Origin of the sequence: Brevibacillus antibioticus, from assembly GCF_005217615.1 — a bacterium.
GTDB lineage: Bacteria > Bacillota > Bacilli > Brevibacillales > Brevibacillaceae > Brevibacillus > Brevibacillus antibioticus.
On the sequence record NZ_SZNK01000001.1, the window covers coordinates 4,465,001 to 4,575,000 of the forward strand.

General features: G+C 44.0%; 90 protein-coding genes, 10 tRNA genes, 1 rRNA gene and 2 pseudogenes (2 of these 103 running past the window's edge). 22 read left to right on the top strand and 81 right to left on the bottom strand.

The annotated features are described in order from the left end of the window. From E8L90_RS21405 to E8L90_RS21465, 13 genes and pseudogenes are all read right to left on the bottom strand, one after another. Positions 1 to 130 carry the beginning of a 3-hydroxybutyrate dehydrogenase gene (locus tag E8L90_RS21405; protein WP_137031292.1) on the bottom strand. Its footprint begins 656 nt before the window's first position, so 130 of the gene's 786 nt are visible here — the first part of the coding sequence; its start codon is at positions 128 to 130; the stop codon falls past the left edge of the window. A 66-nt stretch (positions 131 to 196) separates the two neighbouring features. Continuing rightward, positions 197 to 1,579, bottom strand: coding sequence for a GntP family permease (locus tag E8L90_RS21410; protein ID WP_137031293.1), 1,383 nt, complete (start codon positions 1,577 to 1,579; stop codon positions 197 to 199). A 405-nt stretch (positions 1,580 to 1,984) separates the two neighbouring features. After that, positions 1,985 to 3,355, bottom strand: a complete 1,371-nt coding sequence (locus E8L90_RS21415; RefSeq protein WP_137031294.1) for a sigma-54 interaction domain-containing protein — start codon at positions 3,353 to 3,355, stop codon at positions 1,985 to 1,987. A gap of 52 nt (positions 3,356 to 3,407) precedes the next feature. Next, the gene (locus tag E8L90_RS21420) at positions 3,408 to 3,791 is read right to left on the bottom strand and encodes an MmcQ/YjbR family DNA-binding protein (RefSeq protein ID WP_137031295.1); all 384 of its coding nucleotides are present in this window, start codon (positions 3,789 to 3,791) and stop codon (positions 3,408 to 3,410) included. A gap of 324 nt (positions 3,792 to 4,115) precedes the next feature. Beyond that, positions 4,116 to 4,406, bottom strand: a pseudogene (locus E8L90_RS31485) (MFS transporter); the annotation flags it as partial. 277 nt (positions 4,407 to 4,683) lie between these two features. Beyond that, positions 4,684 to 6,018 (bottom strand): alpha/beta hydrolase-fold protein, encoded by a 1,335-nt coding sequence (locus tag E8L90_RS21430; RefSeq protein ID WP_244297342.1) that lies wholly within the window; start codon positions 6,016 to 6,018, stop codon positions 4,684 to 4,686. Positions 6,019 to 6,036: 18 nt separating this feature from the next. Continuing rightward, positions 6,037 to 7,056 carry a FecCD family ABC transporter permease gene (locus tag E8L90_RS21435; protein ID WP_137031297.1) on the bottom strand — a complete coding sequence of 340 codons (1,020 nt, stop codon included), beginning with the start codon at positions 7,054 to 7,056 and terminating at the stop codon, positions 6,037 to 6,039. Next, the gene (locus E8L90_RS21440) at positions 7,049 to 8,056 is read right to left on the bottom strand and encodes a FecCD family ABC transporter permease (protein ID WP_137031298.1); all 1,008 of its coding nucleotides are present in this window, start codon (positions 8,054 to 8,056) and stop codon (positions 7,049 to 7,051) included. The genes E8L90_RS21435 and E8L90_RS21440 overlap by 8 nt, the downstream gene beginning before the upstream one ends. Positions 8,057 to 8,075: 19 nt before the next feature. After that, positions 8,076 to 9,080, bottom strand: a complete 1,005-nt coding sequence (locus E8L90_RS21445; protein WP_137031299.1) for an iron-hydroxamate ABC transporter substrate-binding protein — start codon at positions 9,078 to 9,080, stop codon at positions 8,076 to 8,078. Positions 9,081 to 9,192: 112 nt separating this feature from the next. Next, complete coding sequence (locus E8L90_RS21450) at positions 9,193 to 10,842, bottom strand: AraC family transcriptional regulator (RefSeq protein WP_137031300.1); 1,650 nt, start codon at positions 10,840 to 10,842, stop codon at positions 9,193 to 9,195. 252 nt (positions 10,843 to 11,094) lie between these two features. Next, on the bottom strand, positions 11,095 to 11,616 hold the full coding sequence (locus tag E8L90_RS21455) for a DinB family protein (RefSeq protein ID WP_137033555.1): 522 nt from the start codon (positions 11,614 to 11,616) through the stop codon (positions 11,095 to 11,097). A gap of 84 nt (positions 11,617 to 11,700) precedes the next feature. Next, positions 11,701 to 12,666 (bottom strand): helix-turn-helix transcriptional regulator, encoded by a 966-nt coding sequence (locus tag E8L90_RS21460; protein WP_137031301.1) that lies wholly within the window; start codon positions 12,664 to 12,666, stop codon positions 11,701 to 11,703. 70 nt (positions 12,667 to 12,736) lie between these two features. Next, complete coding sequence (locus E8L90_RS21465) at positions 12,737 to 13,387, bottom strand: polysaccharide deacetylase family protein (RefSeq protein ID WP_244297344.1); 651 nt, start codon at positions 13,385 to 13,387, stop codon at positions 12,737 to 12,739. Between the two features lie 324 nt (positions 13,388 to 13,711). On the opposite strand from E8L90_RS21465, the gene E8L90_RS31140 reads away from it, so the two are divergent. Continuing rightward, a complete protein-coding gene (locus E8L90_RS31140) occupies positions 13,712 to 15,715 on the top strand; it encodes an ABC transporter ATP-binding protein (RefSeq protein ID WP_137031302.1) in 2,004 nt (667 codons plus the stop codon). A 53-nt stretch (positions 15,716 to 15,768) separates the two neighbouring features. Here the strand turns inward: E8L90_RS31140 and E8L90_RS21475 are convergent, their stop codons facing one another. Continuing rightward, positions 15,769 to 18,000 (bottom strand): heavy metal translocating P-type ATPase, encoded by a 2,232-nt coding sequence (locus tag E8L90_RS21475; protein WP_137031303.1) that lies wholly within the window; start codon positions 17,998 to 18,000, stop codon positions 15,769 to 15,771. Positions 18,001 to 18,188: 188 nt separating this feature from the next. Further along, on the bottom strand, positions 18,189 to 18,485 hold the full coding sequence (locus E8L90_RS21480; protein ID WP_137031304.1) for a hypothetical protein: 297 nt from the start codon (positions 18,483 to 18,485) through the stop codon (positions 18,189 to 18,191). A gap of 151 nt (positions 18,486 to 18,636) precedes the next feature. Here E8L90_RS21480 and E8L90_RS21485 point away from each other — a divergent pair, with 151 nt between their 5' ends. Further along, positions 18,637 to 19,002, top strand: a complete 366-nt coding sequence (locus tag E8L90_RS21485) for an ArsR/SmtB family transcription factor (protein ID WP_012684083.1) — start codon at positions 18,637 to 18,639, stop codon at positions 19,000 to 19,002. 42 nt (positions 19,003 to 19,044) lie between these two features. Here E8L90_RS21485 and E8L90_RS21490 read toward each other — a convergent pair whose 3' ends face one another. From E8L90_RS21490 to E8L90_RS21530, 9 genes are all read right to left on the bottom strand, one after another. Further along, entirely contained in the window at positions 19,045 to 19,485 is a 441-nt protein-coding gene (locus E8L90_RS21490) for a hypothetical protein (RefSeq protein ID WP_137031305.1), read from the bottom strand. 44 nt (positions 19,486 to 19,529) lie between these two features. Continuing rightward, a complete protein-coding gene (locus E8L90_RS21495) occupies positions 19,530 to 20,921 on the bottom strand; it encodes a sensor histidine kinase (protein ID WP_137031306.1) in 1,392 nt (463 codons plus the stop codon). Next, positions 20,918 to 21,598 (bottom strand): response regulator transcription factor, encoded by a 681-nt coding sequence (locus E8L90_RS21500; protein WP_137031307.1) that lies wholly within the window; start codon positions 21,596 to 21,598, stop codon positions 20,918 to 20,920. The genes E8L90_RS21495 and E8L90_RS21500 overlap by 4 nt, the downstream gene beginning before the upstream one ends. A 287-nt stretch (positions 21,599 to 21,885) precedes the next feature. Then, positions 21,886 to 22,503 carry an alpha/beta hydrolase gene (locus E8L90_RS21505; RefSeq protein ID WP_167497615.1) on the bottom strand — a complete coding sequence of 206 codons (618 nt, stop codon included), beginning with the start codon at positions 22,501 to 22,503 and terminating at the stop codon, positions 21,886 to 21,888. Next, positions 22,503 to 23,450 (bottom strand): ring-cleaving dioxygenase, encoded by a 948-nt coding sequence (locus E8L90_RS21510; protein ID WP_137031308.1) that lies wholly within the window; start codon positions 23,448 to 23,450, stop codon positions 22,503 to 22,505. Before E8L90_RS21510 ends, E8L90_RS21505 begins: the two co-directional genes overlap by 1 nt. A gap of 23 nt (positions 23,451 to 23,473) precedes the next feature. Next, a complete protein-coding gene (locus E8L90_RS21515) occupies positions 23,474 to 24,112 on the bottom strand; it encodes a nitroreductase family protein (protein WP_137031309.1) in 639 nt (212 codons plus the stop codon). A 212-nt stretch (positions 24,113 to 24,324) separates the two neighbouring features. Then, on the bottom strand, positions 24,325 to 24,828 hold the full coding sequence (locus E8L90_RS21520) for a DinB family protein (RefSeq protein WP_137031310.1): 504 nt from the start codon (positions 24,826 to 24,828) through the stop codon (positions 24,325 to 24,327). Between the two features lie 71 nt (positions 24,829 to 24,899). Continuing rightward, a complete protein-coding gene (locus tag E8L90_RS21525; protein WP_137031311.1) occupies positions 24,900 to 25,997 on the bottom strand; it encodes a threonine aldolase family protein in 1,098 nt (365 codons plus the stop codon). Between the two features lie 100 nt (positions 25,998 to 26,097). Further along, positions 26,098 to 26,667 carry a bifunctional transcriptional activator/DNA repair enzyme AdaA gene (locus E8L90_RS21530; RefSeq protein WP_137031312.1) on the bottom strand — a complete coding sequence of 190 codons (570 nt, stop codon included), beginning with the start codon at positions 26,665 to 26,667 and terminating at the stop codon, positions 26,098 to 26,100. Between the two features lie 169 nt (positions 26,668 to 26,836). Here E8L90_RS21530 and E8L90_RS21535 point away from each other — a divergent pair, with 169 nt between their 5' ends. From E8L90_RS21535 to E8L90_RS21545, 3 genes are all read left to right on the top strand, one after another. Then, on the top strand, positions 26,837 to 27,769 hold the full coding sequence (locus E8L90_RS21535) for a DNA-3-methyladenine glycosylase 2 (protein ID WP_137031313.1): 933 nt from the start codon (positions 26,837 to 26,839) through the stop codon (positions 27,767 to 27,769). Positions 27,770 to 27,788: 19 nt separating this feature from the next. Continuing rightward, positions 27,789 to 28,907 (top strand): deoxyribonuclease IV, encoded by a 1,119-nt coding sequence (locus E8L90_RS21540; protein WP_137031314.1) that lies wholly within the window; start codon positions 27,789 to 27,791, stop codon positions 28,905 to 28,907. Positions 28,908 to 28,989: 82 nt separating this feature from the next. After that, positions 28,990 to 29,289: an Ada metal-binding domain-containing protein gene (locus E8L90_RS21545; protein WP_137031315.1), complete on the top strand. Its 300-nt coding sequence runs from the start codon at positions 28,990 to 28,992 to the stop codon at positions 29,287 to 29,289. 2 nt (positions 29,290 to 29,291) lie between these two features. Here E8L90_RS21545 and E8L90_RS21550 read toward each other — a convergent pair whose 3' ends face one another. From E8L90_RS21550 to E8L90_RS21565, 4 genes are all read right to left on the bottom strand, one after another. Beyond that, entirely contained in the window at positions 29,292 to 29,534 is a 243-nt protein-coding gene (locus tag E8L90_RS21550) for a hypothetical protein (RefSeq protein WP_137031316.1), read from the bottom strand. A 20-nt stretch (positions 29,535 to 29,554) separates the two neighbouring features. After that, the gene (locus E8L90_RS21555; protein ID WP_244297346.1) at positions 29,555 to 29,944 is read right to left on the bottom strand and encodes a hypothetical protein; all 390 of its coding nucleotides are present in this window, start codon (positions 29,942 to 29,944) and stop codon (positions 29,555 to 29,557) included. Positions 29,945 to 29,954: 10 nt separating this feature from the next. After that, positions 29,955 to 30,734, bottom strand: a complete 780-nt coding sequence (locus tag E8L90_RS21560; protein ID WP_137031318.1) for a cyclase family protein — start codon at positions 30,732 to 30,734, stop codon at positions 29,955 to 29,957. A gap of 137 nt (positions 30,735 to 30,871) precedes the next feature. Then, the gene (locus E8L90_RS21565) at positions 30,872 to 31,675 is read right to left on the bottom strand and encodes a MerR family transcriptional regulator (RefSeq protein ID WP_137031319.1); all 804 of its coding nucleotides are present in this window, start codon (positions 31,673 to 31,675) and stop codon (positions 30,872 to 30,874) included. A gap of 93 nt (positions 31,676 to 31,768) precedes the next feature. Between E8L90_RS21565 and E8L90_RS21570 the strand changes: the two genes are divergently transcribed. Further along, positions 31,769 to 32,779, top strand: a complete 1,011-nt coding sequence (locus E8L90_RS21570) for an alpha/beta fold hydrolase (protein WP_137031320.1) — start codon at positions 31,769 to 31,771, stop codon at positions 32,777 to 32,779. Between the two features lie 55 nt (positions 32,780 to 32,834). Here the strand turns inward: E8L90_RS21570 and E8L90_RS21575 are convergent, their stop codons facing one another. Further along, complete coding sequence (locus tag E8L90_RS21575; protein ID WP_137031321.1) at positions 32,835 to 34,241, bottom strand: alpha/beta hydrolase; 1,407 nt, start codon at positions 34,239 to 34,241, stop codon at positions 32,835 to 32,837. Between the two features lie 130 nt (positions 34,242 to 34,371). Beyond that, complete coding sequence (locus E8L90_RS21580) at positions 34,372 to 34,830, bottom strand: MarR family winged helix-turn-helix transcriptional regulator (protein WP_137031322.1); 459 nt, start codon at positions 34,828 to 34,830, stop codon at positions 34,372 to 34,374. Positions 34,831 to 34,962: 132 nt separating this feature from the next. On the opposite strand from E8L90_RS21580, the gene E8L90_RS21585 reads away from it, so the two are divergent. Continuing rightward, positions 34,963 to 35,514, top strand: coding sequence for a dihydrofolate reductase family protein (locus E8L90_RS21585; RefSeq protein WP_137031323.1), 552 nt, complete (start codon positions 34,963 to 34,965; stop codon positions 35,512 to 35,514). Positions 35,515 to 35,647: 133 nt separating this feature from the next. Here E8L90_RS21585 and E8L90_RS21590 read toward each other — a convergent pair whose 3' ends face one another. Continuing rightward, positions 35,648 to 36,412 (bottom strand): exodeoxyribonuclease III, encoded by a 765-nt coding sequence (locus tag E8L90_RS21590; RefSeq protein WP_137031324.1) that lies wholly within the window; start codon positions 36,410 to 36,412, stop codon positions 35,648 to 35,650. A 258-nt stretch (positions 36,413 to 36,670) separates the two neighbouring features. On the opposite strand from E8L90_RS21590, the gene E8L90_RS21595 reads away from it, so the two are divergent. Beyond that, positions 36,671 to 36,865: a hypothetical protein gene (locus E8L90_RS21595; RefSeq protein ID WP_137031325.1), complete on the top strand. Its 195-nt coding sequence runs from the start codon at positions 36,671 to 36,673 to the stop codon at positions 36,863 to 36,865. A gap of 142 nt (positions 36,866 to 37,007) precedes the next feature. After that, entirely contained in the window at positions 37,008 to 37,325 is a 318-nt protein-coding gene (locus E8L90_RS21600) for a hypothetical protein (RefSeq protein WP_137031326.1), read from the top strand. A 165-nt stretch (positions 37,326 to 37,490) separates the two neighbouring features. Here E8L90_RS21600 and E8L90_RS21610 read toward each other — a convergent pair whose 3' ends face one another. Further along, positions 37,491 to 38,015: a DUF420 domain-containing protein gene (locus tag E8L90_RS21610; RefSeq protein WP_137031327.1), complete on the bottom strand. Its 525-nt coding sequence runs from the start codon at positions 38,013 to 38,015 to the stop codon at positions 37,491 to 37,493. A 424-nt stretch (positions 38,016 to 38,439) separates the two neighbouring features. Here E8L90_RS21610 and E8L90_RS21615 point away from each other — a divergent pair, with 424 nt between their 5' ends. Beyond that, positions 38,440 to 38,850 carry a DUF2059 domain-containing protein gene (locus E8L90_RS21615; RefSeq protein ID WP_137031328.1) on the top strand — a complete coding sequence of 137 codons (411 nt, stop codon included), beginning with the start codon at positions 38,440 to 38,442 and terminating at the stop codon, positions 38,848 to 38,850. A 310-nt stretch (positions 38,851 to 39,160) separates the two neighbouring features. On the opposite strand, the gene E8L90_RS21620 is transcribed toward E8L90_RS21615, so the two are convergent. Then, positions 39,161 to 40,537, bottom strand: coding sequence for an amino acid permease (locus tag E8L90_RS21620; protein ID WP_137031329.1), 1,377 nt, complete (start codon positions 40,535 to 40,537; stop codon positions 39,161 to 39,163). Positions 40,538 to 40,923: 386 nt separating this feature from the next. Between E8L90_RS21620 and E8L90_RS21625 the strand changes: the two genes are divergently transcribed. Then, positions 40,924 to 41,268 carry a carboxymuconolactone decarboxylase family protein gene (locus E8L90_RS21625; RefSeq protein WP_137031330.1) on the top strand — a complete coding sequence of 115 codons (345 nt, stop codon included), beginning with the start codon at positions 40,924 to 40,926 and terminating at the stop codon, positions 41,266 to 41,268. A 102-nt stretch (positions 41,269 to 41,370) separates the two neighbouring features. Here E8L90_RS21625 and E8L90_RS21630 read toward each other — a convergent pair whose 3' ends face one another. From E8L90_RS21630 to E8L90_RS21640, 3 genes are all read right to left on the bottom strand, one after another. After that, positions 41,371 to 42,315: an alpha/beta hydrolase gene (locus E8L90_RS21630; protein WP_137031331.1), complete on the bottom strand. Its 945-nt coding sequence runs from the start codon at positions 42,313 to 42,315 to the stop codon at positions 41,371 to 41,373. 13 nt (positions 42,316 to 42,328) lie between these two features. Beyond that, the gene (locus E8L90_RS21635) at positions 42,329 to 43,399 is read right to left on the bottom strand and encodes an LLM class flavin-dependent oxidoreductase (RefSeq protein WP_137031332.1); all 1,071 of its coding nucleotides are present in this window, start codon (positions 43,397 to 43,399) and stop codon (positions 42,329 to 42,331) included. Between the two features lie 98 nt (positions 43,400 to 43,497). Continuing rightward, positions 43,498 to 44,706, bottom strand: coding sequence for an MFS transporter (locus tag E8L90_RS21640; RefSeq protein WP_137031333.1), 1,209 nt, complete (start codon positions 44,704 to 44,706; stop codon positions 43,498 to 43,500). Between the two features lie 250 nt (positions 44,707 to 44,956). Between E8L90_RS21640 and E8L90_RS21645 the strand changes: the two genes are divergently transcribed. Further along, the gene (locus tag E8L90_RS21645; RefSeq protein ID WP_137031334.1) at positions 44,957 to 45,538 is read left to right on the top strand and encodes a TetR/AcrR family transcriptional regulator; all 582 of its coding nucleotides are present in this window, start codon (positions 44,957 to 44,959) and stop codon (positions 45,536 to 45,538) included. A 73-nt stretch (positions 45,539 to 45,611) separates the two neighbouring features. On the opposite strand, the gene E8L90_RS21650 is transcribed toward E8L90_RS21645, so the two are convergent. The 3 genes from E8L90_RS21650 to E8L90_RS21660 form a co-directional block, all read right to left on the bottom strand. Beyond that, positions 45,612 to 47,582: a methyl-accepting chemotaxis protein gene (locus E8L90_RS21650; protein ID WP_137031335.1), complete on the bottom strand. Its 1,971-nt coding sequence runs from the start codon at positions 47,580 to 47,582 to the stop codon at positions 45,612 to 45,614. A gap of 792 nt (positions 47,583 to 48,374) precedes the next feature. Next, positions 48,375 to 49,613, bottom strand: a complete 1,239-nt coding sequence (gene sstT, locus E8L90_RS21655; RefSeq protein ID WP_137031336.1) for a serine/threonine transporter SstT — start codon at positions 49,611 to 49,613, stop codon at positions 48,375 to 48,377. Between the two features lie 327 nt (positions 49,614 to 49,940). Then, positions 49,941 to 51,461 (bottom strand): chitinase, encoded by a 1,521-nt coding sequence (locus tag E8L90_RS21660; RefSeq protein WP_137031337.1) that lies wholly within the window; start codon positions 51,459 to 51,461, stop codon positions 49,941 to 49,943. Between the two features lie 456 nt (positions 51,462 to 51,917). Between E8L90_RS21660 and glpT the strand changes: the two genes are divergently transcribed. Next, positions 51,918 to 53,282, top strand: coding sequence for a glycerol-3-phosphate transporter (glpT, locus tag E8L90_RS21665; protein WP_137031338.1), 1,365 nt, complete (start codon positions 51,918 to 51,920; stop codon positions 53,280 to 53,282). A 94-nt stretch (positions 53,283 to 53,376) separates the two neighbouring features. On the opposite strand, the gene E8L90_RS21670 is transcribed toward glpT, so the two are convergent. The 4 genes from E8L90_RS21670 to E8L90_RS21685 all read right to left on the bottom strand — a co-directional run bounded on the left by E8L90_RS21670 (position 53,377) and on the right by E8L90_RS21685 (position 56,552). After that, complete coding sequence (locus tag E8L90_RS21670) at positions 53,377 to 54,219, bottom strand: aldo/keto reductase (protein WP_137031339.1); 843 nt, start codon at positions 54,217 to 54,219, stop codon at positions 53,377 to 53,379. Positions 54,220 to 54,259: 40 nt separating this feature from the next. After that, positions 54,260 to 54,733 carry a tautomerase family protein gene (locus E8L90_RS21675; protein WP_137031340.1) on the bottom strand — a complete coding sequence of 158 codons (474 nt, stop codon included), beginning with the start codon at positions 54,731 to 54,733 and terminating at the stop codon, positions 54,260 to 54,262. A gap of 129 nt (positions 54,734 to 54,862) precedes the next feature. Continuing rightward, positions 54,863 to 55,339 carry a heme-degrading domain-containing protein gene (locus E8L90_RS21680; RefSeq protein ID WP_137031341.1) on the bottom strand — a complete coding sequence of 159 codons (477 nt, stop codon included), beginning with the start codon at positions 55,337 to 55,339 and terminating at the stop codon, positions 54,863 to 54,865. A gap of 19 nt (positions 55,340 to 55,358) precedes the next feature. Next, positions 55,359 to 56,552, bottom strand: a complete 1,194-nt coding sequence (locus E8L90_RS21685; RefSeq protein WP_137031342.1) for an MFS transporter — start codon at positions 56,550 to 56,552, stop codon at positions 55,359 to 55,361. Positions 56,553 to 56,873: 321 nt separating this feature from the next. Here E8L90_RS21685 and E8L90_RS21690 point away from each other — a divergent pair, with 321 nt between their 5' ends. From E8L90_RS21690 to glpQ, 4 genes and pseudogenes are all read left to right on the top strand, one after another. Beyond that, complete coding sequence (locus E8L90_RS21690) at positions 56,874 to 57,236, top strand: winged helix-turn-helix transcriptional regulator (RefSeq protein ID WP_137031343.1); 363 nt, start codon at positions 56,874 to 56,876, stop codon at positions 57,234 to 57,236. A gap of 195 nt (positions 57,237 to 57,431) precedes the next feature. Then, positions 57,432 to 57,622 (top strand): annotated as a pseudogene (locus tag E8L90_RS21695) (nitroreductase family protein); the annotation flags it as partial. Positions 57,623 to 57,653: 31 nt separating this feature from the next. Then, positions 57,654 to 57,950 carry a putative quinol monooxygenase gene (locus tag E8L90_RS21700; protein WP_137031344.1) on the top strand — a complete coding sequence of 99 codons (297 nt, stop codon included), beginning with the start codon at positions 57,654 to 57,656 and terminating at the stop codon, positions 57,948 to 57,950. A gap of 253 nt (positions 57,951 to 58,203) precedes the next feature. After that, on the top strand, positions 58,204 to 59,298 hold the full coding sequence (gene glpQ, locus E8L90_RS21705) for a glycerophosphodiester phosphodiesterase (protein ID WP_137031345.1): 1,095 nt from the start codon (positions 58,204 to 58,206) through the stop codon (positions 59,296 to 59,298). Between the two features lie 534 nt (positions 59,299 to 59,832). On the opposite strand, the gene E8L90_RS21710 is transcribed toward glpQ, so the two are convergent. The 3 genes from E8L90_RS21710 to E8L90_RS21725 form a co-directional block, all read right to left on the bottom strand. Then, positions 59,833 to 61,164: a hypothetical protein gene (locus E8L90_RS21710; protein WP_137031346.1), complete on the bottom strand. Its 1,332-nt coding sequence runs from the start codon at positions 61,162 to 61,164 to the stop codon at positions 59,833 to 59,835. 1,115 nt (positions 61,165 to 62,279) lie between these two features. Continuing rightward, on the bottom strand, positions 62,280 to 64,976 hold the full coding sequence (locus E8L90_RS21720; RefSeq protein ID WP_137031347.1) for an amidohydrolase family protein: 2,697 nt from the start codon (positions 64,974 to 64,976) through the stop codon (positions 62,280 to 62,282). Further along, positions 64,969 to 67,776, bottom strand: coding sequence for a hypothetical protein (locus tag E8L90_RS21725; RefSeq protein ID WP_137031348.1), 2,808 nt, complete (start codon positions 67,774 to 67,776; stop codon positions 64,969 to 64,971). Before E8L90_RS21725 ends, E8L90_RS21720 begins: the two co-directional genes overlap by 8 nt. Before the next feature lie 568 nt (positions 67,777 to 68,344). Between E8L90_RS21725 and E8L90_RS21730 the strand changes: the two genes are divergently transcribed. After that, positions 68,345 to 68,809, top strand: coding sequence for a ParB N-terminal domain-containing protein (locus E8L90_RS21730; protein ID WP_137031349.1), 465 nt, complete (start codon positions 68,345 to 68,347; stop codon positions 68,807 to 68,809). A gap of 232 nt (positions 68,810 to 69,041) precedes the next feature. Here E8L90_RS21730 and E8L90_RS21735 read toward each other — a convergent pair whose 3' ends face one another. Then, positions 69,042 to 69,392, bottom strand: coding sequence for a hypothetical protein (locus tag E8L90_RS21735; protein WP_137031350.1), 351 nt, complete (start codon positions 69,390 to 69,392; stop codon positions 69,042 to 69,044). 5 nt (positions 69,393 to 69,397) lie between these two features. Next, positions 69,398 to 70,225 (bottom strand): TnsA endonuclease N-terminal domain-containing protein, encoded by an 828-nt coding sequence (locus E8L90_RS21740; protein WP_137031351.1) that lies wholly within the window; start codon positions 70,223 to 70,225, stop codon positions 69,398 to 69,400. An 853-nt stretch (positions 70,226 to 71,078) separates the two neighbouring features. Between E8L90_RS21740 and E8L90_RS21745 the strand changes: the two genes are divergently transcribed. Beyond that, positions 71,079 to 71,780: an amidase domain-containing protein gene (locus E8L90_RS21745; RefSeq protein ID WP_137031352.1), complete on the top strand. Its 702-nt coding sequence runs from the start codon at positions 71,079 to 71,081 to the stop codon at positions 71,778 to 71,780. 31 nt (positions 71,781 to 71,811) lie between these two features. Then, positions 71,812 to 72,342 carry a hypothetical protein gene (locus tag E8L90_RS21750; protein ID WP_137031353.1) on the top strand — a complete coding sequence of 177 codons (531 nt, stop codon included), beginning with the start codon at positions 71,812 to 71,814 and terminating at the stop codon, positions 72,340 to 72,342. A gap of 1,462 nt (positions 72,343 to 73,804) precedes the next feature. Here E8L90_RS21750 and E8L90_RS21755 read toward each other — a convergent pair. From E8L90_RS21755 to E8L90_RS21795, 9 genes are all read right to left on the bottom strand, one after another. Then, positions 73,805 to 75,256: a caspase family protein gene (locus E8L90_RS21755; protein WP_137031354.1), complete on the bottom strand. Its 1,452-nt coding sequence runs from the start codon at positions 75,254 to 75,256 to the stop codon at positions 73,805 to 73,807. A gap of 59 nt (positions 75,257 to 75,315) precedes the next feature. Next, entirely contained in the window at positions 75,316 to 77,079 is a 1,764-nt protein-coding gene (locus tag E8L90_RS21760) for a hypothetical protein (RefSeq protein ID WP_137031355.1), read from the bottom strand. A 36-nt stretch (positions 77,080 to 77,115) separates the two neighbouring features. Further along, on the bottom strand, positions 77,116 to 78,837 hold the full coding sequence (locus E8L90_RS21765; protein ID WP_137031356.1) for an ATP-dependent helicase: 1,722 nt from the start codon (positions 78,835 to 78,837) through the stop codon (positions 77,116 to 77,118). After that, complete coding sequence (locus tag E8L90_RS21770) at positions 78,830 to 80,620, bottom strand: ATP-dependent nuclease (RefSeq protein WP_137031357.1); 1,791 nt, start codon at positions 80,618 to 80,620, stop codon at positions 78,830 to 78,832. Before E8L90_RS21770 ends, E8L90_RS21765 begins: the two co-directional genes overlap by 8 nt. Before the next feature lie 196 nt (positions 80,621 to 80,816). Next, positions 80,817 to 82,745: a TnsD family Tn7-like transposition protein gene (locus E8L90_RS21775; RefSeq protein ID WP_137031358.1), complete on the bottom strand. Its 1,929-nt coding sequence runs from the start codon at positions 82,743 to 82,745 to the stop codon at positions 80,817 to 80,819. A gap of 224 nt (positions 82,746 to 82,969) precedes the next feature. After that, positions 82,970 to 84,340, bottom strand: coding sequence for a TnsD family Tn7-like transposition protein (locus tag E8L90_RS30930; RefSeq protein WP_137031359.1), 1,371 nt, complete (start codon positions 84,338 to 84,340; stop codon positions 82,970 to 82,972). 78 nt (positions 84,341 to 84,418) lie between these two features. Then, positions 84,419 to 86,170, bottom strand: coding sequence for an ATP-binding protein (locus tag E8L90_RS21785; RefSeq protein ID WP_137031360.1), 1,752 nt, complete (start codon positions 86,168 to 86,170; stop codon positions 84,419 to 84,421). After that, complete coding sequence (locus E8L90_RS21790) at positions 86,163 to 88,331, bottom strand: DDE-type integrase/transposase/recombinase (protein WP_137031361.1); 2,169 nt, start codon at positions 88,329 to 88,331, stop codon at positions 86,163 to 86,165. Before E8L90_RS21790 ends, E8L90_RS21785 begins: the two co-directional genes overlap by 8 nt. 2 nt (positions 88,332 to 88,333) lie before the next feature. Then, positions 88,334 to 89,164, bottom strand: coding sequence for a TnsA endonuclease C-terminal domain-containing protein (locus E8L90_RS21795; RefSeq protein WP_162309110.1), 831 nt, complete (start codon positions 89,162 to 89,164; stop codon positions 88,334 to 88,336). Positions 89,165 to 89,335: 171 nt separating this feature from the next. Between E8L90_RS21795 and E8L90_RS21800 the strand changes: the two genes are divergently transcribed. Then, positions 89,336 to 89,830 (top strand): helix-turn-helix domain-containing protein, encoded by a 495-nt coding sequence (locus E8L90_RS21800; protein ID WP_162309111.1) that lies wholly within the window; start codon positions 89,336 to 89,338, stop codon positions 89,828 to 89,830. A gap of 297 nt (positions 89,831 to 90,127) precedes the next feature. On the opposite strand, the gene E8L90_RS21805 is transcribed toward E8L90_RS21800, so the two are convergent. The 11 genes from E8L90_RS21805 to sigW all read right to left on the bottom strand — a co-directional run bounded on the left by E8L90_RS21805 (position 90,128) and on the right by sigW (position 105,828). Beyond that, positions 90,128 to 91,471 (bottom strand): DUF2399 domain-containing protein, encoded by a 1,344-nt coding sequence (locus E8L90_RS21805; protein WP_137031364.1) that lies wholly within the window; start codon positions 91,469 to 91,471, stop codon positions 90,128 to 90,130. Between the two features lie 5 nt (positions 91,472 to 91,476). Continuing rightward, entirely contained in the window at positions 91,477 to 95,502 is a 4,026-nt protein-coding gene (locus E8L90_RS21810; RefSeq protein WP_137031365.1) for a TIGR02680 family protein, read from the bottom strand. After that, a complete protein-coding gene (locus E8L90_RS21815) occupies positions 95,468 to 96,676 on the bottom strand; it encodes a DUF2398 family protein (protein WP_137031366.1) in 1,209 nt (402 codons plus the stop codon). Before E8L90_RS21815 ends, E8L90_RS21810 begins: the two co-directional genes overlap by 35 nt. Continuing rightward, a complete protein-coding gene (locus E8L90_RS21820) occupies positions 96,669 to 98,171 on the bottom strand; it encodes a TIGR02677 family protein (RefSeq protein WP_137031367.1) in 1,503 nt (500 codons plus the stop codon). Before E8L90_RS21820 ends, E8L90_RS21815 begins: the two co-directional genes overlap by 8 nt. Before the next feature lie 56 nt (positions 98,172 to 98,227). Continuing rightward, entirely contained in the window at positions 98,228 to 98,569 is a 342-nt protein-coding gene (locus E8L90_RS21825) for a helix-turn-helix domain-containing protein (RefSeq protein WP_279633669.1), read from the bottom strand. A gap of 178 nt (positions 98,570 to 98,747) precedes the next feature. Beyond that, positions 98,748 to 100,580, bottom strand: a complete 1,833-nt coding sequence (gene glmS / locus E8L90_RS21830) for a glutamine--fructose-6-phosphate transaminase (isomerizing) (RefSeq protein ID WP_137031369.1) — start codon at positions 100,578 to 100,580, stop codon at positions 98,748 to 98,750. A gap of 483 nt (positions 100,581 to 101,063) precedes the next feature. Further along, entirely contained in the window at positions 101,064 to 102,410 is a 1,347-nt protein-coding gene (gene glmM / locus E8L90_RS21835; RefSeq protein ID WP_137031370.1) for a phosphoglucosamine mutase, read from the bottom strand. A gap of 43 nt (positions 102,411 to 102,453) precedes the next feature. Continuing rightward, positions 102,454 to 103,701 (bottom strand): CdaR family protein, encoded by a 1,248-nt coding sequence (locus E8L90_RS21840; protein ID WP_137031371.1) that lies wholly within the window; start codon positions 103,699 to 103,701, stop codon positions 102,454 to 102,456. Next, complete coding sequence (gene cdaA, locus E8L90_RS21845) at positions 103,694 to 104,518, bottom strand: diadenylate cyclase CdaA (RefSeq protein ID WP_137031372.1); 825 nt, start codon at positions 104,516 to 104,518, stop codon at positions 103,694 to 103,696. The genes E8L90_RS21840 and cdaA overlap by 8 nt, the downstream gene beginning before the upstream one ends. 105 nt (positions 104,519 to 104,623) lie before the next feature. Continuing rightward, positions 104,624 to 105,247, bottom strand: a complete 624-nt coding sequence (locus tag E8L90_RS21850) for a zf-HC2 domain-containing protein (protein ID WP_137031373.1) — start codon at positions 105,245 to 105,247, stop codon at positions 104,624 to 104,626. A gap of 17 nt (positions 105,248 to 105,264) precedes the next feature. Beyond that, on the bottom strand, positions 105,265 to 105,828 hold the full coding sequence (sigW, locus tag E8L90_RS21855; protein ID WP_007725279.1) for an RNA polymerase sigma factor SigW: 564 nt from the start codon (positions 105,826 to 105,828) through the stop codon (positions 105,265 to 105,267). Positions 105,829 to 105,998: 170 nt separating this feature from the next. On the opposite strand from sigW, the gene E8L90_RS21860 reads away from it, so the two are divergent. Then, positions 105,999 to 106,157, top strand: coding sequence for an aspartyl-phosphate phosphatase Spo0E family protein (locus tag E8L90_RS21860; protein WP_007725277.1), 159 nt, complete (start codon positions 105,999 to 106,001; stop codon positions 106,155 to 106,157). Between the two features lie 147 nt (positions 106,158 to 106,304). Here E8L90_RS21860 and E8L90_RS21865 read toward each other — a convergent pair. From E8L90_RS21865 to E8L90_RS21925, 13 genes are all read right to left on the bottom strand, one after another. Further along, a protein-coding gene (locus E8L90_RS21865; RefSeq protein ID WP_162309130.1) for an IS1182 family transposase occupies positions 106,305 to 107,635 on the bottom strand; the annotation gives its coding sequence in 2 pieces (ribosomal slippage) (positions 106,305 to 107,095 and positions 107,095 to 107,635; 1,332 coding nt in all). Positions 107,636 to 107,816: 181 nt separating this feature from the next. Next, positions 107,817 to 108,713, bottom strand: coding sequence for an arginase (rocF, locus tag E8L90_RS21870; protein ID WP_137031374.1), 897 nt, complete (start codon positions 108,711 to 108,713; stop codon positions 107,817 to 107,819). Positions 108,714 to 108,879: 166 nt separating this feature from the next. Next, positions 108,880 to 108,953, bottom strand: a tRNA-Gly gene (locus E8L90_RS21875). Between the two features lie 8 nt (positions 108,954 to 108,961). Next, positions 108,962 to 109,038: transfer RNA gene (locus E8L90_RS21880), tRNA-Pro, on the bottom strand. 5 nt (positions 109,039 to 109,043) lie between these two features. Further along, positions 109,044 to 109,120, bottom strand: a tRNA-Arg gene (locus E8L90_RS21885). A 20-nt stretch (positions 109,121 to 109,140) separates the two neighbouring features. Beyond that, positions 109,141 to 109,216: transfer RNA gene (locus E8L90_RS21890), tRNA-Lys, on the bottom strand. A 6-nt stretch (positions 109,217 to 109,222) separates the two neighbouring features. Beyond that, a tRNA-Gln gene (locus E8L90_RS21895) sits at positions 109,223 to 109,297 on the bottom strand. 20 nt (positions 109,298 to 109,317) lie between these two features. Next, positions 109,318 to 109,402, bottom strand: a tRNA-Tyr gene (locus E8L90_RS21900). A gap of 8 nt (positions 109,403 to 109,410) precedes the next feature. Further along, positions 109,411 to 109,486 (bottom strand) — tRNA-Val (locus E8L90_RS21905). Positions 109,487 to 109,571: 85 nt separating this feature from the next. Next, a tRNA-Glu gene (locus tag E8L90_RS21910) sits at positions 109,572 to 109,645 on the bottom strand. Positions 109,646 to 109,663: 18 nt separating this feature from the next. Continuing rightward, a tRNA-Thr gene (locus E8L90_RS21915) sits at positions 109,664 to 109,739 on the bottom strand. A 6-nt stretch (positions 109,740 to 109,745) separates the two neighbouring features. Then, a tRNA-Asn gene (locus E8L90_RS21920) sits at positions 109,746 to 109,821 on the bottom strand. A gap of 52 nt (positions 109,822 to 109,873) precedes the next feature. Beyond that, positions 109,874 to 110,000 (bottom strand): 23S ribosomal RNA (locus E8L90_RS21925); it runs 2,815 nt beyond the window's last position.

The following is a 110,000-nucleotide window of genomic DNA, read 5'->3' on the forward strand; positions in this document are numbered from 1 at the left end:
CTGATTCCCCATTCAAGTCTAGTATGACGACTTTCGCCCCTTCCTCGGCAAACGTCCGGGCAATCTCCAAGCCAATTCCGCTCGCAGCCCCTGTTACTACTGCCACCTGCTGCTCCAACAACTTCTCCATACCCTGCTATCTCCTCTCCTGTCCCTCATTTTCTCTGTCTATAAACTGGCCGATCTCTGATGAAATTTAAATAATAGAAACGGCGAATGCCAAAATGAACACGACAGCTGTTTTCAAAACGGTGATTGCGAAAATGTCTTTGTACGATTGGCGGTGAGTCAAACCAGTAATCGCGAGCAGTGTAATGACCGCTCCGTTGTGTGGCAATGTGTCCATACCACCAGAAGACATCGAGGCAATACGGTGCAGCAACTCAGGGCTGATTCCCGCAGCATTTGCCATCTCCAGGTATTGTTTGCTCATAACCTCCAGCGCGATCGACATACCGCCCGACGCAGAACCTGTCACACCCGCCAGTACGTTTACAGCCAGTGCCTCCGAAACCAACGGATGATCACTTGCTCCCATAATCCAGCCTTGGATGAGTTTGAAGCCCGGCAATGTTTTCACAACGTTTCCGAACCCAACTTCGGAAGCAGTATTGAAGATCGCCAAGAGAGCGCCCATCGCTGCTGCCGTCAAACCACTCGCCAGCTTGTTTTTGACTTGCTTCACATTGATTAAAATTGCGGCAATAATTCCAAGACAGAGCGAAATAATCAGTGACCAAGAAGAGACAACGTTTTTCACTTTCTCAATCTTAAATGATTCTTTGAGAATCGCTGGATCGTACCACGTCTCTACTGTCCAAATCCCTCTGCTGAACAAATAGTTACCCACGAGCACCAATGCCAGCGGGAGAATCGCAACCCAGATGTTCATATAGGTTTCATTTTTGATCAGCTCTGGCTCATTCGTATGTCCCTCGCCATAGCCTTCCCCAGCAGCGGCAGCTTGCTTGCGTCTGCGATCCAGCCATAGCATCCCGCCAACGAAAACCATGATGGCGCCAATCGTTCCTAGAACAGGTGCAGCATAAGCATCCGTACCAAAATAAGTCGTAGGAATGATGTTTTGAATTTGCGGTGTACCTGGCAAGGCGTCCATCGTATACGTAAAAGCACCGAGCGCGATCGTCCCTGGAATGAGACGCTTCGGAATATTGGCTTCACGGAAAATCGCAGCGGCAAACGGATACACCGCAAAAGCTACAACGAACAGGGAAACCCCGCCATACGTCAAAATCGAGCAAGCCAAAACAACAGCCAAGATCGCACGATTGGAGCCAAGTGCCTTTACAATCGTGTGGGCAATGGACGAGGCGGCACCGCTCAACTCCATGACTTTTCCGAAAATGGCACCCAGTAAGAAAATAGGGAAGAATGATTTCACATAGTTTGCTGCATTCGTCATAAAGGTTTCGGTGTAGCTCGGCAGCAGAGAGATCCCGGAAAGGACAACCGCCAGCAGGGTAAAAATAGGGGCAAATACGATAACAGGATAACCCCGATACGCAAAAAACATCAGGAGACCGAGCGAAATCAAGATGGATAACACTTCAATGATCATATAATTCTCCTTTCAATATTCTCCTCCGCTTACAGAGGAAATGATGTGGATTCACTTGGAGAAAACGCTTTCATATCCAGCTCAATTGCATGGACCATGCCAACTCCAGCCGATTCCAAAAAAATCGTTCTACCACACCCGTTCATCGTACCTCGACTGTTTGTAAGCGGATGATAGCGCTTGCAATTTTTCCGGATTTCCGGAATTTTTTGTCCGGTTTTATGGAATCTAGCAAAAATCTGCCCACTTTTTAGGGATTCTGCTCGAGGGAGGCTACTGGGTTTAAGCGGGAGGTCTTCTTGCTCTATTCCAGAAAACCGGAATCTACCAAAACATTGTTCCTCCAGATAAAAAAAGCCGTGAACCTGGCTCAACGCCACATCCCCGACTTATACGCGCCTCTTGCTACTGGTACTTCTCCCACTTTTCGTAAAAGCTGGACTTGCTGATTTGCAACAGCTTGGCGGCGGAAAGCTTGTTCCCCCCGGCTTGCTGCATCGCTTGGCGAAGTGCTTCCTGCTCAGCCTCTTCCAAGACTTGTTTCAATGGTCGAACGGCATGAGTTGGAACCGACAAGGAGGGGAGTGACCCTTCGTCCGAAACAGGCAACCAGATATGCTCCTTTTTCAGGACATCGTCTTCCATTAGATGAAGGGCTCGTTCCAGCACGTTTTTCAACTCCCGTACATTGCCGGGCCAGGAGTAACCCCTAAATACGTTCCATACTTCTTCATCAATGGTCCTGACCGCAACACCAGTGGACTCGCCAAGCTGTTTGAGCAGATTCGAAACCAGCTCCGGCAAATCCTCCAAACGCTCGCGCAACGGAGGAATCGAAAGTGACACGACATTCAACCGATAATAGAGGTCCGCTCGAAACTTCCCCTCTTTGATGCTTTGAAGCATGTCCGAATTCGTGGAAGCTATTACCCGCACATCGATTGGCGTCGTCCGAACAGCACCTACCCGCTCGACTTCTTTTTCCTGCAACACGCGCAGTAGCTTGGCTTGCAACGGCAACGGCATGTCCCCGATCTCATCCAACAGAATGGTTCCGTGATTAGCCAGCTCGAACTTTCCTTTTTTTCCGCGGCGAACAGCTCCAGTAAACGCACCTTCTTCATAGCCAAACAGCTCTGATTCGAGCAAAGAATCTGGAATAGCGGCACAATTCACCCGAATGAAAGGACCCATTTTGCGCTTGCTCTCGGCATGAATAGCGTGGGCAAACAGCTCCTTGCCCGTCCCGCTTTCGCCTGTGATGAGCACAGTCGAATCGCTTTTCGCAACTTTCAGAGAAAATCCTTTAAGCTCCTGCAGCTTCTGGCTGTACCCAACGATTTGGTCAAAATGATAGGTAGCCCCCATTCGCCGCCGCAACTCTTTCTTATAATAGGTCAGCTCATCCTTCAGCTGAGCAACCATCGCAGCCAAGGCAGTAAGCTCTTGCACATCCTGGAACAGCACCGTTCCCAGAACGGCAATCACTTTACCTTCGTCCATGATCGGGATGCGGTGCGCAATCATATTCTGTCCTTTTATTTGCTGAATGTCTGCGATCTCGGCAACACCTTCCTGACCGACAATATGCATCCGCGTGTTTTCGATGACATCCGTCACTGGCTGTCCGATCACGTCCTGTACATTCAGGAATTCCCGATAGCTCCGATTCAATAAGAGTATTTTTCCATCCTTGTCCGTTACGATCATTGGTTCATGGGCATTTTCAAAAACGACCTCAAGCAATTTGCTCATCTGCTGGAGATTCCAATCCAAAACCGGCTCCCCCTTTGTCTGAATACGCTGTGTAAAAATTATACAGGAACGATCAGGGGAGGTGCTGTAATTGCTTGACCAATCGCTTGGGAGCCGCGCACATATAGCCTTCCCGTATGTAATCCTCGATTTCACCATAGCTAGTCACGTTTTTGTCCAGGATCGAAACCCAGCCGTGATGGCCGATGTACGGCGTCTTGTAAAAATGCTCCTGCACAAGCAAAATCTCTTGGGTCGTCTTCAGCACCTTCACAGAAAGGGAGGGGCCTTCAATGCCCCCCTCTCCCAAAATGACAAACGGCTTGTCGTTTACGCGAAACGAGGTATGTCCAAAAGCGTCTACCTGCTCCGTTACTTCTGGCAATCGCATCGCCAGCTCGCGAACAGCAGCTACCATCTTCAACCCTTCTATAGAAGAAATCTGTTCGTGCACCATCTGGTTCAAGCCTCCCTGTGGTTCCAAACGCTTATATACCAGTCTGTTCTGTACTTTGCACCACGTTTCCTTCCCTCATACGATAAAGCGGCAAAATAAAGCTGAGACCCATGATCATCAGGAATGCAGCGATCCCGTATATGACTGCGAGCGGAAGATGTAGGTTCAATACCCCCGTAATACTCATCATGACGACCATGGAGCCTGTAAACAACGGGGTCAGTATTCCATTCACCCGACCAATAAAGGTACTCTCGGTATTTTTAAGCAGCGTGGTGTTGATCCCCATTTGAATGGAGGGCAAGAGCAATCCCGCGATGAACTGGACGGTTGAGAAAACTGAGAGAGAATGGCTGAAATGAGTGTGGCAAAAAAGATGGCCTTCCACGAGCCGTAAACGAAGGTAAGCAGCACTCCGACAACCGATAGAGCACTCAGCACCTCACACCAGACCATCGTTTTTCTCGGTTGCCAGCGGTCGGCGAACGGATCTTCTCCTGTATGGTCCATCACAAAGAGCAGAATCGCCATGTTGCGCACCCATACTCCGATTTGCAACAAAAATCCTGATAACAAAATAGTCCTGACATAGCGGTTTTTCAAAACATTTGACATAAAAAAGCCCCCTTATCCGTTGCGAACTGGACAGAAGGCTACGCATATTATCGTCAAAAAGACATAGAAACCCTTTGGTGAGTCTAAAAAGGATCTACCATCTATACGCCAATATACACATACTACGCCTATCCAACAACGCATCGTTTTATCCGATTAGTTTTGTGGAAATAGGAGTTAGCAGATGATTGGTTTAATGGTCACCCTTTCTTGTAGAATGACCCAAAGGTACCACAAAAAGTAATCCTGAGACAAGAAAAATTCACTTGATCTTGTCCTATGCCTTGTCGACAAGTGTGATGCGCTCTGCTGCGGGAATGCGCGGCTGAGCGCCAGGGATCGCGGCGGGATAACCAATATGCAGGTTCCCCAGCACTTTTTCACCTGGTCGAATGCCCATCGCTTCACGGAATTCCGGTTCGTGTATCCACGGGTACGTCTCCCACGTCAGACCGATGCCTTTTTCCCACGCTAGCAAGCTAAAGTTATGAATGACAATGCTGGTCGAAGCGAAATCGTCCTGACGGGTAATCAGGTTCGGACTTTCTTCCATGATGACCGTCATCAGCATCGGAATCGCCATGATTTTATTGTAAAACTTCTCGCCGACTTCTTTCTTTTTCGCCGGATCAATCTCCCGCTTTTCCTTCATAATCCGCACGGCTTCTGCGATTCTTCTCTTGCCTTCCCCGTACGTCACGATAAAGCGCCACGGTTGTGTCATGTGATAATTTGGCGCCCACACGGCTGTATCCATCAGTTCAGTAACCAGTGCAGGGTCTACCTCACGATCTGTAAAGCGATGAATCGAGCGACGTTCTCTAATCAATTTGGACAGTTCCATTTCTGTCTCCTCCTTCTTCTCATTCCAGAGCCATTCCAACGCCCCCGGAAATCTGGCATTTGCATATTTGCTCAAATGATCCGCCCCTTCGTCCATGAACAGGACGAGCTGATCTGCTGTGAAGCCGCTATCTATCAATATCTCATGCGCTTCTTTTGTCAGCGGAACCATTTGTTTCTGGACGTTTTGTTTTTTGGTCCCTTCCTTACTGCCGACATCCATGTAGATGCGCAGCCCGGGATGGTACATTTTCTTTTCCCGCATAAACGAAACCATGCCTTCATACCAATACGATCCCGAGATGCTGCCGATTTTCGTGAAAACATCCGGGTATTGGTGCGCAGCGTACATCGAGATCAAGCCACCTAGCGAAAATCCGATGATCCCTGTTTTTTCAGGCCTAGGGTCTGTTCTGTACTTGCTGTCGATATACGCCTTACATTCATTGGCGACGTAAGAAAGATACTCATCTCCTTGTCCGCCAAAATCAATGTTGCGCTCAGGCGAGATCGCTTTGGAAAACCAAGGCGTATAGTCATCCCTGCGGTTTTCTGGTTGGATGCCGACGAGAATTAGCTCAGGAATTTTTCCCTCTGCAAACTGATCTTCGATTACATCGAGTGCCGTACTAAACGCAGGGTCAAACAAGTCACCGCCATCATGGACATACATGACGGGAAAACGGGACGTACTCTTGTCATAGGATGGCGGCAAATATACGAGCAGTGCTCGGTGATGGCTTACGTCTGCTAACAATTGTCCCTTCACAATTTGCACGTCCCCTCTTTATTTTTTTCTTCTACTCAGTAGATAGAAGAAATACGGTACACCGATGATCGAAATGACGATACCCACTGGTAGTTCAATGGGTGTGAACACCGTTTTGGCGATAAAGTCCGCTGCCACGACCATGAGCATCCCGATTGTTCCTGACAAGGGAAGAACATACCTGTGCTGGATTCCCGTCAAACGCTTCGCAATATGCGGTGCCATCAAGCCGACGAATCCAATGCCTCCGGAAACCGAAACACATGCGCTCACGATCCCGATACTCGACAGCAGGAGAATATTGCGCTCCTTTTCCACGGGCACACCCAGATTCTTGACGGACTCCTCACTCAATTGAAGCAAATCGAGAATATGCACCTTGCGCATCAAAACAGGAATGAGTATGACGAGCCATGGCAGCATCCCTGCAATATGCGTCCAATTGGCACTCCAAATACTGCCCGTGAGCCATACGGCTGCCATTTCAAAATCGTTGGGATTCATTTTTAACGAGAGATACAGTGCCACGGCACCCAATCCGGAGCCAATCGCGATCCCCACCAGAATCAGTCGTTGTGGGTCAAGTGCTCCGTTACGCCAAGCAAATAGATAAATCAGTCCAGCCGCAAGCAATCCGCCTGTCAAACCAAACAACGGCATGGCCATGATGGAATACCAGCTCGCATCCATGAATTGTCCACCGAAGAAAAACATAAAAGCGACGATAGCGGCTCCTGCCCCAGCATTAATGCCCAAAATCCCCGGATCAGCCAGCCCGTTACGGGTGATCCCCTGAATGACGGTACCAGCGACCCCCAATCCAAAGCCCACTAACGCCGCAATAACAATCCGCGGCAGGCGGAAATCGAAAATAACCAAATCATATTCCGCTACAGGATCAATACGCAATAACGTACGGATGACATCCAGCACCGTCATGTCAAATGCACCGTTGGTCAGGCTGATATAAATTGCCAGCAAAGTCAAAGCGATGTTGACGAAAAATAGCAAACGAAATTTACCTTTTCGATTAGGCATGCTTTCCCCCTCCTCTCTTGTAAATCAAATAGAGGAAGAACGGAACGCCAATAAAAGCCGTCACCACACCGATTGGGGTCTCAAACGGACTGTTCATAAATCGGCTGAGAACGTCAGACAAGCCGAGGAAAATACCGCCCAATAAACCTGCGCATGGAATGATCCATCGATAATCGAGACCTACCAAAAAGCGGGTAATGTGGGGAATGATCAGCCCGACAAAGGCGATTTTTCCTGCCAACGCTACGGAAATGCCTGTCAGAATGACAACAGCGGCTGTTGCCAGCACTTTGACCATCACCGTTCTCTGTCCGAGACCTCGAGATACTTCGTCGCCCAAGGATAAGATCGTAATAGATTTGGACAAAAGAAGTGCTATGACAATACCCACGATGGCAAAAGGGACCGCTAGCTTCACCAACTCAGGCTCCAAGAGATGCAGCCTCGCATTGTACCAGAAGCTGACGTTTTGCGAGACTTGAAAATAAGTAGAAATCGCGGCTGAAATACTGCTCAGAAAAGTACCTGTAATCGTACCGATGACCGCCATCCCTACTGGCGTTAAGCCGTTCGGCAACAGTCGGGAAAAAGCGAGAACCATCGCAACCGCGAGTGCGGAACCGATCAAGGACATGGTAATCATCGTGACACTCGTAGCAGATGGAAGGAAAACCATGCACAGCGTAACGGCAAAGACCGAACCGTCAGACACGCCCATAATAGAGGGGGACGCGAGGTAATTCCTCGTCATCCCCTGCATCAACGCTCCTGATATCGCTAGAAATGCTCCGATCATGAGTGCGCCCAAAACTCTTGGCAAGCGAGAATGCATGACAATTTGATGATCGACATTCCCTTCATCAAAGGCAGAGAAAGCTTGATAAATCGTCCCCGCATCAATCGGCTTGGCCCCGTAATGAATGGAGAGCAAGATTGTAAGCAGGATCACCAATGGCGAAACAGCTAGTATGATCATGGAAGTTGCTTTTTTGGATTGCATAGCCTACCCTCGCCTACTTTTACTTGGCAGACAATTTTTCTACAGCCGCCTTCAGGAATTGTGTTTTGCTCCAAGCAGTACCGCCTTGTGCGAGAGGATCAACCACGTTTACGTAAACCTTGCCGTTTTTCACTGCATTCACGCTCTTCCAAATCGGGTTGTTCTGCAAATCTTCCAATGCATTTGGCTTGTCCTTATTCTCGTCTGGAGAGAACTGGATGAACAGGTAGTCCGGGTTGATCTGGCTGAATTTCTCCATGGAGATCATTTCTTGTGCCTTCGCCGCTTTTACTTCTTCTGGTGCTGTTAAACCAAGGTCTGCGTACAGAGCTGGGTTGAAGAACACCTTCTCTGGATAGATGCCGATATTTCCTTGGCGCAGACGAATCACCAATACTTTTGTATCCTTCACGCTGTCTCCCAATTTTGCTTTTGCCGCTTCAATCCCTGATTTGTATTCATTGAGCGCTTTTTCTGCCTCAGCTTGCTTGCCAGTCAGTTCACCCAACAATTGCAGGTTCGCTTCCCAGTTGGTTGAAATGTGAGAAACAGGGAAGGTAGGTGCAATCTTGTTTAGCTTTTCAGCCATTTCTGGTGGAAATTTGCTACTACCCAAGATCACGTCCGGCTTCAAGGACAGGATCGTTTCCAGATTCGGTTGGATTTTTTCCCCAATCGATGTGGCTTGACCCGTAATCGGTGCAAACATCTCCGGGAATTTGCCGCCGACAGAAATCGCGCCTACCGGGTTTACGTTCAGCACAAGGGAATCTTCCATGGACTCCATGCTTCCTACAATGACGATTCTCTCTGTTTTGCTAGGAACGGTATATTCTTTATCCAAATATTTGATCGTGCGTGTCTCTGCTTTATTGGCTTCATCGGCCGGCTTTTCTGCTGAAGCCGTTGTCGCAGGTGCTGCAGCAGGTGCAGTCGTGTTATTCGCTGCTTCTTTTCCTCCGCCGCACGCTGTCAGAGCCAATGTCAGCGCTGCAATGCTCAAGCCTAGGTATATCTTTTTCATTCTTGAAAGACCCCTCTCAGAAATGTAATGTCTCACTTCGGATTAGTGATAACGATTATCATTCGTGATTATAAAGCATCCACTCATGCCCGACCATGGACGAAATCCAGAATCAACATGGACGATCTCCTGAAAACAATCTCACACTCTCTTCCACGATCCGTTCATGAGCCGTTGCCGAGTATTCTCGCCAAGGGTCCGACATAATGACATGCGCCCGATTGTTGCGGACTGCTTGGATCTCTTGCCATGGTCCCGATGCTCTCAAGGCTTGGAAGCATGCCAACGTTTCAGCCTCTTGGCAAACCAACAGCAGCAAGCGATCTGGCGCGAGCACAGCCAATTCCTGTACAGTGACAGGCTGGTCGTACTCGTGCTGCTCCGAGACAAAAGCAGGATTGACTTGTAGATCCTGATAAAACACTTCCTTCATGCTGCGATTGCAGTGGACATAGAGCTGGTTTTTTAACATCCGCACGATGAGCACCGTCTCATCGTCTAGAACGTGTTGAAGCTTTGCTCGGGCCCTCTTCACCTTTTTCTCATACTCGCAAAGCCAATGATGCGCTTCCACGGACTCACCCAAAAAGTCTGCCATAAGCTGCAGTTGTTCTTTCCATCCCCGCTCTTCAAAGGGTACATACAAGGTGGGCGCAATCTCATTCAGTTGCTTCTGTTCCTGCAAACTCGTCTCGGCCAAGCCAATGATGACGTCCGGCTTGGCATCGCGAAGCATTTCGATGTTGCCTTTCCAATTCTGGTTAATTCGAAACGCGCTCAGATGTACCGGGATATCGTGTCGATAGCTGTGATGATAGTAAGCCGTCCATTTCGGGTGTAGAGGCGCCGCGTAAGGAATCATTTTTAAAGCCAGCAAATGCCCGATGATGGTTGAGCCGTACGCCGCAATTTTTCGTTGGCGGCTTTTCATATAGAGAGTCGGTGAAACACCAACAGCCTTCTTGAATTTTCGACTAAAGTAAAATTCGTCGTTGTAGCCCACTTGATGAGCGATATCGCGCAGCTTGGCATGCGACTGCACCATCATCTGCTTCGCCCGGCTGATGCGAATCTCCGCCAAATAGTCCATAGCTGAGGTGCCGTACGTTTTTTTGAACAGATCGACGAAATATTTTGGACTTACCTCTGCGATGCGAGCCAGCTGTTCAATCGTCACATTTTCCGCGTAATGCTCTTCCATATGTGCACGTGCCCGCTCAAGCGCCATTCCAGAATCTGTGGCCGAGAAGTGAGCATGCTTGACGATGTGGTACCATAGCTCTTGAAACGTATGTTGGCTTCGAAAACGCTCGAGTGCCGTCTCCTGCTTCCATAGATTCTGGATCAAATCACAATAGATAGGCAGCTGCCCTGCCGATTGGACAGAGATCTCCCCGCGAAAAGGAAATAGGTCCTTTTCCCGAAGGGCTTGGAAGCGCCAATGTCTGTCTCTCGTTTCCATAAAAACATCAAAGCGAAGCATGTACATCTCCAAATGATCAGTCGAATCAGGGACGATGCCAAACGTAAGCATAGGAGGACATACGTAAATCGCGTCCTGCCGCAATTGGTACTCCTCGTTTTCCAGTCGCAGGCGCCCTCGTCCCCCGGTTACTACCAGCAAAATATACGTATGAGTGAATTGTTGGCGTAGTCGGTCATGTCCTTGTGCTTTGAGCCATGTAATGTCACGCAGCTTAAAAATGGCTTCTGCCATGGTCTTCTCTGTGAATTGTTGAACCAAGGCTTGTGTTTCGTTCATGTTCTCACCTCTGCCCGATCCTCTATGTAAATATTGATAATCATTCTCAATATCATCAATAGAGAAAGTATATCAAAAGTGACGCTTGCTTCCTATCAGGAATATGTAATCGACGAGCAAACAATCATCAAAGCGCTGTGCAGACCTCTGGAAATGCAAAAAGCGAAACCGCGTCCAAATTGGTCCAATCTGGAAGTATCTCAGAGGTGGACGCCTAAAGACGTGTTTCGCTTTTTGCATGAAAGAAAAAACCTATTGTTCTTGTTCTACCGCGGAAGTCTCGAACAAATAGAAAATGTAATCGGAGGAAGCTCCCGCGTGACCCATTTGTCTGAGCATGGCGGAGATATTGCCTCGGTGATAGGTTCCGTGGTTGGCGACGTGCTGGACGATGTCGGCATAACGAGCATGAACCGTGCCCAATACAGGATGCGTATAAGGCGAGGTGTCTTCCATCGAGATTTGCCCGAAGAAGTCTCTGAACTGCTGGGCTGATTCGGCAAACCGTTTTCGCAGCTCGTGTACGTTCTTCCCTTTTAATTCTTGCAAGAGAACCCCTACTTTTAGTCCTACCTCTTCGTAGCTCTCCCCCTTCATGGCCAACAACCAAACATAATCGGTCTTGAGAATGTGGGCCAACGTCTGGGTGATGGTCGGAAGCACACTCGGAACCTCCTGCTCACTAACTCCCTCTGGTACCTCCTGCAACCGCTCGAATACCTTTTCGTTTGCCCATACATGATATTCGTACAAGCGCAATGCTTCATGCTTCATAATCCATCTGCCTCCATTTACTTTTTCCATCTCTTCTTTGCTTTCAATATAAATCAACTCTACTGACAAAAATGGTCAGTGGATTCAAGTCGATTGATAAAAATGAAATAAATCGGCAGCGATGGCAGCCAAACGCTCTTTTACAAAGGCTGGCTCTTCAACCTGAATGGATTTTCCGTATGGCAAAAGATAATGTGGCAGGATCGAATGGACCATTTGCTCATCTACTTGAAAGATCACCTGTGCCTCGCTACGCTCGATCACAGTATGTCCGAGATACCAATGCCTGCACAAATCAGCGAGAGACTGTGGCCTTCCTTTGACCTTGATCAAAATAGTGTCGCCCTGCTTGTCTGCTTCCGGTAGTAAATTCGAGAGAAAAAAATGGCGCGCAGAAAATTCAGGAGGGCGTTGAAAGCTGGCATCTGTACGTTGGATCTCATAAACACGATCTGCACGAAAGCTGCGAATGGTGCTACGGAGATGACAATAGGCAACGATATACCAGTTGCCCTTCCAATAAACGAGCCCGTATGGATCGATTTGACGCTTCTGTTTCGTTGTTTGGTAGGCTTTCTGATACTCCATCGAAAGGGTGTACCCATTGGCAACAGACAGCTCCAGTTCCTGTAAGGTAGATTCGAGAGAAGGATCAACAGGAGGCTGAATCACCTCGAAGCCGATACTATGTCGGTCAATGGCGTCACGTTGCTCTTCATTTGTGTAACGTTTTAGCTTGGAAATGGCTCGGTGCAAATCTGCTCCGAAGGGATAACCGGCCTCTTGAGCAAAAGCCGCTGCATGAATCAGGGCTTTTTGCTCGTTGAGGTCGAAAAACAACGGAGCTTCATTGAATTGCTGAAGTAAACTGTAGCCACCATTGTGTCCGGCATCAGAAATGATGGGGACACCGCTCGCACACAGTGAGTCGATATAGCGATAAACGGTGCGAATATTGATCTCGAGAATCTCTGCCAATTGCTTAGCTGTCATTCGCTTACCGGTCTTCAACAGCCACAAAATGGAGAGCATATTATCGGCTTTGGACATGGACTGATTCGCTCCCCTAAAAAGAAATCTTCTGCTTCTACTAATTACCACAGATTTCAATCCATTTCCTCTATCTGCCCCTTCTCCTTTTCTCGACAGGACAGGGCTTTTCTCGATACGCTGCCAGTTGAAACATGTCGGAAACGGTTGAAAAGGTATATTTCTGTTCGCGTAACACCTCAATGACATAGGGCAATGCGTCCACACTCCCCTTCAGCGTGTCTTTCGTACCGCCAGCGGAATGTTGAAGCACGACTGCGCCTGGGGTGACATGTCCCAGGATGTTACTCGCGACCTGTGGACCGGTGAGTCCTTTCCAATCCCAACTGTCTATATCCCACAAAATCATTTCGTAGTCACTCGCCGCAAACAGTTGGATGACCTCCTCATTCACCGCTCCATATGGCGGCCGAACCATCCGAGGTCTCACACCTACTACCTTTTCGATCTGATCTGAGGTACGTTCTACCTGCTCATGAACAGCCAAGAGAGGGATTTTCGTAAAGTCAGGGTGATCCCAGCTATGGTTTCCTACCACGTGACCTTCCTTTACGATCCGCTCCAGTATTTTCGGATTGTACTTCACCATTTGTCCCACACAGAAGAAAGTAGCCTTTACTTGATAGTGGGCGAATATGTCTAACACACGAGGCGTCCACAACTGATCTGGTCCATCGTCAAAAGTGAGTGCGATTTCCTTGGGCCCATTGAGCTTGTTCACAAGCGTTACCCTCCCTATAAGCCAGTATTCTGCTGCTTTGATGCATAGTATGACTGGGCTATCATTTGGTAACGCTAAATCAACCGCTATTCTGGGCTTTTGGCAAAATGGAAGAAGATTCTGCATGAGTATGCAACGCAGAAAAAAATTTTTTAACAACGGTTAATGAATATAGTATAATAGTGATAATGATTTTCATTTTCGTAAAAATTTATACTAGTGCGTATTCAAAAAGTCGACTTTTTGAACTACCTCTATTAGAGAGAGCGTTGGATATACATGGAGGGTTATTCACGACAAAGCATGCTCGAAAGGGAGGATTGTATGGGAAAAGTTTTAGAAGTAAAAGATCTGCATGTGTCATTCGATACGTATGCAGGTGAAGTCAAAGCAGTACGGGGCGTCTCCTTCGATCTGGCAAAAGGAGAAACGCTCGCGATTGTTGGTGAATCTGGTTCCGGTAAATCCGTAACCTCACAAGCACTTATGCGCCTCATTCCTTCTCCTCCTGGACGCATTCCAAAAGGACAAGTTCTTTTTGAAGGAAGAGATTTGGTTACGCTTTCCGAAAAAGAAATGCAGGATGTTCGCGGTCGCGATATCTCGATGATCTTCCAAGACCCGATGACTTCCTTGAATCCGACGATGACTATCGGGAACCAAATCATGGAGAGCTTCATCAAACACCAAAAGCTGAACCGTGCAGAAGCGCATAGCCGTGCTATTGAACTGTTGGAAATGGTAGGGATACCATTTGCCAAAGAACGTGTCGATCAATACCCGCACCAGTTTTCTGGTGGGATGCGCCAACGGATTGTGATTGCCATCGCACTGGCCTGCAATCCAAAAATTATCATCGCCGATGAGCCGACAACGGCTCTGGACGTATCGATTCAAGCACAGATTTTGGAACTGCTAAAGGAATTGCAAAAGAAGATGGGTACCTCGATCATCTTTATTACGCATGACCTTGGTGTAGTTGCTAACATGGCAGACCGTGTAGCGGTTATGTATGCAGGTAAAATTGTGGAAATCGGTAAAGTCGATGAAATATTCTACGATCCTAAGCACCCGTATACATGGGGTCTATTAGGCTCCATGCCTAGCCTCGATTCCAGCGATGACGAGCTGATGTCCATTCCTGGATCGCCGCCGGACATGTTCAAGCCACCTGTAGGTGATGCTTTCGCGGCTCGTAACCCATTTGCGTTGAAGGTCGATCTGGAATATGAACCACCGATGTTCAAAATCTCCGATACGCACTATGCAGCAACATGGCTTTTGCATGAAATGGCACCTGACATCAAGCCGCCTGCTTCAGCTGTGAGACGAAAAGTCAATTCTAATGAGGCGACTGAGGCTCCAATAAGCACCAAAAAAACGTTCAACTACGAGAACCGTGAGAAGCTGGTTGAAGTCAAAGATTTGAAACAGCATTTTGACCTCGGAAATGGTCATACGCTGAAAGCTGTAGATGGTATCACCTTTGACATCTACAAAGGGGAAATCTTCGGCCTTGTGGGTGAATCCGGTTGCGGTAAATCCACCACCGGACGAACCATCCTTCGCCTGTACGATGCAACTGGCGGAGAGGTCTTGTTCAATGGACAAAGTGTACACGGAAAGAAAACACTCGAAGAAAAGAAATGGCTCAACCGCAAAATCCAGATGATCTTCCAAGACCCGTACTCGTCGTTGAATCCACGTCTGACCGTATCTGACATTATTGCGGAAGGTCTGGACATTCATCGTCTGGCGAACAAGGAAGCACGCATCGCCAAGGTACACGAGCTGTTGGAAACCGTTGGCCTCAACCGCGAGCACGCAAACCGTTACCCGCATGAGTTCAGCGGCGGACAGCGCCAACGGATCGGGATTGCACGGGCATTGGCTGTTGATCCGGAATTCATCATTGCCGATGAACCGATCTCTGCCCTCGACGTATCCATTCAGGCGCAGGTCATTAACCTGCTCAAGCGCCTGCAAAAAGAAAAAGGCCTGACCTATCTGTTCATCGCCCATGACCTGTCCATGGTTAAATACATCAGTGACCGCATTGGTGTGATGTACCGCGGACGTATTGTGGAGCTGGCAGAAAGTAATCGCCTGTACGAGAATCCGATTCATCCGTACACCAAATCGTTGCTCTCGGCAATTCCATTGCCAGACCCTGATTATGAGCGCAACCGTAAGCGCATCGTTTTCGATGATCAGGAATATTTGCGAGATCAAGGGGAAGAACGCGTCTTGCGTGAAGTTGAGCGCGGTCACTTTGTCGCTTGCACCCAGAAAGAATTCGAAAGATACGGCGGCGGCGTTTTGGTGTAAACCTTATACAGAAAAAAGGGAGAGAGCTTTGACAGCTCATCTCCCTTTTTTATTTAGTCCTTCATGCGCAAGAGTCTCATGCTGTTTAAGATGACTAGCAAGGCGGCTCCCGTGTCACTGAGCACCGCCAGCCACAAGGTTAGATAGCCTGGGAATATCAGCACGAGTGCAACCAGCTTCACGATGATCGAGAACCAAATGTTTTGCTTGATAATCGAGAGTGCTTTTCTGCTGACCTTCATCGTGTGCGGCAGCTTTTCGAGGTTGTCAGCCATCAGTACGATATCCGCGGTTTCCATTGCCGTATCGGTGCCAGCTCCACCCATGGCAATCCCCAAATCAGCTGATGCGAGAGCAGGCGCATCATTGATCCCGTCCCCCACCATGGCGACGACCTTGCCTTCTTGCTGTAGGCGTTTGACCGCTTCTACCTTATCTTGTGGCAGCAGCTCTGCAAAATAACGGTTCACACCAGTCTGACTCGCTACTTTTTTCGCCGTCCCCTCATTGTCACCAGTCAGCATTACGATGTCTTCGATACCTGCGGCCTTGAGCTTGCCAATAGCACTAACCGTAATCTCACGAATGGTGTCGGCAACCGCAATCATCCCGATCAATTTCGTTGCGGTACCGATAACTACCAGTGTATTTCCTTCACTCTGCAACGACTCTATTTTCATTTGCCATGCAGACAGATCGACTCCCAGCTCTTGAAACAGGGCGGGCTTCCCTGCATAAAATGTTTCGGTTCCGATGACAGCGCTCGCCCCTTTTCCGACGATCGCCTTGAAATCTTGCCCACTCTGGGAAGCAATCTGCTTTTGTTTCGCATAGGTGAGAATCGCTTGTGCAATCGGATGGGAAGAACGCTCTTCAATCGTTCTGGCGATCGACACTACTTCGTCCTCGCTTCCCTCCATCTCGATCACCGCTGCAACCTGTGGTTTTCCTTCCGTCAATGTACCCGTTTTATCGAAAGCAATCGCGGTAATCGCTCCTGCTTTTTCCAAAAACGTACCACCTTTGATCAGGACGCCGTTTCTCGCTGCATTTCCAATCGCGGACACAATCGCAACTGGCGTGGAAATGACCAGTGCGCACGGGCAAGCAACAACCAGTAGCTCAAGCGCTCTGTAAAACCATTCTCCCCAGGTACCGAGTCCGAGTAATGGCGGGAATACGATCACGAGCAAAGCCAGCACGAGCACGATTGGTGTGTAGATCGTAGCGAATTTGTCGACGAATGCCTGCGTAGGCGCTTTTTTCTCCTGCGCTTCCTCCACGAGGTGGATGATTCTGGCAATCGCCGTATCCTCCACCAGCTTTGTCACCTTGATCTCCACCGCGCCGCTTTCGTTGACACTCCCTGCAAAAACACTGTCACCGACCAGCTTATCTACAGGAATTGATTCACCTGTAATCGGGGCCTGATTGACGCTCGATGTCCCGTGTACGATCACACCATCCAGCGGGATTTTCTCTCCCGGCTTCACTACGATGACTTGACCGACAGCGATGTCCTCAACTGGCTTGCGGCTAAGAGACTCCCCTTCTTTGACCCATGCTTCAGGCGGAGCCAAATCCATTAGATTGCGTATGGAGTCCCTCGTTTTTTCAATCGACTTGGTCTGTAACAAGGTTCCGATGGAAAAGAGCCAGACGACTGTCGCTCCCTCCAGCCACTCCCCGATTAATGCTGCTCCAACAGCCGCAACAGACATCAATACGTTCATATCCAGGGAGCCGCTTTTGATCGAGTAAAAAGCACTTCGCGCAGGTCGGTAGCCGCCACTCATGATTGACAACGCATAGAGCACAGTAACGACCAGTGGAGATATGCTAGGCAATAAGGAACCTAGAAAACCAAGAGCCAACAGCACACCGGAAATCGTCGTCAGTGCCGTCCCTGCTTGATCCGTTTTCGGTACTGCTTTAGCAGTGCCTCTCGTAAGCAGCATGGCACTGTAGCCAGCCTTGGCGACTTCCTTGACCACCGCATCTTCTCCCAGTCCATCCGCGACGAGCTGCATTTTACCCGTGGAAAAGTTCACGTTTACCTCTTTTACGGCAGGCAACGTCTGCATATGCTTTTCCAGCGATTTGGCACACGAACTGCAATCCATACCTGTAACGCGATAGACAACAGCCTGTGAAGAAAGAATGCCTGCGCTTTCTGGTTCCGCAGCCGCAGGCTCGAGAACCGTGAGAATTTTACCCGCATGCGTATGCTCACTTCCGCATTGATGCCCACTGCAACACTCTTCTTTTTTTCGTTCTTCTGCCATCTGTTTTCACCTTTTTCCAAGCATCTATTTTGCCCAGCTTCAAATGAAATCAATCCACAAACATTCAAACAAATATTTAATTATTATATTATCGCATCCTTCTGGTTCGTTCAAGAATTGATTGGAATATTTCGCCCATTTTTTACAGATTGAGAATAAGAAAAAAACCCCTATTACTAGGAGTCTTGTTACTTAGGACGAGTTTCTACAGGTGTTGGGGTGGTCTGCCAACGCTCCCCACAGTCCAGACATTTGCACTTGATTACTTTACGCTTTTCTAAGGCTAGACGAACGGCAAACAGGATAAAGGCCCCTGATAGTCCGAGGAACAAAAAGATGACAGGAGTCCCTTTCACCGAAATGCCGATCAAAGCAAGCACTGCCAAAACCGCTACATAAATGGTTATGTATAATGGCTTATTAATCGATTCCGTGAAATCAATTTTTGCAGACCGGCACTTCGGGCACTTTGGTTGCGCACTCATGGTATTCTCTCCCCATTTCTTGGATCATGTTCATCTTACACGAAAACAGAGGGGGACACTACACTGCCATGAAAATGTCGTTTTTCCTTTTCACTTTCTCTGCGAATGTCTATAATAGTAGGACATTGTAGAGCATGAGGTGATAGTTACAGTGGATGACATCTGTGAAATCCAATGTTTTGATGAGGAAAAAGTAAATCGGTTAAAGCCGTTCGCCACAGAATCAGAAGGGGTAGCAAAAATCTTCAAGGCGTTGGCCGATGACACCCGCGCCAAAATCATTCACATCCTCTCGATGGAAGACGAGCTCTGTGTCTGTGATGTGGCTGCTATCATCGGAAGCTCGATCGCTAACACCTCCCACCATCTGCGGCTTCTTCGCAACATGGGACTGGCCAAGTACCGCAAAGAAGGAAAGCTCGTTTTTTACTCGTTGGATGATGACCATGTACGCCATCTCATATCTGCGGGGATTGAACACGCTAAAGAACAGAAAACCATTGTCCGAGCTACCTGATTGCTCGGGCTTTTTTGTTACTCAGGCATTCTAAACATTTGATTAACTATGGCGGTTTACACTCGTTTTCCGGGTAAACCGCTGCCTGACCGCCTCTATTCCCACAAATATAAGAAAGTAACCTATCGCAGCAAACACAAAAATCGTTGCCTGCGGATAAAACAAGGCCGCCTGCGGATCAACACTTATTAGCCATGGAAAAAACACAGGCACATAGCCGATGACCGCATATCCCCCGAAACGCACAGCGTATTTTTTCCACCCGTTCAAGTGTGACCTACTCACTAGCCAGTCCACGAATACCGACAGCCATACGAAGACAATCAGGTTCATTGCCATACTTAGGAGCACACCCAGCAAATACTCTTTTCCAAACCCGTACGGCGCGCTTGGATCACGATACATGTAGATGATCAACGCAGCATACAGACCGGTAAAGAAAGGGGATATGACTGCGGCGAGGACACGCATGCCGATATTCATGGAAATCACTCCCTTGCTTCGCTTCGTTATGATTCGTTTGTCTTTTACGCAGTAGGATGCTCACCCGTCGGTAGGCTGACTGTAACCGTTGTCCCTTCGCCTATACGGCTTTGAAGATGTATGCTGCCTTTTGCGACCTGCACAATTTTTTGCACGATAGAAAGACCGAGACCGCTTCCCGTTGCTTCTCGATTGCGTGACTTGTCTCCTTTGTAAAAACGGTCAAAGACATGCTCCTGCTCTTCTTCTGACATGCCGATCCCTGTATCCCGAATGGTCACGACGATTCGCGTATCCTTTTGTATCGCAATGGAAATAGAGCCTGCTATTGGTGTGAATTTGATACTGTTCGCAAGTAGGTTCATCCATACTTGATTGAGCAGCTGCTTGTCACCCACGATGAAGGTCTCCGGTAAAGTCAGCTCCATCGCGAGCTTTTTTTGTTGCCACTGATGCTCCAAAACTAAGAGGACTTGCCTGATCTGCTCATCCAGACGAAAACGTGTCGGTTCGTACAGACCTGTCTCTTTGTCCAGGGAAGCGAGCGTCAACAACTGCTTGCTCAGGGAAGACAGCCGCCTGCTCTCCTCTTCGATGATAGTCAAGTACAACTCCCGCTGATCGCTTGTCACACCACCACTGCGGATGGCTTGAGAAAAGCCTTGGATCGATGTCAATGGAGACTGGATTTCATGAGAGACATTGGAGACAAACTCTTGGCGCATCTCGTCGAGTTGTTTGAGTGACTCTGTCATCCTGGCAAAATGCATGGCCAAATCGCCAATTTCATCCCGGCGAGAGATGTCCAAGTGGATATCGTACTGCCCTTCTGCCAGCTTTTTAGTCGCATGGCTCAGTTTCTCGATTGGCTTCACCAAATAACGGGTAAATGTCAAAATCAGGATTAAGCTAAGCACAAACATCGCTGCCAGCAGCAAGGCAAACATAATGTGCACCTCACCAAACTGCTGCTCAATATTTGGCCGTACAAACAGGGCGTATTTTTTCCCTTCTGCTGTAAGTGGCAAGCCAATGCTGTTTGTTAACGTGTTTTCAAAAAATCCGGTCACAAACAAGCCGTGCTGTTCTTCTGTAATCCCTCTGTAGGTCTCACCCGCCAACACTTTTTGAATAATGGCAGGCTCTATCTGCTGATCGCGAAAAGGTGCTCCGAACTGGCTTGCAGCACCATTCTCATCCACGAGATACAGCTGAAAATTCAAATTGGCGACATGAGTCATAAAGGCGGGCAGGTCGAGCGACGATTTATGCTCATACAAATCAATCATTTGCTGTCCGATGCTCATGATTTTTTGTTCATTATAAGCGCGCAGATTGCGTTGATAATACTCATTTGCCAACAAAAATCCAAGTGTGCCGCTGATCAGTACAATTGCGACGAAGGTAAGAACGACCCGGACGTAGAGAGATTTCACTGGCCTCGTACCTCCAGCTTGTAGCCTAAGCCGCGAACTGTAGAAATGACAAAGTCATTTGTTTTCTCCGTAAATTTCTCTCGCAGCCGCTTAATATGCACATCGATCGTACGACTATCGCTCTCGGTATCGCCGCCCCACACGAGCTCCAACAGTTGATCTCGGGTAAAGATCCGATCAGGAAAACTGGCAAGCTGGGCAAGCAGTTCAAATTCCTTTAACGGTAAATGAATCAACTCTTCTTTTACCTTCACAACATGGCTGATCCGATCGATGACAGTATCGTTCATGACGATGATTTGTTTGCTGACCATCTGATAGCGACGCAGCAAGGCCTTGATGCGGTACAGCAATTCAGTAGGCTCAAATGGCTTGGTCAAATAATCATCCGTCCCCGCCAAAAAACCTTTTTCCTTATCCCGCACCTCTCCTTTTGCCGTTAGCATGATGACAGGAAGGTCGTAAAATTCCCGTATCTCCCGGCACAGCTCCCAGCCGTTTTTGCCTGGCATCATCACATCCACGATGGCGAGCTGGACAGATTCCTGTTCCAATAGCTGCGAAGCCTCATTACCATCCACACACGTCAAGACGTGGTATCCTTCTTTTGCTAAATAAAACCGCAATAGCTCACGTACATGTGGATCATCATCTGCAATCAGTATCGTCAGTTTCATTAAGCTGGCCCCCTTGCTACTCCGCGCTCTAGTTCTCTTGCTTCATCATTATTTTGAATAATACTCACTTGTCGATCCTCCTGCAAATCGTCAATGGCTTGTACCTACGTGGATCAATAGTAAAGAAGCAATATGAACAAGAGATGAATGAATACTGCTTGCTCTTGCAGACTCTTACACATCTGATTAAATCTGCGGGAAGCATACGCTTTTCCCGGAAAAACAACTGTTTGCGCACACAAAAAAAGCGGCAGACACTCAGGTCCGCCGCTATTGTTACTCATCGATTACTTGCGAAACTTCTCTGTAAACCACGCAGCCGAAGCCTCTACTTCCTTCACCGTTAGCTGATGACCATACGAATCCCAATGCACAGTCACGTCAGCACCTGCTTCTGTCAGTAGTCGATTCAGCTCCTCTGTCTCTTGTGCCGTACAGATCGGATCATTCGTGCCCGCTCCGATGAACACTGGAATGGCTGACATATCAGGCAGAGCGATCCCATGGCGAGGAACCATGGGGTGGTAAAGAATCGCCCCTTTTAGCGGATTCGGGTAATGGAACAGGAGACTACCTGCGATATTCGCCCCGTTGGAATAGCCGACTGCCACGATATTGTCTCGCTCGAACTGATACGTAACCGCCGCCTGATCCAAAAACTCATGCAGCTCCTGCGTGCGGAAGACCAAATCCTCTTCGTCAAAAACTCCTTCTGCTAGGCGTCGGAAGAATCGTGGCATGCCGTTTTCGAGAACATTCCCACGGACACTCAGAACAGAAGCGCCTGGATAAATGCGATCGGCCAGTGGCAAGAGGTTGTTCTCATCTCCGCCTGTTCCGTGAAGCAGCAACAGTGTTGGTGCTTCTGAATCGGTTCCTTTTTGAAAAACGTGCTTCAAATTCATTACTTATCTTCCTCCAACACTCTGACTGTAATCGGCGGCAAGCCTTGCTCAATCTGGGCACGACGTGGCTCATACCACTCAGGGAGCATCAGTTTTTCACCCAATGTCTCAAATGGCTCATCTCTTTCAAAGCCTGGAGGATCTGTTGCAATCTCAAACAAAATCTCGCCCGGCTCGCGGAAGTAGATGGCGTTGAAGTATTGACGGTCGATAATATCCGTCGGATGGAGACCAGATTGAGTCGCGCGCTGCTGCCACAGTTGGTGATCCTGATCATCTATGGCACGCCATGCGATATGGTGGATCGTACCTGCACCACCTGCTCCTCTTGGTATCGGCTCGGCATTCACGTCAATGACATTGCCCAAATCACCGTGAGCCCGGAAACGGACAAGGCCGTTTTCTTCGCCGACTCTGGTTAGTCCCATCAGTCTCTCGAGAACATCCATGGTGTGGGCTGGAGCCATGCTGTACAAGATCGCTCCGCCGAAGCCTTTGATCGCCTTGTCAGCCGGCACTCCGCCAAAGGACCATTTGCTCGCTGGGCCGCCTTCACGTTCCACGATCTCCAGCTGTAAGCCGTCTCTGTCCGTAAATTGCAGATACGTTTCGTTAAAACGCTCTACGCGGCTGTACTCGATTCCGAATTTTTTCAGTCGATCCTCCCAGAAGGAAAACGCCCCCACCGGAATCAAGAAAGTCGTATAGCCAACCTGCCCACCGCCAACGCGTCCGCGGCGACCAGTTTCCCACGGGAAAAAGGTGATCGCAGTACCTGGACTGCCGACCTCATTCCCGAAGTACAGGTGATATACATCTGGTGCATCGAAGTTGATCGTTTTTTTCACCATGCGCAATCCGAGAAACCCTGCATAAAAATCAACGTTATTTTGGGCGCTTGTGACAAATGCCGTGATATGGTGAATTCCTGCTGTTTGCTGTGTCATTTTGAATAGCCTCCTCAAATTTATTATTTACTTGCTTGGAATGTGTTGTAGCTCACGAACTCTCCAACTGGCTTGCGGTACCCTCTGACACGCTGGCTGGATGTATCTTCTTTTCCAATCGTGATCATCAAAGCTGGCACAAAGCTGTCCGGAACCTTTGCGATCTCTTGGACGGCCACTGGGTCGAATCCGATCATCGGGCACGTATCCCAGCCTTTATCCTTTGCAGCGAGCATGAACAGCATTGCGGACAAATTAGCATTGCGGATCGCTTCATCACGCTTGAACTGCTCTCCTCCTGACTCGTGCATCGCTCTGACAGAAGAATTGTTGTGGTCGTACTCGCGTTGATCCATAATTCCTAAATGAAGAAGACCTTCATTGATGCGCTCTACGCTTTGGTACGCTTCCTTGTCTCCGAATACAAGCACAACTGCCGAAGCGGTCTTTACCTTATATTGTCTATATGCCGCTTCATATACACGCTCTTTTACTTCTGGATCAGTAATAACCACATAGTGGGCGTGCTGCAAATTGAATGCAGATGGCGCGAATTTGACCAGCGACATGATTTCATCGATCTCAGCAGGTGTTATCGTTACGTCCGGTAGAAACTTGTTTGCGGATCTTCTATTTTTTACAAGGGTAGTGAATTCACTCATGGGACTTCCTCCTCGATTTTTTCTATTTCATTCATTTTCTAATATCTTAAATTAAAGATAATATCGTAAAAAAATGTTCCTGCTTGGGGAAGTAGGATGACGATGTTACAAAAATTAATATCTTGAATTTAAGATAATTATAGGACTAAAATTCTCCCTTGTCAACAACCTAAGACCAGAAGAATGAAATCTCTTCCAGCCCCAGGAATTTGTCAGTTTTCGTACCAGTAAAGAGCATACTCGGTCATAACAGAAGGATACCCCATTTGGCGCAGCATCGCCGTTATGTTTCCACGATGATAGGTTCCGTGATTGACCACTTGCATGATGATTTCTGCCAAGCTCGTATCGCGTATTCTCGTGTACGGGTTATCAAGGACAATGCGCCGCTCCAAATCTTCTTCTTGGCTGAGAAAAGCTCTGAATTGCTCGACTAGCTCGGCATACAATTGCTCTACTTCCTCCAAGCTTTTTCCCGTAATTTTCTTCTCTTGCTGCCATGTCTCATTCATGGCCATTTGCATATCCATCCCCTGCAATATGAGAAGCCAGGTTTGATCCACCATATAAATATGCTCCATCACTTTTGCCACGGTCGGAAAAACGCTTTGGACCTCCTGCTCGTAAACATCTTCCGGAAGTTCCTTCAAGCGATTCATTAACGTTTGATTCGCCCACGCGTGAAAGTCATACATGTTTTTGGCATAGTGCGTCATGATAAAGCCCCCCTTTTTGGTTCGTCGATAGCTCTATCATAGACCCTCTTCCCTGACAAATATGGTCAGTGTTACTTCCCTTGCGCCCCTATTTTCCGATTCAGCTTTTCGAATGCCGATGCTAGCTCTTCCTTCGGGATCATCGCATACCGATCGCCAATACTTACCTCAAAGGAGCTAGAAGATTCGTCGTCCTGTCTTACATAATGCGTGAAGCCAATACCTGTCTCTTCACTAAGTGAAACCATGATACGCTCGAGCTCTTCTTTCGGTAAATCTGCGTGCACATGAAACATGTTGGACACAGGCAAGATCGGTCTCGTGGATATCCCCTGGCATTGGTTGTACAATCCCGCCAGCTCTTTTGCATGTTCGTAATATTGACCGAATTTATGTTTTCTCTGCTCAAAATGGTATTCTGCCGTGACAATATACGGGTACAAGCTAATCAAGTCACCGCCATGGCGTCTTTTCCATACCTTCGATTGCTTCGTGAAATCTTCATCCCCAGCCAGGATCGCTCCGGCAATTCCGCCTATCCCTTTGTAAAAGGAAACGTACACGCTATCGAACAATGCGCATACCTCATCGGCTGACTTCTGGTAATACGGCAGGGTTTCCAAAAGTCGGGCACCATCTAGATGAAGCCGAATTCCTTTTTCCCGACAATAACGGGAGATCGCCTCCAAATCCTCATACGGGGGCAACTGTCCGCCAATCTCACGCTGTGGCAATTCCAGCAACAGGCACGCGATATCATCGTCCATGCCGAGAACATCGTCCAGTCCAATCACGCTGTCTTTATCCGCCAGCAAGACCGCCTCGATCTGATGCAGCTCCTTGAGCCCATCCTCCTCGTGGATCTCCAAGTGGCAGAGCGGATGATAGGCGACCTTTTTGATTCCCTTCTCATCGCACCAGATGCGTAACGCGATTTGTTGGGCCATCGTACCGCTGGGAAAGAATACGGCAGACTCTTTGCCCAAATATTCGGCCATCTTGCGCTGAAAATTCTCGATGAGTTCGCCTGCTCCATACATATCACCCTCCACATTCCCATCCACGCTGGACAGGACCTGCTGCAATTGATGGAGGTCTCTCTTACTGTGCCCGGCGATTTGATAAGTGGTCTTTTTAAATACTTCCTTCAAGGTTTTCGTATCGCTCATTTTGGCAGGGCTCCTTTTTTCAAAAACTCCCATGGAAGTGGTCTTTATTCTCGGATGCCGATGCTTCTTCCTTCTAAAGATATCACATTTCACAAGCAGCTTATGTCGTTTGTTGTTTGACGTACTGTTGGCGATATTCACTCGGGGTCTTACCCGTCATTTTTTTAAACACCGTGATAAAATACGGCGTATTCGGCATTCCCACCAATTGCGCAACATCCGCGATCTGGTTGTTCGAATGAGCCAGCAGCTCTCGTGCCCTTTCTATTCGCTTTTTCTGGATGTACTCCACGGGCGTCATATCCATGAGTCGCTTAAATGTTCGCTGCAAATGAAACGGACTGCCATGGCACACATCAGCCAAATGCTCCAACGTCAGCTTTTCGTTATAATGAGAATCAATATACTGTGTAATTTGTGCCACCCACTCACGATCAGGCAACCTCTCTCCCGTGGGCTTACAGCGTTTACATGGCCGAAATTCTTCCCGCATAGCTTGGTTTGCATTTTGGAAAACCCGCACGTTCTCCCTCTTTGGCGGCTTCGACTTGCACGACGGTCTACAAAAGATCTTCGTCGTTTTTACCGCATAAAAAAATTGATCATCGTAAGACACATCGTTATGAATAATGGCCTGCCATCGCTCATCGGTCACCCGTTCCTCCAACACATGTCATCTCCTTTGCCATAGCCGTTTTCGAATCGCTTGCTCTTACCGACAGTATACCCCCACACTGCGTGATCCGTACTGCTAAAAGATTAAAATAGCAAGATAACGAAATGACAGGATCGCTTTTATTGTTATAAAACTAGGAGGAAGTCAGACAGGAGGTTTTCGCATGACAAGCAGTCTATCACACGAGGCTTGGGTCGATAATAGAGAAGAAATAATCTTGTCCGTACCTGCGGAATTCAGTTTTTCGCAAAATCTTCAATACTTGTCCAGAGCATCCAACGAATGCATGTTTCACATTCAAAACGGGCGCCTTTACAAAGCCATCCCAATTGAACAAGATTCACAAGTGGTCGAAATTCACGCAGATAACGAGCAAGGATTGACTGTGCGTTTTCTCAGCCCTTCGCTTCCCACTGAACAAGTCCGGACGGAGGTAGCACGCTATATCCGCGATTGGTTCGATCTCGATCGAGACCTGGTTCCGTTTTATGAGCTTGCCGCAGGAGATGCTCTTCTACAGCAGTCCGTTGAGAAGTTTTACGGGCTGCGGACCATGGGTATTCCCGACCTGTTTGAAGCGCTCAGTTGGGGAATCATTGGACAACAAATTAATCTGACCTATGCGTACACGCTGAAACGCCGGTTGGTAGAGACATTCGGAAGACAGGTAGAGTTCGAAGGACAGACGTATTGGCTTTTTCCCACAGCGGAAAAAATCGCCGGATTATCCGTCGCTGATCTGGATGGATTGCACATGACGACCAAGAAATGCGAGTATTTGATTGACGTCGCACAACTCATCGTTGAAGGGAAACTATCGAAAGAGCTATTATGGGACGGAGGAGATTATCAGACCGCGGAGAAACGATTGACCAGCATCCGCGGGATTGGACCGTGGACGGCCAACTATGTGCTCATGCGTTGTCTGCGAATTCCTTCTGCTTTTCCCATTGATGATGTCGGCCTGCACAATGCGATCAAATTTTTACTTGGCAAAGAAAAAAAGCCGACAAAAGCAGAAATACGAGAGCTATCCAAGGCTTGGACGAATTGGGAGTCGTACGCTACTTTTTATTTATGGCGTTTTCTTTATTAATCAAAGGAGGTTCTATCCTATGCTAAAAATAGGTTCGCACGTATCATTCTCCGGTAAAGGACTGCTGAATGCCGCCCAAGAAGCAGCCACCTACGGCTCGAGTACCTTTATGATCTACACGGGTGCACCGCAAAACACCCGCCGCAAGCCGATCGAGGACCAGTACATTACGGAAGGCAGAGAAGTAATGGCGAAGCAGGGCGTGGATGAAATTGTCGTACATGCCCCGTACATTATTAACTTGGGCTCTTACAAGGACGATACCTACGAGCTCGCTGTCCGCTTTCTGCAAGAAGAGATTCGCCGGACCGACTACATTGGCGTCAAAAATATCGTGCTACACCCTGGCGCATACACCGACAAGGATGCAGAATACGGCATCGCCCGGATCGCGGAAGGCTTGAATGAAGTTCTGACAGGCGTCAAAGACACCGAAGTGAACATCGCGTTGGAGACGATGGCGGGTAAAGGGACGGAAATCGGTCGCAGCTTTGAGGAAATCGCGGCCATCATCGAGAAAGTAGAAGACAACAGCAGGCTGACCGTCTGCATGGATACTTGCCACATTCACGATGCTGGCTACGATATCGTCAACGACTTCGATGGCGTCTTGGAACAGTTTGACCGGACAATCGGCTTGGACCGTCTCGCCGTTGTTCACTTGAATGACAGCAAAAACTTCCGCGGGGCAGGCAAAGACCGCCATGCGCCAATCGGTGCGGGACTCATCGGCTTTGATGCGATGCATTACATCGTGAACCACGAGAAAATCCGCCACCTGCCACTTGTACTGGAGACACCTTGGATCAGCAAAGAAAAAGGCAACGAGCGTCCGATGTACGAAGCAGAAATCGCCCTCCTGCGCGGGGAAGTGGACAAGCGCTTCGGCGACGAATTCATGGACCATGTGGAGCGCCTCGATTTCTTTTTCCGCAAACAAGATGTCACCAGACGCGAGTATGTGATTGGAATTTGGGAGCTGCTCAAAAACGACGCGAAGGCAAAGAAAGCCGATGGCCGCGAGCCGATGGAGCGCCTGTACGATATGGTGAAGGAAGCGAGATTGTTCCCTGAGCTTACCGAAGAGCAGATCAACCATCGCTTGAGTGCCTACTTCGCGGTTCCGAAATTCTCGTAAGGTAAGAACACTACATGTAGGCTGACCGTGGCTTCCTCCTTTTGGAGTGAAAACAACACATGACCAATAGAGGGGGAGCCATATGCCTACACCGAAAAAGCCAGCACCTCCAGATGCTGACTCTGCCAAAACATACACCCTGCTCGGAGCTGATCGTTCCTTTTATCAAAGTGATACTCCGGGTACATTGGGGGGCTATCGACCACGCACAATATACGGCCGACTGGATTGCCCCTCTGCTATCAGAGCTATTACGCGAGGCGGTTATGTCCGGCATCGCGTTTTTTTTGCGGATGAAGCTACTGCTATTGCTGCGGGGTATCGACCTTGCGCTGTTTGTTTACGGGAGAAATATTTGTTGTGGAAAGCGATGCGAGCGTAGATTTAAAGAGTCTTTCCATTTCGTTCATTTCCTCGCTTGAAATTCCCTGTGATTTTCGCGAGGTGTAATTGTACCGTTTTGTCATCTTCCGCTGCCTTTATTTTATCTAGAAATCTTTCCGCTTCCTTCCCCTTTAACGTTTTTACCAGCTTCCCTTGATAGTCGATGAATACCGTCTGATCTTTTGCTACTCGATAGTGAAAGGGATTTTCGTCTAAACGATTTCTTTTATCAATCCGGCTCATTTGCCAGCCTCCTGCGCTCTCTATAGAACACCTGCGGGGATTCGAAAGAGTACATAGTTGCCTGTCCACATTTGTGAGGTAATGATCAGCTTCTCGCTCCCCCGTTCAAAAAAGTATCCGGCTCCATCTTGTTGGATAAAGGTCCAGCCTTTTTCTGTCACCGCTCGTTTCATCGCTTCCGCCGCTGTAGCTTGATTTGCTTGCGGCCCATACCCATACCAATCGACGTTTTCCTCCGTTGTCAATTTGACGATGGTTCCCGTGTTTTCGCCCAACAGTTCCGTCACTTCTCTTTTGGACTTGGATTCGAATGGTAATGAAGGATACCCGATCAGAGAAGCATTCGCGATCATGATGAAACAAAGGTACAAGAAAAATAGGAGGAACAAAACTTTCACTCGCTTGTTCATGCCCATGCAACTACTCCTCTTCTTCAAAAATAGCAACAGGACGCGCCCATCCCGCACTTGCTCCCTTCACTTTTACAGGGAACACAGAAACGGTAAACCCGTAGGGCCTCGGCAATTGCTCCAAATTCGCCAGCTTTTCAATTTGGCAATACTCCTTCTCTTTTCCCACATAGTGGGCCGCCCATAAAACGCCATCGCGCGGATTTTGTTTATAATCAGCGGCTTGAACGGAAAACGGGATATCCCATCCCCACCCATCGGTTCCCATGACCTTGATTCCTTGATCGATCAACCAATGTGTCGCTTCGGCGGATACTCCCGCATGTGATTGAAAATAGTGTTCTTCATAGTATCTTTTATCCGCGTCCGTCCTGATCAGGACAATATCGAACGGTTTTAGTTCGTATTGGATTTGGGCGAGCTTCTGTTTTACATCATTCACCGTGATCTCATAGCCAGACGGCTTTTCACTAAAATCAAGCAGGACACCATCTCCGTAGAACCACTCCAACGGCAACTGATCAATCGTTTTCGCTGGCTCTCCCTCTGAAGTAGGCCAGTAATGCCATGGTGCATCGACATGTGTTCCCGTATGTGTCGTGAGTGTCACTGTTTCACTCGCCCAAGCCTTCTGTTCGGGAAAATCCGTTGGTTGCAATCCGAAATACTGGGCGGCTTGGACAGCCCCTTCTTCATGACTATTGTATTGAATCTCAGGTGGGAACGGTTCTTTTGCCAGACGATCAAGAGGCACACTCAGATCAATGAACCTACGTGCTTTTCTGTTCATAGCAGGATTCCCTTCTTTCTCCCTTTGAGTTTTCTGTATTTTCAATCAACCCTACTGTACTACCTGCCTTCCACCATCGTCAAATGAACACAAGCAAAAGGCCAGTACCTCCTCGTCTATACAGGTACTGGCCTTCTTCATGGGGATTCTATGGGAATTTGTACTTCTATATACGTATCGCCCCCATGTGGGGATTGCAGATAGTTTTCTCTGCCTGGCTGATCTTTTTTGATCCGGTATTGATTGCGCTCTATCCATTTTGCCAAGTCAATACAGGCCGTAGAAGGAACGAATGGCTCTACGCGTTGGACCAGGGTGGCCATCATCGGCTCCTCTGGCAGCATACGTACTTCCAGCTTGTCGGATGGCAAGGCAATGTCCTGTTTGAGTACATAGCCGATCTCTAATTCGAATGCCGTCTCGTCTCTCTCCGACTCTTTCCACAAAACGATGGGGGAAAGCATCCCTCTCTGCTGCTTGCCTGCATAATGAGCCAGCTGATCAAAAAGCATCGGAATCTCCTCTACGGTACCTTCTGAACGAAATGAAACAACTTTTTGGGCTTCGACTTGTTTAAAGACAACCTCTTGTTCTATGTACCCCTTTTGCTCGATCGAAAGCAGACGCTCCTTGATTCGATTCAATCGTGCTTGCTCCTCCTCAAGTAGCCGTTCCATCTCCCTTTCTTTTTGCCTGAATATGCCTTGTAGTTGGTCTATGGACATTTCTTCATGCAGCAATTGCTGAATTTGTTGCAACGTAAATCCCAAGTCCTTGTACATGAGGATTCGATTAAGCGTAACCAATTGCTCTGCTGCATAAAACCGATAGCCAGTCTCTTTGTCGATATCCGCTGGCTTTAAAATGCCAATTTGGTCATAAAAACGAAGCGTTTTTAGGGACACTCTGCTCAATCGGGAAAATTCACTGATCTTAAACATGGAAAAACCCCACTCTATCGTCCCCTTGACTTTCCCCTGTACGGGAACGTTTATAGTTGAAAAAAATCATGCTTAGAAAAGGAGCAATGCGAAATGGATTACGACATTTTTCACTTGGGAGATGTTCGCTTGCAGTCAGGAGTGACACTACCGCATGCATTTATTGCTTACAAAACGTACGGCACGCTCAACGCAGCCAAGGATAACGTCATTATATTTCCTACATCGTTTGGAGACCAGCATTACCAAAACGAATGGCTTATCGGGGAAGATAAGGCTTTGAACCCGAATCAATATTTTATCATCATTCCCAACATGCTCGGCAACGGGCTATCGTCCTCCCCGAGCAACACGGCAAGCCCGTATGATCAGTCCCATTTTCCACACGTTACGATCTACGATAATGTCGCAGTTCAGCATCGACTCATTACGGAGAGGTTTGGCATCAAAAAAATTGCGCTGGCAACTGGCTGGTCGATGGGGGCCATCCAGGCTTTTCATTGGGCGGCACTCTACCCAGATATGGTCGAAAGATTGGCTCCTTTTGCCGGAACCGCAAAAACATGGCCGCATAACATCGTCTTGATCGAAGGCATCCGAGCAGCATTGCAAGCCGATGTAGCTTGGAATAACGGGCAATATACAGCGCCTCCCGAGGTGGGCTTACGTACCTTGGGCCGCGTTTATGCGAGTTGGGGGTTTTCACAGCCATTTTACCGAGAGGAATGCTATAAAGCTTTGGGCTATGAGACACTTTCCGAATTTATCTCGGGATTTTGGGAGGAGAGCTTTGTTCCTTCGGATGCAAATGACTTGCTGGCGATGATGTGGACGTGGCAGCATGCCGACATTAGCCAAAATGATAAGTACAAGGGAGACTTTGAGACAGCGTTACGAAGCATCCAGGCACGAACGGTTGTGATGCCCGTACGGACTGATTTGTATTTCACGCCAGAAGACAGTGAATATGAGACGAAGCACATCCCTAACGCTACCTTTAAGCCGATTGAATCAATCTGGGGACACTTGGCTGGGTTTGGACTTAACCCAGTCGATACCGCTTTTATTAATAACACGTTAAAAGAACTGTTGGGAACGAACTGAAAATACGAAGTAGAGGGACACCTATAATGGTGCCCCTTCCTTATTGAAAGGTACATCACTTCATCCTTATCGTAACATCTGGAAAGCGCTCCACAACATCTAAATAGGAAGCATTTGGATCACCTTTAAGATTCCGGTCCAGGAAGGCTAGCGATACTTCGTTAATAATGGTGTGATTGCGCCGCGCTTCAGGACAAATTGCTTCCATCAGTGGTGAATACAGAGGAAAATCTGTAAAGCTGAGATGCCCCGCCTGCAAGATATCCAACTCTACACCTGATTGAGCTAATACTCGCTCTCGCCGCCCTTCTTCGGCTAGATTCATCTCCGGGGAATCCTCCAGTTCTGGTAATTTGAAGCCTCCGTTCATAATCATCAGCGGTTTCGTTAATGGTTTGTCACGATCCTCACCGTACAAGTAGCCATCCATATTAATACCTGCTTTAAATGCAGGATTTTTGTATAGAACATCTACCGCAGTTGCACCCCCAAAGGAGTGACCGATGATGCCCACATTGGAAAAGTCAGCTCGATGGGCAAACGGACTCTCCGTTACACTTTCACTCATATCCATAAGCTGCTGAAGGGCAAATTCGATATCCTGCGTCTGCTCCTTGATAACAGGAATAGAAGCATGATTCTGTACGTTGTATTCCATAGGGAGATGAGAGCTCGTGTCTATGAAAGGAGCATAGCTGCCATCTGGATAAACAGACAGCATCGCCGTCCCAGGATGCTCGACCGCCGCTACAATATAACCGTGGCTGGCTAATTCAATCGCTTGAAACGTATTCGTAAAGCGGCTACCTAGCATATTCCCGTGCGATAAGAAAATGATTGGTGCTTGTTTTACGTCTGGGGCGAAGGAAGTTCCCGCGTAAGTATGCGTCTCCACCTGTTCGAGGTAGCTCAATACTTTCCCAGAAAATCCGTACTGTTCCTCGATTGCTTTGGCAAACGCCGGCAGGTTGGAAATGTATTTACCTGGAGTAGCAGAAGATGAAGAATCAGCTGGATACCAGATCTGCACATTGATCTTTCTGGACGTCCCGTCACTCCCTATGCGAGAGTTGTCCGGCCATGTGTAGGTAACCGTTCCTACTCGATAAGCGCCAGTTGGTCTCTCAAAGGAAAAGACAGGTAACATAAGTGGCAGGCAAATGGCGAGTGCGCTCAGTAGAAAAGCCGGCACACTGAGTAAAATAGACTTCTTCCATTCTCTATCCCTTATCATGTTCCGGTAAGCCCTGGCTCCGTACATACATAGGGCGATTAGTGCAATCAAATAAGCTAGCCCCATTTGCCAACGCGCATTTTCAAAAATTAGGTGAAACAACCCTGTTCCGACCAGCAAAATAGGCATTCCCCATAGAAATAGCCGCCCTGGAGCTTTCCGAGACCAAATTAAGTACCACAATGAGCCTATAGCCAAAATGACAAACACAACTTCAAAAATCCGCATATCGATGCAGCCTCCTTCACACAGATAATTAATGCAAATTAATATTTAATTAAACTTAAATATAGGGCACGGGTTAGCCAAGACATCCGCCCCTCTCCTGATGCCCCAGCCGCTCACCCTTGTTTCGTCATTATTCAACTGTCTTCGGCGTCTGCTCTTCCTCAATAATTCTCCGGAACTTCAACATTATTTCCTTTAGCGCTACCAAATCTTCGTAAGGAAGTTTGGAATAGAAGCGCTCTATGATCGACAATTCAATCTTGCGGCTTGTTTCGATATAGTTCACTCCGGCAGTATCCAGCTCCACAAAAATTTCCCGGCGATTCCCAGGGTTAATCGAACGTTTGACTAACTGGCGCTTTTCCATCTTGTTCAACATTTGGCTGACTGCACTTGCCGTGATGTCCATATGCTTTGCCAGTTCACCAGTGAGCAGTCGACCGCGATCATGCAACAAGTTAATCATAATAATCTGGTTACTCGTAATCGTCTCATCCAACACATCCGCGTATTCTTGCGTCAGCATCACCTGGCAAGCATACTCGATTTCGTTTAGCTCCCGGATAAAAGCGACGAGCTCTTCATTCATTTAACCACCACCAATAATTAAGTTAACTTAACTATTAAGATAAACGATAATCTACGACTATGTCAATCTGGTGTGTTCAAATCCCAGCTTGCTTCACATAAAATGGAAGTACGAAAAAGGAGGGATCTCTGAATGGCTACCTTAACGTATCATGTTGCCGTTTCGCTAGACAATTTCATTGCCGATCAAGCCATGATGGACGGAAATATCGACAGCACTCTCTTTTTATTTGAGGGCGAACATGTACCGGATTTTTTATCTGAAATTCAGGAATATGATGCTGTCCTGATGGGCGCCAAAACGTACGAGTTTGGGTTTAAATTCGGTGCCAAGCCCGGCGAACCAGGCTATAAGGGGATCAAGCATTATATTTTCTCAAGCTCCATGCAGTTTGAGTCCAATGCAGAAGTCGAGCTGGTCAAAGGCGATGCCATCGAATTTATCAAGAATCTCAAACAGCAAGAAAACGGCAAGCTGTGGCTATGTGGGGGCGGTGAATTGGCAGGAGCGTTACTGACACATCAACTGATTGATCAATTAGTGCTGAAAGTGAATCCGGTGATGGTCGGTGAAGGTGTCCCGCTATTCGGAAGTCTGAAGCCACGTCTCAAACTCGAGTTAGTGGACATGAAGCAGTACGTGAACGGCGTAACGAAGCCTACTTATAACATTTTTTATATTTAATCTTGCTTACTAAGAGAAACGGGACCGCATTATTCGGCCCCGTTTCTTTTGAGAAATTACAGCGTAATCTTAACAGATTTTGATTACGTTACGTCCTGTAGCTCACGAACTGGAACTTCTGCTGCCAGTTTTGCTATTTCAGGATGTTCCCCAGCTCCAACACGACCGGACAATGATCGCTTCCCATCACCTGTGAGTCAATTCCCGCCCCGAGCAACGATGGAGCCAGTCTCTCAGACGCAAGAAAATAATCAATACGCCACCCGATATTCCGTTCCCTTACCTTCGGCATGAAAGACCACCACGTATATGCATCTGTCTGATCCGGATAAAAATATCGATAGGTATCCACAAACCCGGCTGCCAGCAAACTCGTCATCTTCTCACGTTCTTCTGGAGTGAAGCCAGAATTATTGCGATTGGACTTCGCATTTTTCAAATCAATCTCTTGATGGGCGACATTCAGATCTCCACAAACCACCACGGGCTTCTTCGCATCTAGCTGCAATAAGTAGTTCCGAAACCGCTCCTCCCATTCCAGCCGATAATCCAGTCTTGATAGATCGCGCTTCGCATTCGGGGTATATACCGTTACCAGATAGAAATCCTGAAACTCCAGCGTAATGATGCGTCCCTCAGGCTCATGATCTTCCTCCAAGCCATAGCGCACAGATAGTGGTTCCATTTTTGTAAAAACAGCCGTTCCGGAATAACCCTTTTTCTCTGCGTAGTTCCAATATTGATGATACTCCTCGCCGATCTCCAACTCGATTTGACCTTCTTGTAGCTTCGTTTCCTGCAAACAAAATATATCAGCATTCGCTTCTTTGAAGTACTCGTAAAACCCTTTGTTCACGCATGCGCGAAGTCCATTTACATTCCAAGAAATCAATTTCATCATCGCTAGTCTCCTCGTCGCTATTCGTTAGATTCCATGGTACACTATCTTTGTTTTCAATTACAGGAGGGTACAATGATGGACATTGCAATGGGCATCGCATTCCTGAGACTTCGTTAAAATCGACAAGACCCCATGTAAGCTCAGCCATTTTCAAAAACGGAATCCTTGTGGACCCAACTACCGTGAAGGTGAATGAATCCGGCTTAGATTTCCTTGCGATTTTTGCAAATACGATAGAGGGTGTTCCATGGGGTATTGCCTCAACCGCGCCGGGATAAGAAAGCAGGAGACCGTGTATGGCCGCGTATGCATGAGCATATCGTTGAGATGACGGCTGCGTATCCCGTTACTCTTGCCACCTTTGCGTTGAAATCAGGGCTGGAAGAATTCAAGAGTATGGCACAACAAGCTCTAGGCGTCGACAAAAATGGCATAGGGATCTCTTCATAGATAAACCAACCACCGTCCCATATTGGAAACGGTGGTTTTTTATGTAAATAGCTACATTGAGCCATTACTGGCTTGGAAATAAGGTGTTACAATAAATCGGCTCATTTGGACAATCCTTTACTAAATAGATGGAGGGAATAGAATGAAGCGAGGACTTCTTATTAGCATGGGTGCTGTAGTCGTAGTAGCAGGCGTGCTTTCCATTCCTATTGAGGCAGATCCCTCACCCGATACACGAATCATATTGGAGCACACAAACAAGACGTATATTTCACCGCCCTGTTATGAGCAAGCAAACAAAACGAACAATCTAGCCGAAGCCGATATCCAAAAGGCACAGGAATTGAATTACCGGCCGGAATCCAGCTGCACCGCAAATTCACTTGCCCCCATCAAGCAGCCGATTGCTTCTGTACTCGCCGTAAATCTCGGAATCAAGCCAAGCCGATGGGATTGGTAATTGTCTATATAGGGAAGAAGTTAGTAGAAACTGGGGCATATTCTTGGGATGAAATCAAATCGATCGCAAAATCAGGTGACTCTTATTGCATGTGTGAAACGAAAATATAAAAGCTTCTTCCATAAAAAAGAGCGTTAGCTTCAGCAGCTAATGCTCTTTTTTTTATTAATAGTACGGAGAAATCATGAGGTAAACAATGACGCCCGTCGCACTGACATAAAGCCACATCGGCATCGTCCAGCGGGCGATTTTTTTATGTTTTTCCACCTTCATGTTGAGTCCACGTGCCGTCGTAATCAGCGCAAAAGGAACGATAAGCGCCGACAACAAAATATGTGTAATCAAGATGAAGTAATAAATCGGACGAAGAATTCCCTCTCCCCCGTAGGAAGTGCTAGGTGCCATTCCGTGGTAGATCACATACGAAACCAAGAAGAGAGCTGTTGTCGAGAAGGCTGCAAAAATATATCCTCGATGCATCTTCATGTTTTTAAACTTCACGATGGAAACAAGCGCGGCAATCAAAAATATAAAGGTAAAACTGTTCATGACCGCATTAAAAAACGGCAGAAACGACAGGTCGAGATGGCTGAAATCATTGTTTTTCGGCATGAAGTACAAGATGGCGACAAGCGTGTTAATCGCTATGGTGAGAATAACGATGAGCGGTGTATAGTTGCGTTGTTTCATTCTTATGCTCCTTTTTCTTAGATCATGAATGAGTATCCCGCTTTAGTCTACCCATTGACGAGCTCGGACATTGGCTGATACAGGCGGTTAACCAGTCCGGTCATCCTAATGATAAACGAAGTAGGTATGCCGTACAAAGGCGATTTGATGAACAAAAAAGGACCAACACATGTTAGTCTTCGGGTTATCGAGAAAGTCTCGGTAATCTTTTCCATTTTGATCTTCTTGTTTTTTGGGCAAGCCGCTGTCATTAGAGCTTGTTCCTGTACGTTGATATTCATTAGTTGCGGTAAGAAAATAAATTACCATATACTATTTCCATATATTTACATTTAATCAAATATAATCTATATTATAAATACCCAAGCAAACATATTAGGCTTCTGAAGGTGGGTAAATAAAAGATAAGAAGGAGTGTTTTGCAATGAAAAAGTTTATAACTGGTTTAGCGACACTGGCAGTATTGACTTCAGCTGTTCCTGCTTTTGCTCAGGAGCCACAACAAGCACTCGCGACTACTTCAACTACTAACTATTCAACGCCTAGTAAAGAATCAAAAGCTTCTGTTGCAGAATATGTGAATCTTACAGTACGCTGGAACAATGTTTCAAATGCAGTGAGATACGAGTATATTCTGACAAACGTAACAGATGGATATCCGTATGAATCTGGTAGTATGACCGCTACTGTCGCTAACATAACTGCGTTAAGAGTTGGAAAACTCTTCAGTTTTTATGTTCGTGCTGTAGACAAATACGGCAATACAATCGGACAAGCAGTATTAGATATTGTACCAACTGGCAGCAATATCGATAAGAATGTTTGGATTAGTTAGGCAGAAGGTTTCACATTTGGTTTAAAACAAATTTTCGGATCACCAGGTTGTCGAGATAGTTTTCGGCAACCTTTTTTGTTCAATAGTTCTTAACGCGGTTATCAACGTACCTAGAGCAAGGATTTAATGATAGCAGGGACACAATACATAAAAAAGATAGCTCTCCTCTTTAGCCAAGATGGACTAAACGGAAAAGCTATCTTAATTTTTCATCCTTCGGAATTAATGGCACACGAGTCTAATTCTCTCTTGAAACAAAACGTGTGTTTTTCAACAACCTGAGACCAACACATGTTGGCCCCTTTCATTATTACTTGTTTGATTGCTCGTCTAGTGGTGCGGCCTTGCTAATTCCTAGTGCAAAGAAGCTGATGACCACAATCGCCAAGAAGACAATCCCGGCAATCAGGGAAACGCGTGTGTCATCATTGATCCACATACCAATGAGTACCATGATAAGAAAAGCAATGGTCAAATAGTTGCTCACTGGGGCAAAAGGCATTTTGAATGGATGGCTGTCCATTTCAGTACCCTTTGCTTTTCGGAATCTGATTTGGCTGATCAAAATGACAAACCACGGAACCATACCCGGCAACACACTCGCACTGTACACATACACGAAGAGATTTTCTGGGGCGATATAGCTTAAAATAACGCCAGCACCCAGACCGATCAGAACGCCAATCGTACCTAACAACGGCACACCATTCGAAGAAAGCTTCGTAAAAACTTTCGGCGCTTGGCCATTTACACCTAAGGTATACAGCATTCGCCCTGCACTATAAATCCCACTATTACAGCCAGACATAGCAGCAGTGATCACGACAAAGTTAATGATACCTGCAGCAGCGGTAATACCGATCTTCGCAAAAGTAGCAACGAACGGACTGCCGATTGCATGCAATTGATCCCAAGGGTAAACGGTTACAATAACAAAAATCGCACCAATATAGAAAATCAAAATACGCCAAATGATACTTTGGATCGCATTTCTTAATGTTTTTTTCGGGTCTTTTGCTTCCCCTGCTGTAATCCCGATTAGCTCGACACCTTGATACGCCCCGATCACCAAGGAAAGAGCAAAGAAAAAGCCTGTCCAACCGCCTGTAAAGAATCCGCCATTTTCCCACAGATTCGATAATCCGATTGCGTTTCCACCATTTCCAAAGCCAAAGAAAATTAATCCAAACCCTGCAATAATCATCAAAACGATCGTTACAATTTTGATCATGGCAAACCAAAACTCAAATTCACCAAATGATTTTACCGAGACCAGGTTTGCTGCACCGAGAATCACCATGGCAATAATGCCTGGAATCCAAGGCGGTAAATCCGGGAACCAATACTGCATATACTGCCCGACGGCGATGATCTCTGCCATCCCGACAATGACCCACTGGAACCAGTTACTCCACGCCGTCATATAACCTGCTAACGGATGGATGTACTTATGCCCGAAGGTCGCGAATGACCCCGTACTCGGTTCCATATACAACATTTCACCCATTGCACGCATGATGAAAAAAATAAAAATTCCTACAATTGCATAAGCTAGCATGACGGATGGGCCTGTCCACTTGATCGTGCTGGCTGACCCCATAAATAGCCCAACACCGATCGTACCGCCCAGAGCAATCATCTGAATATGACGGGCTTCCAGGCCTCTCTTCAGTTCTTTGTTTTCCACGTAAGCTTCCTCTTCCTCTCTGCTGTTGGCGGTATTTTCGGATAGCTTCTAGTCATTCTCGTTTTATTGATTAAAAAACTGTCCCTTACATCTCTCTTCACTTCTTATCAAGCATTCCTACTGGTTAGTAAGATTATTCACCTCTCCGCCTTACGCTATATTCGTAGATCACTTCATATATTTTAATATGTTTTAATAATATCCACAATTATATTCACAAGGAAAATACTTGATAAATAAATATATTTGCATTCAAGAAGGAGAAAAAACACATGAAAAATCAATTAATTACAGATGTGATCCTACCTCCATGAAGGGTAAGCTGTATGAAAATTTCCCAACAAAGAAATACTATCAGCGATTTTAAAATAGGAGGAAATGGAACCATGGAGCACTATTTGGCTGAACAATATCGTGAAGGACTGCAAGCTTTTGGACAGCTGATGCCAGAGGCCTTGCGAGCATATAACGAATTCACCAGTCAATGCTTTTCGTCCGGTGAATTGTCATCCAAGCATAAGCATTTGCAGGCACTGGCTATCTCCCTTTACTCCGGAAATGAGCACTGCATTGTCTATCATTTGGAAACAGCTCTCAACGACGGAGTTTCCCAAAAAGAAATTGCTGAAACAGTAGCAGTAGCCGGAGCATTCGGCGGCGGAACTACCCTTTCGCATGGCGTCATATTAATCAATGGTGTGATGGAGGAAAAACAGGGAACAATTCAATGAGAAGATGACCGAAAATTCTTGTACCACTGCGGTTACAAGAGCTTACAAAAGCACAACAATCGCCGAGAACTCCCTCGTTCGGTTGTTGTGCTTTTTGCCACCTCAATTATTTCGATTAAGCGCTCTTGCCATCGCATCTATATAGCTTTTGCAGGCTCTCTGGCTCACTTCCGCTTCAGGGACAAACACTTCAAAGCAGTGATAGCATCCGGGATACAGATGAAATTCTACGTCTACGCCCGCTTGTGCAAGACGCGTCACATATTCGATCGTCTCATCTCGGAATAGATCGAGCTGTCCTACGCACGTATAAGTCGGCGGCAGCCCCGCCAAGCTTTCTGCTCTCGACGGCACCCCATATGCGGATACCTGACTGTCGTCGACACCTTCGCCCAGGTACATGCTCCACGCAGCCAAATTATTCGTCCGGTTCCAGGTTGCATTTTCCGCCTCGATTTCATAGCTCGACGCTGTACGATTACGGTTATCGATCATTGGATACAACGGCATCTGGAAGATAAGGGCTGGTCCCCCTTTGTCGCGAGCCATTAAAGCAAGTGCTGCGGTCAGCCCTCCTCCCCCGCTTGCACCAGCAATCGCAACCCGATCCAAATCGATGCCGAGTAACTCAGCTTCGTTTGTCATCCACGTTAAACCGGCGTAACAGTCATGGATGGCAGCTGGATAAGGGTGCTCGGGAGCCAGACGATAATCAACCGATACGACGACACAATTAGCTGCTTGTACAAAGCGTTCGCATAGAGCGTCATCCATATCGGGGTGCCCCATCACATAGCCACCTCCGTGAATCCACAGCATAGCCGGAAGCTTACTACCTGTTCGCTGGACGGGCTCGTATATTTTCGCCAGCATCTCTCCTGCTGCGCCTGGAATCATTCGACTTGTAGTACGTACATGCTCCGACTTCACAATAGGCGGATTTTTCAGCATGGCCCTGCTCGACTCCAAATTTTCTTCCAGTTGAAAACCAGGGAATTGTGCTAATGTTTGCCTTAATTCCGGCAGTACTCGACGATGAAAATCCACGTGAATCCCTCCATTAAGCGAATGTTGATTCTTGCTCTGTCTCTGCTTCCCACTTGGTTATTTCCTCTCGCACCCGAGGCGCTACCTCTGTTCCTAGCAGCTCAATGGCTCTCATTACCTGATCATGCGGCATCGTGGATATCGGCACATACATCATAAAGCGCGTCATACCTACATGTTTGCGAAGGTGGATGATCTTTTGGGCAACCGTCTCCGGATCACCCACATACATCGCTCCTTCCAAGCTGCGCGCGGCATTGAAGCTAGCACGGTTATAATGCGCCCAGCCCCGCTCCCTTCCGATTTTATTCATTCCTGCTTGCGTAGAAGGAAAGAATGTATCTGCCGCCAGTTCCGTATCTTCTGCAACAAATCCTAATGAATGGGACCCAACCGTTAATCGCGATACGTCATGACCAGCGTGCATAGCCACCTTCTTATACAGCTGCACAAGTGGCGCAAACTGCCGCGGACTCCCACCAATGATCGCCAGCATCAACGGCAATCCCAGCAGACCTGCTCGAACAACTGATTCCTGATTGCCTCCGCTACCGATCCATATAGGTAAAGGATTCTGAACAGGCCGAGGATACACGCCTAAATTCTGAATAGCTGGCCGATGACCGCCCCGCCAGGTTACTTTTTCGGACGCCTGTATTTTCAAAAGCAGTTCCAAATGTTCTTCAAACAGCTCATCATAGTCATTCAAGTCATAGCCGAACAGGGGAAAAGACTCGATAAAGGAACCGCGTCCCGCCATAATCTCGGCCCGTCCATTCGAAATGCCATCGAGTGTAGCAAAATCTTGAAAAACACGCACTGGATCAGCCGAAGAAAGCACTGTCACTGCACTGGTCAGCCGAATCCTTTTTGTCAGTGGTGCAGCCGCAGCCAGCACCATGGCTGGAGAAGAAGCAGCATAATCCTTGCGATGATGTTCCCCTATGCCAAATACATCAAGCCCAACCCGATCAGCGAGGACGATTTCCTCGACAACCTCACGCAATCGCTGTGCGTGGCTCATCACTTCACCAGTCTGAGCATCCGGCGTCGTTTCCACAAACGAAGTAATACCAATCTCCACAGACCATCTCTCCTTTTGCAAAACTTGTATCAGTCAACAGCTCTGGAAGCAGAATAGTTTCATTTGATATATCTTCATTTTGAAGTATTTCAGTAGCTCTATTTCCCTGAGATAGCCGAAACGCGTCTGGTCACTGCCCAATACACCAGAGCCAACCCACTAACGGAGGCTCCGAGCAAGCATACTCCCTCCCAACCAAAATGCGCATATGTATAGGTCGAGGCAATGGAGCCAGCAGAAGAGCCGATTGAATAGAAAACCATATACCCCGCCGTGAGCCGACTCCGCGCCTCTGCCCCCAAGGTGAAGATCATGCTTTGATTCGTAACATGCACCGCCTGTACCGCCAAATCAAGCAAAACGATACCGATCGCCAAGGCAAATAACGACTGTTCTGTATAGCTGATTAGCAGCCACGATAGTAGCAATAGGCTCAAAGCAAAGCCCGTCGTTCTCTGTCCGTAGCCTCTATCTGCAAGCTTCCCCGCCCTCGCTGCGGCTAACGCTCCGGCAACCCCTGCGAGACCAAACGCCCCAATCGCCGTGTGCGACAAAGATAATGGCGGTGCACTAAGCGGCAATACCAATGGCGTCCACAAGATGCTAAACGCAGCAAAAATCAGCATCGCTAGAACAGAGCGAATACGTAAGAGCCGTTCTTGGGCGAACAACATCAGTACCGATCCAAGCAACTGGAGATAGGATAGCGATTTTACCTCCCGTTCCCTATTTGGCAATACCCGAAATAACACGCAAACCAGTAACAATAGAAATGCAGCAGAGACCAGATATACGGAACGCCACCCCGCAAGATCTGTTAAAACTCCCGCAATGGTTCGCGCTAGAAGAATGCCAATGACGATTCCACTTGTAACTACGCCAACCACTCGCCCTCGCTCAGCAGGAGCAGCCATGGTCGCCGCGAATGCAACAATCGTCTGCGTCACAACGGCAAGCAATCCGACCGCTGCTATACCTGCGAATAGTACCGTGCTGGTGGAAGCTGTCCCTACGATAACCAGCGCTACCACAGATAAAAACATCTGGCCGATAATCAAGCGACGCTGGTTCAATAAATCGCCGAGTGGCACAAGTAACAACAGTCCTACTGCATAAAAGATTTGAGTAAGGGTGATCAGAATTCCAATGATGGAATAGTCAATTCTGAACTCACTCGACAAATGATCAAGTAGTGGCTGCGCGAAGTAGATATTCGCAACTGACATCCCGCAAGCAACCGCAAACAATAGTGTTACATAGCGAGGCATGGGAGAATTGGCCGTTACCTTTTCAATAACTTCCTCCATCTGACTTCACCTTACCTCCTTTCATTTTCGTTTAGCGCATAATAACATACCGATCGGTACGTTATAACGCCCAGTAAATATATCCCACCATTTCTTTTCCTGTCAACACCATTCTTTTCAAGGTCGATCAAACTAACCTGAAATTGACAAAACAGATGAAAAACAATAGAATATAAAATACCATTCAGTACAAAAAGGTTTATTAGCCGTTACATAGATTCGAATACATCAGTAATGAGAGGAACTCTTTATGGCAAGAACACGCGAATTTGACGAAGAAAAAGTACTAGATGCAGCTATGCAGCTTTTTTGGGAGAAGGGGTATGAAGCTACCTCATTAAGCGATTTAACTTCCCGAATGGGCATCCAGCGCCCCAGTATTTACTCGACCTTTGGGGACAAAAAAGAATTGTTCGAAACCGCACTACGTAGATACACGATGTCTCGAGCTTCCGTGATACGAACGAAGCTTCAAAACACGCCATCCGTAAAAGAGGCATTTCGCCATTTTTTTAAAGAGGTGGCCGACGAGGAATATACGGAAGGTCTCAGCCGAGGATGCTTTTGCATTAATACCATGGTCGAGCTAGCCCCTCATGATGAGAAATTTGAGATTTTGACAAGGGAACACCAAATGTACCTCTCTGTCATTTTTCAAGAAACGATTGAGCGAGGTATCCAATCGGGTGAACTCGACTCGAGTGTAGACGCGAAAGCTACCGCCCAAGCGCTTATCGTATCGTTAATTGGACTGACCGTATTCTTGAAATCTCGTCCAAATCAATCATTTGTGGATAATTCGATAGAGGTTACGCTTACGTTACTTAAGTAACCATTCGAATTAACTTGGACAAAAAAAGACCAACATTTGTTGGTCTTCTTTCTCTCCATACCCACAACTTCTGTTAGCGCTCCAATTTAAAACGCTGCACCAATGATTGCAGCTCTTCCGCAATGTTGGCAAGATGCGTTGCCGAAGCAGCCACTTCCTCCATCGAAGCATTTTGTTCTTCACTGGCTGCGGCGACTTGGTCGACCTCTTGTGCAGTCGCTTGGCTCATGGCGCTCGATTCACCAAAGGCTACAAGCATCGATGTATTTGATTGCATCAACCCTTCGCTGACGCGGGCTACTTGCGCGAGGTGTGCATCAATGCGGTTAATGGCCTCATACATCTCCGTAAAACGCTGCTCAACGGATTGTGTCAAATCACTTCCTGCTGTAGCAGAATCCACGCCTTCCTCCGTGCGTCTAACCATGTGAAGGACACGATTCTGAACCTCGCCGATCAAACTGTCGATCTTTTCAGCAGCAGAGCCTGTCTGATCAGCCAGCTTGCGTACCTCATCAGCGACGACAGCAAACCCGCGACCTTCTTGCCCGGCACGCGCTGCTTCAACAGCTGCATTCAGCGCAAGCAAATTCGTCTGAGAGGCGATATCCTGGATGAAGTTGGTCACCCCGCTAATTTCTCCAGCAACCTGTTTTAATTCCTCCATCTCCTGCTTAGAACGGGTAGAATGTTCCACGATCATATTCACCTGTTGTCTTGCCGCTCCAAGGGACTCCTCTCCAGTATTGGCCAGATCGGTGATAACCTGCGACATTTCCGTGCTCTCACGCAGAATACGGATGGCATCATCCAGCTCCTGTTGCGCTTGCGTAGCCGATTGCTTCACAGTATCTATACTCCGATTCATATCTGAAGACATGGACGCTATTTCTTGCATGGAGGCAGCGACTTGTTCAATTGTTTGCACATTCTCCTCCGAATTCGCAGACAGATGCTGGGAGGAAGCTGAGATTTGCTCGGAATGATTGGTAATTTGACGTAGGACATCAGACAACGATTGCGACATCGTATTGAAGTTGGATTGCAGCTGCGCAATCTCATCCGTTCTTCCACTCTCAATAGACCGGACCGTCAAATCCCCCTGCGCGATCGAGTCAGTCAGTTGCTTCAATTGCCGGATTGGTCGCACCGTGCGTTTCATGGATATCCAAATGAACAGGGCAATGAAGGCAAGCAAAAGTACGATGAACATGAATGAAATCCGCAACAGTGGCTTGGTTTCTTGATCAATTTCACTCCAATCAATCACGGAAACGACGTTCAATCTGAGCGAATTTTGCTTGTTGAAATGGTAGTATTCACGAAGCTCGTCAACGTCCATTTCAAAGGAACCCTGCTCTTGATCACGCATCACTTGGAAGCGCTCGTCTTCAAGCGGCTTGCCTTGTGGGAATCGCGGATGCGACATCGTCACGTTGTTCTGATCAAACAAGCTGACATATCCCATTTCACCGATCTTGTACGTCTTTACCAGCTCGTTCAAGTGATCGATCGAAACGTCGATACCCGCTACTCCTCTGCCGTCTGAGAGCGTCTTGGCAAACGTAATCACGAAGCTCCCACTGACCGCATCGATGTAAGGTGGCGTCACAATGACCTGCCCTTTATGCTGCATCGCTTGCTTGTACCATTCACGGGTAGTCGGATCAACTTCCTTTTTCGCCGAGTTGTAGTATCGATTGTCGTAGTACATGAACGCAGCCAAAACATTGTCGATGTCTTTCTCCAAATGGTGGATGCGATCATAGATATACGTATCCGCATTTTGCCCCGGTGGAACTTGAACATCCGCAAAGCTCTCTATCGTAACAGAATACTCCCGGTACGAATTATTGAGTACTTGTGTAGTCGTCGTCGTAACCGACTCAATTTGTGACAACAATTCATGCTCTAACTGGTTGCGCGCCAGTTGTGTCAAGGTCAGGCATAGAACGACAGAGGGAACAACGATAAGCAAGACGAGAAAAAACAGGATCTGCTTAGATATCGATGCTTTATAACTGGTAATCATTTTCTTTATCATCTGTGATGACTCCTCTCTAGTAGAATAACGAGTTGCAACGCAAACAACGCCTCACCGGTTGTCAGAAGGCGCGTTTCTATCAGGTCAGACTCATACCTATGCCCACCTTTTCCACATGGACATTTCTTCAAAGTATATTTTCCCTGTTAGTACCTATTTGAAACTTCTATCCGATACAAATAATAACCAAAAGTCGGTAATCAGCAGTCTGGATTGGCTGCCGTTTTAACCGCAACCCATGATCTCAAGAATCTACACAGTGTTAAACGCGCTCAGATTACCTTGGAATTAGAGGCTAAGGCGTGGGAACCCGCGTCAAAGGACGGAGATTTTACGAGGTCCAGAGGGCTGAAGCGGAAGGCAGAAGGCTAGGACGGCAAGCTGCTGAAGATGGCTGACGAGATCGACAAAAAGCTTGAGAATTCTCAAGAGCTAATCAGGCAGAGCGTTCATCTAACGACAAGCAATTAGATAAGCAAAAGAAAAACCCTTACCTGAAACAGCGAATGGAAAACCAACGTGTATCTGGATCTACCATCGATTGGATAGCATAAGCTATTAGCGAGAAACCTCCTGCCTCTACACAGTAGTAGCTCTGGAGGTTTTTTTTGTGTGTTCAGAGGAAAGTACCGGGAAATCCCGGCAATTGGCTATCAACGTGGCTGTTAAACAGTTGTTTGAAAAGATGGATAAAGAGCTGTTGATTGCGATTCTGTGAGATTCTCGACGACCACAATAAAACTGCACCCCAATTGTTAATCCAGCCTCACAATTGGGGTGCAGTTTATTCGCCTATGCTGCTTTGGAGATTTTTATTTGCTTTCCTTCTTTTCTCCACTCGTTAAACTCAGCTGCTGCTGTGAAAAGAACGTCTGAAGAGGAGTTAAGTGACGTTTCAAAAGAGTCTTGTAACACTCCAATAATAAAGCCGACTCCGACTACCTGCATCGCAACTTCATTTGAAATACCGAATAGGCTACATGCTAGAGGAATCAGTAATAAAGATCCACCAGCCACCCCTGATGCACCGCAAGCACATATAGCCGATACTATGCTCAGGATGATAGCGGTAGGAATATCCACTTGAATACCAAGTGTATGAACCGCTGCAAGGGTCAAAACAGAAATCGTGACAGCTGCACCAGCCATATTAATAGTAGCCCCTAATGGTATCGAGACCGAATAACTATCTTTATTCAAACCTAGATTTTCGCATAATTTCATATTTACAGGAATATTTGAAGCTGAGCTTCGTGTAAAGAATGCTGTAATGCCACTTTCCTTTATACACTTGAAAACAAGTGGGTAAGGGTTTTGTCGTATAGCTACATACACAAGGATTGGATTGACAATCAGTGCCACAAAGAGCATGCAACCAATCAGAACAGCAAGTAATTTCGCATAGCCCACTAACGCATCAAGTCCACTTGTTGTAATAGAGTCAAATACTAGTCCCATGATTCCTAATGGGGCAAGCTTAATTACCCAACCAACCAATTTCGATACCGCATCCGAAAAATTAGTAATCATCGTTTTTGTCGTATCAGCGGCATTTCGTAAAGCCAAACCAATAAGTACTGCCCAAGCTAAAATACCGATATAGTTCGCTTTAACAATCGCATTAATCGGGTTATCAACCACATTTAGCAACAATGTCTTGAGAACCTCTACAACACCGCTAGGAGGCGTCACATCCTTAGCTCCCTCTACAAGAGTTAAGTCTACAGGGAATATAAAGCTTGCAATAACGGCGATTGATCCAGCTAAGAAAGTTCCTAAAAGGTATAGGATAATTATGAATTTCATATTCGTTTGGTGCCCACTTTTATGCTGAGCAATGGCTGACATAACCAAAAAGAGTACCAACACAGGTGCGATCGCTTTCAATGCGCCTACAAATAAAGAACCTAAAATTACTACGGGTTTTGCTACTTCGGGGATCGTTACAGCCAGGATAATACCAATAATCAAACCCACAATGATTTGCTTTACCAGACTTACTTGACTTAGCTTCGCCAGTATACTTTTCATAGATGCCCCCCACTAGGATAAACTTCTCCCGACCCTGCAATAGCTTCTCGCTTTCTGTATGATTCTATCTTCGTTGAATGGCTATTCTAATCACAGTCCACTCCCCAAAGACAAATAAGTATCATTATACTGATTTTTTGATATATTACAAACGGACAAATTTTTCCAAACTGAACAACTACCTTTGTTGGTAAGGCAATAATACTGCCCCTCTATTTAGGGTGTTGGGTAACCAAGAGTAAAACCCTCCCCGGTAAGAACCTAGGGAGGGTTTCGTCTGTCGACTAATTTCCGGTGCTTCTCTCTTGTTGCTTGAAGATTCCGTCATTACTTGCTCAATGAAACCAGCGAAGTGCGAACATGATTGGCAAACGAATAGTTATTTTTAGCATCCCAGTTGATAGACCAAGTCATCACTCCTTGGAACTGCGGATAACCAGCTGGATTTTGGAGTCTGTAAGTTCCTCCAAAAGACGTGCCCTTTACTAAATATTGAAGGGCTTTCTGGATATCGGCAGGAGACGTATAGCCTCCCCCGGCAGCACTTGGAGCAGAAGGCAGCCCGATTGCGACCTGGTTCTCCCTCAAGGCTGGAAACATGTTGTTAGGATTACGTCCGATAGGGAATCCTTTCAATAGCATTTCTGCCATCGCTACTTGGAAATCAGCCGTTCCTTGTTGATACGTACGACCATCTAATGCTTCTAGCGCTCCAGAATTATAGTGTTGGACGTGGATATAATTCATTCGATCACGAAGGGCATGAATCACAGGTAGATAAGCTCCCCACGGCCCACCATAGGCAGCGTAACCCCCTTGGACATAAGCCGTTTCTGGCGCCATCGTCAAAATGAAAGATGGGCCAAATGTATTCGTGATCGTCTGAGTCGCTGAGATTAAGTTTATAATTTTTGGCGTTGTCGGATTTCTAAAATCAGTGTCCCCCGCATTTAGCGACAAGGAACTTCCTTCCAGATCAATATCCATACCATTAAAACCATACGTTTGAATGATCGAGGTCATCGAGGTAATAAAATTTTGTTTGGCAGCTTCCGTCGTCAGCTCGACTGTACCATTCGCTCCACCAATCGAGATGAGGACCTTCTTCCCCTTTGATTGTAACAAGGCGATATCCGACTTAAATTCTTCAATGGATGCATTGAACGGCACGAATCCCATAGTCGAATGATCGCCACCAACTGGTTCTGCGAACGCAACATTGATTACATCGTATTTATCGGAGACATCTCTTAACTTGAGTACCGTAGAACCATTGTCAAAATTATGCCAGTAGCCGATCAAGACTCGTTTGGACACCGGTTCATTTGGGGATTTAGATAAAGTGGTTATCGTTATCGAGGCGCTCGGTGGGGATACATTGCCTGCGGCGTCTTTCGCCTGGATCGTGAATGAATATGTCGTATTTGCTAGAAGCCCACTCACGGTATAGGATGTTGTACTCGATGTACCAGCGAGTGCATCTCCGTTGTAGACGAGATACTCCTGAACAGCTCTGTCATCCGTAGAAGGTGACCAAGATAAGCTGACCGAGCTACTTGATATCCCTACCTCACTAAGATTTGTGGGGGACGTAGGTGGAATGGTATCGGGAGCAGAGGGGCCTTGCGGTTGCCACAGTGTCGGTACGTTGGGCGGTTCCCATCCGACAAGCGATGTATGAGCCAATGTACATTTGTAATCTTGCTCTTGATAGGTAACCATGTCTCCTAAGTTGTATACGGTGTTGGGAGTCCACGGTGCCATAGCGTGAGAAGACTGCGGGAATAGAGAAAAAATAAAGATAAGCGATAGTACTACCAAAAATCCTGTTTTTCTCATCAAATACATCAAACAAAGCCTCCTTCATTTTTACTTGTACAAAAAGATGACCTTTACATCTTTGCTTAACCCCCCTCATACAAATGAGCTAAGATAAAGATATACTTATATTTTTAAAAAATGTATTTTTTCGATTAATGTACACATAACAAAACCTCTATCGTTGCTTTTCGAATAGGTGCGACGCGTTTTTGCGGAAATTTTTTTTATGCTCCAGAATTTTAAGCGCGATAAACTGGCTCGACATCTCAATTGTCTCGATATTCAAAATGGAAAAATAAGCCAAAACAACACCATTGACAACGTTTTCACAGAATTATAGAATACACTTACGACAAGTTAACTATGATGGAGATTCGGAGACTCATACTTATTGGCACTTTCATTTTTGAAAGCGCCATTAAGCTATGGGTTTTTTTACGTGCATCGCCATCTTTGTTAGAAATTACTTAGGGGGGGAATAAGATGCTCAAGCTGTTTAAGCCTGCGGCGCCGATCGACAGATTGCCTGACGAACAAATTGATTCTGAGTATAAAAAACTCAGGCTTCAAGTGTTTCTCGGAATCTTCATCGGTTATGCGGCGTACTATCTCATCCGCAAAAACTTTTCACTCGCCATGCCTTATCTGATTGAAGAAGGATTTACAAAATCAGAGCTTGGTTTTGCGTTATCCGCCATTTCAATTTCCTACGGGATCAGCAAGTTTGTAATGGCTATTTTTTCAGACCGAAGCAACCCGCGAATGTTCTTGCCTGCCGGTTTGATTCTTTCTGCACTTATTAGTTTACTGATGGGTGTTGTTCCTTACTTCACCTCATCCGTCACGATCATGTTTGTGATGTTGTTCCTGAACGGTTGGTTCCAGGGAATGGGCTGGCCTCCATCCGGGCGTGTGCTCGTACACTGGTTTAGTGTAAGTGAAAGAGGAAACAAAACAGCCATTTGGAATGTAGCCCATAACGTGGGTGGAGGCTTGATGGCCCCTATCGCAGTTGCAGGTGCAGCCATGTTCACCACGTTTTCGGGTAGTACCGCTTCCGGGTATGAAGGCGTATTTATCCTGCCTGCTCTGGTTGCCATTGTCTTTGGATTCATTACGTATTTCTTAATTCGCGATACTCCGCAGTCAGTCGGCCTGCCGCCTATTGAAGAATATCGCAATGACTATCCAAACAAAGAGAAGAAAACGTTTGAAACAGAATTCTCCACAAAAGAAATCCTTTTCAAATATGTGTTGAACAACAAATGGGTTTGGGCAATCGCGATTGCCAACATCTTCGTCTACTTCGTCCGTTACGGCGTTCTGGACTGGGCGCCGACCTATTTGAGTGAGGAAAAAGGCTTTGATATGAACAAGTCAAGCGTTGCCTACTTCCTGTACGAATGGGCAGGTATCCCGGGAACGCTCCTGTGCGGCTGGCTGTCCGATAAATTGTTCAAGGGCCGCCGTGGACCCGCAGGGTTTGTCTTTATGCTCGGCGTATTGGTCGCTGTTCTGGTCTACTGGTTCAACCCACCTGGAAATTCCGTAGTCGATATGATTTGCCTGATCGCTATCGGTTTCCTGATTTACGGTCCAGTCATGCTGATTGGTTTGCAAGCCCTTGATTTTGTTCCGAAAAAAGCTGCCGGAACCGCTGCAGGACTGACTGGTCTGTTTGGTTACCTGGGCGGTACAGTAACAGCGAATGCATTGATGGGGGTTATCGTTGATGCCTCCGGCTGGGATGCAGGATTTATTTTGCTGACAGTTTCGTGTGCATTGGCTGCTCTTGTTTTTGCCTTTACGTGGAATGTGCGTGGGCAGGAAGTCGTTAAAAATCATTAATATAACAAAAAGAAGGATGAAAATCGTAGTGATTTTTATCCTTCTTTTTTATGGAATGAACAGCCAGTCTTCGCCGGGTTATTGTTTACATCTATTAAAAATCAAAATTGTCCGGGTCTGGACCGACTCGATGATTCTGATTCAAGCCATCGATCAGATCCATCTCTTCTTTTGTCAACTCAAAATCAAACACCGATGCATTTTCAACGATTCGATGTTCTTTTGTAGATTTTGGAATCGTTACGACACCATTTTGCAAGTCCCAACGCAGGATAACTTGTGCGATGGATTTGTGATGCTTATCAGCAATCTCCTTTAATACTGGATTATCCAACAGTTGTCCTTGCATTAACGGAGACCATGCTTCAAATTGAATGCCTTGCTCCTTACAAAAATCTTGAAGCTCCTTTTGGGTCAAACGTGGATGGTGTTCCACTTGATCCACCATTGGTTTAATCTCCGCGTCTTTCATCAATTCTTTGAGATGATGAATATGGAAATTACTTACCCCGATTGCTTTTACTTGTCCCTCTTTATAAAGTGTTTCCAATGCTCTCCAAGCTTCTTTAAATTTCCCTTCCACTGGCCAGTGAATCAGGTATAAATCCAGATACTCCAAATTTAATTTTTTTAAGCTGGCTTCATAAGCCGCTAACGTTGACTCATATCCTAAATCTGCATTCCATACTTTCGAAGTAACAAAAAGTTCCTCTCTGGAAATACCTGCCTCTTTCAGCCCTTCACCGATCCCGCGGCCGACTCCCTCTTCATTTCCATAAATAGCTGCTGTATCAATACTGCGATATCCATGCTTGATTGCTGTTTTTACCGCATTCTCAAGTTCTGGACCTTCCTCCACTTTAAATACACCCAAACCAAACCAAGGCATTTTAACACCATTGTGCAGAGTCGTAGTATCTTGCAAATTTTTCGCCATTGAATTTTATCTCCCTTAGCATTGTATTTTTGAAAACTGTTTACAATTGTCGACTTTTTGAAAGAAAATCTTTATCTGCTCCTGTCACACCACTTTGTCCCCAATTACCTGGTACCATTTCTCGAATAAGGATTAAAACTTTATCCAAAGGTGCACGGGTGAATTTCATAGTGAGGTGAGTCAGGTCATTTACATATTTATCTTTCGTTACCTGGTCAAACGTATTCCAAATATCAACTGTAACGACAGCCATGCCATTTATTTCAGAGTCATCTGTGTGATAAGACTCTTCTGTACCCCAATTGATACGGCGGCTCTTAAGAGCAAAGTCATGATCCGCTGCGGAAGCGCCTGCTTTCCCCCAATTTTCTTTTTCAAGTTCATGAATCAACACTTGAATTTTGTCCGGTACGATCTTCAATTCGTTTGTTGTTAACTCAGTGGCCTGTCTAATGAATTCTTTTTTCATATCTTTCGACATAGCTGGCCATGTATTTAGGACAATGAATGGCATTTCATACACATCCTTGATTATTTGATAAAAAGAAGCGGTTTCCTTAAATATAACCAAACCATGTTCTTTATAAGCATGAACAATGAACTGCCTGAACCACCTCCTTAAATCAGAAGATTACTCTTCTTATTATCTGTTTAAATAAGAGTGGATTGCTTTTGTAACCAATTCATGATCTTCTTCAGGAGTTAGTCCTGATACCGTAATGGTCCCGATGTTCCCAACGCCTTTAGCTATGATGGGAAAAGCTCCCCCATATGCCGCGTATTTAGAGGCATCCACTCGATTTGATTCGTGATAAGGCATTCCGGTTATTTCACTTTGCCTTTGCAAATAATAGGAACTGTGATCATGCAGTGCTACAACCCGATTTTTGCGTTGGATCCATTCCGTATTTACCTGAGATGTGCCTTTCATCTTAAAGTGAAACAATTGCACGCCATTTTTTGTTATATCTACAGCGATCTGTTTTTCTTCCTGTTTAGCCATATCAACAACCAACAAACCTAATTGAAGAGCGTCTTCGTTAGTAAATGATGTAAATTGCAGCGTTTCCTCATCATTTATTATCTTTTTCATGCTTTCATCAAAGGATTCTGTACTCATAACTATCACCTCATGGATTTTATGCCGGATTTTTTTGATCTTTTCGTTCTAAACCCATACTCCAACCTGTAAGGATTGTGGCCCCTACCACCATCAATCCGCCTATCCAAGCAGTATGAATAAGTCCGATGGAATCAGTGATTACCCCACCCAGGTAAGCTCCGAGAGCAATGCCAGCATTAAAGGCCGCAATATTAATGGCTGATGCCACATCAACGGCCCCCGGAGTAAAGCGTTCAGCCAACAACACGACGTAGACTTGCAGTCCAGGCACGTTCATAAAATGAAGTAATCCCATCAAAATAATCGCAATTAACCCAATAACTTTAAATGGAGCAGTGAATGTTAAGAGAAAAAGCACAATTGCTTGCAAGATAAACATATAAAACAGTGCACGAACCGGATTTCGATTTGCCACCTTACCGCCAATTACGTTACCGATTGCAATGGCAATTCCATAGACCACCAAAATTAACGTAATTGTTCCTTGTTTAAAGCCGGTTAAATCTTGAAGCAACGGGGATAAGTAAGTGAAGACGACGAAAGTTCCTCCGTACCCCAAGGCTGTAATGATGAACAAAAGTAACAGCCGACCATTGGTAATCACTTTGATCTGATCTCGAAATGTTGAGCTGGCACCTTTTCGCAACTCGGATGGAACAAGAATGCTGTTGGCTATAAAAGCGATGATCCCAACTGCCACAATCGCGATAAAGGCTGCTCTCCACCCCATTTGTTGACCAATAAATGTTCCTAATGGTACACCTGTGACGATTGCCACAGTAAGTCCCGTAAACATAATAGATATCGCGCTAGCTCTCCTATTTTCTGGAACAACATCAGCAGCAATGGTAGATCCAATCGACATAAACACGCCGTGCGAAAATGCAGAAATGATACGGGCAACAAGCAATATCCCAATGCTCGTTGCACCTGCTGCGAGTAGGTTACCAGCAATAAAGACGATCATAATCCAAAGCAATAATGATTTACGCGACATACTGGATGTCAGTGAAGTCAAGATAGGCGCTCCGAAAGTTACCCCAAGCGCGTATAACGAAACAGTTAATCCGGCAGTCGTAACCGAAATATTCAGGTCTTGCGAAATAAGAGGCAGTAATCCGACACTAATAAATTCTGTTGTACCGATAGCAAAAGCGCTTATTGCTAATGCTAAAAGCGCCAATGCGCTTCGTTTATTATCCAAGGCCATTTATATATCCTCCTTACCCATTTTTAAAAAATCTCTTCGAGCAAACCCCATAAAAGGAATAAGCTTGTCCGACCGGCAAGTGTTATTATGATACATAACAAACCCAATCGAAAGTACGTACTTTTTTGTGCTATAGGTACTGAAAAGTTCCTATAAAGCATTTAGACGAACAACATCTCCTCGAGAAAACCATAAAAAAAGAATGACTATAACCGATCGGCAAATGTTATTATGATACATAGCAAACTTAATCAAAAGTACGTACTTTTTTGTGCTATAGGTACTGAAAAGTTCCTATAAAATTTAAGTAGGAGCGATCTTATGAATAAAAAGAAATATAATATTTCGGTTGAAGCTACGCTTGAAGTATTAGGCGGAAAGTGGAAATGCGTTATACTTTGCCACCTCACTCATGGCAAAAAACGTACCAGTGAATTGAAACGTCTTATGCCTGCGATTACACAAAAAATGTTAACCCAGCAACTACGCGAGCTAGAAAGTGACGGGATCATCAATCGAATTACTTACAATACGGTCCCACCAAAAGTGGAATATGAACTAAGCGAATACGGATGGGGATTGAAAAGTATATTAGAATCACTCTGCTCATGGGGTGAACAACATATCATTAAAAAGTATGGAAATAAATTTGACGTATTAGAAGAGAGCATCTTAAATAGATAAAATATACCCATTTCGGCATTGCAAAAACCCCCCTTGGTTAACGGATTAACCTAGGGGGGTTACACAAGAATTTTACTTTTCATCCGTTTGCAGATCTTTTTTCAACTGTTCCGGTGACCACTCGTAAAAGCCTTGCCCATTCTTCTGCCCGTAGTTCCCTGCGTCCACCAGATTTCTCATCGTGGAAAGAGATGCCTGATGGGTGCCCGTTCATTCAGCTATGACACGAACCCGATCGGCGGCTATGAAAAGAAGAAGTAGCAGAAGCGTTTGATTTGGACAAGGATCGCTATCAACCGATCATGCTGATCAGTATCGGGAAAGCAGCCAAGGAAGGATACCCTTCTTACCGCATCCCTGTTGAGTCAGTGACAACCTGGAAATAATTCAAATTCGCTAGAAGAAAGGTAGAGAACCATGCTTATTATACATGCCCATCTGCAAGTGATACCCGCACAGGAAGAAGCCTTCCTGCAAGCAGCCAAAGCCCTAGTTACTGCAAGCCAAGCTGAAGAAGGAAATGTGGGATACACCCTTATGAAAAGCACAGAGCAAGAATATCACTACACCATGGTAGAAAAGTGGAAGGACTCTGCTGCAGTATCGGCGCACAATGCAAGCGCTCATTTTCAGGCTTTTGTGAAGCAAGCCCCCTCCTTTTTTGCAGCAGCTATGGAATTGGAAGTATTCGCAGGAGAGCCTGTGAAATTATAATTCGTGATGTACGGAAAACAGCGAGGTTGGTCCTGCGATCAGCCTTGCTGTTTTTTTGTCCAGCCATACATGAAATGGGTAATAGGCTCTCGTCAACTATTTGTTGACAGCGCTTTCTTTTTGCCTTACATTAGTAACCAACATAATATTTTTGTGATGGAGATCAGGAGATTCACAATATTTCATTTGGTATGGTATAACCTACCAATGGGATTTGTGGATCTTTTTTTCATCCAAATGGAGGAGGAACGACATGAAAAAACTAGTTACATCCCTGGTAGCTGCTCTCGCTATTACAACAAGCTTTGGAAGCGTATCCTTTGCCGAAGCGGATAAGATTGTCATCGCCCATCGCGGAGCGAGTGCATACTTGCCGGAACATACGCTGCCCGCAAAAGCGATGGCTTACGCGATGGGAGTCGACTACATCGAACAAGACGTGGTCATGACAAAGGACAACAAACTGATCATCATGCACGACCATTATCTCGACAGCGTAACCAATGTAGCGGAGGTCTACCCTGATCGAAAACGAAAAGACGGCAGGTACTACGTTATTGATTTCACTCTTGACGAGATCAAGAAACTGAAAACAACAGAGGTCTTCTCAGTGGAAAACGGCAAGCAGGTACAAGACTATCCGGACCGCTTCCCTCTCTGGAAATCCAGCTTCAGTGTTCACACCCTGGAAGAAGAGATTGAAATGATCCAGGGTATGAACAAAAGCACGGGTCGTAACGTAGGGATCTATTCGGAGATCAAAGCTCCCTGGTTCCACAGACACGAAGGGAAGGACATCAGCCTCGCAGTGCTGCAGGTGTTGAAAAAGTACGGCTATGTGTCCAAGAATGACAAAGCGTACATACAGACTTTCGACCCTAATGAAGCAAAACGGATTCGCACGGAACTCTATCCACATTTGAATATGAACGTGAAGCTTGTACAGCTCATGGCAGAAACCGGCTGGAACGAAACCATGATCTATGAAAACGGTAAGGCCGTTCCCTACAACTACGATTGGATGTTTGACAAAGGGGCGATGAAAGAAATTGCGAAATACGCAGACGGCGTAGGGCCATGGAAGCCGATGATCATCAAAGAAGAGTCGACGAAAGACCACCTGATCATTACCAATCTTGTCAAAGAGGCTCATGAAGCTGACCTGGAAGTGCATCCATACACCTTCCGAGCGGATAAAGGACAAATCCCTGCCTATGCAGCAAGCTTCGAGGAACTGCTCGATCAGTTCTACTTCACAGCAGGAGTTGACGGGGTGTTTACGGACTTCCCTGACCGTGCCGTTGATTTTTTGCGAAGAGCGGAGAACCAAAGCAAAATGTCCCAGTAACACTGTAACCTCAACGAGTTACTGAGGTTCCAAATTTATTTTTTGAATCGGAACCAAACAATCAGGTGGAAAAGAGCGTTGTTAGGCTTGATTTAGTTCCGAGACTCACCGTTTGCAGCTCGTGACAGGGACGCTAGTATTACCCTGATAGACAGAAAAAAAGCCGGTATCTTGTACGCTAAGGATTACCGGCTTTTCATCATTTTTTTCGCAGCTGTCAGGAAACCAATTTCCCCATTTGATACTTCTTCGAGAATGGCGAGTTTTGGAAAGCATTCTATTTACCTCTAGACATGAAAAAGCTCACCTCACAATAGCAAGCTTTTTATTATTTCGCCTGTCTACCATGAGGGGATCATACCAATCCTCCGTCTTATCAAGTTCCTTTTCTAACAGATTTTTTAGGCACTTTTCGTTTGTTGGCGAATCCTGCTGTTCAGTCTATTACTAGCACTACGAACATAATGGACAGTGGGTAGCTAACAGCTAATGCTCCCACTGTATTTGATGCCTCCCGTTCCGCTCCTGCTATTGCTACTTAAGCAGCTCGTTCTTCAGCTCCTCAGCCGTGTCCGGCTTCCAATAACTTATTTGTAATTTCTTCTCCTGAACCAATTGTCTAACCTGTTCAAAAAGCTCTACTCTCTTCTCGGCTGGCCAATGGGTAAAGAACTGCAAATCACTGGACACATTCCAAATAGAGGTTGCATTTTCCTTTTGGGACCATTTTTTCATAAGAATCGATTCAACATCCTCATAACCTATCCGATACAAAATACCAACATATGTCGCACCAATTCCATCATCCAGAATTGCTCTTTTCAGAAAATACGATTGCACCTTTTGGCAGCAAACTTCATTATTTAGCGGAAGCAGATCACCCAGCACGTCATCAAATTCTCCAGTCACTTTTCCTACATAATAGCTCGTTTTAATAAGACCGCTTAGCTTTTTCTCCTCCGGATCAGCTGCCAAAAGTTCTATCCAGCGCACATCCAAATCCTCAAACAGCAGCGGTTTAAGTGAAAAATAGGTATCATTTCTAAGCATATTTCCCCAGCCAAACATAAAGGTATGGCGATTTTGCTTAGTATCAAACTTCACCGTACCTAGCACGTTCAAAATAAAGCGCTGCGCTACCGGATCTTTGTAATACGGTGAAAACGCCTCGAAAACATCGCGAGCGGGCTTGGTTAGAAGCGCAGAAGCGAAGACAGGAGACAGCCAGGCTCCCCCATATTGCTCATATAGCTTGCAAGCTAGCGCTTGCAGCCTACGATCTCCATCCATTAAAACAGAGCCAACCAAAATCATAGGAAAGGCTTGCTCTAAAGTCACCCCTGCCAAAGTATCACTTATATGAAAGATAGAAGTATCTCTGTAGGTTAACTTTAGCACCTCGCTGTCGCGCTCAAATGATGAAATCTTCTGGATATGCTCTGCTGCAAGCTCATACACCTCGCACATCTTCTCACTCGCTTTACCCGGCATCATGCCAAGAAAGGCAAGCAGCGTTTCATGCTCTTCCCAGCTGATCTTGCTGCCAGGCTTTTTCTCCAGAAACGTCTGCAAAAAAGCTAGTAATCGATCAGCAATCAGATCCGACACTGTATTCGAGAATGTGTGGTTTAATATTTTTTCGCATTTTTGTGGCGACTTTAATAGCTTTTTCCAATAAGCTGCAGCTGGTTCATAATCAATCTTAGCCAGTGCCCTCTGGGCGGCAAGCTTACTCTTCCCGCGCTCTGTACTGGCCAGATGCAACAGCTCAGGTGCCTCGTTAGCTCCGAGCTTCGAGATAGCCTTCTCTCTGCTACTCCCTTTGGGTGGCAATGCATCGAAAACTAGCTGATTATATTCTGTCATTACTCGGTTCCCCTTCATCCTGACTATTTTTAATACAGTAGCACGCCAAATTTTGCGGCCCCGCCTTCTATTACGGAGAACTCATCGCTTTCAGACTCACTAGGAATGAATCCAATACGATTATGTATGTTCAACACACTCCCACCTCAATTATACAATGATTGCAAATAAGTGGATAAAGGACAAACTGCCATTTCATTATTTTCAAACAGTCTTATCAGGAACAGTTACATAACCTGCCAATCTCCCCCATATTCTAATTTCGTAAAAACTGAACAAACCTCTCCGCTCACATAATTGTGAGGGCGAGTTTTTCCATGCCTATAAGACGGATGGGCGATTCCCCGAAGTAAATACGCTCGAGCAAACGAAAAGAGCTTCTAGTGCCATCCAACTTCTTCAACTCTTGGAATGGGAATGGAACCCGGTTCGTTGACAATAGGTGCTGCCCTAGGAAACGGACGCCCTATACCTGTTTATGATTTTTGTTCAATGATTGAAGGTGCGGCGATAATAGGTTCTCCACTATACTAAAAAGAAAGACATTCTTATAGCTACGTTGGAGATGTTTGCAAATGAGGAACCATAGAAGTTAAAAAGTACGTTATACCGTTAAACCCCGCCTCGACTCTGATAGAGCTTGTGGCGGGGTTTGAAAATAAAAATAAGCCGAGGAAAGACAGATGTGCAAACCTGAATTTCACTCGGCTTATTAACATGACTTTAATCGTAAAGAAAAGCTTTGTACTCTTTACCAAGTCTACTTTAAATTTACTTACTCTAATGTCAACGAACATCACACAAAGATGTTCTTGTTCGATGAAAATAATGTTTTAGACTGGGGGTGTCGATATACCACGGCTTTTCGAAATAAAAAATCATCTACTTTAAAAAAATAAGTATTAGACTCATATAATATTTAGCATTTAATGTTGCCTCAACCGCGAAAATAAAGTATTAGACTAACTATAGGACTGAGCAATTGTCTTTCCATGAAAACATTAAAACCAAACCAACCGAATTAATATTTCGGAGATTTGCACTACTTTATCAGCAGACTCTCTTGTATCGACAACCCATTTATAAAGTTTAAAATGACTGACTCAAACTTAATATTAGCATTCTTCGCAATAGTACGGGTCGTCAAGCGCTGCTATCAGACAATCCAACTGTTTTAAGTAATCGTAATTACTGACATTATCGCGAATAAACGAAGTATCCATACCCGATTTTCGGACGTTCTCTATCCAACCAAGCGCTTCGCTTTTTCCAATTCCCCTATAGAGCATTCCGTAATATAAATACGCAATTTCATTACTGATATTGGTATTAAATACAATAGGATCATCAGTATTTATACTAATCATTGTGTTCGGTAAATCCTTATCGTTACCATTATTGATTTGGAAGAACTGATTATCATAAATTGAATTTATTTCTCCAATAGCATAATTGGATGATGGGTTAACTTCTACAACAATGCCGTTCATAGCGACCTTATGCCTCACATACCGTTGCATATCTATGGTAATTTCCTTCTCCATATCAGTTGTCCTAACATAAATAGGGGCCATGAGACGCTCCAAAAAGTTTTTATCATGATATAGTTTTGTCAGGTGAATAATATCTGTTATACCTGGGGAGTTTTCGTATATTAAGCTATCTGGAATGGGCTTAAATCTTCTCTTGTATACCTCATATAGCATTTCAATCGATATGTTGTAATCAAACGCATCGAACAGGATACTTTTAGCGACTTCATGAATTTTGTGCTGTAAGTACGGATAAATTTTATAGTTCACATCTGATGCGCGTGTATAGACTCCCCAAGTCCACAAGAGGTTATCTAGGTACTCCCCCCGTGGGATAATAACCTTCTGATTCTCATTAACCCAGTTTTCAACAGATATCCCCAATGCAATGCCGTGACCGATTCTATCACCCGAATGAAACTTACAAAAATCAATAACTTCGTCTATTCTGCGTAGTCCCGAATTTAGATGTCTAAAGTCTTCACCTGCATGGAAAGTAAAGAATAAACTTTGCTGTTTAGTCAAACATCCGTCTCGATCAACCATTAGCATTCTATCTTTTTTACTGTCCCTAGCTGCTTCAAATACTGAAGCAAAAACTTGGATAGGCGTATTATTCTCCAAACTCGCAGCATCCAGTCCAACAATGAAATTTGACAGATAGGGAATTCGATTTCGCAAATTCAATACCATTTTAATCTTATCCATATATTGTTGTTGAATACGTCCATAATACAAATAGGCTAGCTGGCTATTGTCTTTTTCATATTTATTAAAATCCTTATTAATATCGTCTTTCTGTTTTATCAGATGATAAACAATACCTATTCTAGGAAATGCAACTTCAATATTCTGTTCAACATTAAAATCTTCTATTAATATTTTTTTATATGCATTCAATATTTTGAGTATATTTCTTCGATTTGTTGATTCTCGATTTGCAATTGAGATCCGAAATTCTACCTTTTTCAGATATTGATTTTGAAACAAGTTTCGCAGCATATCAAGGTAATATCCTTTTTCCTTTGAATCGAACCCTCCTGTTGCTCTCTCAAAATACCCTCTGAAATAATCTAGTCCTCTAACTGCTTTGGACTGATTGACTTGTTGGTAAAATTCATTTTTGATACGTATATAGCGAAAGAACAGACACCAAAACTCATTCATTGATGTTTTATTTTCTTCCTTGGAATGCTGACTTCTGTACTTCATCACTTGATGCAGAAAAATATTTTCACCATACGTTTTAACCTGTCTATATTCTTTGAACACCCCAAACATCCAGTCATTTCCGTACTCTTGCTCACCTTTTTTGAACTCTTTCTGGAGCAACTCCACGCAATGTTTTAAATCGGAGACATCGGTAAATCCATCCTCTTTAAACAGTGATGGTAAGAGCAATTTTGCATGTGACTGCATAGTGTTGCTTATCCACTTGCTGATTGGAACAATTTGATTTGAATCGATGTAGTGAGCTAATATAAGGCGTATCAATTGCGCTGTGAGTATATACTCTTTTATCTGCACTGATTTGCAAGTGTATGATGTCTTAAAGTTACTTAGGTATTTTCCTACGGCACTACGTTTAAAATCTCCATTAAAATTCATACATGACTGCCACAACATTGTAAAAGTAAAAGCAGCACTGGCGTGCATATGATTTTCTGCAACCCCATGTCCTAATACATCGTGCAACGGAGCATCTACAAGATTTATATGTTGATATAGGCCATCAAGTTGATAAGGATTGCTCAAATGATTAGAGATATAGTAACTAGCTATAAACAAGTCAAGCGGAATGAGTCGACTCAAGATACTAAACATATGAACCTTATCTAGCTCCGTATATGCCTCCCATATATCCCCCAACAGATCGTCATGCCCATCTGACTCATGTTTCCAATACTTAAATACCATTTCTCCATCTCGATGAGATAACAACGCCCTCGTAAATTGACTAATGAGATGGAAATAATAATTGTATAAGGTGTGCTCTATTTCGTTGTCATTCATAGCTGTTTCAGAAAAGTATCTCCTAAATAAGTATGGATGAAACTTTTCCAATAACAGATTAATTTCATCCAAGCTTGATGGAGAGCAATCGGATAGGATACTTGAATAAAGCTTATTCATGAATGCTTTGGCGTTAGCCATGCTTTGTTTTGAATTATTATTATGAATAGATTGTGCTATCTCAACTAGATCATCGTTTCGTACAAACAGAAGATCTTTTACTGGAAAAAAGGCCACACTTAACATCAATTTAATTTTATCAGCCATATAAAGTATCCTCTTGTTCTTCATCTTCTCCAAGTTCAATACCTAAAGCATCCAAATCACTCACAACTAACTGTTTAGCTTGATCAAATGCTTCAACTAGTTTTTTTCTCATCTCTGCTTTTACCGTTTCGTATTGATCGTCAGTAAATACTGTATTATTTACCTTTTTCAAATAATAATCCAAATTCCTAATTACCCACAATTCATCCGGCTCCAAATTCATGGGATCTATATATGCTTCTTCTTTAAGAATATATAGAAGCCGTTCAGCTTCTTTTCTTCCATACCAAACAGCATAGTTTGATGATAGTTTCTCAACTATATTATTTCGAGTTCCATAAGTAATGTAATTTTCTATTTTAGATTTTATAGATTCCATAGAATCCTTTGTTTGTTGATATTTTGTATTTGTTACACCTGAGTAACCTTTCAAAAACATATCAACCGCCATTTTAACGGTCGACTCATCCTTCCATTCAATAGTAAAGCTTTGTTCGTTTATCTTCCTCCGTAAACGTTCAAATAAATTATGATAGAAACCGGTTATTAACTTATTAATAATATTACTCTGGTTAGGCGTTAAAGAATCTCCTTCAGCTTGTTTTAGTATTAATTTATTCAAGATGCTTTTGAGACGAGTTGCTACCTTGTTCGTAGTTCCATCATTTTCTCCACTATTCAATAACAATGTTAGTTTTTCATTAAAGGTTTTATCATCCCAAGAATGGATCTGAATGAGCAGATATACGAAAAGATCATCAATATATTGTGTATTTTCTACCATGCTTTTAACAATTTCTGACCATGATTTGCTACTTTCCGGATAATCGTACAAACTTTTATAATAAATATAATCTGCTCTTCTTGCACTTGTATTAGCGAGAAATTCCATAACCGTGCTCACATTGTTACTTCCAGATTTACCCTGCTTTGCCCGAATATATTGGTCGTAATATAACCGTGTCAGTAACTCAGGATCTTTATCATCGTCTAGTAGTGACTTTATTAATATTAACATCCAGCGATTCTGAATTTCCTCTAAATGCCTTGGCTGCTCTGCCGTTTCCTTAGGTTTCTGAATGAACCAATCTAAATGAGTAGCTGCTTGGTTCGTAAAAAAAAGTGCATTTTGAAAGCTAACATAGCTAACAACTGTATCCGCTATGATGCCTAATCGGGTTCTTCGCTGAACATTCATAGGCTCAATTTGAAGAAGGTACCTCAACAAATTTAGTTCCTGCTCCTTGCATGCCTTTTGATCAAAGCGAATTTCGCCTAGCAATTTTTGTATAACTTCCCCAATTATTACTAATGGCAGCAGTAAGGAGTAATCAGTTTTTTTAGCTTTGTCACTTTCTTGAGTAAAGCTTACGATGTCATCTAATGCCGAATAATCGAGAAATGTACTCCCAGGATCATGCCCCCACTGAATAAACCTCTTTAGAATGGGGCTTTGTTTAGCAGCGAGATTTGTCGAAGATAGTATTATGGTATCAATTAGTGATTTAATAATATTAAACCTATCTTGCTTATCATTATTTTGAGACCAAATTTCGGGGAAACGCTCATTAATTTCATGGATGTGGTAGTATACGTTAACAATTCCTCGAGGAGTTTGATCAAAGATGCTATAACTTTTATTAATCGGCTGAAGTTTTTGGCCATTCCCTAATTTATAGTTAAATATGTTCTTATTCCCAAGTAACTTCTCTAGTTGAATCATGAGGGTCTGATCACCAAACGCAAATTGAGGTATTGTATTCTCATTCCATTGCAACAGTTGATGCCGTCTGGCAGGCGGAATGATCTTCTTAACATATTCATGAGCCAAATTTTGTTTTCTGTCTTTAATTGTGTCCCTATCATTTACTTTGAACTCAACACTCATGTTACTATGATGCAATTTTTCATCTTGAATAAGTGCAAGCATAATGGATTCTTGCAGGATATCGTAATCGCCGGACAATATAGTAACAACATTAGGGTGATTGGCATATTGAAGAATTGCTTCAATTAATTCTCGACTTCGTGTCATCTTCAAATCAATGTCGTCAATAAACAAGAATAGTAGCGGTTCTACATCCTCCTTACCTTTACACAATCTTAATAAAGCACGTTGATTCGCTATTAGGTAAGAAATTAGGCTATTTAGCTTTTCCTTAAATTCAATATCTGGTGTAAGCAATCGTGCTGATTTCTTAATATGCGTTGCGAGATCGTCATATGTATGAATCAACAATTGTCTATATTCGCTCTCGGTATACATGTGATATTCAATTAATTCATTAAGACTATTCTGTAGAGGGTTGTTCGGTTTAAAAACCCCTTTATTGAAATAATCCTGGAACAAATCCCCTTCAACTCCGGCAATCGGTATCATATTTTGTATCTGTTCCATTTGCATTTCCGTTGCTTTCTTGAGCAAGCCTACAACAGAACCCATAATTTTAGTGTTGTGACCGAAATGATCAGGCTCAATAATTCCAAGAACAATATTATGAGGAATAGCAGAGGTAGGAATACTTGAATCACTTAGACTCAGTTGATTGATTAAAGTATAGAGAACCGACGTTTTCCCTGTTCCTCTAGCTCCAAATATTCCAATTGTATTGTTTACATCCTTTTTGAAAACTCTTTGCGAATGTGATCGATAAGAATCCTTGATTGAATCTTTGGTTGTACCCCTTATTTGTTCGATTTGCTTTACTATTAAATCAAATGTCGGCAATATTTTGTAAACCTCATCTCCAAGGTCTCTTGCCCCGATAAATATTTCTGATTTATTGTTAATAATCTCCATCATTAAACCCCCTTGATTAATTTCATTCACCGAAAATTTACAATTCACTTTTTAATATAATAGTACATACGAACATAACACAAGCCGTTACACACTTTGATTGTTTGTAGCCATCTAAAACTGTAGGCTTAGCCCTAATAGTGCAGCCAATTAAGTCGCTTTTGAGATTGCCCGGATTCTCTAAGAGAAAGATAACTTAAAGCGATATTAGGTCTCTCTTCATTGTAAAAGTTAATGTATCTCTCGATATCTCTATTAGCTTCCAGAAACGAAGCATATTCATTCAGTCTCATCCTTGAGTGTACAAAACCAACGCTCAATGTAAGTACCAGTATCCAAATTGCTGTAAACCAAACGTTACTGCTTAATCCCCACTTCTTTTTAGGTGTTAATATAACACTTACTGTTCATTTGACAGTCTGTATCGCTATGAACGGCTAGTGAGCGGAGATCATGATCTAAAAACTGTCTCTATTGCTACTAACTTATTACGACACAAAATTCCATATATCGCCATATAGTGTCTTCCGTAGTAAAATAGAATAATCATATATGAAGGAGCTTTATCATGAAATACACTCCAATCGAAATTCCATTAGATAAATTAATTCTAGATCACTTAAATCCTCGTTTTGTAAATATTCCGAACCCAGATGAGGAAGGAATAAAGGAGTACTTAATTGAATATGAGGAAGTTCTTACGATAGCAAAGGGAATTAATGAAGACGAAGGATTAATCCCCGGTGAAAGAATAATCGTTTGCAAAGAGAATGAAAAGTACATAGTACTTGAAGGAAACAGAAGAATTTGCGCCTGTAAATTATTGATCGGGTTACTGATGACCGATGGAAAGCTTCCAAAAGTCAAAAAGAATACTGCAGATAATATTGCCAATATTTATGTTGACTTGGTTGATAGCCGTGATCGATTCAATCTACCCTATACAGGAGACATATTAAAGGTATTAGACAGTGGCCCACTCAAGCAAAGCTATATTTTTTTGCAAGACGCTTTCAAAAAGGTGAGGATATAAATCATATCAGTTCAGATACAAATTCCACCAAAAGAGAAGTCAGAGAGTCTATTCAGAAACATAACTTACTTCAGTATACACTCAGTTTACCGCTTTGGAATAAGGCCGAACAAAGTAGCATTAATCAAACTGAACTTGAAGTTGATAAGTTTTTAAGAGTATTTTATTCATTGTCGCCTCGCTATAAGAAGAACGCTAGACAACTCCTTCAAATGACTTTTGATGAAAACAACTATAGTCCTAAATCAGAATTAGACAATAATTCCTTTAATAAAGGACTATATTTATTAGCGAAGACTGCCTTTATAACTGACACTTTAACAACTCGGAAACATGTAGAAGATGTCCAAGAATTTGTTGAACTGTACAATACAATAATTGAAACAGCTGCTGGTTCAGATAACAGTTCAACTCCCGGCACTACTACGACCACCAGTAACAATTCATCTCCTGGTACTACTACGACTACTGGTAATGGTTCGAGCTCTCTTTTTGGTGACAACCATAAAATTCTCTCTATATAGCGAGAATCAGATCCCTCTGGGTACCACTCTAACACCATATTTTCGAATATCATCGCCACCAAGCTTAACCTCCTTTGGCTTGAACGGAACGAAAAGACTCGTTAATCTGAAAGTCCTTCGCTTTTAACGTTGGTACAATTCGTTCGTTCATGTTTACAGACCAAATCTTCCTCCCAATAAAATGCCTGAATAGCGCTAATGATGTTCCGACTTCCAAACCAAGCTGCTCGTCACACACCAAGCACGAACGGGCAATCGTATCGCCTTCTACCAAATATTTAGCCAACATGCTTTGGAGTTGATTAATGACAAAGGGGCCCAAGTCCGGAACGTCTTCATTGTGAAACTCTTTGTGGACCCACTCGATATTGCGTACAAAATAATCAGGGATGTCCAGATCGGTAATAATCCCCCAATCGACATGGCGGCTTTCCCAGTATCTCCGCTCGATCTCAAACTTCTCAATCGTACGTTTATCTTCCAACTCTGCGGCGGGTTTAACGGTTCTAGCCACATTTTTGTTTCCTACAGTAATTAGAAAATCTGTAGTCATCACGACCGGCTCTCCCGTATGTGGAATCATGGGATGCTTCACACCGATTTCCTCTGCAATTATCATTGTTTCCTCAAGTGGAAGAAGAGGATACTGTTCCCGTATATCAGTGACCTCATCAGAAAAATCAAGGATGTAGAAGTAATCTCTTTCGAGGTCCGACATAAAGTCATGCCGTCGATTGGTTGTCCATCCTTTACCGCGAGTTGCTCTGCCATCAGATGGAACATCTTGTATCTCCAGCCAAGGTAAATAGTCTTTACCGATTCCTTGACCTCTACCTTCTTTTATATATTTTTCGATCTTGGCACCAGTAATTTGCCGTTTGCGCTTGGCCATTTGTCCAAGAAAAATAATGTCTTAGACTGGACTTGTTGATTTGACGCGGTTTTCATCCTTAAATATCGATTGCCCTACACAAATAAGTTGTAGACTGGACAATAAAACGAACTGGATAAAAGGTTAAATTCGAAAAATAAAGTATTAGACTCGCGAACGATTACCTCTCAATTTCCTCCGCAACTTTTAACATGTCAATTTTATTGTAGTAAATGAAAAGAACGGACTGGTTTTCCTGCATACTCTTTTTAACTCTATGGGGTAATACCAGCGTCGCTGACACCGCTCGTAAATATTTCTAAAATATTGAAAATTCCTTACTAAAAGTTCCGCAAACGGTGAGTCTCGGAACAAAATCAAGCCTAACAATGCTCTTCTCTACCTGATTGTTTGAGTATTTGGCATGTTGAAGTGCCAAGTTCCGATTCCAAAAACAAACTCGGAACATCGTTAAATCTTTGTGGTTACAGTTCTGAGGTGTTATCAAACTACAGCTTTTCGCATTGAGCTGATTTCTGACCATCCTGTATAGTTAAGTTAACCGCGTATTTCGCACGCTAAACGTTTGAATGCAATAAAAAACTCTATTCTCTATACGCTAATGGAAATCAAGTTTTTTGTAACTTTTTGTAATGAACGATCGTCTCTATAACTATATAATAATCCATTTTTTTGAATAGGAGGGATTATTAAGTGGGATGACGTAAAATCTGGAAGCACAAAGGAACATCCACAACAGGGGAGTCAGGTTCGCATCCCCCTAACAAAAAGTTTACCATTCGATTGCTCAAACCCGAATCAGCAAATGAACACGACTCTACCATATTCCAAACTCCCAAGGAGATGAGCCCGTTTGAAAAATGTTCTTAAAAAGTCACTAACACTTGTGTGTCTAGCATCCACCTTAGTGGCTGGACAAGCGATGGCTGCGGAAACTTTGTTTACCAATAGTTCCTCAACCAATAAAGATTACGATCGTAGCGAAGCAAAAAAATATGCTGAAAAGTATGCTGAGCGACCAGGAAACAAAAATTACGCAAATTACGGAAGCAACGGCGATGGCGGCGATTGCACAAACTTTGTCTCTCAGGTATTGTATGAAGGTGGAGGCTTGGATTTTCATGGAAATGTTGGTTACAATAGGAACGCGAAGGATTGGTACTATTACGGTCCACATGTTCCTAAAAATACGAGTGATAAAAAATCACGCACATCATCTTGGACAGGCGCCCATCAATTTCGGGAGCACTGGGCTGTAGTGAACGGTTCCGGAGGGGAATTTGCTTATCAAGCCAAAAAGTACTCAGTTCAGGACGCACAAAAGAATTTTGATGATATTTATCAAGATTTAAATACTGGTGATATTGTTCAATATGTTGATGAAAACGGAAGGACAGTACACTCACAAGTCGTGCACAAGTTTAAAGATGGTGACGTATATATGGCACAACATTCTGTTAATGATGAAGATTATTATTGGGGAACAGATTTGCGGTTAAGCGAATGGCTTGATTATGGTGGTGCATATGTTATTACCATAGAGATCAAAAAATAAGGACAGATTTTTGTCAATTGGAGATGATTATATGCGTAAATTGAATAAGATGCTTGTTTTATCTTTGTCTGCTGCAGCCTTTCTGAGTTTAGGCATCATTGGGGTTGACGCATATGCCGATAAAACTTCCAAAGAAGAACGTCTAGCCCAAATGGAGAAGGAATTTAAAGAACAAGAAGAAGCCTTAAATAAGAAGTATACCGACAAACAGGAAGAAAAGGTAAAAGATTTATCGTGGGAAGTTGGTAAACTGAAAAAGGAGTTACATCCTGAAGATCCTGAAGAAGTTTTAAAAAGGAAACTTAGCGCCTTCAAACAAATGACGCTCATTCATGAAAACTCTTATAAAGGTGAAAATGTTGAAGACGTGGATTTCAATGATCCAAAAGTTATCAAGGTTTTGGAAGCGATTGAGAAAAGAAAACAGCTCATTGAACGAATGGAAAATGAGCTTTCTGGGAATGCGAAATTTGCAACTGGTAAGTCTGCACAAGAATTACTTGAAGAATTCGAACAAGAAAAAATGAAATTAAGTGATACAACTAAGGACACAAGAGATTAAAGGGGTATTTCGCTTACTTACCAATCAATGGGACTGTCTCAAAAGTAAATTTTTGGGATTAGAGATGCCCCTTTTAAATTTCAAAAACCTTGGTAAAATCAATGTTTCTGATTTTTAAATTTTAGCGGATTTTTCCCTTTTGAACTGCACCCCGTCAAGTAGACAGTACAAATAATAAAAATTGGTTAAGCCGGCCTTGGTCCTGAATTCCATGGGACTGAGGCCTTCTAATTTTCTATAATCGCTCGTTATTGTAGAAATGAATGAGGTACCGCCAACCAAATGCGAAAATAGTACGGTAAGACTTTAGCGGACATAGCTTTTTTGACATACCGACTACGTTATCGGACATGAATAGCCGATTTTGCAGCAATTACATGCCCGATAATAACAATTAGCGATCATGTAATTAGCTATAGTGCAGCCAGTAAAACGCGAATTTACCACGTTTACAAAACCAGCGTCGCTGTCACTGCCCGCAAAGTGGTTACTAACTGCTTCCATACGTTTGCCTGGTGTCAATATCCATACCTTGATTTCACTAGTTTTATAGTTGTTTCGTCAGAGTCTACCCTGTTAAGACATTTCAAACCGTAATAACATCAAGCAGTATTTTGTTCAAATAGATTTGTTCATTTGTTTGTTCTGGAAAAATACTAATAGCGTTCTATCGATCAATCTCTTCCGCAACTATTAACATGTCTGATTTGTTGTAGCAAATGAAAAGGACAGATGACTTCTCATTTAAGTACTTTTTTACTCTATACAAGTCCTTTTTGGAATCAATCTATTCTCGACATTTATAATGGTGAGCAGATGTTTGGAGCTTAAATGTTTCTTTGTAGTGAATTACACAGAATCTCATCCAGTTAGGTAACTCGTGACTGTCTACCTGTTTTCTATGGTCACGAGAAGCCTTTTGGCGGAAAGCATCACCACAGTACTTTGCATCACGTCTACCGTATTGGAACTGCTCATAACAAACTAGGCAGAGCTTAACGTATTTCATTTCATCACTTCCCTAACGTTTTGTCACAGATAGTTATTTTCAAAAACAGCTCCATTTAAACAGATCATAAAAGCAGCCCTGTTCAGTCTAATACTTTATTTTCTAGTCTAAAACTAATTTTCACAGAACACCATTTGCTCACTCCTAACTCATATTCAAAAATAAAAAAGGAGCCACCCGAAGGCAGCCCCAAAATGGAGTCATGATGTAAGTCTATGCTGTAAAATCTGTTGACGTAATAGTAGAACCGTTACTACCATAATAACCCATTTACTCAGTCTAATACTTTATTTTCTGAGTCTAAAACATTATTTTCATCGAACTGTCAGGTGATAATAATGTATGGAACTAATTTTGTTAATTTCACTGACTTTTTCGGGGGACGTGATAAAACCCTAAAAAAATAGTTTGAAACCACCGGATATTACCACAAAAAGAAAGTTGGAGACTTTTTTATTTGCGGAGCTCGCCAGTTAGTTCAATACGGTATGGATCTACGTTTGAATAATATTTCTTTCTGTATCCTATAAAAGTTACTTCGGAAATAATTCCATTTGTAACTTTAAAACTCAGTTTTTCAATTTGTTCGACAGTTCCAGTTAGAATCAAGTACGCAATCGTTATTACACGAATCCTTGTCAAACTATAATTTTTATCCTGCAGACTTGAAATTAAGTTTGGAATTACTTTAACACTTCCATTGGTAGGGTTATTTATTAAGCTTTCCAAAAGCGTATCCCCAAATGAAGAAGTACGTCGTTCATCTTCATCACCAAATATTAATATCTTTGCACGGATACTTGCAATTTCATCGGCAGAAAGTCTTCTTCCTGATCCACCATACGCCATGTCCATCATAGTTGATTCGTGCTTACCTTCAACTTTACTCAGTTCAACAACCATCGTGTCGCCTGAACTACCTGAAGTAATATTCATATTCACAATTCTAATTAAACAAGCTTGATTTCTTACAGCAAAACCGACCACTGTTTTTTGTTCATTTAACTTCCGAAACCCATTTTCTACTTCCACAGGTGGATTATTAATCGTCAACTTATACACTCCTGCACTAACCTCTGAAAAACTATCGAATTCACTGCTTATATTACCCAACCAGTAACTTGTTCCTGAGTTGTCAAGGATTGTTTCTATACCTCCCTTTGGGCTTTGATTCTCATCGTTCCTCAGTATTACCCTTCTTATCTCAATAGGTTGCCCCGTTAACGTCGACGAATAAAGTGCGGGAACTTGAACTCCGGATTGAAACTCAGTAGATAATTTTGAAGAGATAAAAGAATATAGATTATAAACATCTATTATCCCATCTTGATTTGCAGCTGCCCCCGACAAACCCTGGATTAGGTAATCACTAAATGCACCATGCCCGTTTCGATCATAAGCATATTGATTGGGTTGGCACGCAGCAATAATAACTTTCCCGGAACCTGTAATTTGAAGCCCCCTTAAAATGTCCTGGCTTCGAGCTATAGAACCGCTATGGCATGTATCAAACAAACTAAATATAACTTTTGCTTTTGAGTTATCTATCAAACTTTTAACGTCAGCCATTCTTATCATTGAAGAATCTGTATGAGTACTACCATCAAAAGGAACTAGATATCCTTCTCCCTGATGCAGGTAGCCATGTCCCGCCCAAAAAAGAAAGAGTATATCTTCATTCGTTGCACTTTCAAAAAAAGCTTCCAATTCCGCAGTTATTATCGTTTTTTTCGAAATAGTTCCCGTAAACTCCTGTACATTGGCATCATCAAAATTCGAGGGTTTCTCCATTAACAATCGTTTCACTTCACGAACATCGTTTATAGTGTTAGGCAAATCCGAGAAATCGGGAGAAATATTTTTATTTACTGCTACTAAAAAGGCTTTGTAAGCTATTGGAATCATCCCCTAATTTCAATATAGTTTTTATAATCCCAGTCCGATATTTCCCTTTTTAACAGAAGCTACTGATTATCAATATATTCCTGACAGCTGTCACAAAGTCCATCAGTTGGTTGGTTAACTATAGAGTCACACCTAATACACCCGCCAACTGGATTTGAATGGCCACAATGTAGACATTTCCCCTGCTCATATTTTCCATCATCTTCATCCGATAAAAATATCGTAAATTGATGACATGACTCACATGCATATTCAGCTATCTCATCTTCATCAACTTCCGGCATATGTTCATTAATAAAACTTTCAATAAATTCCTGAAGCTTTTTCAACTCTGAAACATTAAGCTCATCGTTTGTAAGAGGCATGTAGTTTGTCTGGTCCTCATTGTACTCTACTTCCCCATTTAAATAACTAAATTCAAAACCTTTCTGAAGGTCAACCCCATTATAAATGGGGGTTAACTTAACATAACTGGTGGTTCCTCCTGAATCATCAATAAAAGGATCCGCCAGTACTTTCAAATAAGTATGACCACTTGAGTAATCTACTCGAAATACTTCAGTTTCATTAATCAATATCGGTTCGTTATACACGATTTCCAGATCGGATCGGTAATAAAATTGTTCTTTTAACTCATCAAATATATTAGCAATGTGTTCTTGAAATATCTCAACTATCGAATCATGTTGGCGGATTCTAACCCCGGCTTCTTCTTCAATAAGGCTTTGATAATCCAATTCACTTTGATACAAATTAGCTTCATTCATTTGTTCCAACTCATCGAGAAACTGGGACATTTCCGTTTCAAGATAAGCAGAGAATTTTTCTTCAGCATCGGTAATAATCCCCAATAGTTGGCTCATGCTAGTCTTAAATTTTTCATACAATTTGATATCAATTAACTTATTATGTGCGACGTGATTCCTGTCAGTGTTAAACTCTCCCCATCGACCCTGAAATTGTCGGAAGTCACAAGTGAACCAATTTGAAAAATAATCATTCCAAAAGTCCTTATCGATTTCTAGTTGATCAGCTAAGAGCGTAGATAGTTTTGTTTGAAAATGTGCTGCGGCAGTCTCATCATAAATAATATTGTTCATGATATATTGGAACTGCTTAAGTTTTTCCTTCTCTTCTATTGTTAACACTTGAACTTGAATGGCGTCCGTAAATGGGTCCTCCAATCCGACTGAGGAACCCCGAAATATGTTTCCCTCTTTGATTTTATAGGTTTTATACCCTAAGATTTTCACTAGATCCCCAGTATCAATCGACATTAAGTTCGTGTGGATATTTTCAAAACTTGGGGCCCGTCGTTTGTAGGGATCATTCCTCTGATTGTATTTTTTGGTGAGATCAATAGGCATATACAAGTCCCACCAATCGCCACCTAATTTATAAAACAATACTGTATTTATTAACCGACGCAACGAGTTTTCGACTAAGTGAATATCCTTATACAGACTATCAGCATATGCTTCTGATTGACGGTCCTCTAGCCAAACACATTGTTCCCAGTCTGTAATAACTAAATCTTTTAGTTTTATTTTTAAATCATGCAGTTCCAAGTCTAGTTCATTTTTTCCAATCATTGAAATGTCGATTTTTAATTGAAATGTGCCATGAGTTATGATGTAAGTAAATTGAATCAAATATTCTTTTTTGTTAATTACTATATTCGCTTTCCTTGTTCGATCTTTGTTTGAATAAAATTCAACTTCCGTAGCATTCAAATCATTTTTAACTTTTTCTATTACGGTATTTGTATATTCAACAAAATTAAAACTCCTGTGTCTGCTATTTATCATTACAAATCGTATCAATACCTCGTTCTCCTCTCAAAGCCTTTGTCAACTCACTTATTGTAACAACCTTTGTTCCCACACTGCCTTACTTTGATCACTAGGAACAGCCAGTACAAGCAGCTTTCTCGGTCTTGTCATGCCGACATAAGCAATCCTTAACTCTTCATCATCGTATGTTTTTTTGCCCTGCGTAAGCATTGTTCTATAAAATGATCCCTGCGCCCCTTTTTCCTTCAATACCAATAACACCGCCTCAAAGGTTTCCCCCTTGACCGTATGTACTGTTCCTAGCCTAAATCTTAGACTGTCGCCGGTTGTTGTCTTAAACAATTCCTCAAAGCTATATTCACCACAATCACGTTTTAAAGTCATTTGTAATGAAATATTGTTGGCTCTTAGGATACGCTCTGCTTTTCGTACCCAATTATTAATGTCCCCAGTTGGAGCAGGCAAATAAGCCATTATACTCGTAATATCTTTTCTATGGCGAACAAAACCCTTTGAAGAGACCCAAGCTTCAAGATCACTTGCGGAACAGAAACTCCTCTTAAATAACCCCTTAAATACGGCCCTTTCCACCAAACGATACGCCTCTGATATATTTCCCTTTGTAGCTAGATACTTACCTTTTGCTAAATCCCTCACGAAGTAATTCCCTACTGCCCACGGATCGTCCATTCGTTCAGGTTGTTCTTGAATGAGGTTCTGAATCGACTTACTTCTAAAAATAACTGCTACGTTCTCAGGGTTAACCTCAACCTGATGCTTCTCGCACAGACGAAGAAAATTATCAAGTATGGTATGGATACCGTCCTGTTTGTAACAAACAATCACTGGGACATGTTCAAAATCTTTAACAGACTCACTAACAGCAACTGAGGGATAAGCACGGGAGGTGAGTTTATTAGTTACATTACAAATTTTTTGAGAACTCCTCCTGTTTTCATCCAAAATTACAGAGTTCTCCTCCCACAGATAATACTTTTCCAAGAATAAATCTGGCCGGGCATCATTCCATTCAAATATGGCTTGGTCCGGGTCGCCGACCAGCATTACATTTTCCAGACTATTAAATATTAATTTGTCAATAATACGCATCTGTATTTCGGAGGTATCCTGGGCTTCGTCTATAACTAGTTCAGGAAATCTCATAGCTATAGAACGTGCAATATTCGGGTACTTCTCTAATAGTTTATAAGAAAAATAGTTAGCATCGGCTTGTGTTGCGTAACCTTGCCCCCAATATTTCACCTTTGCCTCACGTATTCTTGCCACATGCCCACTTTCAGAGCCATCTTTGTTTCTCCACTTAAAATGAAACCTTGTAAGATCCGCCGTTGTTGGAATAGTCTCGTCATTAACAGAAATACTTGTACAATCAAAATACCTGTCATAGTCGTAGTCATGTTTTCCAGCTGACCATGTTCCATGCGGTTCACCCACAAGAGTTGGTCTTTTTCCACAACCCATTATTAAATGCCCAAAAGGCAAGAATATATATTTATTTATAAAACTATCCAGCGTCCCGAGGTGGTGTGGGTAATTAATTGTTATTCCTAATCTTCCGTCAAGCATTTTTTGTATTTCTTTCCAAGCCACATTGGTAAAAGATAATACGGCTATTCCCTTACAGGGGGATGACCAATTTTGAATTCTGTAAGCTAATCTAGCTGCGGTCGTATATGTTTTTCCACTTCCGGGACATGCCCTTACAACAAACCGGCCATTTTTTTCAAATACAATTGAACGTTGAACGGTTGAGAGGCTTTCAAACATTAAGTTCACCCTTAGTTATCCAACATATTGAACGCTTTATATAATCAGGGATAACAAACTGCTTCTTGGCTTCTTCATCATTTTCAAGTTTAAGAGCTAGACGATGTGCTAATTCTGACTTTGCTTTGTTACTCTCTACCTTACTCAGAAAGCTGAGTGCAAAATCCTTCTTTGTTTCTCCCGTTATTCTTGAGGAAGAAATAGGATGCATGTCTGTGAAAATACCAAGTAATAACTCTTTATTGTAATCGTCAGCCATTATTAATTCATATTCAAATGTAACCGCAGCAGTTTCAACGTGGAGAAATCCATTCTTAAGTTGCAGAGCATTCTGTGCCCTAGAGGAAACCTCCTCCGTTGCCATTTCCCTGTCATCATCAGTAATTATTACACTTCGAACGTTTAATCTTTTGCTTTCATCATTGGAGTTAAACAATTTACCAAAGTGCTCAAAAGCCACACCATTAACGATAACAATCTCTACGCCCATTTTTTCCAAATTATATTCATCGCCCATGATCTTTGATAACTTTTGCAACAAAAGAGCTTCTGAAATACCCTCAACAAAAATAACACCATTTGCAAAAAACAGTTGTGATTTGGTCACATCAAGAAACTTACCAAGATATTTCTTATTAACATCGGAAAGCTCGGAGCGTGCTAATGAATATGCAAATACATCATTATTCTGGCATTGAACCACAATCAAAGAATCTAAATCTGCTCTTGCAGTAATCGTAGGTGAATGTGATGTGATAAATATCTGAAATCCTATTGAATCGAGTTTGCCTAAATAATTGAAGAAGATACTCTGTAGTTGTGGGTGTAGATGTGCTTCTGGTTCTTCAATTAATAATGATATGTACGATTCAGGTTCTAGCTGCTTACGATTCTTCAAATCACCTAGAACCGTCGCCATGTATAATAAATTGTTATAGCCGAGCCCATTTTGTTGAATTTCAAAGTATTTTTGTTTGCTGTCATCGCCATCTAAGCGATCTTGATCAAAAACAGGAAGCAACATTCTTAAATTATCAACTATTTTTCTAAATTCAAAAGGCAAAAATTCAATTTCCACTGACTGCTTCTTATTCATTATTGAAGTTTCATCAAGATGTTCATTAATTTTTAACTTTCCGGCTTCAATGATACTATTCCATTCAGAATCCCCAGTTAATGACTCTCTAAGCCTTTGGGTTAACTCATTTCGTTTTTCATCAGTTACAGTATTACCCTGTACATCCTCACGGAGATAAGAGTATAATTCTCCTAATCTGTTACCACGAACAGGTCTCAGATGCTGTGAAGCATCCCTAAGAGCATCCAAATAAACAAATAACAATAAACTTAGGACATCTGGTGTAATTTGTTGCCCTTCATTGTCTCCACCCCAGACAGTATATCTGATCTTCTCAATTTGGTTTCTTTCTTCCAAATAATATTTATAATGAATTTGAAGGTTCTGTTCAGTCCCATCGCTAGATTGAGACAACAGATCGATAAATACACCACTCTCATCTGGACTTTCAATCTCAAAAATTAAATGGAACTCAATAGGGTTAATGATGGCTTCTGGATCATTTCGATCAATATGAAAATCACTTCTCTTTACATATATGTCCCTCATCTGTTTTCCATAGTTAAAACAAATTCTAAGTGCATCAATAATCGATGACTTACCCGCATTATTTTCGCCTACTAGAATATTGAGACCTTTACGAAAATCAATGTTAAGGCTAGGTATATTCCTGAAATTCTTAATGATCAGTGTCTTCAAAAACATAACGTTCCTCCTGACCAAATTCGATTAATTTACAAACCTTATAGTATAGGCACCCTGCTACAGACTATGAACCTACAACATTTGTAAATTTTCGACATTAAGCAAGAAAACCCTACCTTATTCACCAGAATTCAACAGAAAAAAACAATAGTAGCATCACGAAAAGGATGAGCAACGCGGCTATATTTCGCTATGCTCATCCTTTTCGTAGCAGATAATTCAACTGTTTTGTAAGTTGCTCATCTAGTTCTTCTGTACTTTTCCTGTACATAGGACTAAATGTCTTTATATTTTCTAGTGAGGATACTTTCTTATTATATTTGTTCATTTGACTAATGATTACTGGAAGATGTCGAAGCAAATATTGTGCGTCTGTTTCAACTCTACTTTTTAACAACTCAATCGTTTGTGGAAGTTTCTCTGGTGCTTTCTCTATATGTTTTTTAATAATCTTAGGAGCATGAGCTAAAATCGTATATTTTTTTATCTGTTCCGAGGGATTTCTTCTGTATAATTCATCTGCTGCCACAACTACATCATTACTGTATTGATTATCTAGTCGTTCCCAATCATTTCGCACCCTATTCTTTTTGCTGGAGGGTAAAACTTGCTCCATCCATTCCCTATCTTCCCTTAGCATCTTATGATATAGATGGTTGTGCTTTCTGGCTAATTCCGTTCTAGTAATACCTACATTCTTTCGTAAAAGTTCAATAATTCGTGCTCGATTTTCATTAGACTGACCTACAGCTTCTGATGTAGATGCGACTTCACTGTTTGCATTTAATGAACTCCATAATATGTTAAGTGACTGAGAGATTCTTTTATCTGACCTTGGTTCTTGCATCCTAGTTAATGCTACTTTTATTTGCCCAGGGGATGAGTTTAATTCCTTAGCTATCTGAGTATTACTTAATCCTTTTGAATGTAGATCAATTAAGGCAGAATGCCATAAATTCCCCATTGTTAATATGGCATACGGTTTTTCCTTTCCTTGATCCTCAAGCCTCCATCTTTTGGCAAAACTGAATCCACACGAAGGACAACCAAACAGTCCTGAGATATATTTTCCTTGATGATCTACACGAATGCACTTTCTAATAATTGGTTGATTAAATTCTGGACAAACCGAGTTATGACAAATCCACGGACCGTTTCCAAATGGGATTGGTATTGAAAAAGCTGAATTATCGATTAAGAATTCCTCAACTGAACCAGATAAAAACATCATAAACAAAATGTAAAACATAATGTAAAACATAATGCTTTTTACTTGATTTCCACTAAGAATGAAGGCATCTGTTTTCATTTGAGATTTCAAATCAATATTTAGAAATTGATTATAATTACTAGCTGCAAGGTAACTACTGAAGTCCTTCATCAGATTTTTACGGTCTATACGTCCAGAATACTTCATATATCCCTTAATTCCTAAGATGTTCCGCATTTTAAATAGTATATCTTCAAAATGAAGTTCTCTCGAGTATTTAGTCAACTGCTCAAAATTCTGTAATATCTCCTGTTTGGACTTAATGTCATCAAAATGCTGCTCGCCTCTGTCGGTTTTTGTAATATCGAACCCACACATACATTGGGGAGAAGTGACAAGGCGATTCTCAAACTTTTCACCACATTTAGCGCAATGCGTAAGTAGTTCATAGCCGTGTTCAGGACAACACGTTAAGAATGATAATTGGTGCTTTCTGTGCAAATACACCTCACCGTATGATTCATAATCATTAGCTATGCATACGGGACAATGTCGGTAGTCTTCAACTAGAAGTCTTCCCCTTCCCTTCCCCAACAAAATAGCAATATTCGATTCACCTTTATTAAACATAATTTCGTCCAAAATGGAGTCAAAACGCTCTGTTGGAACAAATGGCCGGAGCCAACAGAAATAGGTATGATTATGTAGAAGTTTCTCGACAGAAATAAAATCAGATGGTACTCGATCAATTAAATAACTCAGGTTACGCGGAAATACGGTGTTTTTATAACTCTTTCTATTAAAAAGCTCAAAATTAGTATCTGATAAGTCTCTATTTCCAGACAGCACATGATATCTATAGACGATAGATCTGAAATCTTCATCAGGATACAGTATTGGAAATTGACCTAGCATGGTGTAACTCCTTTCATTCTAAAATTGCTGGTTTCAGCGGTTCATGTTTGATCCAATATCTAAAAAAAATCTTAGTGCTGCTTCTTGCACCGGATAACTCCTAATTTATGTCTGTCATTTCTAGGTTTTATGTATAGAGATGGTAGCGATACAATTCACTACAAAAACTTCTATCGGTAATGCGGTGGGAAACTGAAGAATCTGTCCCCAAAAGTAACCCGCCTTCACATGTTCTTGTAAGGTTCATCTTGCCCCTCCACTATACTGCGGAACTTTTCCTCAACTAATTTGGTAAGTGGACGATTTAACCCGGCAGCTTTAAGTAAGCGCCAACCCTGAATTTTGAATCCTTGTTCCTTGATCACAGATGAAGCAGACTCTAAACGTCGTATTTGATATTCCTGCGTGGATTCAATTTCTTGAATTATGTAGCTCCTGGTAAGAGGTAATTTGTTTAGACATTTCTCCAGCAAGACATTAAACTTTGTACGACCAATATGCCTAGATAGAGCAGCGACAGTAATTCGTTGAGGCTTACTCTTCTGCGCTTTAATTTCAGCAACTGCCTTTTCTACTTCCCATCGAAAATACTCGTCCCTTTTTGCCCAATCCTTCGTCGGGTTGCTCTTATTCAATGGTTCCGTTGTTTCTTTATATAGCTTCCTTCCACCACCCTCATACTGTCCTCGTGGCGCTATATTCTCTGAGACGCCCAGCCCTAGAAACTCGGACAGTAAAATACAACGTAACGGATGAGAAACCATTATTTTGCCTCTAACGATTTTGTGCAGCCATGTTTCGGATAAACCATTCTTAACCTCACAATTTATAGACTTTAAAAACTCAGAGGTAAAATAACCATCAAAATCATCAAGCAACTTACGCAAGTGGAATCGCCCTTCTTTAGTAACGTATTCGCTACCGACTAAGTTCTTGGAATCGACATACCGAAATGATTGACATAGCAATATCTCCGATCTTTGGGCGACTCTCAGATATATATCAGGAACAATGTCGTACGTCTTATATTCATTCTCCTTCTGGACTGTACTAAGGGGCTGAAATCTAAACTTTTGTTCACGAGTTGTGTACGGGATCGCCGAATTGCTGAGCCACATCTTATGAATTGGACAAGTTAAAACACCAGGGAGTTGATGAAGCCGATGCCAATAGGGCTCGCCATATTTTTCAACGTCATCCCGATAACATCCTACGCAATACCTCATATTGACCGGCAATTTGATCGTGCTTGCCGGTATCCCCACTGAGATGTGAATTTCTCCCCAGCTAGTCCCTTCCGCCATTAAGCGATATAATCGTTCGGTCTTATCTTTGGACAAGTAGGTAGCATAATACGGATAGAGAGTGTGCCTCTGGATGAGTTCATCCACGGTGTAAATTTCCCCAATCCTTCTAGCCAATGACCCCAAATGGCTTGGTAAATCTACAGTTGCACACACCAGCCGTTCACCGAACAAATCACGGACTGTTTGCTTCTGTGACCTATTCCCCGATATCTGATGATACCTTGCAATACCGCTATATATTATTTCATCCGGGTACAGAGAAGGGAAAAACGCTAACAATAGAATCATCCTTCCTGGAGGTTCTATTGTTAGTTTTCCCTTCTCATTATTACTCTATTACTCTATTACTCTATTACTCTATTACTCTCAAACAATCAGTCTCGATAAATCCTCATCTGTTGCAACACTCCCCTGCTCCACCAATTTCGCATAAAGCTCTTCCCCTTTAACATTGCTATCTTTGGCTGCATTCCTAAGATCGTCCTCGTCTAAGACAGCTTGCTCTTTTTTTCGGAGTTTTCTGCTTTTAGATTTTGTATCGCAGGTAGATTTCGTTGCAGGTTGCGGATTTACAATATCAGACGCTGCCACGTGGGCTTCCAACTCCTCAAGGACCTCTCTTCTTAACGCGACAATGTTCTTTTCAGACTCATTCCGGTGCAGCACACGTTCTGCGATTTCTTCTGCAATATTTGCCGTTGCCCCAAAGTCCAGAGCTGTCTTAACCAATTCTAGATACCTCTCGTGGTCCATCTCCGTCTTTTCGTCCCGTTTTACCATCGTGCGAATCTCCCCATGCAAACTCACCTTCTCTGTTGCTTTCTGAAGAAACTCATCAAGTGCGTCCCAAGTAGGTCGAAGATCATCGACAAGCATTTTTCCTGAAGGATCGTTTCGCTTGAGTGCTTTTAACAAAGGTTGAACCAACTGCATATGCCTGTTTGCTACATCCTTAAGGACACTTACCGTAATTCGTTCTTTCTCATCCCCGTACATAATGACTTCCCATTGGGAAAGCATATATAGTTTCACGGCAATATCCACGATTCCTTGCGACAAATCGTACATTGTATTCTTTATTGCCTCGTTTAACTTCGTCGAGGTACTAGTCCATTGATATTTCCAAAGACGTTCAAGGAAATAATTCCACTCCTCCCCTTTGTTGAGACGATCCATGATCAAATCACCTTGCCCTGTACTTCTACGTGCCTGACTGAAAGATCCCGATAGCAATTTCATCGCTTTGAACGTACCAATAAGAACTACAGGGACTCCAATCGTATTAATCAACTGAGTAAAGTAGTTTAACATTCGCTCGGCACCGCCACTCTTCATAAAACTAAGATTCTGTATCTCGTCGATGACTAACGTACCGAGCCCATGTAGCGTCGAAATATGGGCCATGATTGGAATCAAGATATCCACAGATGACCCTTTAGAAGCAAACTTCCTGAAGTAGTTTGTGCCTAGATGTGAATCAACAGCCTGAAAGAAGTTTAGGCACAACCCCTTTAATGAACCGTCGAACGGACAGTTCAACTTTAGCCATACCAGTTGCTTACGAATAAATGGCTGCCCATTGTAATAGGAGTGGTGAATAACTTGTGGATATAACAACAAGGAGCTCTCGATGGCCGTTGTCTTCCCTTGCCCGCTTACCCCTAGAATTGCAAAGCCGGTTGCTGTAGAACGCACACCTGCCACATTCGCCCCGCCCATCCCAACCCCTGCGTCTAAAATCTCCTTGAAACCAAAATGAAACTGCCTCACAGTTTCGGGGAAGAACGGGTTCCTTGCTTTGTATCCATGCCTAATTAATCTGGAGAGTCTTTGCTCTACCAATAAATGTGACGGCAATGGCTCTACGTAATCGCTGATTTGCTGAATAAGGTGGAGCCGCGTTTGCTTCCCCAGCTTTCTTTGCTCCTCTTTGTAGTCGGGGTACTTCCCAACATGAGTTGCAACATACTCCTCCTCAAATATTGAAGGCAGCGCTTCAATAAAAGGATTGTTCTTGTATCCACCGATCACTTGAGGCGTATATTGGGCCCCTACCTGTTTACCAATTAAACTCGGAGTATAGTGATACACGCGTTCTGTATTTGTTTTCTTACCCATGATCTTTGGTCCTCCTTACGGTAGATAAGATATCCAACTTAGACTTTGGCTGATAGATCTCTAACACTTCGTCACTTCCATCCGCCTCATCCTCAATCGGTTCAATTCCTTCTGATCTATCTAGCTCGAAACTTTGCAATTTCCTTAACTTATCCCGCTCATTTTTTCGATTGGCTCGAATATTCGCTTTTCTTTTGGTTTTTGTTAACGAACTATCACGATGCTCTTTTGCCCTTTCTTCCGCCTGAGCTTTGATGTTTTCTAGCTTTACACTCAGACTGACTTCTTGCTGAAGTAGTGTGGTGTTATATAAAGTTTTCTGCAACTTTTCCTCGAACCGTTTCATCTTAACTTCCTCTAAACTGAGATTCGAGAAACGAGATGATTTTTCAAGCATTTGACACTTAATAAAACCGCGTCCATCCTGAACTTTCACGTAGACGAAGTTCATGCAACGCCTGTCATAGGCTATAACTGTTTTAATAGATTTCCCTTGCACAAACCACCCCTGGTTCGCCAACTCTTCACATCCGAAAAACATGCCTTCAAAGTAAATGCCTTCGGAGCTTGCAGTTACTTCTGTCTCAGGCAAGACATTTAAACGTACGATATCCGGGTGTACTTCTTGCAGGAAATGATCATGGGCTATACCCCAATTCCATAACTCCCTAGGTACCGGTCTAACTTGATCTCTAGATAATGCTTTATCCAACGGATAATGCTCCATGTAATGAAAATTGTTCCGAAACAAAATCAATTCAATTATCATCTTCGTGAAATCTTTTAACGTTAACTTGGCATCCAACACATAATCCGGTCCCCCACGCTTCTTGTATTCCTTTTTCACCGCCCCCGGCATCCATGGTTGTAATGACACATTTAACGTCCTAAACTGTTGTTCAACAATGCCTTTTAGATCTGCTCTGTAAGGTGGCGCATTCTTCAATTTAATCCCCAAGGCCTTACCTAACGAATCCGCGTTCTTGCTCTCCATCTCCCCTCTGTCTGCAAAGAAATGTTGCGGCATATGATGACACGGCCATTCATCTTCATCGATCTCGAGGCCATACTGGGCACAAAATTCCACCTTGTTCACGCTAGTGTTTTCGATCGCCATCATGATTCCTTGCCAAGACGGCCCCTCGAAACCAACATACATCCCTGCAACCATATGGCTCCAGACATCAACAACGATATATACTACCGGTCGGCCGATAATTTGATTCGGATCATCCATGCTCACTAAGTACACATCGGCAACCGTAGCATCAATCTCGAAAATTTGCCCAGGCCCGCTTGCCTTTCTAGTTTCCGATCCAAGTAGAGGTCTGAAATCCCGATCAAAATTAACCTTTCCTTCGCGAGCAACCAACCTTTTATGTCGTGTATATCTAGTTCGTATATAGTACCGCAATTGAGCAATGCTAGGGATCTTGTGATAGGGGAGAATGATGGGTACTTCAACCCCTCGCTCGATTTTGGTTTCGATTTGGTACTCCTTTCCTTTCAACATCTCAATGTATGTATGCTTGACGGAATCCCTTCTGTTGATTTTTAGGTAAACATCCCTAATGTACCTGTCAAAAATCCTTCGTGTATCCTCGTCTACCACAACGCCCTTCAACATTGGATCAACTACAGTTGTAATTCTTGGCCTCCCCATCTTACTAGTAGGATTTTTCCTTTTATTTGGCCCTCCACAATTTCTGAATCGGGGAAGTAACGCATTCACCATCTTCCCTCCCATCCAGTAATAACGCAGGTACTTATAAATGAATTTCTTCCCCTTCTTTCTACGCAGGCAAGTATCCTTAATAATTTGAAAGCGTTCCCTCTTATCGTACAAATTTGGCTCTAAGTCTACGATGTCACTTATGCAAGACCAGGCATGATCCCTTACTTCGATTTCTTTAGGAGTTAACTTCTCCTCTGGAATCATGAACTTGGCATAAGGATCGTAAGGTAACTTCATAACCTTACCTGCATCTAGTTCATTTTGTAATTCCGAAAGGTGTCCCCACTTGGGTAGCCCGTTCTTGTCGATAATTGAAATCGTAACTACAGCGTCCTTATCGCGATCGATCCAGAGGATTCTTTCACAATCTTGTATTTCCCCTTCCGGGGTATCTCGCCTCAGTACGTTGTTCACAAATAAGTTCACTTCTATATCCCTCCAATTGGAAAGTTGTTCTCTTTGATTATCAAGGGATTTAAGGTTGATCTAACCCGTTCCTTCATATCAATCACCCAATATCGATTCGCGATTAGGTGCTTCACAATTTGAATACAAGTTCCCTTAGGAAGTGCATACTGCTTATCTAAAGCTAAGGTCACTTTGGCCAGCGGAGTATCGCTCTGCCTAAGTGCGTTAAAGAGATCTGGTTGCATTTGGTTAACAAGATCCTTGTTAACATGTCCTAGGGAACTCAGTGTCTTAGCTGAGTGAAGCCACTCAACATTCTTAACCAAATCATAGTTAATCTGTTGCTCAGTGATTAAGGACCACTCAATCCCCATTTCCTTAAAGAAATGCTTCTCGATTTGCATTTTCTCCAGGGTTCTTATATTCAACTTGCTGATTGGTTTTATCGAGTGCGCGATAAAACCGACATCTTCCCCTTTCTTTACTGTAAGAACCATGTCTGCTGTCATAACGATAGGATGCTTCGTCTTTGGATCAATCGGATGTCGAATACCAAGCTTTTGAGCGATAAACAGGGTTTTCTCAAGAGGTAGTAGCGGGAACTGCTCCCGAATATCGACTACCTCTTCAGACCATTCCATCTGATAATGATGCGCGAGTTCAAAATGTTCTGACAGGTAATGGTGAAGCCGCCCACTCTTCCAGCCCAGTATCCTCGTTACCACCCCTGTCGAAGGCACATCATGAATCGTAAGCCACGGTTTATACTCAGCAAAGTGCCCCGCTCCTCTCCCCTCCTTTATTCTTCTTGCTATCGATGCTGCAGTAGTTCTTGTTCTAGCTTTAGCCACCATTCACACCTCTTTGTTAAATATTTTTTAACAATATAATTAATTCAGAAAAATAATATTTAACACGGATAATATACAAATACTATTTAACCTGTCAACATTTATTGTTAAATAATATTCTACTATGTTATTCTTAAAGGGAATTACGTGAGACCAATGGAGGTCATTAGAATGTCTCAACTCGGAGGACGAATTAAAGAACAGAGAATAAAGCAAAAATGGACCCAAGATGTTCTTGCTCAAAAAATTGGTGCTTCAAAGCATGTTATTTCAAACTGGGAACGTGGGGTGGCAAACCCTGATTACAAACAAATTGTCCTTTTGTGTAATGCCCTCTCTGTATCTGCTGATTATCTGCTCGGCATCACAGAGTTGCCAGTTCCATACTACAAGGACCCATTTGGTCAGTTATTCTTTCTACCTCATGTCGATTACTCATTTGTTAAGGAGCGTGCATGGGATTTACTGAAGCTTATTGACTCTGGAATCGTATTATCTGTGAACAAGGAGGAACTCACCAGCAAAGATAAAATCCTTCTCCACGAAGTAATTTCATCGATAGTCAGTAGACTTCACGAGGTGACTCGGGGGACCGAGGAAAGAACGAAAGAACTGCTTACGAAACAATTTTCGGATGAGCCCTCCTCGGACAACTCATTGTTTTAGTTTCCGATGTTGCCTTCGGTATTCCTTTAACTCTTGTATTCTTTCGAACCAAGCTGCTCTGATCGCTAAGGAACATGAGTAAAATTTACCTGGACACCTCTCCTCGTTACTTTCGCTCATCTTTTCTCAGATTGTTGCAAAACCCCCCCTCAATTCTTTAATACTATATTTTATATCCGTTTATCGATATTTTAGTCACCATTATCTATTTATTTTCAAGTGGAGGTCATAATCCATTGCCATGGATAGGTGTTATTCATGGTGGATAGCAAAAATAAAACAAGCGAACCATCGAGATTAAGGTCTAAGACGCCCATCTCGTAGATCGCTTGTCATTACTAAATTAGATTCGATATCTTTAATTAACGACGGAATGAGTTCCTCTTGGTAACCCGCCATTTGTCTTTCCATGATCGCTTTTGCCACCGAAATTAGTCTAGTTGACCCTACCTGCTTCAACTGGTTCAATCGGGCTATATCTTTAATTAGTGTACTCGGGGCAGTTTTTTCATAATCTGCGAGGGAGTACCTCCAAGGAACCGCGTTTTGGGGATAGCGAAGAAGAATCCGATTTGCCATCATTACACCCTCAGGATCAAAATCACCAGAATACATTAGAGGTATGTTAGGTGCACTAGCAACAATCCTGTCGAGCAACTGCAAGGCTGCTAAACGTGGTTGCCCATAGGTACATACGACTGAGGGAATCCGATCTTTGCCTTCGAAGTAATCTAGGATAGCTGAAAAGACAACAGGATTTTCAACAATATAGAGATAATTATTTATAGGAACACAAGTATCATAACGTGAAATATCCCTCAACGATAAATCTAGATAACTCCTGTCCTCATAGGCACCTTTATGTTTCCTACATTCTTTTCCATCTTTGGTGGCTATAAGTCCAATAACCGTAATTTTATTAGTCATATCCTCTTGAAGAATTCCGTGACGTAACAAAAGATCTGTTTCTTCTTCGGCACTAAGTTTTGAACGTACCTGTGCCTCTCCTTCTTTCCATAACAAAACATCTATGAGAATGTGTCTAAGCCCTTCTCCACGATCCAAAGAATGTGGATTTCCCGTTATATGAGAAGCGAATATAGGTAACCGCACAATTGGTCGAATAGGCATTTTGGAAAGAATGGTACATACATAGGGATAGATCCGTTTAAAAGCGTCTTCATCTCTTTTGTAAGTTGATTCGATCCGTTTCGAACGTTCACTATTTGAAAGTAAATCGTCCAGAAGCCTTACACATTCTGGGGTTTGGCAGGATTCCCGATGTGCTAATAGCCAGTCCTTTCGTTTATCACGTGCCGATTCTATTTCTTCTCGTTTGGTTGTTAGAGCTTTCCCGAAATACGCCTCCAACAGATCATAAAGTTCTACCCCTCGATACGCAGACCGATCAAGCGCTTCTTGAAACTTTTTCCCCGATATCGATAGTTTCCCCGATACAGGTAACGGCTGATACTTACGCAAAAAAGCACTGATCATGCGATGTTCTTCTATGGTAGGTTTGAATACAACGGTACCAAAAGAACCATAACTTTCAAAACGGGAAGCAAATTGCTGAAACAATCGCTCAAACCCGCCCGTTTGTCGTAACGAATTCGCTGCTTGTATCGCGTGTTCTTTCACGATGTTCACTCCACTTCCACGCGCCGCTTCCCATTCCAGTGGTAACGGCGGAAACCCATATGCGGTGAAGAAGGTTGTCGCAGGATCGTTACGATGGAGAGAGACTTCACGCTACGATAGCAACCCCACAGCTCATAAGAGTTCATGATGTAATCAAAATCAAAATCTCGGATCATATTGAACATTTTTTCTTTGTTGTTAGAATCCACACCTGCAAATGCTTCATCGAGCGTAATAAGCCTCGGTGCGGTATCTGATGCACTGGTAAGAATAGCATCAATGGCTGCAAGTAGTGGCATGTACAAGATAATCGCTTTTTGACCGTTACTATATTTTCCAAAGTTGCGATTCCCAACTTTTTCGGCACCCGCACCTTTATCAACATATGTTTCAAACATATACCATTTTCGGTAATCAAATACTTCCTTGTAAGCTTGTAGCCTAGACATTCGATAATCCTTTATTGCACGCCTTTGTACAGCTTCAATGCGAGCACGGAAATGAGCGGCAACTTTTTCGAGGTCGGCTGGGTCAATGAATTTACTGTCCCCACTCAACAAATCAACCAGTTGTTTTGTTTTTAACGTATCATCTTCCACAGCATCCTTTGCATTCCAATCCAGACGGATTTGAAGACCTTCGAACTCATGGAAACGGTGATTTACCTCGTTTACCCATTGCTTGGCCTCGTATATCCTTGCTTGGATTGTACGTCCGATCTCGTTAATGATGATATCGGTAAACAGTTCTTTTTCCTTGTCTCCGATGTTTTGTGTGAGTTTGGTTTCAATATCGGACAATTCTTGAAGCAATTCAAGTGGCGTGCACGGAATTCCCGTATTACTCTGCAAACTTATGGTTGTGTAAGCGGATAATCGCTCTAGTGCCTCCACATCGGCTCTACCGATCTGTTCTTTCACTTCACTATCACCGTTCCAAGCCTGTTCTCGTTGACGTCGCAAACGATAATCTTCGAGCGGGACTCGCACCTCGTTTTCAACTTCTATGAGTTGTTCAAAAGCCTCTTCACGGCTTACGTTGCTTTTCTTACTCTGTTGTACCATTTGACTGGCAGAATAAGGGGAATACGGACTATTTGTTGCTTGAAGCTTGCGATATGCTTTCACCCACACACTTTCTCGTTTCGCTGCGTTTATGACAGCGGTTCTAAGTTTGTCAATATCCTCAACGACAGCATCAATTTTAGGGGTAAGGTGATCAAATACCCGTTGTGCTTGTTCCTTGCCATCTTGTGCATCGATAAGCTGCTGCTTTATGTTTTCGATTTGCTTAAAAACATTAGCGTTTGACTCCGTTGCTTCTTTGAGGCGCAAAATGGTCTTTTCAAGCTTCGATTGCTCATATAAAAGATCGTCATGTTCCCCAGTATAATCCTCTACAATGGGTGTCAGAGAATCCAGATATTCTTTGGTCTGAGCGATTCTTTGAGCTCTTTCCATTCGCTTTTCCGTGAGCGATCCGAGCGCAATGATTTCCTCTTTATACTTCCTGCATTGTTCCAGGGCGTGGCTGCAAGCATCCAAACGAAGCGGTAGATTGAGGTCCCCAATTAATCGCGCCACTTGGTTACGGATCGTTTGGGTTTCCAGTCGGGCGGACTCATAGCGTTCATGTGCCTCATCTTTTTCCCTCTCTAGGCGGTCGGCAATCTGTTTTTCCGTTCCTCGCTCTCGATAAATGTTTTGCATGTCTTGCGCAGAAGGAATCTTTGAAAACGCTTGGCGCAACCCATCGATTTTAGCTTGAGCAATGCGCATGGCATGGCTTTGAGCAGACAACAGTTGACCCAGCTCGTCTAGACGTTCCCGCAGGGCAAGCAAACGTCGCTCGCGTTCTTCTTTACGAGCCCTAAGACCAACATACAATTCGGCACATCCAGGTGCCGCCCCTTCAAGAAATCCGCTACGGAAAATGCCATCCTCTCCGATAAATTCCTTTTGATGAGGATCAATGGCTATTCCTTTAAGAACAAGTTCGATGGTTTTTGCATCGACCCCTTCACTCGGGACGGCATCCATTACGTTACCTAAGTGATTGTTTTTTGGCGCTTGCGATCGCAATACGACAGCTTGTTTTGCTGCCTTATCTTCGTATTCCTTGGGCACAATGACTGATTGTAATAGACCGGAACGCTGAATAGCAGATTCAATGTTTTTTCGGATCAGAGGTGATACAGATTCCTTGAACTCAACGGCTTCGTAAAAGCGAAGAAACGGGATATGAAGCTGATTGAGGACATCCCATTGCTCTTTCTCTTCTTCTAGCTCAGGAGGATCGACAAATGGTGATGAAAATACCTGTTCGTATTCGGTTCGAACATGATTCATTTCTTCGGAAAGCCGTTTGACGTGGTACTCGGCCTCCTTTTTTTCGATTTGGTATGGCTCTTCTCGTATGTCCATGGCATTTTGTTTCCATGACCGATACGTTTCTTCTTCTTCTGCGTGCTCATACAAATTGCCTACAATCCCCTGCAACGCTTCCCACTCTTGTTCTTCAATTGACAGCCCACAAACGGTGGACCAATTTTCAATTTGCTCAAACAAATGGACTCTGGAATCTTGAAGCTGTTTGTACAAAGAATCGATTTTTGCAATCGAAGCCTTGTAAACCTCCAGTTTAACGTCAAACTCCGATCGTTTTTGTAAGCTTTTTGCTTCCTGCTCTTGATAGCGCCGAAGATGGTCTTCAATTTCTTTTAATTTCTCAATATGTTGAACCGTTTCTTCTTTCCACGATGCAACCAAACTGATCGGGTCGGTAGTTACCGGGAACTGACTAACAAACCGATCGTGGTACTTGAACTTGATAGATGATTCATACTCAGCTAAGTAATCGAGAATCCCTTGGATTTCATCCTCAATTTCGCGTTCTTCACCTAGCGTTTTCTCAATCATTTCTTCGTATTTCTTGACATCATCTTTTGAAGAACGGAGTTGTTCATACTTCTGGGTTGCCTTTTCTTTCGTTTCTGCCCATTTATTTTCAGCTTTTCTCTTTGTTTCTTCTGCTTGGAACACGTCCTCATGCGTTTGTTTAAGAGTATCTACTGTTACTTGAAGTGCCGAGATCTGGTGTTCAAAATCTTCTATTTGATTTTTCGCATCCTCCTTTTTTTTCGTCATCTCCACAAGGTTGTTTTCTTTTGTGTCAAGACGGTATTGCTCGCTTTCCAGCTGTTGAGTGGAGAGTAAAAGATTTTCAGCGAACTCAAAAAACAAGGCAAACTGGTAGGCTTCATGCGCAGCGCTTAGTTTTTTAAGCGCATCCACTTCCGTTGTAGTTTTTTCCAAAAGTGCTTCCTGCTCGTTAATTTTAGCTATAATATTTGATAGTGATTCCAAATCACTATCAGATAGCTCAGGGAGCGCATCCGTAAGACTGGTGTTTATAATACCAGGACCGACGTCTTTGCTAATTTTCGGCGGGCGTAGTTCAATCAACAGTTTGATATACATGTGAAAGGTGTGCATGTTTTGAAAACCGAATAACAGGCGGTTTATCTCTTTGGCGTATTCGGTCTTGTGTTCCGTAATAAATGAGCCTTTAAAACGCTCGCAAAAGTCGCGATAATCAAGCGGAATCTTTCCGTCCCTTGTTTGTTCATATAATAACAAGTCTTTCCCGATCTGTTTTCCATTGGTCACGATAAAATACCAGGACGTTAAATCTCTTGTCTTGCGTACGCCCGAAAGACCCATACCGATGGTAATGAGTTGCTCGCCTTTGCGAAATTCCATGTACAGGTAGCCGTTTGCATCTTTCTTTTGATTCACCGCTTCTTCGCCCAGAAGAAGATCAATCATCGTCCGGTCTGTACGCTTTTGAGGATCAAGGCGAGAAGGATTGTAATTCCCATCCAAAAGTAAGGGTAACATGAATGTCGATGCGATTGTCTTACCACTAGCATTATCGCCGCGAAAAAACAGTTTTCCGTCGCGGAGTTCAATTTCCGTATCGGCGTGATACCAAATATTAAAATAACCTATCCTGATAGGCTTCCAATTCACGAGTGAATTCCTCCTTTGGCGGTTCTTCTTCCTCTACCATCTCGCCTACCACACGCCCTAAAGCATCACTAAAAATCCATTCATCGTTTACTACTTTCAATAAGCCCAGTCGCTTCATATAGTCTGCTACCTCTTCCCAAAGTGCTCGATCAGACAAGTTGGACTTGGCTAAATGCTCCTGATTAGCTCTACGAACCGAAACAAAAAGGTCGAAGACATCATGGGCAGACAGGGCGATATATCCTCGGTGATTCAACCACTGCTCTCCTTGCTCGATTCGATTACGCAAATGGGTTCCGATTGCAGTGATGACATGGGAGTGGGTGTTATAAGCAGGGTAAACTGTCTTCCCTTCTCTGGTTTTGTCATGGACCAGAATCCAAGTCGATGCATATCGCTCCAAATACACCCCTTGAAACACTTCCTCTAGCTTTTGCTGCATGCGAAGCCCGTGCCGTTCTGCATAAACCAATTCATCTTGTGACAATTCAGATAAAAAAAGACAACCCTGCGCAAATAAACGTCTCCAAATTTGCTGTTCACATATCTTGCCTTCATCGATTTCTTCTTGATGAAGTGCCTCTCTAAGCGAAATCATGTCACTGTATTCAGACAAGGAAAGGCGGGTTTGACGAATTACATGCCGAAGTCCATTTGAAATTTGCATCAGCAAATCATAATCTTCACTATCTCGAAATTGTTCAATGGTTCGGTCAAACATGAGAAGAAGCCGCTCTTGTTCCAACGTTTTAATAACCCGAATCAAGCTTGTACGAACCCCGTGGTCAGACCACCAAATGGCATCTGACCCTCCAGGATAGTACGCTTTAATGCTTTCAAGCAACTCACGCAGTACAAATTGTTGATCCTCGCCCTTCTCTTCCATGAACGCCAGTGTACATGCGTATAGAACAAAATCCATTTGGTATTTCAGTGAGTGCGTAGGGTTAGGGTCAAGTACTCTCCGTTCGGGGCGTTTTATCAAGCGAACATAACCATCCCCTATGTAGATAGGGTAATGAAACCATTCCCGAAAAATTGTTTTTAGTTCGTGTTCGTGGCTTCGAATGCGATAAAATAAATCAGGCTTATGGTCTCGATAGATCCACTCTTCCGACCACAGCAAAAAGACCAGCGTTTGAATCTCTTCGGTTAGGGTTTCTGCGTTATTCACTTACAGCACCATCCTCTAACACAATCTCGATATCATCCATCGTAAGTTCCCCATCTGTACACTTCATCTTAATTCGATCTTCACTTGCGACAAGTGCACGAAATTCACGTCCGTCTGGTAAATAAGCAATATCATGATGGCGCAGCCCCTCGGTTTCCATGTACAGCAATGTATCCCTTAATGCGGGGCTAATTTCATCCAAATCGCGGATCCGAATTCGGCCATTGGAAGAGATGGTTTCCATTTCCCTTCGCAGTCGTTCTTCTTGCTCTTTATGCTCCATTTCAATTCTTTGACGCTCGAACGGATCTTCAAGTAGAGGCGATTTGACCCGTTTGATAAATTCTCTCTTTTTGCGGGGGATTAATTCGATCTGCTCCGCAGGCAACTCCCATACAGTTTTGGTTTCACTGTCTGTTGTCTGTATGTCGGTGACAACCATTTGGGAAGCGGGACCGATTCCCCTAATATATCCGAAGAGCTCCTTGCACTCCTCGTCATCTTCGGCTTTAAAGAATAGGTTCGCAAAATGCAAGTAATCATGTTTTCGATTGGTGTAATGAAATAGTCGATCACTCACTTGCCTGGAAAGCCGAAGAACTTTACTGATTGCGTTTTTGGTTTGCTCCATTAAAAAGTAGTATCCACCTTCTTGGATACTTTCGCTCGCAAACCAGTTGATCATCGATTCCCACTGTTTCTTGTGCGATTCCATGCGCTCTTCTTGATCCGTATCTTCAAGTGTTGGAAGCTGAATACGATTGATCTCGTAATCCACTATCAAATAAATGACAGCTTCAAGGTATTCTTTGGATACGGACAACAGTTTTTTCAAAATGCGAACCTGCTGCTTTTGAATATCGCGAACAAACTCGTCCAAGTAGCTAACAAATTTATTCTTATGTTCGAGGAACTGATCCGAAAGATAAGCCGCTTCCATGTCACTGCTATTCACATGGGAAAGGTAATCTGAGGTATCAATGCGCAATCGATCGTGTCGACCCATGATTTCGTTCCAAAGGTTGTAAAGTTCGGATGGATCTTTAGTCGTTGCACTTTTGAAACGATCAAGCTCTTCTATAATACGAGCTGCCAAGTTCTTCTCCAGCGAACCCCTTACTCGATTTGCCCTTCGCTCCATCGTTAGGATCATTTCTTCGACATCGATCAATGAATCCGTGGCTCTAATCAAGTGCTTCTTCCGCTTGAAATCTTCGTAAGCCGCGTATTTAACGTTTTCTTGTTGCGATATCTCAATGTTCCCCCACTCTTTCATGGCACCGAGGTCCATCTCTAATTCTTCGATTGAATAGTCGGGGAAACGCTCGACAAATTCGTCCATTTGCCTCAATGCGGAATAAATATCCTCCGTTGTGAGCATGCTCCTAAATGTTCGATGATGTTCGTACAGGATACGTGCGATTGGCCGATATCGATCAGTCCGTTGGTTTGCAACCAAATAAGAGAATTGTTCCAATCTATTAAAAAGATTCATATGATTCTCCTTTAGAGATTTTCCTGCAAATGATATTGTTATTGCAATTACCTGAGCTATTGATTACTTCGAGCGTTCTTTAAATCGATTATATCCATAATCCCCCCCTGGTCACGAGCAGACAACATTCTGAACTTTATAATTAAGGTATTCTCCAACTCATTAAGTTCCCTCGCCATCTCCTCGAGGCCGTCCTCGCTTGCTACATCTCCGAATAAAAGCCATGTTGCGTTAACGTTAAACTCCTTGATAATTGCCAAAATAGTCTCCAGCGAAGGATTGTATTTGTTCTGCTCTAGCTCACTCAGAGTTCCCTGAGACACACCTATCTGGTTTGAAAATTCAATTTGATTCATCTGATTTTTCTTTCTAATTTCTCGAATTCGCTCCCCTAACACTGGCTACATTCCCTTCTTAATAAAAAAGTCCCGATGATCTAACAAAGCATCATCGGGACTGTTCTAGGAGTTCCACACTTTTTTTACTGGTTCCACAGTTTCTTTACTGGTTCCAGACTTTTTTAACTGGTTCCACACTTTTTTATCATTAGACACGAACACCTTATTCCCTTTTCCCCTACTCAACCGTCACACTCTTCGCCAAGTTCCGTGGTTTATCCACATCAAGGCCACGAGCGACAGAAGCATAGTAAGCAAGCAATTGCAATGGAATGACGGTCAGAATCGGTGTGAGCATTGGCAGAGTGGCTGGCATGTAAATGACCTCGTCCACACTCTTCGCCAGATCGTGGTTGCCTTCTGTCGCAAAGCCCAGTACATGAGCGCCGCGAGCTTTTACTTCCACGATGTTGCTTACCGTTTTTTCGTAGATGTCTGGTTGCGTAGCCAAAGCTACAACTGGAACATTATCTTCAATCAGCGCAAGAGTACCGTGCTTCAGCTCACCAGCTGGATACGCCTCGGAGTGAATGTAGGAGATTTCTTTCAGCTTCAGAGAGCCTTCCAGCGATACCGCATAGTCGAGGCCACGGCCGATGAAGAACAGGCTGCTTACCTCTTTCGTGCCCTCTGCAAAACGACGAATCTGATCATCGTCCTTCAGCATGGAAGCGATTTTGCCAGGGATCTCGCTCAGGTGCTCAACGACTTCAGCAACCTCAGTAGCCGCCATGGTGCCTTTTACTTGAGCCAAATACAGGCTGAACAAGTACAGGGCAACGACTTGGGAGGTGTACGCTTTTGTGGATGCTACCGCTACTTCCGGACCAGCCCATGTGAAGATCACTTCGTCAGCTTCACGAGCTACAGAGCTGCCTACCACGTTGGTGATAGCCAACACCTTCACGTTGCTCTTTTTCGCCTCACGCAGCGCAGCCAGCGTGTCTGCTGTCTCACCGGATTGGCTGATGACGATCATCAGTGTCTTGTCTGTGTAGATCGGATCACGGTAACGGAACTCGGAAGCGACTGCTACCTCTACAGGTACGCGCGTCCATTTTTCGATAACATCCTTACCGACGAGACCTGCGTGCATAGAAGTACCGCATGCTACGATGTAGATGCGATCGTATGTCGCCAGTTCCGCATCGCTCATTTTCAGCTCAGGCAAAATCACTCGCTTGTTGTCCTCGTCAATGCGGGCACCCATAGTATCGCGAACAGCTTTAGGCTGCTCATGCATTTCCTTGAGCATGAAGGAATCATATCCGCCTTTTTCCGCTTGCACCAGATCCCACTCGACATGGAACAGTTCCCGCTCGATTTTCTCTCCGGTCTCTGCGTTCATCAGTTCCACACCATCACGAGTCAACACAGCCATTTCGCCTTCGTTCAAAATGTACACGTCACGTGTATGCTCCAAGATAGCCGGGATATCCGAACCGATAAAGCTCTCGCCTTGACCAACACCAACTACCAATGGGCTAGCCAAACGAATCGCTACCAGCTTATCTGGCTCGTGCTCTGTCATGATTCCCAATGCATAGGCACCACGCATGCGTTGCACAGCACGACGCGCTGTAGAAACAATATCCCCGTCATACATATCCGCGAGCAAGTGAGCGATAACCTCGGTATCTGTCTCAGAAGTGAACGTGTAGCCTTTTGCCAGCAGCTCTTCTTTCAGTGGCAGGAAGTTTTCGATAATCCCGTTGTGAACGACTGCAAAGGTCGCTTTCTCGTCTGTATGTGGGTGGGAGTTCTCGTCAGACGGTTTTCCGTGTGTCGCCCAACGTGTATGCCCGATTCCCATAGAACCAGTCAATGGCTTCGACTCTAAACGGCTCTCCAGAACAGCCAAACGGCCTTGCGCTTTTGAGAAATCCAAACCGTTTTCGTTCACGACAGCAACCCCTGCTGAATCATAGCCGCGATACTCCAGCTTGCGAAGTCCTCCGATAACGATGTCTTGCGCTTGTTTATTTCCAATATATCCAACGATTCCGCACATAAGTGTATGGTCCCCTTCCAAATTGGCGAGGGACTTCCACCCGAACAATGGTACGGGGGTGAGTCCCCCGCCATTCCATGTTTTTTTATATGATCATACTGTTTCATCTATTTCGGCAATGGCAAAAAACGTATCACACGCAAGGTTTTGTCCATCAGATCACCCTGATGTTTTGTCCCTGCGCTCTGCGGCAGTGATACTGCTGCCGGGAGGTATCCGCCGAATCCTTCGATAAACCTCCACCTCGTCCACTGGGCTCCATGTCGGGCAGCCTCAGTGCTGGCGCTTTCCAATGGTATGCATTAGATTAACGATGCTTGTTCTTTTTTTGCACAATCCCTCCCATTTTTTCTTTCTTGGTGCTAGCGCACATGAACACTGTACCATAGATTCAGAAGAGCGACAATATCTCGTCTTCGTATTTTAGTTGTATGCAAAAGGGAGCGGCATCGAAACCGCTCCCTGCAACTTTTTACACTAATTTTACACCAATTCTCGTTTAACCACGTCAACGATTCGATTCACGAGCCCTTCCAACTGTGCCGCATCTGGACCTTCTGCCATGACACGTACGATTGGCTCTGTTCCGGACGGACGAACCAGAACACGACCATTGCCAGCCAAATCTTCTTCTACTTCACGGATTGCCTGCGCAATGGCTTCATTACCATTCAGCTTTGACTTGTCCTCTACACGGACATTGATCAGAAGCTGTGGATACTTGACCATCACTTGTTTGAGCTCGGACAACGGCTTGCCGGACTCCTTGATGATGTTCAAGAGCTGGAGACCCGTTAACAGTCCGTCTCCTGTCGTATTGTAGTCCAGGTAGACGATATGACCGGACTGTTCGCCACCGAGATTATAGCCGCCGCGCAGCATCTCTTCTACTACATAGCGATCCCCTACAGCAGTCTTCGTCGTATTGATGGAACACTCTTCCATCCCTTTGAAGAAGCCCATGTTGGCCATTACTGTCGTGACAACTGTATTGTTGTTGAGCTTTCCTTTAGCCTTGAGTGCTCGTGCACAGATCGCCATAATATAGTCGCCGTCTATGATTTCACCATTATTATCTACTGCTATGCAGCGATCTGCGTCCCCATCAAAGGAAAGACCCAAGTCAGCTTTATGCTTCAAAACTTCTTCTACTAGGCGTTCTGGATGCGTTGAACCGCACTGGTCATTGATGTTGATTCCATTCGGATTCGCACCAATCGTGATCACTTCAGCGTCCACATCCGCAAACAGACGTGCTGCCAATGATGAGACAGCGCCATTTGCACAGTCCAGGACTACCTTCAGACCATCAAATCGCTCAGATACAGTACTTTTCAAGTGAGAGAGGTACTTTTGTCCACCCTCCAGGAATTCCAGAACCGTCCCGATTTGTTCGCCTGTTGGTCGCGGCATCGTATCCTCTGCCGCGTCCAAATACTGTTCTACTTCAGCTTCCACTTCGTCAGACAGTTTAAAACCGTTGCTACCGAAGAACTTGATTCCGTTATCCGGAAACGGATTGTGAGAGGCGGAGATCATAACTCCCGCATCTGCACCAAGTGCACGTGTGAGATACGCTACCCCCGAGGTGGAGATAACACCCAATCTGACCACTTCTGCTCCAACCGATAACAGTCCAGCCAAAAGCGCGTTTTCCAGCATTTGTCCGGAAATGCGCGTATCGCGCCCAATCACCACTTTTGGTTTCCCTTCCTGCTTGTGTCTGGTGAGAACGTAACCACCAACGCGTCCGATTTTAAATGCCAGTTCGGGTGTCAGTTGTGTATTTGCTACACCACGTACACCGTCTGTTCCGAAATACTTCCCCATGATTGTCCCTCATTTCCTTCCTTGTGCACACAACAGCTTATGTCTACCTTTGCTTGTTCGTGATTTGAATTGTGACCTTTTTCGGTGCGCTCGCAGAAGTCTTGATATACTCCGACTGATTGAAGATGTAATTCAATGGTACTTCGTATACACCCGCCGGCATATTGCTGACATCTGCTACGACCTGCAAGTCTTCATGCCCCAACTGATTCAGCACTTCTGGTGCGCCGATTACGTCGAAGCCGATCGTAGACATCTCTTGGCCGTCGGTGGATAGTACCTTTGCTTCCATACTTTCTGATAGCCCGCTAATGCGAATCGGAATCTTATCCAAACGCTTGGTCGTTGATGGAACGACTTTCAGCGAAACGGTCACATACTCCGGCTCGACCTTCACGATATTATCCATTAACGGTATCTTTAACTCTATGTCGCGATCTGATGTAATGTTGCCGAGATCGATTTCCGGGCCTGGGTATGTGTTGGATTTGATGCCATCAATGACTTCCTTCGGCCCATAGACCGTGACCTCTTCCACATTCATACCCATACTAGCCAAACTATAGCCATTCGGTAATTCATTCGTCAAGTTTAATTTGATTGGCACTTTGGCAAACGGACTCGTTACGGGAATGTTCACTTCTACCGTAAGTGGCACCACATCGGCCCCCTGAATGACGTTGCCAGACTTGTCCACGACTTTGAGCGGAACCGTTGTCTTGATTGCCGAAGTAGCCCCTTCCAAGTCAACCGAAGCCTTAACTGCTGCTACCTTATTCACTTGGCTTTCAGGTACCCTTACAAGCGCCCTAAACGGCTTCACAATAGGCTCTCCAGCCGTATAACCAAGGGCGACCTGTCCCAATTTCTCCACGGAAACTTCACGCTCAACAGTCTTCTTCTCTTCCAAGGTAATTTCCACGATATTCGGGATGATCCCTACCTTGACTTCATCCGGGAATCCCTTGTACTGGACAGGTACACGATGTGTTCCTTTGCCCAGGCTTGTCGCATCGACATACACTTCCCACGAGTCCTCCGGGAAGAAATTGTGTCGATAAAAAGGATTATTGCTTTCCAAGGCGACCTTTACCGTTCGTTGTTGCTTGACCACCTGATAACGATCGGTATCGTATCTCACATGCAAATTGACACTATCAATAAAAGTTGGCTGACTAGCCTCAGGAGTCGTCGTCTGTTCTGCTTCCAGATTGACAATCATCCACGTCATGATAGCCAAAAGCAACGCAACAGCCCGTGCAAACCAGTGACTGTTTAACCATTTATCCATGTTTTCGCCTCCATTGCCAACGACTTCCCATGGATTTGCCTTTGGACAGAGGCTGAAGCTGTTCTGTCAGCATCTCTGCCAGTTGCGCCTCCGTCAGATTGCGATTCATTGTTCCATGCGCGGCAAAGGACACCTGACCAGTCTCTTCGGATACGATGATCGCAATGCCATCGGAAACCTCACTTAACCCTATTGCCGCTCGATGGCGCGTTCCCAACTCCTTGGAGATGGAATTGTTCTCAGACAGTGGCAGATAACAGGCCGCAGCCATAATCATGTCTTTTCGCATAATGACCGCACCATCATGCAACGGTGTATTCGGGATAAAAATGTTAATCAACAGCTCTGAGCTGACTCGCCCGTTAATACCAATACCCGTTTCCACGTAGTCATTCAGACCCGTCTCTCTCTCAATGACGATCAATGCACCAATGCGACGCTTGGCCATGTACGTAACCGATTTGCCCACCTCTTGAACCAAGCGGCTAACCACCTCATCATCCTGCGTACTGCTTGAACGGGAAAAAAGCTTTCCTCGACCAAGCTGCTCCAGTGCTCGACGCAACTCCGGCTGGAAGATGATGACGACCGCCAAAACTCCGAAGGTAAACGCCTGATTCATCAGCGCGTGCAGTGCCGTTAGCTGAAAATATTTGCTGAGGAACCATGTGATGACGATAACCATAATCCCCTTCAGCAATTGTACAGCGCGCGTCCCGCGAATAAGCATAATGATTTTATAGAACACGTATGTAACGAGTAAAATATCCGTTGCATACCGTAGCAAATCCCCATAATTCATGGATATCGATATCATAACGAAGCCCCCATATCTCGCTCCATCTAATGAAGTCAGTCTATCTCCTGCGGAAAAAGCACGGCTCCACTGCCGTGCTCTGATAGCTGTACTCTCTATTTTCTCTTATGGCAAGATCGGAAGCAAGTCATTTCCAATATTTTTCACCTCATACCAAATCCAATCCACGATTGCTTCGATCGATTCGGTATTTCCCACGACTTGGGCGGTAGATGCCACGAACACTTTTCCTTCAATGGCCACAACATTTCCTGTTACATGGCCTTGAACATCTACGTTTCCGTTGCGGACAACCAAGTCTCCATCAATATTGGTTCCAGCTGGTACAACTACGACATTGCGTTCACGATCTATTTTTAATTTATCCAAATTAGCAGAGGATACCTGTAGAGTGTCATCCCGATCAAACCAACTGTTGAATACACTGCCGGTCATCAAAAAGAAAAATACCGCTGCAGCTGTCAAAAACGGATGATTACGAAGCCATCCTGATAACAGATTCGCTTTCGTCGGCGCAGGCAATTGCGCAAGTACACGAGCTGTAAAATCAGAAGAGACATGAATATGTGAAGCGCTCTGCACAAAAGCGATGGCTCTCTGCAACTCATGCATATGCTGGCGACAACTTACACAAGAATTTATGTGTGTTTGCAATTGCAGATTGGCTAATTCATCTGTGTCCCCATCTAGATATTCGTGGATGAGGCAAATCATATCCCGGCATTCCATCGTGATTTTCTCCTTTCTCACATCAATCGCAACTTGCTGCGTAATGCTTCCCTTCCTCGATGAATACGCGTCTTGATTGTCGTTATGGGAAGCTTTACGATATCGCTGATCTCCTGCAACGACAAATCTTCAATATAACGCAAGATCATAATCGAGCGATATTTGGGCTGTAAGTGAGACAAAGCATCTTGTACCGTCTCCTGCAGCTCCTGCGTTACGACTTTGTCCTCCGGTGTTCGCTCGTTAGAAGACAGGCGTGAATACCAGTCGAGGCCTTGCCCTGGTTCGGTTTCTTCATCCAATGAAAAGTCAGGTCGTTTTTTCCGACCACGGTCGATACATAGATTGGTCGCGATCCTGTAGATCCACGTGGAGAACTTATAGTTGTCATCGTATGAATGCAAATTGGCATAGACACGCAAAAATGTTTCTTGCGCGATGTCCTCCGCATCCTGACGGTTTCCCACCATACGATATGCGAGCTGAAATATTTTGTCTTTATAAATCTCGATTAACTCCGCAAAAGCTTCACGGTCTCCGCGTTTTGCCCGCTGAGTCAACCGTTTCTCTACAAAATCCATGCGATCCTCCCCACAATACCGTAATCCTATATACGGATCATACTGCATATGGTTTCATTTTTAATCTAGTGTTTCTGCGGATAATTTGTTGGGAATGAAAGGAATAAGCGTAATACTTTCCTCTATATATAAGTAATGATAGCTCATTTATCTCACGGGTGGAAAGGAGAGTGCAACGATTGTCAAAAAAAGACGTTCTCCTCGAGATTGAAATGCTTCGAAAAGAACTCAACGATCAGTACAAAAAACAAGCCTGCATTACTCCAGAATTAGTTACACTAAGTGTACAACTGGACCAGCTATTAAATAAACTTCGTCTCCATCCTTAGAATGTACAGCTTTCCCCTATCAATGTAAAGACGCGGTAAAACAAAAAAAGAGGGCTAAAAGCCTCCAGACTGAAGAGAAACCCCCTTTTGGGGATTTCTTTTTGGTATTGTTCCAGCACGAAGTGCTGAAAAAAGGATAGCCTTCACCTAACTTGCTTTCGCTAGGTGTAGTGCTATCCTTTTAATGTTTTGTACTGTTGCTGTCATCAATACCTGCTCTTGGACATTTTCACGTCCGCGTAACCTACAATAGCGAAGCCCATGCAGTTCTTTAGCATCTGCAAAGCTTCGCTCTATGGTTTGGTATCTTAATCTATATAAATATTTCCCCGATTTACTTAAACGGTTCTGTCGAACCCATTCCTTACTCTCTTCCCAAACGTGCCTACTTATCACCTTTTGGTGATTTTTAGATCGGGTACACTCAGAAAGCCTTGGACAAGTTTTACATATTTCTTTATTGGACTTATACATCCTGTATCCGTTTCGATCGGTAGTCGAATAAGTAAGCGTATGTTTTTGAGGACATGTGTACACATCGCACTCCAGATCATATTTAAAGCGCCATTTAGCAAAAAGACCTTTAACAGGTGTAAAGGCACGATGACCGATGACAGCAAATACATTTATATCGTGAAGTGCCTTGCAGATTGGAGTAGTTAAATAACCAGCATCTAATGCAATAGCTTCAATTGTATCCTTAAACCCAAACTTCTCGATTTGGAGATTCAGCCTATCTATGTAAGGAACGGAATCATGGACATTGCCAGCAGTGACATGGACATCGGTAATAATATTGTACTTATGATCGACAGTCCGGTGATCGAGATAGAAAAAGCCTTCGGGCTTGCTGTCTCGAACCATGTAGCCACTTTCCGGATCAGTGGTACTCACCTTGATTTCCTTTTCTTCCTTCACACCCTCTCTAGGCTTCAATCCTTTTTTCCATGTACCTCACGGTCTTCATTAATTGCTACCTCTAAATCTTTGAGATAGGCACGACTCGATTTCTCGATGACATGCTTCTTAAATTTTCGTTTATTCGCATTTGCTTTAAGATGCGTGGAATCACTTATCAATACACGTCCAGCGACCATTCGATGCTGAATCGCCAAGCGCACAATTTCATCAAAAATCTCCTGAAAAACATTTGTATTTTTAAAACGGGTTCGACGATTCCAACTGATTGTTGTGTGATCTGGAACTCGATCTGTTAAAGAAAGGCCAAGAAACCAACGATAGGCGATGTTAGTCTGGATTTCTTTTTCGAGCTGCCTCTCTGAGCGGATACCGTAAAGGTATCCAATGAAAATCATTTTAAATAAAACAATAGGATCAATCGAAGGTCTACCGTTATCCTCGCAATAATATTGACGTACTTTTTCTCGGATGAAGGAGAAATCTATATGTTTCTGGATGACCCTTAATAAATGGTCCTCTGGGACCAATTCATCAAGGCACACAAATTCGTAATGCATTTGCGGATTTTTATCATTCGAGGTAAGCACAATTATCACCTACTATAAAATGTAATTATAAGAATTATAACAAATTAACGCGGTGTCGCCTTAAAATTAAGTAAAATAAAAATGGCTGTCGACTTTCTCGACAGCCTGAGGGCTAAAAGCCTCTCTTTTTTCATGATCTTCTTCATTTATTTTATAGTAATTTATCACCAAAAACGGAACTCATTAAAGCGACTGCAACGCGAGCTGTCATGTTTTCTCGGTCAAGAATCGGATTGACCTCCACGAATTCTGCAGAACAAAGAATATCTGCATCTGCCAGCATTTCCAATGAGACATGCCCTTCTCGATAGGAGATACCACCTATTACTGGCGTCCCTACTCCTGGAGCATCGTGTGGATCAAGTCCATCCAAGTCAAGGCTCAAATGCACGCCATCTGTGTTTTTGGACACATGCGCGATTGCTTCATCCATGACTCGAGCCATACCCAACTTATCAATTTCATGCATGGTGAAAACCTTCATCCCAATACGCTTGATCAATTCACGCTCACCTTGATCCAAATCACGCGCACCGATGATGACCACGTTTTCTGCCTGTACCTTTGGTGTATATCCCCCAATGCTCGTCAGACGCTCATGCCCATACCCCAAGCTCGCTGCCAAAGGCATACCGTGAATATTTCCCGATGGAGAAGTGGCACCCGTATTCAGATCACCATGAGCATCAAACCAAATCACACCTAGGTTTTTTACGTGCTTAGCCACACCTGCAATGGTTCCAAGAGCAATGCTGTGATCGCCACCCAATACGAGCGGGAATCGACCAGCAGTCATGATATCGCTTACAACATTGGCAAGCTTTTCATTGGCTTCCACGACTTCATCCAGGTATTTATGGTTTTCCGTCTCGGTGAAATGATGAGGACGCGTTACAAAAATATCTCCTCGATCTTCAATATTGAAACCCATCTTCTCTAGGCGTTCTACAACACCTGCATAACGGATAGCGCTAGGTCCCATATCAACTCCGCGGCGGTCTGCACCTAGATCCATCGGTACACCAACAATGCTCATGTTTTTGTTCATAAGAGTGCCACCCTTTCCTTCGTTCATTCTCTACTCCTATATTGTAGCCTCGGAAAGCAAAATGACTCAACTCGACATGATTTTGCATAAATAACCTGTCTGACAAGCTTTGTAAAAGCACAAAAAAACGAGCAACCATTTCGGTTTCTCGTTTCTAGTAAGCATATGGAGCGGGTGATGGGAATCGAACCCACGCGACCAGCTTGGAAGGCTGGAGTTCTACCATTGAACTACACCCGCATAAAAAATGGTCGGGAAGACAGGATTCGAACCTGCGACCCCTTGGTCCCAAGCCAAGTACTCTACCAAGCTGAGCTACTTCCCGATAAGTGGCGTGCCCTGAGAGATTCGAACTCCCGACCTTTTGATTCGTAGTCAAACGCTCTATCCAGCTGAGCTAAGGGCACCTATTATGATTTTAAAAAACTGGTGAGCCATGAAGGACTCGAACCTTCGACCCTCTGATTAAAAGTCAGATGCTCTACCAACTGAGCTAATGGCTCGCAAAATGGCTGGGGTACTAGGATTTGAACCTAGGAATGACGGAGTCAAAGTCCGTTGCCTTACCGCTTGGCTATACCCCAACAACCCGCAAAATAAAAAATGGTGGGGAGAGACGGATTCGAACCGCCGAACCCGGAGGGAGCAGATTTACAGTCTGCCGTGTTTAGCCACTTCACTATCTCCCCATTTTTTATGGTGGAGGCTGACGGGATCGAACCGCCGACCCTCTGCTTGTAAGGCAGATGCTCTCCCAGCTGAGCTAAGCCTCCAAATTCCTGACAAAGTGACGAGTATGCTTCTTAGCATACTCTGATAGCTTTGCAGGACCTTAACCATTGTTAAGGTGTTTTTAGGTGACCCGTAGGGGATTCGAACCCCTGTATGACAGCGTGAAAGGCTGCTGTGTTAAACCGCTTCACCAACGGGCCAAGATCATAAGATTACTCTGGTGCTCCCGACAGGAATCGAACCTGCGACCTCTTCCTTACCATGGAAACGCTCTACCGACTGAGCTACAGGAGCATAATATGGCTCCTCGGGACGGACTCGAACCGCCGACCGATCGGTTAACAGCCGATTGCTCTACCAACTGAGCTACCGAGGAACATTGAAGGTTTGTTCCTTCAAAACTGAATACGCATGATTGCTAAGAATTTGTGGATAAGTCCTCGACCGATTAGTATTCGTCAGCTCCACGCGTTACCGCGCTTCCACACCGAACCTATCAACCTCATCGTCTATGAGGGGTCTTACCAGCTTGCGCTGTGGGAAGTCTCATCTTGG

Excerpts from the sequence above, each read along its gene's own strand:
- E8L90_RS21585 (WP_137031323.1), top strand. The coding sequence starts at position 34,963 with ATGGCTACCTTAACGTATCATGTTGCCGTTTCGCTAGACAATTTCATT.
- E8L90_RS21515 (WP_137031309.1), bottom strand. The coding sequence starts at position 24,112 with ATGAGTGAATTCACTACCCTTGTAAAAAATAGAAGATCCGCAAACAAG.
- E8L90_RS21660 (WP_137031337.1), bottom strand. The coding sequence starts at position 51,461 with ATGTATTTGATGAGAAAAACAGGATTTTTGGTAGTACTATCGCTTATC.
- E8L90_RS21850 (WP_137031373.1), bottom strand. The coding sequence starts at position 105,247 with ATGGAATGCCGGGATATGATTTGCCTCATCCACGAATATCTAGATGGG.
- E8L90_RS21505 (WP_167497615.1), bottom strand. The coding sequence starts at position 22,503 with ATGAATTTGAAGCACGTTTTTCAAAAAGGAACCGATTCAGAAGCACCA.
- E8L90_RS21460 (WP_137031301.1), bottom strand. The coding sequence starts at position 12,666 with ATGTCCAAAGCCGATAATATGCTCTCCATTTTGTGGCTGTTGAAGACC.
- E8L90_RS21570 (WP_137031320.1), top strand. The coding sequence starts at position 31,769 with ATGGATTACGACATTTTTCACTTGGGAGATGTTCGCTTGCAGTCAGGA.
- E8L90_RS21685 (WP_137031342.1), bottom strand. The coding sequence starts at position 56,552 with ATGGCCTTGGATAATAAACGAAGCGCATTGGCGCTTTTAGCATTAGCA.
- E8L90_RS21820 (WP_137031367.1), bottom strand. The coding sequence starts at position 98,171 with ATGAATCTTTTTAATAGATTGGAACAATTCTCTTATTTGGTTGCAAAC.
- E8L90_RS21410 (WP_137031293.1), bottom strand. The coding sequence starts at position 1,579 with ATGATCATTGAAGTGTTATCCATCTTGATTTCGCTCGGTCTCCTGATG.
- cdaA (WP_137031372.1), bottom strand. The coding sequence starts at position 104,518 with ATGATATCGATATCCATGAATTATGGGGATTTGCTACGGTATGCAACG.
- E8L90_RS21840 (WP_137031371.1), bottom strand. The coding sequence starts at position 103,701 with ATGGATAAATGGTTAAACAGTCACTGGTTTGCACGGGCTGTTGCGTTG.
- E8L90_RS21435 (WP_137031297.1), bottom strand. The coding sequence starts at position 7,056 with ATGCCTAATCGAAAAGGTAAATTTCGTTTGCTATTTTTCGTCAACATC.
- E8L90_RS21575 (WP_137031321.1), bottom strand. The coding sequence starts at position 34,241 with ATGCGGATTTTTGAAGTTGTGTTTGTCATTTTGGCTATAGGCTCATTG.
- E8L90_RS21500 (WP_137031307.1), bottom strand. The coding sequence starts at position 21,598 with ATGAAACTGACGATACTGATTGCAGATGATGATCCACATGTACGTGAG.
- E8L90_RS21590 (WP_137031324.1), bottom strand. The coding sequence starts at position 36,412 with ATGAAATTGATTTCTTGGAATGTAAATGGACTTCGCGCATGCGTGAAC.
- E8L90_RS21725 (WP_137031348.1), bottom strand. The coding sequence starts at position 67,776 with ATGGAGATTATTAACAATAAATCAGAAATATTTATCGGGGCAAGAGAC.
- E8L90_RS21670 (WP_137031339.1), bottom strand. The coding sequence starts at position 54,219 with ATGGCGAAAAATTTGCAAGATACTACGACTCTGCACAATGGTGTTAAA.
- E8L90_RS21550 (WP_137031316.1), bottom strand. The coding sequence starts at position 29,534 with ATGAGCCGGATTGATAAAAGAAATCGTTTAGACGAAAATCCCTTTCAC.
- E8L90_RS21650 (WP_137031335.1), bottom strand. The coding sequence starts at position 47,582 with ATGATAAAGAAAATGATTACCAGTTATAAAGCATCGATATCTAAGCAG.
- E8L90_RS21455 (WP_137033555.1), bottom strand. The coding sequence starts at position 11,616 with ATGAAGCATGAAGCATTGCGCTTGTACGAATATCATGTATGGGCAAAC.
- E8L90_RS21720 (WP_137031347.1), bottom strand. The coding sequence starts at position 64,976 with ATGGCTGATAAAATTAAATTGATGTTAAGTGTGGCCTTTTTTCCAGTA.
- E8L90_RS21750 (WP_137031353.1), top strand. The coding sequence starts at position 71,812 with ATGCGTAAATTGAATAAGATGCTTGTTTTATCTTTGTCTGCTGCAGCC.
- E8L90_RS21765 (WP_137031356.1), bottom strand. The coding sequence starts at position 78,837 with ATGTTTGAAAGCCTCTCAACCGTTCAACGTTCAATTGTATTTGAAAAA.
- E8L90_RS21545 (WP_137031315.1), top strand. The coding sequence starts at position 28,990 with ATGCCTACACCGAAAAAGCCAGCACCTCCAGATGCTGACTCTGCCAAA.
- E8L90_RS21420 (WP_137031295.1), bottom strand. The coding sequence starts at position 3,791 with ATGGTGCACGAACAGATTTCTTCTATAGAAGGGTTGAAGATGGTAGCT.
- E8L90_RS21450 (WP_137031300.1), bottom strand. The coding sequence starts at position 10,842 with ATGAACGAAACACAAGCCTTGGTTCAACAATTCACAGAGAAGACCATG.
- E8L90_RS21525 (WP_137031311.1), bottom strand. The coding sequence starts at position 25,997 with ATGAGCGATACGAAAACCTTGAAGGAAGTATTTAAAAAGACCACTTAT.
- glmS (WP_137031369.1), bottom strand. The coding sequence starts at position 100,580 with ATGTGCGGAATCGTTGGATATATTGGAAATAAACAAGCGCAAGACATC.
- E8L90_RS21800 (WP_162309111.1), top strand. The coding sequence starts at position 89,336 with ATGTCTCAACTCGGAGGACGAATTAAAGAACAGAGAATAAAGCAAAAA.
- E8L90_RS21730 (WP_137031349.1), top strand. The coding sequence starts at position 68,345 with ATGAAATACACTCCAATCGAAATTCCATTAGATAAATTAATTCTAGAT.
- E8L90_RS21615 (WP_137031328.1), top strand. The coding sequence starts at position 38,440 with ATGAAAAAGTTTATAACTGGTTTAGCGACACTGGCAGTATTGACTTCA.
- E8L90_RS21440 (WP_137031298.1), bottom strand. The coding sequence starts at position 8,056 with ATGCAATCCAAAAAAGCAACTTCCATGATCATACTAGCTGTTTCGCCA.
- E8L90_RS21445 (WP_137031299.1), bottom strand. The coding sequence starts at position 9,080 with ATGAAAAAGATATACCTAGGCTTGAGCATTGCAGCGCTGACATTGGCT.
- E8L90_RS21610 (WP_137031327.1), bottom strand. The coding sequence starts at position 38,015 with ATGAAACAACGCAACTATACACCGCTCATCGTTATTCTCACCATAGCG.
- E8L90_RS21755 (WP_137031354.1), bottom strand. The coding sequence starts at position 75,256 with ATGATTCCAATAGCTTACAAAGCCTTTTTAGTAGCAGTAAATAAAAAT.
- glpQ (WP_137031345.1), top strand. The coding sequence starts at position 58,204 with ATGAAAAAACTAGTTACATCCCTGGTAGCTGCTCTCGCTATTACAACA.
- E8L90_RS21535 (WP_137031313.1), top strand. The coding sequence starts at position 26,837 with ATGACAAGCAGTCTATCACACGAGGCTTGGGTCGATAATAGAGAAGAA.
- E8L90_RS21520 (WP_137031310.1), bottom strand. The coding sequence starts at position 24,828 with ATGACGCACTATGCCAAAAACATGTATGACTTTCACGCGTGGGCGAAT.
- glmM (WP_137031370.1), bottom strand. The coding sequence starts at position 102,410 with ATGGGGAAGTATTTCGGAACAGACGGTGTACGTGGTGTAGCAAATACA.
- E8L90_RS21680 (WP_137031341.1), bottom strand. The coding sequence starts at position 55,339 with ATGAGTACAGAATCCTTTGATGAAAGCATGAAAAAGATAATAAATGAT.
- E8L90_RS21555 (WP_244297346.1), bottom strand. The coding sequence starts at position 29,944 with ATGAACAAGCGAGTGAAAGTTTTGTTCCTCCTATTTTTCTTGTACCTT.
- E8L90_RS31140 (WP_137031302.1), top strand. The coding sequence starts at position 13,712 with ATGGGAAAAGTTTTAGAAGTAAAAGATCTGCATGTGTCATTCGATACG.
- E8L90_RS21710 (WP_137031346.1), bottom strand. The coding sequence starts at position 61,164 with ATGACAGAATATAATCAGCTAGTTTTCGATGCATTGCCACCCAAAGGG.
- E8L90_RS21645 (WP_137031334.1), top strand. The coding sequence starts at position 44,957 with ATGGCAAGAACACGCGAATTTGACGAAGAAAAAGTACTAGATGCAGCT.
- glpT (WP_137031338.1), top strand. The coding sequence starts at position 51,918 with ATGCTCAAGCTGTTTAAGCCTGCGGCGCCGATCGACAGATTGCCTGAC.
- E8L90_RS21675 (WP_137031340.1), bottom strand. The coding sequence starts at position 54,733 with ATGCCATTCATTGTCCTAAATACATGGCCAGCTATGTCGAAAGATATG.
- E8L90_RS21640 (WP_137031333.1), bottom strand. The coding sequence starts at position 44,706 with ATGGAGGAAGTTATTGAAAAGGTAACGGCCAATTCTCCCATGCCTCGC.
- sigW (WP_007725279.1), bottom strand. The coding sequence starts at position 105,828 with ATGGATTTTGTAGAGAAACGGTTGACTCAGCGGGCAAAACGCGGAGAC.
- E8L90_RS21565 (WP_137031319.1), bottom strand. The coding sequence starts at position 31,675 with ATGTTTAAGATCAGTGAATTTTCCCGATTGAGCAGAGTGTCCCTAAAA.
- E8L90_RS21775 (WP_137031358.1), bottom strand. The coding sequence starts at position 82,745 with ATGCTAGGTCAATTTCCAATACTGTATCCTGATGAAGATTTCAGATCT.
- E8L90_RS21580 (WP_137031322.1), bottom strand. The coding sequence starts at position 34,830 with ATGAATGAAGAGCTCGTCGCTTTTATCCGGGAGCTAAACGAAATCGAG.
- E8L90_RS21690 (WP_137031343.1), top strand. The coding sequence starts at position 56,874 with ATGAATAAAAAGAAATATAATATTTCGGTTGAAGCTACGCTTGAAGTA.
- E8L90_RS21740 (WP_137031351.1), bottom strand. The coding sequence starts at position 70,225 with ATGGCCAAGCGCAAACGGCAAATTACTGGTGCCAAGATCGAAAAATAT.
- E8L90_RS30930 (WP_137031359.1), bottom strand. The coding sequence starts at position 84,340 with ATGATTCTATTGTTAGCGTTTTTCCCTTCTCTGTACCCGGATGAAATA.
- E8L90_RS21560 (WP_137031318.1), bottom strand. The coding sequence starts at position 30,734 with ATGAACAGAAAAGCACGTAGGTTCATTGATCTGAGTGTGCCTCTTGAT.
- E8L90_RS21625 (WP_137031330.1), top strand. The coding sequence starts at position 40,924 with ATGGAGCACTATTTGGCTGAACAATATCGTGAAGGACTGCAAGCTTTT.
- sstT (WP_137031336.1), bottom strand. The coding sequence starts at position 49,613 with ATGAAAAGTATACTGGCGAAGCTAAGTCAAGTAAGTCTGGTAAAGCAA.
- E8L90_RS21770 (WP_137031357.1), bottom strand. The coding sequence starts at position 80,620 with ATGTTTTTGAAGACACTGATCATTAAGAATTTCAGGAATATACCTAGC.
- E8L90_RS21785 (WP_137031360.1), bottom strand. The coding sequence starts at position 86,170 with ATGGGTAAGAAAACAAATACAGAACGCGTGTATCACTATACTCCGAGT.
- E8L90_RS21480 (WP_137031304.1), bottom strand. The coding sequence starts at position 18,485 with ATGAGTGCGCAACCAAAGTGCCCGAAGTGCCGGTCTGCAAAAATTGAT.
- E8L90_RS21510 (WP_137031308.1), bottom strand. The coding sequence starts at position 23,450 with ATGACACAGCAAACAGCAGGAATTCACCATATCACGGCATTTGTCACA.
- E8L90_RS21600 (WP_137031326.1), top strand. The coding sequence starts at position 37,008 with ATGAAGCGAGGACTTCTTATTAGCATGGGTGCTGTAGTCGTAGTAGCA.
- E8L90_RS21475 (WP_137031303.1), bottom strand. The coding sequence starts at position 18,000 with ATGGCAGAAGAACGAAAAAAAGAAGAGTGTTGCAGTGGGCATCAATGC.
- E8L90_RS21700 (WP_137031344.1), top strand. The coding sequence starts at position 57,654 with ATGCTTATTATACATGCCCATCTGCAAGTGATACCCGCACAGGAAGAA.
- E8L90_RS21490 (WP_137031305.1), bottom strand. The coding sequence starts at position 19,485 with ATGAATATCGGCATGCGTGTCCTCGCCGCAGTCATATCCCCTTTCTTT.
- rocF (WP_137031374.1), bottom strand. The coding sequence starts at position 108,713 with ATGAACAAAAACATGAGCATTGTTGGTGTACCGATGGATCTAGGTGCA.
- E8L90_RS21540 (WP_137031314.1), top strand. The coding sequence starts at position 27,789 with ATGCTAAAAATAGGTTCGCACGTATCATTCTCCGGTAAAGGACTGCTG.